We start from the raw sequence: 115343 nt of genomic DNA, 5'->3' as shown, positions 1-115343 counted from the left end.
CTTTCAACGCACTGTCCTGAGTGCAGTTGCAATTGGAATCAATGAACAACACCGCCTACATGGCGGTGTTGTCGTTTGCGGCACTAGCAATTGTTTCAGTGCAGCGCCGCCGTGCTTTCCGGCAAGGTGGCACCGCCGTCCACGATGATGGTCTGCCCGGTGATGTAGGCTGCGGCATCTGACGCGAGAAACAGCATGGCTGCGGCAATATCTCCCGGCTCGCCCAGTCGTCCCAGTGGAATGTTGCGGGCGATGGCAGCATTCAGGCTGTCGTCCCCGAGATTATCCATGGCCGGGGTGCGAATCATGCCCGGTTCCACGCCGTTGACGGTAATGCCATCGGCCGCCAGTTCCAGTGCGGCAGCGCGGATGAAGCCATTGACCCCGGCCTTGGAAGCGGCATAGTGCGCCAGCCCCGGATAGGCGACCCGCGGGCCGGTCACCGAGGACGTCACCAGCATGCGGCCACCGCCTTGTGCACGCATGGCGGGCAGGGCGGCCTGGCTCAGCCAGAACAGCGCCTGCAGATTCACCGCCAGCGTTCGTTGTAACAAGGGTGGGGTGATGTCAGCAAACGCCGTGAGCGGGAAATAGGCCGCGTTGTGGATCAGCACATCCAGCCGGCCCTGTTGTGTCAGCACCTGTTTTATCAGTGCGTTGGCCTGTTCCGGTTCCGCCAGATCGCACTGGCAGGCGCAGGCTCTCAAGCCTTGCGCCTGCAAGGCAGCAGCGGTGGCCCGGGCCGCTTCTCCCTGCACATCCACCACCACCACCGTGGCCGCGTGGCGGGCAAACAGCTGGCTGATGGCGGCACCTATGCCTTGTGCGCCGCCGGTCACCAACACCACTTTGCCGGCAAAATCCAGGTTCAGCATGGGCTGTGCTCCGGCTTACAGTGGGTGGCTGGTGTGATTGAGAATCTGCGTGATGGCACCGACCGGGAAGTTGGACAGCGCAGAAAAGTCATTGCCCTGGTAGCCGAAGATCTTGCCATCGGTTTTCAGCTGTTGCAGGTCGATCAGCACCACGCCCAGCGTGGGGACAATCTTTTCCCGCCACACAAACAGATAAAGCTGCTCTGCCAGCTTGAAGTAATGACAGCGGTCCACATCGGCCAGCCCTTGCTCCACCCCTTGCAGGCACTGCCAGGTATAGAAGTGGCTATTCAGATAAATGTGTTCGTAGCATTCGGTGGGGCTGTAGCGGTACTGGTTGCGCAGGCCGATCAACTCATCCGTACTGTGATGCAGCGCGCTGTGTGCCGTTACCGGCTGGTCGATGCAGCCATGGGCAAAGCGGCAGTCCACAGCGGTTAGCGCCTCACCGGCCAATACTCGGCTGAAGACGGAACGGGCGACATCTTCCGCCTGCGGCAGCATCCCGGCCACGGCAGTGAACAGGCCATGTGCCAGATCCAGTACCAGGCTGAGTGAATGCCCGTGCTGCCCTTCCGGCAGGAAATCCAGCAACACGATGCCGAGGCGCAGGCTGCTGGCACGATAGCGGCCCTGGCCGCTGAAGCCTGACGCCTCTCCGTCGGTCAATGTCGTCAGCTGGCAGTCTGCGGTATTCACTTGCAAGCGGGCACGGCTGCCATCGGCAAAATGCAGTTGCAACTGACGGCCCAGCAGCAGCGGGCTGAAAGGCAGGATGTGGCTGTCGGGGGCAAAACCGTCGGCCAGATCGCCGACCGGGATGAAAACGGGTTGAGTACTCATGCTGCGCTCCTGATGAGGGTGGGTGTGGGCGCAGTGTGCAATGGGGCGGGGAGGGTAACCATCCACCGTATGGTGGAGCCATGCATGCAAACAGGGCGCTGTCCCGGCAGGAGAGCGCCCTGTAATGCTTATCCCGTCAGTAAACCAAACCTGAGGAGATGTGCGATGAAAGCTGCGGAATCAGGCGTCCGGCACGTTCATCGAGTTGATGCTGAAGCCGGCGTCCACATAGGTGATTTCGCCGGTGATGCCGGAGGACAGGTCCGACAGCAGGAAAGCAGCGGTGTTGCCGACTTCTTCGGTGGTCACATTGCGGCGCAGACAGGATTGGCCGGCTGCAATCGACAGCAGCTTGGAGAAGCCCGAAATACCGGCAGCAGCCAGAGTCTTGATCGGACCGGCGGACAGGCCGTTCACACGGATGCCGTCCTTGCCCAGGCTGGCCGCCATGAAGCGTACCGATGCTTCCAGGCTGGCCTTGGCCAGACCCATCACATTGTAGTTGGGGATGGCACGTACCGCGCCCAGGTAGGACAGGGTCAGCAGGGCACCGTTACGGCCTTGCATCATCGGGCGGGCTGCCTTGGCCAGCGCCGGGAAGCTGTAGGATGACACATCGTGTGCGGTCTGGAATGCTTCGCGGCTCAGTGCGTCCAGGAAGTCGCCTTCCAGCGATTCGCGCGGGGCGAAGGCAATGGCGTGTACCAGGCCGTCCAGGCCGTCCCACTGTTTGCCCAGGTCAACAAACAACTGATTGATTTCTTCGTCGCTTTGTACATCGCAGCGGAACACCAGTTCGCTGCCAAAATCCTTGGCCATTTCACGTACACGATCTTCCAGCTTGTCCACCACATAGGTGAACGCCAGCTCGGCACCTTCGCGGTGGCAGGCTTGCGCGATGCCATAAGCGATGGAGCGGTTGGAAATCATGCCGGTAATCAGAATTTTTTTGCCTTGCAGAAAGCCCATTTGGAGTCCTTCTTGGTAGAAACAGGGGAGCATTATACCCAAGCCTGCGCTACGCTGTCGTGGGGATTGTCCTACAGCCTGCCTTGCAGGACACGGCAGGTGCTCGGAAAAAGGTTTATATCGTGGTAACAAGCAGTAAAACGGTATCGGACTGCATTCCGTCACCATGTTGAAACAGGCTATTCTAGCCACGATGAATCTTAAAATCCTGTCGCTGCGGCAGTTGATGCACAGCACCGGCCTGTCCGGACAGGGATAAAAGCCATAATGATAAGCTAGTCATGATCAATGCGTAAGCCGTATAACAAGATGAAACACTTACATTGCTTGGGGGTGATGCTGCTGCTGTGGGCGGGCAGCGGCATGGCTGCGCCGTCTCAGGCGCTGGGCTATGTGCCGAAATATGCGGCAGGCTTTACACATTTTGACTACGTCAATCCGTCTGCGCCCAAGGGGGGGCGGCTGGTTTTGCCGGCACAAGGCAGTTTTGACACGCTCAATCCATTCACGCTCAAGGGCGACAAGGCCGATGGCGTGGAAGCCCTGACGCTGGATACCCTGGGGGTGAACAGCGAGGACGAACCTTACACATGTTACGGTTTGCTGGCAGACGACATGCAGCTGGCGGCCGACAAGCTGTCCGTTCGTTTTCATCTGAATGCACAGGCCCGTTTTGCCAACGGCCAGCCGGTGCAGGCCGCTGATGTGGTAGCTTCCTTCAATACCCTCACCCGCGACCGCAGCGCCGCTCCCCTGTACCGGCTGTATTGGGCAGATGTGAAGCAAGCGGTGGCGCTGGATGCCAATACCGTGCGCTTTGATTTCAAGCGCAAAAATTCCGAATTGCACATGATTCTGTGCCAGCTGCCGGTGTTTTCCCGACAGTGGATTCCCGCAGGCAAGACGCTGGCTGATATGGTACTGCTGCCGCCAGTGGGTTCCGGCCCCTATGTGCTGAGCCAGTACCAGCTGGGCAAGAACATCCGCTTCCAGCGCAATCCGCATTACTGGGCAGCCAATTTGCCGGTACGGCGCGGCATGTTCAATTTTGATGAAGTTGGCTACCGTTATTATCAGGACGAAACCGCCCGGCTGGAGGCCTTCAAGGCGGGTGAGTTTGATGTTTCGGCCGAGAACATGGCCAAACAGTGGGCGCGTGGCTATATCGGCCCCAAGTTCGACGATGGCCGCATCGTCAAGAAAGCCCTGCCGCACCAGCGTTCTGCAGGCATGCAGGGTTTTGTGTTCAATCTGCGGCGGCCTCAGTTTGCCGACAAACGTCTGCGACAGGCCATCAGCCTGGCTTTTGACTTCGAATGGGCCAATCGCAACCTGTTTTATGGTCAGTACCGGCGCAGCAACAGCTTTTTTACTAATAGCGAGCTGGCAGCCAGCGGCCTGCCTGGGCCGGACGAACTGAAACTGCTGGAACCGATCCGGGAAAAACTGGACCCGGCGGTATTCGGCCTGCCTGTGGAGCCACCCTTCACCGATGGGCGTTACGGCATCCGCCGCAATCTGCGCGAGGCGCGTCAGTTGCTGTTCGAGGCAGGCTGGCGCTACGAAGGCGGCAAGCTGGTGGACCATCTGGGCCGCCCGCTGCGTATCGAGTTTCTGACCTATTCCAAGGTATACGACCGGGTGGCCAGCGGCTGGCAGCAGAATCTGGCCAAGCTGGGCATCACCCTGACCGTGCGGGTGGTGGACCCGGCCATCTATCAGCGGCGGCTGAATGATTTTGACTACGACATGACCGTGGTGGTGTATGCCGCCAGCAACAGCCCAGGCAACGAACAGCTGGACTTCCACAGCTGCCAGGCCGCGCAGACCCCCGGCTCGCAAAACTGGGCCGGGCTGTGCGACCCGGCAGTGGAGGCCTTGCTGCCGCAATTCCAGCATTTTGCCAGCCGTCAGCAGTTGCTGGCCGCCAGCCATGCACTGGACCGGGTGCTGCGTGCCGGCTATTACCTGGTGCCCAACTGGAATCTGCCGTATCACCGCATGGCCTGGTGGAACCGCTTTGGTCAACCGGCCAGGCTGCCGCTGTATTACAGCCCGACCACGTGGGCCATCGAAACCTGGTGGGAGAAAAAATAAGCATGTGGCGCTATATCCTGAAACGGTTGTTGCTGATGATTCCCACGCTGATCGGCGTGCTGGCGCTCACCTTTGCCATCATCCAGTTCGTGCCGGGTGGGCCGGTGGAGCAAATGGTGCAGCAACTGAGCCATAGCGGTGTGGCCGGTGAAACCACCGCCACCAGCAGCTTGTTCAAGAGTCGTGGCGGCTTGCAGCCGGAAGAATTGCAGGCATTGCAAAAACTGTATGGCTTTGATCAGCCGCCCTTGCAGCGCTTTGGACACATGCTGGCCGGTTTCGCCCGTTTCGATCTGGGCGAGAGCTTTTTCCATCACCAGTCGGTGGCGCAGCTGATTCTGTCCAAGCTGCCGGTGTCGATGAGCATCGGCCTGTGGACCTTCTTCATCACCTATCTGCTGTGCATTCCGCTGGGCATTGCCAAGGCGGTGCGTGACGGCAGCCTGTTCGACCTGGCCAGCAGCACAGCCATCCTGTTGGGCTACGCCATTCCGGGCTTCGTACTGGGGGTGGCCTTGCTGGTGTTGTTTGGTGGCGGCAGTTTCTGGCAGCTGTTTCCGCTGCGCGGCTTGGTAAGCGACAACTGGGACAGCCTGAGCCTTATCGACAAGGTGCTGGATTATCTATGGCACATCGTGCTGCCGGTGACGGCCTCGGTGGTGGGGAATCTGGCAGTGATGACCATGCTCACCAAGAATGTGTTTCTGGAGGAAATCCGCCGTCAGTATGTGTATACCGCCCGTGCCAAGGGCTTGTCCGAGCGCGCCATCCTGTATCGCCATGTGTTCCGCAATGCGCTGATTCCGCTGATTACCGGCTTCCCGGCCGCCTTCATCGGCGCTTTCTTTACCGGCAGCCTGCTGATTGAAACCCTGTTTTCGCTGGACGGGCTGGGCCTGCTGTCCTACGAGTCCGTGATGCGGCGCGATTACCCGGTGGTGATGGGCAGCCTGTATGTGTTCACCCTGCTGGGGCTGGTGGCCAAGCTCTTGTCTGATCTGAGCTACGTGCTGGTGGACCCGCGGGTCAGTTTTGACGGAGGGGAGCGATGAGCCACGCACCCGGCCTGACCCCGACCCAGCGCGCCTGGCGGCGCTTTTGCCAGCACAAGCGCGGCTTTTACAGCCTGTGGCTGTTTTTGCTGTTTTTTGTCCTGTCGCTGGGGGCCGAGCTGCTGTCCAACGACCGGCCGCTGGTGGTGCGTTATCACGACCAGCTGTATTTCCCGGTGCTGTTCGATTATCAGGAAACCGCCTTTGGTGGCGATTTCGATACCGCTACCGATTACCTGGACCCCTTCATCCAGGATCAGTTTGCCCGGCCAGGCAATTTCGCCATTTATGCGCCCAACCCTTACAGCTACAACACCGTCAATTATTTTGCCGACAACCCCAACCCGGCCGCTCCGTCCAACGACAATGTGCTGGGTACTGATGACCGCGGGCGGGATGTGCTGGCACGGTTGATTTATGGCTTCCGGGTATCGGTGCTGTTTGCGCTGGCGCTTACCGTGTCTGGCACTCTGCTGGGCGTATTGTTTGGTGCTTTGCAAGGTTTTTTCGGTGGCAAGTTCGACCTGCTGTTGCAGCGTGTGCTGGAAATCTGGGGCAGCCTGCCAGAACTCTATTTGCTGATCATCCTGGCGTCCTTGTTCAACCCCAGCTTGTGGCTGCTGTTGCTGTTGCTCACCCTGTTTGGCTGGATGGGCCTGGCCGATTACGTGCGGGCAGAATTCCTGCGCAACCGGCAGATGGACTACGTACTGGCTGCGCGCGCCTGCGGGCTGAACAGCTGGCAGATCATGTGGCGGCATGTGCTGCCCAATAGCCTGACGCCGGTACTGGCTTTTCTGCCATTTCGGGTGAGCGGGGCGATTCTGGCACTCACCAGCCTGGACTTTCTTGGCCTTGGCGTGCCATCGTCCACGCCCAGCCTGGGCGAGCTGTTGGCACAGGGCAAGGATAATCTGGATGCCTGGTGGATTGCGCTGCCCACCTTTGTGGTGCTGACCGTCACCCTGTTATTGCTGATATTCATTGGCGAAGGCCTGCGTGCCGCGCTGGACACCCGGAAAGGCTGAGATGGAAACCCTGTTGACCGTTGCCGCGCTCAATGCCCACTTTGGCCGGCAGCAAGTACTGTCCTCGGTCGGTTTCAGTGTGGCGGCAGGCGAAAAAGTGGCACTGGTGGGCGAATCCGGCTCCGGCAAAACCGTCACCGCCCAGGCGCTATTGCAGCTGAACCCGGATGTGCGGCTGACGGGCTCCATCCGTCTGGCAGGCGAAGAGCTGCTGGGCGTGGGCGAGCAACGCCTGCGGCAAATCCGTGGCCGCGACATCGCCATGATTTTTCAGGAGCCCATGCATGCGCTCAATCCGCTGTTCACCATTGGCCGGCAAATTGGCGAAACCCTCACCCTGCATCTGGGACTGAATGCCCGTGAAGCGCGGGCCGAGGCCATTCGCCTGTTGTTGCGTACCGGCATTACCGATGCTGCCGAAAAGATAGACAGCTACCCCTTTCAGCTGTCCGGCGGTCAGCGTCAGCGCGCGATGATTGCCATGGCGCTGGCTTGCCAGCCCAGGTTGCTGATTGCCGATGAACCCACCACCGCACTGGATGTGACGGTGCAGGCGCAAATCCTGCAATTGCTGGATGAATTGCAGCAGGAACTGGGCATGGCGGTGTTGTTCATCACGCACGACCTCAATCTGGTACGGCGCTTTGCCGACAAGGTCGTCGTGATGCGTGGCGGCCTGGTGGTGGAAAGCGGCAAGGTGGCACAGGTGTTCAGCCATCCGGCCCATCCTTACACTGCCGAGTTGCTGGCCAGCCGCCCAGACACGCTGGAGGACGATGCCGCGCCCGCAGCGGACACCCGGCCCCGGTTGGAAGCCAGTGCCATCATGGTGAGCTATCCGGTGGCCGGTGGCTGGTTCCGCCAGCGTAGCCGCACCGTATTGCAGGATGTCTCGCTGCAGGTGCCGCCGGGGCAGACGCTGGGCATTGTGGGTGAGTCCGGATCGGGCAAGACCTCGCTGGGGCTGGCGCTGCTGCGTCTGCTGCCCTGCGAAGGGGAAATCCGGCTGGATGATCTGGCATTGCATGCCTTGCATGGCGGCAAGCTGCGCCGGGCGCGCAAGGATTTCCAGGTGGTGTTCCAGGACCCGTTTTCCTCGCTGTCGCCACGCATGACGGTGGGGCAGATCGTCGCGGAGGGGCTGGCCTTGCATCAACCGGGACTCAGTACCGCGCAGATACGCCAACAAGTGGTTGCAACGCTGGCAGAGGTCGGCCTGCATCACGAAATGATGGAACGCTATCCGCACGAATTTTCCGGCGGCCAGCGTCAGCGTATTGCCATTGCCCGTGCGTTGATCCTCAAGCCCAGACTGATCTTGCTGGACGAGCCCACCAGCGCACTGGATGCCACCTTGCAAAAGCAGGTGCTGCAACTATTGCGCAGCCTGCAGCGCAAGTATGGCCTGAGCTATCTGTTCATCAGCCATGACCTGGCGGTTATTCGTGCCATCGCGCATCAGGTGCTGGTGTTGCAGGCTGGCAAGGTGGTGGAGCAGGGGCCGACCGCCCGGGTATTTGCCAGTCCGCAACAGCCTTATACCCGCCAATTGCTGGCTGCAGCCTTGCCGACGACTTGAAAATAGCGGGGTCTGCTCCCATTGTCAGTTGACTAGCCGAATTCTTGCATGCATTTCCTGATGTGCCACACGCTGCGCCCGGCAGGGCGGCCGTGGGTGGATTCTGCCGCTGCCGCCACCAGACGGCGGTTGCTCCACGCTCAGTCAATTGTTACCATCAACGGCTATTGATACTGCAAACCACCCCGAATACTAGAGGAAGCCATGAGCGATCTTATCCTGCACGTAACCGACGACTCCTTTGAACAAGACGTCCTGAAGGCCGATGTGCCGGTTCTGGTCGACTACTGGGCTGAATGGTGCGGTCCTTGCAAGATGATCGCCCCCATCCTGGACGAAGTGGCCAAGGAATACGCCGGTCGCCTGAAAGTGGCCAAGCTGAACATCGACCAGAACGAACTGACCCCGCCGAAATTCGGCATCCGCGGCATCCCGACCCTGATGATCTTCAAGGACGGCCAGGTTGCCGCCACCAAGGTAGGTGCACTGGCCAAGAGCCAGCTGGCCGCCTTCATTGACAGCCACATCTAAAGCGTCTATCCTCAGCTGAATTTCTTCAAACAGGCGGCACATCAGCCGCCTGTCTCTTGTCTGCACCCACACCTCACAAACAGCGTTCTGCTCAATCTTTACGAGTCGACCAACGGCCGCTATGCATTTATCTGACCTCAAACACCTTCATGTATCCCAGCTCGTGGAAATGGCTATTTCCAACGAGATCGAGGGCGCGAACCGCCTGCGCAAACAAGACCTCATCTTTGCGCTTCTGAAAAACCAGGCCAAAAAAGGCGAAAGCATCTTCGGCGAGGGCACCCTGGAAGTGCTGCCGGACGGCTTCGGATTCTTGCGCAGCCCGGATACCTCGTATCTGGCCGGCCCGGATGACATTTATGTCAGCCCGTCGCAGATCCGCCGCTTCAATCTGCATACCGGTGACTCGATCGAAGGCGAAATCCGTACCCCCAAGGACGGCGAGCGCTATTTCGCACTGGTGAAGGTGGACAAGGTCAATGGCGAGCCGCCGGAGAACTCCAAACACAAGATCCTGTTTGAAAACCTCACGCCGCTGTTCCCGACCGAACAGTTCAAGCTGGAGCGCGATATCCGCGCCGAGGAAAACATCACCGGCCGCATCATCGACCTGATTTCGCCCATTGGCAAAGGCCAGCGCGCCTTGCTGGTGGCACCGCCGAAATCCGGTAAGACCGTGATGCTGCAACACATTGCCCACGCCATCACTGCCAATCACCCGGAAGCGGTGATGATTGTGCTGCTGATTGACGAACGTCCGGAAGAAGTGACCGAAATGCAGCGCTCGGTGAAGGGTGAGGTTGTGTCCTCCACCTTCGACGAGCCGGCCACCCGCCACGTGCAGGTTGCCGAAATGGTGATCGAAAAGGCCAAGCGTCTGGTCGAGCACAAGAAGGACGTGGTCATCTTGCTGGACTCCATCACCCGTCTGGCACGCGCCTACAACACCGTGGTACCGGCTTCCGGCAAGGTACTGACCGGTGGTGTGGATGCCAACGCCCTGCAGCGCCCCAAGCGCTTCTTCGGTGCCGCACGTAATGTGGAAGAGGGCGGCAGCCTGACCATCATCGCCACTGCGCTGATCGACACCGGCAGCCGCATGGACGATGTGATCTACGAAGAATTCAAGGGCACCGGCAACTGCGAAATCCATCTGGAACGTCGCATGGCGGAAAAACGTATTTTCCCGGCGCTGAACATCAATCGTTCCGGCACCCGTCGTGAAGAGCTGCTGGTGCCGCAAGACCAGCTGCAACGCATCTGGGTGCTGCGCAAATTGCTGTACCCGATGGATGACATCGAGGCGATGGAATTCCTGCAGGACAAAATCAAGGCCACCAAGTCCAACCTGGCCTTCTTCGACTCCATGCGTCGCTAAACCTGACGCGGTTTTCCCGCCAGGGAGATAATGAATGAACCCGACGCCGGACCTGAGCAGGTCTGGCGTTTTTCATGGTATTGCTTGCAGATGGAATTCAGTAGCCGTTTTTTCCAGATGGAGTTGTTCTCCGCCATTGGCACTGTTGCTTTTGCTTTTTCCGGTTATCTGATCGGCGTGCGCAAGCAGCTGGATTTGCTGGGCATTGTGGTGGTGGCCCTGCTCACTGCCATTGGAGGCGGCATTTTGCGTGATGTACTGGTGGCAAGGGTGCCCCTGGTGTTCTTCAATTACAGCAGCCTCGCCATCATCGCCGCTACCCTGTTGTTGTCGGTCTTGCTGCGCTTGCACCGGCGGCAGAGCCGCACGCTGGACCGCCTGTTCATCATTGCCGATTCGCTCGGCCTGGTTGCCTTCAGCATGACCGGTGCCCAGGTGGGGCTGATGTACGACCTGAACGCATTTGGCGTGGTGTTGCTGGGTTTCATTACCGCCGTGGGTGGCGGTGTGGTGCGTGACATGATGGTGAATGACATTCCCTTCATCCTGCACAAGGATTTTTACGGCACCGTGTCCATACTGGTAGCTGGTGCTTTGTTTGTGCTGGACCAGTTGACCTGGGTCACCAGCTGGATGTTGCAGTTGCTGTTTGTGCTTGGTCTGGCCATTCGCCTGTTTGCACACTGGAGCGAGCTGGCCCTGCCCAAGATTGGCCCGCAATCAAAACAAGGATGACAGCCATGTGGCCGGCTGAAATGGTGGAGGCCCAGGCCTGGATACGCCAGCGTCTGGCAGGGTTCGAGTTTGATGGTCGTGCCGGGGACATTCCCTGGCGGGTGGCCGGGGCGAAACAGCGTCCGGCGGCGGTACTGGTACCGCTGGTGTGGCATGACAGCGGCCCTACCGTGTTGCTGACGCGCCGGACGGAATCGCTGTCCACCCATGCCGGGCAGGTGAGCTTTCCGGGTGGCAAGGTGGATGCCATGGATAGTTCGGTCATTGCGGCAGCACTGCGCGAAGCGCAGGAGGAAATTGGCCTGGCGGCCGATGGCGTGACGGTGCTGGGCACGCTACCGCAGTATGTCACCATTACCGATTTTGTCGTGACGCCTGTGGTGGCCATGTTGCAGCCGCCCTTGCAGTTGCGCCCGGAACCGGGGGAAGTGGCCGAGGTATTCGAGGTGCCGCTGACGCTGGCGCTGGACGGGCGTCAGTACGAGAAGCACAGTTACGAACGTGACGGCGTGCGTGGTCAGTATCTGGCCATGCAGTGGCAGCACTACACCATCTGGGGTGCTACTGCGGCCATGCTGCGCTTGCTGGCGCAGGCGCTGGGTCAGCGCTGATTGGTGCTGACCTGGCGATCTGTCATTCCGGGTTGCCGTCGCTGAGCATCAGGTCGCGACCGGCCATCTTGGCCTCGTACAGCAGCTTGTCGGCACGGCTGAGCATGCTCGACGGGTTGTCTCCTGGCCGCCAGTCGGTGATCCCGCCGCTGAAGGTGACTTTTTCATCGGTGAACGGAAACACGGTGCCAGCCAATACCTGCTGCACCCGCGCCATGACTTTTTCTGCATCGCGCAAGCGGGTGCAGGGGAAAATCACCAGGAATTCTTCGCCACCGATGCGGGCACACACGTCCATGCTGCGCGTGCAGTCGATCAGCGCATTGGCCACCGCCAGCAGCACATTGTCCCCGGCCTGATGACCAAAGCGGTCATTGAACTGCTTGAAATGGTCGATATCGAATACTGCCACTGACATCGGCTGGCTGTAGCGTTCACAGCGTTGCAGCTCTTCCCGCAGCGTCTGGTCGGCATGCCGACGGTTGCACAGCCGGGTGAGCGGGTCGGTGATGGCCATTTCATTGAGCAGACGGTTTTTTTCTTCCAGCTCGTTTTCCAGCGCCTTGCGCTGGGAGATGTCGTACAAGGCAATCAGCGCGGCCGGGGTTTCCCGGCTGGGCATCAATTCTACCGAGACAATTGCCCAGAAACGGGTCTGGTCCTCTCGTTGCAGCTCGGTTTCCCGGTTGGCCACCGCTTCCCCGTTGCGCAGCCATTCATTGACCGGCTCCAGATGCAAGGGCAGATCCAGCAGCGCGGGCTGGCGATCATGTCGCAACGGGGCAGGGGGAATCTGCAGCATGTCGCGCGCCGGGGCATTGGCACGCAGGATGCGCATGGTTTGCGTCGCGACCAGAATCAGGGCCACCGGTGCGGTATCCAGCGTGAGTCGTGCCAGTTCCTCGCTTTCGCGGATACGGGCGGCACTGGCGGATAGCAAGCGGTTCTGCCGGATGCTGGCCAGATGACTGCGCAGCGTGATCAGGGTCAGCGCGGCGGTAAACAGCCAGGCCAGTATCGCCAGCGTTGCCTTGTCATGGTAGGCACGGGTGAAGTCACGCTCGGCAATGCCCACCACCACGCGGAAAGGGAAGCCTTCCATCAGGCGCGAGCTGTACAGGCGGATTTCCTGGTCCAGGATAGAGCTGGCACGAAACTGCAGGTAGTTGTCGTGGCGCTCCAGCACATCGGTACTTTGCAGTTCGTTCAGCGGCTGTTCGGAATGGCTGTTCTGCGCAGGCCAGCTGGCTTGCAATACCTGGCGCTGGTCTAGTACCAGGATTTCGCCAAAGCGGCCTACCGGCAGTTTGGCAACTTCGGTCTGAAAGAAATGGCGGTCCAGAATGCCCACCACCATGCCCACTGCTTCGTCGTCCTGATTCAGCAGCTTTTGCACCAGCACAATTCCATCCTGGCCATGGTCCTGACGGGTGGAGGTAAAGCTGCCATCCTGATTGCCATTGCGGTGAAACCAGCGGCAATAGTCCGTTTTCAGCTGTGAGCCGGGGTTATTGTGTTGAGTGGAATACAGCACATAACAAGCGCTATCCAGAATGTCGATCTGCTTGAGCTGCGGCATCTGGCGCAGCTTGCCCTGCAGCAGCAGGTCGATGCGCTGTTGCTGATCCAGGCTCAGCATGTGTTTGTTCAGCAGCATTTGCACCAGATTGCTGTCACTGGCGCTTTTCAGGATCAGGTTGGTTTCGCGTAGGCCGGATGACAGGCGTTCTTCCAACAGCTGCGACAAGCCCGCTGCCTGGTTGCGCGCTTCGCTTTCCCCTTGCTGCCGCGTGCCTGCCAGGTCGAGGACGACCACCAGCAGTGTGCTGAGCAGAAAGATGGCGGCCAACCATTTGGCTAAGCTGCCCTTGTCCTGGAATAGCGTGGGCAAGTGTGCGGTTTCCCTGGTAATGAATTGGGGCCTGCAATGCGCAGGCTGCCTTATGTGGTATATCCCTTAAAACGACAAAAGGACAATGTCGGACTGTTGTCCGTGCATTGTCCCCTGTGGCCGGACTAGACGGCGAAGCGCATGGACAGGTCGATGGCCTGGATGTCCTTGGTCAGCTTGCCGATGGAAATGCGGTCGACACCGGTTTCGGCAATGGCACGCACGGTGTCCATGTCCACACCGCCGGAGGCTTCCAGCAAGGCCTTGCCCGCGCTCAATTCCACCGCGCGACGCATGTCATCCAGCGACATATTGTCCAGCAGGACGAGCTGGGCACCACCGTCCAGCGCCTGTTGCAGCTCGTCCAGGTTTTCCACTTCAATCTGCAAGGAAACGCCTGGCGGAATGATGCGGAAGGCCTGTTCCAGTGCCTGGGCAATGCCACCGGCTGCCATGATGTGGTTTTCCTTGATCAGGATGCCGTCGTAGAGGCCGATGCGCTGATTGTCGCCGCCGCCCACGGTGACGGCGTACTTTTGCGCCAGGCGCAGGCCGGGCAGGGTCTTGCGGGTGTCCAGGATGCGGGCGCGGGTGCCGGCTACCACATCCACATAACGGCGGGTCTGGGTGGCAACGGCGGACAGGGTTTGCAGGAAATTCAAAGCGGAGCGCTCGGCGGTGAGCAGCGCGCGGGCCGGGCCGCTGATTTCACATAGCACCGTGCCGGCCGCCACCTTGCGGCCTTCGCGCACCTGCCACAATACACTGCAACGCTCGTCTACCTGACGAAAGCATTCTTCAAACCAGGCCTTGCCGCAAATCACGGCATCTTCACGCAGCAACACCGTGGCGCTGCTTTCCGCGCTCCGATCAATCAGCTGGGCGGTCCAGTCGGCCTGACCAATATCCTCGGCCAGCGCAATGCTGACTTGTTGGGCAATAAGATGGTTGGCTGGCTGTTTGCTCATGTCGGAACTCAGGCTTAAAAAAGCATTATTGTACCCAGCCGCGCGCTGGCTGTGGGGCTTATCGTCGTGGTGGTATCATGCGCAGCACACTGTCAGGCTGGAGAATGTATGGATTTGCCTGCTGTACTGTTTCCCACATGGCTGCTTTATGTCGCCATGGCTGCTGCCGGCCTGCTGCTGGGTTTTGCCGCCACACGCGTTCGCTGGCGTACGCTGGATGCCGGTGCCAGCAATGCCTGGCTGGGCGCGGTGGTGGTTTTGCTGGGCCTGTGGCTGATGCGTGGCGGGCTCAAACCGGGCTTGTCCTTCCATATGCTGGGGACAACGGTGCTGACCTTGCTGATGGGCCCCTGGCTGGCCCTGCTGGGTCTGGCCGTATTGTTGCTGGCGCTGGCGGCAGGCGGGCATGGCGACTGGCTGGCGCTGGGCCTGGACTGGTGGTGTGGTGCGGCGGTGCCGGTTGCGGTGACGGCAGGCCTGTTGCAACTGGCGCGCCGCAAGCTGCCGGCCCAGTTGTTTGTCTATGTGTTCATCAATGCTTTCATCGCCGGTGGGCTCAGCCTGTTTTGCAGCGCATTGGCCGGCATGCTGCTGCTGGGCGGCCATGCTGTCTATGCCTGGGATTACCTGATGGAAGAAGCCTTGCCGTTTTACTTTCTGCTGTCTTGGTCCGAGGCCTTTACCAGTGGCCTGGCCATGGCCGTGCTGGTGGTGTATCGCCCGCACTGGGTCAGCACTTTTGATGATGCCGCTTATCTGGGTTCGGGATCGCGCTGGTGATCTCGGCGAAATACCTGCAATGTTGTCCTGTTACAAGGAGTGGTCATGCCGTTTGCGCTGTGGAGTATCTTGCTGGTTTCTTTCTTGCCCTTGTTGTGGACGGCGCTGGCCAAGGCCGGGGCTCCGTATGACAACCATCAGCCACGTGTGGTGCTGGCAGCGGCCACGGGCTGGCGTCAGCGTGCCAACTGGGCGCAGCAGAATGCCTGGGAAGCTTTTCCCAGCTATGCTGCAGCCATGTTGCTGGCCTGGCTGATGAAGGTGCCCGTTGCCCGGCTAGACTTGCTGGCCGTGGTGTACGTGCTGCTGCGACTGGGCCATGGCTTGTGCTACCTCAGTGACAAGGCCACGCTGCGCTCGCTGTGCTGGCTGGGTGGCTATGCCACGGTGGTGCTGTTGTTTGTCAGTGCTGCCGGGCTGTTCTGATGGGTTCAGTCCAGTAAGCCTTGCGCCTGCACCGCCTGTCGCACCGCGTCAAAACCGACGGTGTGGCAGGCCTGCCAGCCTGCTTGCCTGGCGCTGTGCACGCATTCGATGTTGTCATCAAAAAAGATGATGTCGGCAGCATCTGCCTGCAAGGCTTGTTGCACATGCTGGTAAACAGCCAGGTCCGGCTTGCGCAAGCCCATGTGGTGTGAGGCAAAGCAGGTTTCAAACAAGGGCAGGATGTCGAACTGGCGCTCGATCTTGCCCCAGTGCAGCGCATTATTATTGCTGAGCACGGCCAGGCGGTAGCGGGGGTGCAGTTGTTGCAGCAGCTCGCGTACGCCGGGGTAGGGGCCTTGCAGCCAGTCATCCAGCGCTTGCAGCATGGCCGCAGTGCCCAGTCCCAGTTGCAGCCGTTCATCCATCAGCCGGGCGAATTCTTCCGGTGTCACCCGGCCGGTATCCAGCAGCGCCACCTCCGGCGTATGCATCCAGAACTGCCTGGCTTGTTCGCGTTCCAGCCGACCTTGCGACACGGCCATCAAGGGGTCGATGCCGTTCCAGTCCACCAGCACACCACCCAGATCAAAAACCAGCACCGGCCGCTTGCCGTGTCGTGTCGCTTGCATGTTTTTTTCCTGTAAAAAGCCGGGTGTTACAAGACCAGCGGTTCGGCTTCCAGTTCCACGCCGTAACGCTGGCGTACCGTGTCCTGCACATGGCGTGCCAATGCCCACATCTGGCTGCCGCTGGCGGCCCCGTGATTCACCAGCACCAGTGCCTGGCGGTCGTGTACGGCGGCGTCGCCCTGGCGGTAGCCTTTCAGGCCTGCCTGATCAATCAGCCAGCCGGCTGCCAGTTTCACCTTGCCAGGCCCGGCCGGGTAGTGGGGCAAGGTCGGGAAGCGCTGCAATAGCTCAGCGGCCTGATCCTGTCCGATCACCGGATTCTTAAAGAAGCTGCCGGCATTGCCAAGCTCGGCCGGGTTGGGCAGCTTGCTGGCACGGATGGCCATCACCACATCGCTGACATCCAGCGGTGTGGGGTGGCTGATGCCACGTTTGTCCAGCTCCTGCTGGATGTCGCCATAGGCCGTTTTCAGTTGCGGCTGGCGAGTCAGCTGGAAGCGCACGGCGGTCACCAGCAGCCGACCGGCGGCTTCATGCTTGAAAACGCTGTCGCGATAGGCAAAGCGGCAGTCGGTATTCTCCAGTACGACTTCAGCACCATGGGCTTGCAAATCGGCACACACCACCTGGGTAATGCGGTCCTTCACTTCCACGCCATAGGCACCGATATTCTGTACAGGGCAAGCGCCCACCGTGCCGGGAATCAGGCTGAGGTTTTCCAGTCCGTACCAGCCTTGCTGCAGGCAGTAGCGTACAAAATCATGCCAGTTTTCCCCGGCGGCAGCTTGCACCAGCAGCTTGTCGCCATGGTCTTCCAGCAGCTGGATGCCGCGCAGGGCCAGTTTGACCACCAGGCCCGGGTAGTCTTGCGTCAGCAACAGATTGCTGCCGCCACCCAGCCACAGCACCGGGCCTTGTCGGAAGCGGACATCGGCTAGCAGGATAGGCAACTGCGCCAGATCGTCCAGCTGACAGAAATGGGCAGCGCTAACGTCCATGCCAAAAGTGTTATGCGGTTTGAGCGAAACTTGCGATTGAATGCGCAGTGTCATCATCAGCTTTCTTGCAGGGTGTTGTGGTGCAGGCGTCGGCGACTTTCGCGCGCCAGATAGCTCACCAGCATCAGGGCGGCAATGCTCAGACTGATGACCAGTGCCAGCCAGAAACCGTAAATGCCCATGGGGGAGACCAGCCAGTCGGTGAGGCCCAGCGTGATGCCCAGTCCCAGCCCAATTCCCCAGAAGGCGGTAATGTGGATGATCATGGGAATGGTGGTCAGCTTGTAGCCGCGCAGTGCGCCGGAGGCAATGGTCTGGGCGGCATCGGTCAGCTGGAAGACGGCAGCAAACAACAGCAGGCTGGAACCCATGGCAATGACGTTCGGGTCGGGCGAATAAATAGCCATGATGTCACTGCGCAGCCACAGCACCAGCAACATGGTACACAGCGCGGTGGCCAGCCCCACTAGCAGGCCGACCCCGGCGACAAAGCGGGCCTGATGGTAGTCGCCGCCACCGGCGCGCTGGCCGACTCTGACCGTGAGCGCGGTGGAAATGCTTTGCGGCAGCATGTAGATGATGCTGGAAAAATTGAGTACCGACTGGTGGCTGGCCACGACAGTCATACCCAGCTTGGCAATCAGCAGGGCAATAAAGGAAAACAGGCTGACTTCAACAAAGAAGGACAGACCGATGGGCAGACCCAGCTTGAGGAATGCCCCGTAGCGCTTCCAGTCGGGCAAGCTCATCCGGCTGGTCAGACCGTAGGGGCGGAAATGGCGATGCCAGCAGATATAAGCCAGCAGCGTCAGGCAGTTGAACCAGAACACGATGCCGGTGGCCCAGCCGCAACCGGCACCGCCCAGTCTGGGCAGGCCGAACAGGCCGTGAATCAGCGCGTAATTGAGCGGTATGTTGAGCGCCAGCGCAATCAGGCTGACCACCATGATCACCTTGGGCCGGTTCAGGCTGGAAGCATAGGCATGCAGGGCACGGTGCACCATGGCGGCGGGCATGCCCACGGCGGTACCGGTGATGAACAGCATCACCTTGTCTTCCACGTCGGTTGGCAGTTGCAGCCACAGGCGCAAGGGGTGTTCGGCCAGCAGCATGGCGGTGGCACCTAGCAGGCCGACAAACAAGCCGAACCACATGCCCTGGCGGCCGGTTTCACCAATCTGCTCTTTTTCACCGGCACCCAGTTGGTGGCTCAATACCGGATTGAGTGAGGTCACCACGCCCATTAAGGTCACATAGACGGTGATGAAAATGCTGGCACCCAAGGACACGGCTGCCAGGTCGTCAGTACTGACCCGGCCGGCCATGACGGTATCAACAAAGCCGGTAGCCACCTGGGCCACCTGGGCAATCATCATCGGCAAGGCAAGGCGGACAATCTGTCTGGCTTCACCGGAAATGGCACCGGGCGCAGCGCTTTTGAGTTCCTGCAACATGGAGGCGGATCAATTTGACAAGGTAGGCAAGCGCTCCATTATAAGGAGCGGCTGCCCGGCCTGTCTTGTGCAATGGCGACACCGCAGTTGCAGTCTTTTACTGTTCAGCCCCGGCTTGCGTTGTGCCGGAATACACGCTGGTCGGTTTCAGAAACGGACAGGCGTTTCGCGGCGCAAATCACAGCTGATGATCAGATGCTGGCCAAAGCGGCTGTTGATGCTGAGTGCATCCAGCAGGCCGACATCATGAATGGTCAGCAAGCCGCTCTCGTCCAGCTGGCTGCTATAGCCCAGCTGGTCAGCGTAGTTGATCAGGTCTTGCAGGGGCAGGGTGCTGTCAGCGGACAGCAAGGTGGCAGTCAGGCTGCCTTGAAGGGGGCGTTTTCTTCCCACGGCATCGTATACGGCAAAGGAAAAGTCGCTACAGCTGTCTTGCAGGCAATCGTACATGGTGAAACTCCATCGGATATGGTTGGCGCTGTTGCGTGCCCGACCTTACCGTCAGGCGACGCTTTAGCAGGATTTTTGGGCGCCCTGCAAGTTGTCGATTAACTCGGCGCCGGTGTTCCGGATACAGCCCGGAACGGTAAAACGGTACTACTTTCAACATGCCCGATGTCGCACAGTGCGCGCACTATTAAGACGGAAAAAGAAAAACCCGCCGGGCCAGAGAGCGCAGCGGGTTTTCCGACTCACGCTTTAGCTGGCATTTATAGTGCGCCCAGCAAGCTGTATCAAATCGGCGCATGGGAAAAGATTATTCCCGTCAGAAAAGCCTGTCAAGCCCTGTTGCATCCCGTCCACTGTTGCAGAAAATCCCGCCATCCTGCGCCTTGTTGGCCTAGCAGTTGGGCAAGCTTTTGCTCGTGCTGGCTGCGGGTCAGGGCGGAAATCTGTCCCTGCAGCGCCGCAAGGCGCAGCCACATCAGGTAATGACAGGCGGCACGCTGCGCACTGTGGGCCAGCAGAGTCGGCAACTGGCCGGCTGCCGCCATGGCCCAGGACTGGGCTGCATCGTAATCGGGAATACGGGGCAAGCCGCACAGGCCGGCCATTTCCTGTTGCGGAACACAGCCAGGCTGGGCGTTCTGGCATAGCAGGCGGCTGAGTTCCAGCGTCTGGCCAAACAGTCCGTTGGCCCCGCCGGGGAAGGCAATGCTGTGCATCATGGCGCGATGGCGTAGTACCGGCAGCATCAACTGGGAACCTTGCCAGCTGACAATTTGCGGCATGTGTTCGTTCAGCAGGGTGGACAAGGTTTGCAGCATGCCCGCTTCGTCTTGCCCGGGCAGGGTATGGTGCAAGACCACTTCCTGACGGATGTGCAAAACGGCATGAATGCCGACCACACGATGCAGGTGGTAGGGCAGGAATTCATCCGCCCGGCTGGCCCGGCTGCGTTGCAGGGCAAAGTAAACGACGTCTGCATCGCTGATGTCTGCATCCAGTTGGTACAGGGTACGGATGCCATCGACATCGGGCAGGGTCTGGATATCCAGGGCGAGTAAGGGAATCACGGGCAGTCTTTACACGGAAAATGCGGCAGATGGTGTGCGATTCTAGGCCCGCAGCTGGTGACGGGCAATCATCACCGGGCATGTGGCCTGTTGCCGGTCAGGATAAATTGGGCCAGAGCGGTATATCTTGTCAGAAGATTCAGGCTATAATCTGCCGCTTGAATTCCTTTCTTGCGAATCCCTTCATTCCACGTCCTTATTCCTCTAAATGATCCGCAAGCTTATCCGTAAAGTACTGGAGCTGCCGTCTGGCATGGGCAAACGCCGTAGCAAACCACGCGTGATTCCGCTGTCCCAGCATGGCGTTCGCCGCGATCAGCTCAGCACTGCTGCGCTCAAGGTGACTTCCCGTTTACAGGAAGCCGGTTTCTCTGCCTTCGTGGTAGGGGGGGCTGTGCGTGACCTGTTGCTGGATGTCGCACCCAAAGATTTTGACGTCGCCACCAATGCCACGCCGGAGCAGGTGCATCATCTGTTCCGCCGCTCGCGCATCATTGGCCGGCGTTTCCGCATTGTGCACGTGATGGTGGGCCCGGAAACCATCGAGGTGACCACCTTCCGCGGTGGCGGTATCGACGACCAGAACGAATCCGGCCGCATCATGGCGGACAACACCTTTGGTAGCCAGGAAGAAGACGCACACCGCCGTGACTTCACTGTCAATGCGCTGTTCTTCGATCCGTCCGACGAGTCCATCATCGACTATCACCACGGGGTGAAGGACCTGAAGGCCAAAAAGCTGGTGATGATAGGCCAGCCGGCACGGCGCTACCAGGAAGACCCGGTGCGCATGCTGCGCGCGGTACGCCTGGCCGCCAAGCTGGGCTTCGAGATTGACGAAGACACCCGCAAGCCTATCCGTGCCCATGCCCATCTGCTGAAAAAGGAACCCCCGGCCCGGCTGTTTGACGAGATGCTCAAACTGCTGATGTCCGGCCATGCCTATGCCTGTCTGAAAAAGCTGCGCGAGGAAGGCCTGTCGCGCGGGGTGTTCCCGCTGCTGGACGCGGTAATGGGTGAAGATGGTGACGATTTGTTCTTGCAACTGGGCTTGCAAAGCACCGATGCCCGTATCCGGGCGGAGAAGCCGGTGTCTGTCGGCTTCCTGCTGGCCACCTTGCTGTGGCAACAAGTGAACCAGCACTGGCAGCAGCATATTGCCGCTGGTGAAAAATCCTTGCAGGCCTTGCAAATGGCTATTGCCGACGTGGAAAACGAGCAGGACAACGACTTTGCCATTCCGCGCCGTTTCAGCGTCACCATGCGCGAAATCTGGACGCTGCAAGGCCGCTTCGACAGCCGTAGCGGTGCCCGTCCTTACCGTTTCCTGGAACAGCCGCGCTTCCGTGCTGCCTTTGACTTCATGTCGCTGCGCGCCGAAGCAGGCGAGTTGCCGGCCAGCCTGGTGGAGTGGTGGGAAGCCTTCCAGCGTGGCGATCAGGCCGAACGCGAAGCCTTGATCAACGAAGCCAAGAATAGTGGCGCTGACGAACCGGCCAAGAAGCGCCGTCGTCGTCGCACCAGCAACCGCCGCCGTGCCGAGAGCACCGGTGGAGGGGGAGAGGCCGAGTGAGCCTGGCCTATGTCGCTCTGGGAAGTAACCTGGAGCAACCGGCCGAGCAAATAAGGGCCGCGCTAGCGGCCCTTGCTGCTCTTGCCGGCACCAGCGTGCTTGCGCATTCTTCTCTTTATCTCACCACCCCGGTGGGTTATCTGGATCAGCCGGACTTCATCAATGCCGTGGCACAGCTGGAAACCGGCCTGAGCCCGCATGCCTTGCTGGAAGCGCTGATGCAGATCGAAGCCGGTTTCGGGCGCGAGCGCAGCTTCCGTAATGCACCAAGAGTGCTGGATCTGGACATCCTGCTGTATCAGGATACCGTGCTGGACGACCCGCAACTGTTGTTGCCGCACCCGCGCATGCACCAGCGCGCCTTTGTCATGGTACCGTTGGCAGAAATCGCCCCTGACCTGCCGGTAGGGGAATATGGCCAGGCAGCTGCCATTGCCGCCACCCTGGATTGCAGTGGTGTGCGCAAGCTGGTCTAGCCTGCCGTTCTAGGAGCTCATCATGAGTCACAGCCATTTGCGTTATGTGGTAGTTGAAGGCCCCATCGGTTCGGGCAAATCAGCGCTGGCCCGGCGGCTGGCCAGCTACTGGGGTGTGCAATTGCTGGCCGAAGACCCGGCGGCCAATCCCTTCTTGCCGCGCTTTTACCGTAATGTCGCCTCGCATGGTCTGGCCACCCAGTTGTCCTTTCTGATGCAACGTGCCGACATGGCGCGCGGCATGTTGCTGGGCGACACCCTGGCCAGTCCGGTGGTATCCGACTTTTTGTTTGAAAAAGATGCGCTGTTTGCCCGGGTGAATCTGGACGAGCAGGAACTGGCGCTGTACCAGCGCATTGCCCAGCAATTATTGCCACAGTACCCGGTGCCGGACCTGGTGATTTACCTGCAAGCCTCGGAGCAGGTGTTGCTGGAGCGCAGTGCCGCCCGCGCCAGCCAGCTTGAGCAGGATTTCCCCGAAGGCTACCTCAAGCGCGTTCATGCGGCGTACAGCGAATTTTTCCATCAGTACGAAGCGGCACCCTTGCTGATCGTCAATACCGACCATCTCGAGTTGGTTGATGGTAACGAGGATTTCGAGCTATTGTTGCGCTGCATCAGCGAGATGCGCGGACAGCGCAGCTACTTCAACAAGAGCGTCTGAATACAAGTGACGCCTTGCATTTCCCGACCACACCGAGGAAGTACAGGTATGAAAATTACCGTCAACACCCTGCAGAAGATGGCCGCCGAAGGCCAGAAGATCGTCATGCTCACCAGCTATGACGCAAGCTTTTCCACCCTCCTTGATCAGGCCGGGGTAGAGATTCTGCTGGTGGGCGATTCTCTGGGCATGGTGATCCAGAATCGTGATTCCACCCTGCCGGTGACCATGGAAGAAATGGTCTACCACACCCGTTGTGTCGCCGCTGGTGCCGGCGATGCCATGGTATTGAGCGACCTGCCGTTCGGCAGCTATCAGGAAAGTCCGCAGCAGGCGTTTGCCAGCGCTGCCCGCCTGATGCAGGCCGGTGCCCACATGGTGAAGTTGGAAGGCGGCGGTTTCATGGCAGAAACCACCCGTTTTCTGGTGGAACGCGGTATTCCCGTCTGTTCGCACATCGGCCTTACCCCGCAGTTCGTCAATACCTTTGGCGGCTACCGCGTACAGGGCAAGACCCAGAGCGATGCCGAACGCCTGCTGGATGATGCCCGCAAGCTGGCCGATGCCGGTGCCAGCCTGGTGCTGATGGAATGTGTGCCCGCCGAACTGGCCGCCCGCGTGACCGAAGCCGTTGCCGTGCCCACCATCGGCATTGGAGCCGGGGCCAATGTCAGCGGCCAGGTGCTGGTATTGCACGACATCCTCGGTGTGTATCCGGGCAAGAAAGCCCGTTTCGTCAAGAACTTCATGAATGAGGCCGGCAGCATCCAGGGTGCGGTCGAAGCCTACGTCAAGGCAGTCAAGGCAGGGACTTTCCCGGCTGCCGAACATACCTTCTAAGCCAAAAGGGTAAGGAAATGGAAATCATCCGTAGCGTGGCAGCCATGCGTGCATGGCGTCGCCAGGCCGGTAAGCTGGCCTTTGTTCCCACCATGGGTAATCTGCACGAGGGCCACCTTGCGCTGGTGGCTGCCGCGCATGAACATGCCGACAAGGTGGTGGTCAGCATTTTTGTCAATCGCCTGCAATTTGGTCAGGGCGAGGATTTTGACGCCTATCCGCGTACCTTCGAATCTGACTGTGCCAAGCTGGAAGCCGCCGGCGTGGACGCTTTGTTCTTCCCCACCGAACAGGAACTGTACCCGCGCGTGAAGCAGGATTTCAACGTGGAGCCGCCGCATATCCAGAACGAGTTGTGCGGTGCCTTCCGCCCCGGCCATTTCCGTGGAGTGGCCACGGTGGTGAGCAAGCTGTTCAATATCGTGCAGCCGGATGTGGCCTGTTTCGGCAAGAAGGACTTCCAGCAACTGCATGTGATCAAGGCCATGGTGGACGACCTGAACATTCCGGTTGCCATCGTGCCGGTGGATACCGGCCGGGCGGAAGACGGTCTGGCCCTGTCGTCGCGCAATGGCTACCTCACGGCAGAAGAGCGTGCCGAAGCACCGCGCCTGTACCGTAACCTGTCCGCCATGCGCACAGCCTTGCTGGCCGGGGACAACGACTACGCCGGGCTGGAAGCCAAGGCCAGCGCCGACCTGCAACAGGCAGGCTGGACGGTGGATTATGTGGAAGTGCGCCAGGCCGATACCCTGGAAATTGCCCATGCCGGTGAAAAGCGCCTGGTGGTGCTGGCTGCTGCCCGTCTGGGACGTACTCGTTTGATTGATAATGTGGAAATCACCCGCTAAGGCGGGCCGGGGAATTCAGTACCATGCAACGCATCATGCTCAAGTCCAAGCTGCACCGTGTTACCACCACGCATGCGGAACTGCACTACATCGGCTCCTGTGCCATTGACGAAAACCTGCTGGAAGCAGCGGATATCCGTGAATACGAGGAAGTGCAGATCTGGAACGTCAATAACGGCGAGCGCTTTGCCACCTATGCCATCAAGGCAGAGCGCGGCTCCGGTGTCATCTCGGTCAATGGTTCGGCTGCACGCCGTGCTGCGCCGGGCGACCTGCTGATCATCGCCTCTTTTGCCCAGTATGAAGATGCCGAGCTGGTCAATCATCAGCCCAAGCTGGTGTTTGTCGACGAGCGCAACCAGATGACGGCGCTGGATAACAAGACACCGACCCAGCCAGCCTGAATATTGCCTGTTCTCATGAAAAAACGATGCTGCGGCATCGTTTTTTCATGCCCGCACGTCATTTTGCAAGATTGCTTATAGCTGTCTATAGTTCTTGAACGAGCATACCAAGTGCCGGGGCATGGCCGGACCAAGCACCTGGCAGCGGGAGACCAGCATGAGCAGCATTCTGAATGGCGGCTGTCTGTGTGGCGCCGTGCGCTACCGGGTGCATGGCCAGCCCTTTCATGTCACGCATTGTCATTGCGTCAGTTGCCGCAAGGCCAGCGGTGCGGCCTTCCTCACCTGGTTTACCGTGCGCTTGATCGAGCTGGAGTGGCTGAGTGAAAAACCGGTCTACTATCACTCATCAACCGCGGTGCAGCGCGGTTTCTGTCCGCATTGCGGTGCCACGCTCAGTTATCAGCATGAGTCAGACCCGGACGATATCGACATTACCGCGGCCAGTCTGGACGCACCGGAGCAACTGGCACCTGAATTCCATACCTGGTGGCAGGAGCATCTGGATTGGGGAGAGCCGGCAAAGCAGGCCGCCTTGCCGGTGCATGAGCGCAGTCACGACGGTGCGTGACTGGTCAGTAGCTGGCGCGTCAGAGCAGGGCTTCAGCCGCCACAATCACGCCGTCTTCATCGGCATACAGCCATTCACCCGGGGTAAAGGTGACACCGCCAAAGCTCACTGGCAGGTCGCGCTGGCCTTCGCCGCGTTTGACTGATTTCAGCGGGTGGGTGTTCAGTGCGCGGATGCCCAAGGGCAGCTGGTTGAGTGCTACCGAATCGCGGATGCAGCCATAAATCACCACCCCTTCCCAGTGATTGGCCACCGCCAGATCGCCAATCTGGTCACCCAGCAGCGCGCAGCGCAGTGAACCGCCGCCATCCACCACCAGCACCTTGCCATGGCCATCCTGGGCCAAGGTTTCGCGCACCAGCGTGTTGTCTTCAAACAGCTTGAGGGTGACGATTTGTCCGGCAAAGCGGGCATGGTTGCCATAGCGCTGGAATATGGGCTCGACCACTCGCACCCGGCCTTCATTGGCGTCGCACAAATCGGTTGTCAGAAAACTCATTTTCTCTCCTTTGCTTTTGCTGGTTTATTGGATGTCGGCAGCCATGAAAAAGCCGCCCTGGGGCGGCTTTGGCTTGATGACAATACCCATCTCGCTTTCAGACAGGAAAGCGAGGCTACCTTGCAGGGCAAGGGCGGGGGGATTGGGAATAAACGGTAAGGCTGCCAACGCAATCACTTCCTCGAAAGGCCCGGCTTTGCCGGGGCCGGTGGAGATTCGTCAAATTATGATGTCAGCAGCCTGAAGCCGCCTTGCGGCGGCTTGTGGGCATGATCAATCAAGACGGAGCGGTACGAACAAGGTGTTGTCCTGGCGCCGTACCAGCAAGGCTATTTTGCCCCTTGCGCTGGACAGTGCCTTCTCGAAGCTCTTCACCGAGGTGATTTCATTCTGGTTCAGTCCCATGATCACGTCGCCATGCTGCAGGCCGGAGCGTGCCGCCGCACCTTGCGCCTTCTGTACCAGCAGGCCGCCATTGAGGCCCAGCTCGGTACGCTGGCGCGCAGTCAGCTCGGTGACGGTCAGCCCCAGTTTGCCAAACTGGAAATTCTGCGGGGCGGCTTCGTCCTGCTGTTTGGCCTGGGGGCTGACTTCCGGTGCCAGTTCGCCCAGCGTGGCCTGAATGGTTTTCTCTTCACCCTTGCGCCATACCGACAGCTTGACCTTGGCGCCCGGCTGCAGCGAACCCACCATCATTGGCAGGTCTTTCGAGCTTTCAATGCTGCGGTCATCCAGCTTGAGGATGATGTCCCCGGTTTGCAGACCGGCCTTGCCGGCAGGGCCTTGCGGATCCACGCGTACCACCAGCGCACCACTGGGGCGGGGCAGGCCGAAGGACTGTGCCAGCTCTTGCGATACTTCCTGGATATTGATGCCCAGTTGGCCACGGCTGACCTTGCCCTTGGCCTTGATCTGTTCGGCCACATTCATCGCCAGGTCAATCGGGATGGCAAAGGAAATGCCCATGAAGCCACCCGAGCGGCTGTAAATCTGCGAGTTGATACCCACCACCTCGCCGCGCAGGTTGAACAACGGGCCGCCGGAGTTGCCCGGGTTGATGGCCACATCGGTCTGGATGAACGGAACGTAGTTTTCATCCGGCAAACTGCGGCCCTTGGCCGACACGATGCCTGCCGTTACCGTATTTTCAAAGCCGAAAGGCGCGCCGATGGCCGCCACCCATTCACCCACTTTCAGTTGTGCCGGGCTGCCGATTTTCACTACCGGCAGGCTGGAGGCATCCACTTTCAGCAGTGCCACGTCAGTACGTTTGTCCAGGCCGACCAGGCGGGCTTTCAGCTCACGCTTGTCGGTCAGCATCACCTTGATCTGGCTGCCGCCGCTCACCACGTGGGCATTGGTCATGATGTAGCCGTCATCACTGATGATGAAGCCGGAGCCAAAGGACACGCTTTCTTCCGGTGCCTGGTCTTGCTGGTTGGGCTGGTTGGGGATGAAGCGTTTGAAGAAGTCGAACAGCGGGTCGTCTTCCGGTACCGGGAAAGGCATTTCGCTTTGCTGTGGTGCCGCTTCTGTGCGGTTGGCCTGAATGTTTACCACGGCCGGGCCATCACGCTCGACCAGTTGGGTAAAGTCAGGCAGCAACATGGCGACACGCCCATCCGACTGTGCAGGTACAGCCACCGGCGCGGGCTGGCTTTGCTTGTGGAACAGGCTTTCGATCTTGTCGCAACCCGAAAGCAACGACGCAGCCAGAAGGGCGCCGACAATGGGGCGAAGATACGGAGTCACAGAATTATCCTTTCGGGGAGGCTTTCAGACCGATATAGGGACGATCAGCTGTATTTCCAGAGAACTGCCAGTGCTTATTCCACTGGCAATGATTTAATCATACCGGTTTTGCCGGATATTCACACAAATCGGCAATCACACAGCGATGGCATTCCGGCTTGCGTGCCTTGCATACATAGCGTCCAAGCAGAATCAGCCAGTGGTGTGCATCCACCTTGAATTCGGCAGGTACGTAACGCAGCAGTTTGTCTTCCACTTCGCGTACATCCTTGCCCGGCGCCAGCCGGGTGCGGTTGGACACGCGGAATATATGGGTATCCACCGCAATGGTGGGGTGGCCAAAGGCGGTGTTGAGCACCACATTGGCGGTTTTGCGCCCCACACCGGGCAGAGCTTCCAGCGCTTCACGGTCGTCAGGCACTTCGCCACCATGTTTTTCCAGCAGCAGGCGACAGGTGGCAATCACATTCTTTGCCTTGGTGCGGTACAGGCCTATGGTCTTGATGTAGTCGGCCACGGTTTCCTCACCCAGTGCCAGCATGGCGGCCGGGGTGTTGGCCACGGCATACAGCGGTCGGGTGGCCTTGTTGACGCTGACGTCGGTGGCCTGGGCCGACAGCAGGACGGCAATCAGCAGCTCGAACGGCGTGCGGTATTCCAGTTCCGTGGTGGGCGTCGGGTTGTGCTCGCGCAGGCGGCGGAAGATTTCGTAGCGCTTGGTGGCGTTCATGGCGGCTGGCTGATGGCTGGTTGAGTACCGGTGCGTCCGGAAAATGGCGCACCGGTGATTGTAGCGCAGGCAGGGCTGCTGCCGAAGCCACTGTGGTTTCTACGTGCGCTGGCGCGGTTGCAGCAGTTGGTCCACCAGCGGTGCTGCGGCACTCATCAGCAACAGGATGGCTGCCAGTAGCGGGGTGATATCCGCCTTGTGTGTCAGGGCGGCAAAACTGACACAGAGCAGACCGGCTGCCTGACCATGAATAAGCCTGCCCCGTGGCGTGATGGGGGTGCTGTTGCCATCCGTCATCACCCAGCCAAGCAGCAGCCACAATGCCGGCTGTAGCAATAGCCAACCGGTGCCTAGTGGCAGGCTTACCAGCAATACCAGACAGAATCCCGCGGGCACCTGCCAGGCATTCAGCCGCCGCCAGAGCAGCCATACGCCACCGGCCAGCAAGGCCAGACTCAGCGCTATGTTTTGGGCGGGGAGGGGGCTTGCCAGCCAGGGTGACAGCATCAACAGGCTGACCAGGACCGGATGAAACGGACCGTGGGCGGTTCCGCCAAACAGATGCCGCCACAGCACGGCCATCATGCAGGCGGCCAGCAGCAAGCCCGCCGGGGTGGCCATGGGTAGCATCAGGGCCAGCATCAGCCCTGTTAACAGGCAATCGGGCTGTCGCCAACTGGTGGCCAGTGGCTGCTTGCGCGAGGCTTGGCAGGTCATGTCGGTCAGCAGGCTGCTATACAGCGCCAGCAGCAGGTTGATCAGGGCTGGCCTGCCTTGCTGCATCAGCAAGACCAGCACGCCGGGCAGCAAGGCGAGCAGGGTCAGGCCCTGACGACGGGCCAGGCTGGGGGCAAGTCGCATGGTGGTGGATGTCATGTATTTTCCGGTTTCTCTGGCTTGCCCGGGGCGTGGGCCTTGTCGGCTTGAGCCGCTTTTTGTGCGGCGGCGCGCTGCATGGCGGCTTCGATCAGGGCTTTCTTGTCTGCATCCATGCTGGTTGGCGCGGCATTGGCCTGTGCTGTTTTTTGTGCGGCGGCGCGCTGCATGGCGGCTTCGATCAGGGCTTTCTTGTCTGCATCCATGTTGGCTGGCGCGGCATTGGCCTGTGCTGCTTTTTGCATGGCAGCGCGTTGCATGGCGGACTGAATCAGTGCCTGTTTGTCATCGGATGCAGCTGTCGTGTCGACTTGCTGACTGCCGGCGCTGGCTGCTTTGGCGGCATCCTGGGCGGCTTTGCGCGCTGCCGCACGCGCCATGGCGGCATCAATGGCGGCCTGACGGCTGGCGGCCATGGCGGCGGCACGGGCATCTGCTTGTCTGTCATCCGCCGAGCTGGTGGACTGCTTCTCCAGATGCTGGCTGTTGCGCTGGGCAGCACGGGCCATGGCGGCGGCAATGGCGGCTTGTTTGTCGGCTGCGGCTGGGGTGGGCTTGTTTTCCTGCGGTGCTGCTGTGGCAGTTTGTTCGCGTTTGGCGGCCTGTTCGGCAGCACGTGCGGCCAGTCGCTGGGCTTTTTCCTGCTTGTCCCTCTCCAGCCGGAACTGGCGGAAGCGATGGCGCTGCCTGGCGTGGTCGGCCTGTTGTTGCTGTTGCTGTGTGCTCTGGTACTGCAAGGCAGTGTGGCGGAAAGAGTCCAGCAATGGCAGCTGACTGGGGCAGACGGCATCGCACAGCCCGCACAGGGTGCAGTCTTGCAGGCCCCAGGCATTGGCCGTTTCCACATTGTCCTGCTGGCAATGCCAGTAAAGCTCTTGTGGCTGCAGCTTGCTTGGGCAAATGCGCAGGCAATCACCGCAGCGGATACAGTCCTGTTGCTGACCGGCAGTATCAGGCGTGCGCGCTTGCAGGCATTGGCTATGCCAGTGCAGCCCCATTGCGTCTGCCTGATCGGCAGGCAGCGCGTAGCCACGCAAGCCGCCGCCATGGGTGATGGCGTAATTGGCCTTGGCACCGGCGAAGTTCAATAGATGGCTTAGCGGCGTGCCCAGCAGTGCCTGCACGCTGCCGGGCCGATCCAGCTTGTCGACGAGGGTAACAAGGCGGCTGATGCAGGGCTGGCCATGCAGGATGGCGGCACCTGCGGCTACCACGGCATCGGCTGGCAGGCACAGGCTGTGTGCTGCTTCTGCCGGGCTGGCCAACTGGCGGATCAGCGTGGTTTCATCTCCTGCCGGATAAGGCGTATTGATGGTGCTGACCTGCCAGCCGTGTTGGCTGACGGCTGCCTGCAGGGCCTCGCTACTGTCGGTCTGGCTGACGGCAAGTACGATGCGTGCGGGCCGCAGGACTTGTTCCAGCATGGCAATGGCGGCAACGAACGCTTCCGCTTGTTCTTCCAGCAGGGTGGCGGTAGCGGCCAGATAGGGCTCGTCCTCTACCGCATTGATGATGAGCAGGGGCAGCGCACATTGCTGCATGGCCCAGTCCAGTGCCAGCAAGGGGCCGTGATTGCCTGCTACTCCCATGTCCTGCAGTTGCAGGGCCAGGCTGAGCGGGGTGAGCCGGGACGGGTCGCCCGCTTGCAGCGGCAGGGCTTCATCCCGGCCATCCGCTTCCAGAATAAGCGTGTCGGCCAGCGGTGCACCGGGCAAGGCTTGTGCCTGCGGCTGGATGGCGATGATGCGTCCCGATGTCGGGGCATGCAGGGCAACACCGTATTCACTGTCTGCGTCGGCCAGGCGCTGGTATTTCAGTACTTGCTGGCCGGGCTGTACGCAAGGCAGGCATTGTTGCAGACCCAATACCAATCGGGGGGGCAGCGGCAGTACGCTGGCAGGCGGGCTGTCATGCTTGCGGCTGGGTAAGGGCAGCGTGAACCCGCCAGGCAAGGAGAGAAAACGCCTCATGGTCTGGCCTCGCTCTTGATGGCCTTGATGACAATCACCGGGTAGCCCCAGCGCCAGTCGCTCGGGCTGCTGGTGGCCGGGCGCATGCTGATGCAATCCACCGGACAGGGAACGAGGCAGAGTTCGCAGCCGGTGCATTCGGCTGCCAGCACCGTGTGCATCTGCTTGGCCGAACCCAGAATGGCGTCCACCGGACAGGCCTGGATGCAGAGCGTACAGCCGATACAGGTGCTTTCATCAATCAGCGCCACGGCTTTGGGTTTGCTGGGCGGGGCATCCGCGGCAAAGGGCAGGTAATCGGTATGCAGCAGCGCAGCCAGTTTGCGTATGCCTTCCTCGCCACCGGGCGGACAGCGGTTGATGCTGTCCTCACCCTTGGCCAGGGCGGCTGCATAGGGTTGGCATCCGGCATGGCCACACTGACCACACTGGGTTTGCGGCAGGATGGCATCAATGCGCTCGGCCAGCGGGCGCGGATCCTTATGCTCCGGCTGCTGTTTGTTGTGTTGCATCACGCGGCGCAGCAGCCAGACAGCCAGCAGCAGCAAGGCGATAAAGACAAGAACATTCATGATAGTCGGGCTCCCAGGCTGTACAGGGCCAGTGCCAGCAGCAGGGCACACAGCCAAAGGGCGGGCAGGTCACGCAGTACGGCAGGCAGGCGGCTACGTGCCAGACGGGTTGGCAAACAGGCAAATACAGCCAGCAGCAGACTTAGCAAGGCAGATAGCAACAGGCTTTGCATGCTGTGTCCTAGGCTGAGCGGGGAGTGGGGCAGCCAGCAGGCAGGCAGGCTGAGCAACAGATTGTTGGCCAGCAGCCAGCCCGGACGCAGGCCCAGGGTGTGGCTGGCGCTGCCTGCCTTGTGCTTGAGCAGCCAGGCAAGCAACAGGGCACTGGCGCTTTGCAGGATGATGATGGCAGGCAGCCCCTGCGTCGGGCCGGTCAAGGGCAGCAGCAGCGCCAGACCGAGATTGCCCAGCAACTGGCTGATGAGCACGGCCAGTCCCATGGCGGCTGCGGCAGGCCAGGCCAGGCTAGCAGCGCGCTGGCTGGCGCGCTGGCAATGCTGCCAGCAGGCCAGCAGGGCAAACAGCGGCAAATAAAGCCCGAAATTCATGGCGCAGAGTATCCGGAAAGCAAAACCGCAAAATTATCCGGGTTTCGCGCCTGCTTCACAACCTTGCTGCCGGTGTGTCTGGCCGGCTGTTTGCATTCACGGGAGTTGTCGGCCAAGCCAGGCTTGCAGTTTGCGTGCCTGGCGCAGGGTTTCCTTCAGGATGCGGGCGTCCAGGGTGCTGAGCTGGCGCGGGTCGATCAGGCTGTCCAGCCCGGCTGCGTTTTCCTGACAAGCCAATTGATGGCGCAGGCGCAAATCCTGCAGGAAGCGGGCGCTGTCAGCAAAAGACTGGCAGTCGCTGCTGTCAAGGCCGGGTAACTGGCTGGCGGCAGCAAAGCGCTCGCTGGTGCGTCCGGCGGCACAGCCTGCCATCAAGGCCATGATGCGGGCGGCGTCAACAAAGAAGTCCAGTGCGGCTTTCAGGTCCAGCTTGTCATTTTCATCGGTCTGCAAGCGGCCGCTCCAGCCCAGTGGTGCCTGATAACGGCGGGCATTACGGCTGAGTGCCTGCAAGACCTGACGGTTGGCCGCGCGCTGGCGCAGCCGGCTGGCCAGCTCCAGGCCCAGCGCGCTATTGCCCCATACCGGCCGCAAGTCCAGATACAGGCCGATATGACCGGCGGTCTCGTCCGACTGCATCAACTGGCTGATAAAGGTGTCGCTCCAGTCATCCAGCGACAGGCAGTGGCTGGGATTGCCTGCCATCACGCCGTTGCGGCACAGCGGTATGCCGCAGGCGCTCAATGCCGAGCATATACCCTGTGCAATGGCTGGCAATTGCAGCGCCAGTTGGTGTTGCAGCAGCGGTTTGCTGCTGTGAAACACGATGCCGCTGTCTTGATCGGATGACAGGGTGTTTTCCTGCCGACCGCTGCTGCCAAATTGCAGCCAGCAAATTTCCACTTCATCCAGTCCTGCTTCTGCCAGATGCAGCTGGCACAGCCGGGTCAGCAACTGGTCGTTGAACAGACTGAGCAAGCGGGTGCTGGCGTCGGCATCCATGCCCTGTCTGAACAGTGCCACTACTTGGCGGCGGAAGGTGGCAGCCACGCCGGACAGGGCGGCAGTACTGTCGCAACGATTGAGCCGTTGCAGCATTTCCTTCATGTCCAGACGTGACAGCCGGTACAGGTCATGTTCGGACACAATGCCGACCAGCGTGCTGCCTTCACATACCATCACATGACGTTCACCGCTTTGCACCAGCGCCAGCATGGCTTCGCTGGCTAGCGCGGTTGGGGGCAGGATGCAGCTGGGCTGGCGCATCAATTGTTGCACCGGGGTGTCGTCCGGCCGTCCTGCCAGATGGGCGGCCAGCAAGTCGCGCAGGGTGAACAGGCCCAGCAGTCTTTGTTCCGGACTGGTAATCACCACCGAACCCACCCCTTCGTTCTGCATCAATTCCAGCAAGGGGCGTAATGCGGTATCCGGCCGGCAGGTGACCGGCGGTCGCTGAATGACTGCGGACAGCGGGGTGTGCAGGCTGAGGCCCTGACCACCCAGGGCGGCTGGGTGTTGCTGTCTGGCGCGGGACAACAGATTGGCCAGCCGCTGGGTGCAAAACTGCTGGAATGCCGGGGCACTGCGGCACAATTCGATAAATGCCGCATGCGGCAATAGCAATACCATGCAGTCACTGTCCGCACGGTAGTGGTTGGTGACCGGTCGCTGCGCCAGCAGGGCACCCAGCGGAAACATTTCGCCCTGGCTGAGCATGGCAAATGGCTGACCGCTGTAAATATCCTCTGCCAGTACCTGGCCTTCCAGCACGATGAACAGCTGCGTGGCCAGCCCTGCTTGCGGATTGAGCAAGCTGCTGCCCCGGGGGTAATGCTGGCGTTTGCCATAACGGGTCAGGAGCCGGAGCTGGTCCGCTGTCATGACAGCAAAAGGTTCATGCACCAGCAATGGTTGCCAGTCTGCCGGGAATGGGGTGGGCATGGTCGTGGTCTGCTGCTTGCGCTGTGATGGTTTCAATATAAAGTTGCCCAGACCTGCCTGATATTGGGGAAATCCGCCGGAGCTTGTTTATCCGTTCCAATGCCTGGTCTGTTCATTCACTGTTCTGTTTAAGAATCTGCTGGTAGCGGCCATCGTGTTTTATCCCCTCCAGTGCCTGGCGAAATGCTTCCACCGTAGCTGGTGCTGTTCCCTGGCTGAATGCCATGGACATGCCCTGGGGCAGCTGTTTGAACACAAAAGCCGTTTGCAGCACCTGGCCGGGTTGCTCATGCATTTGCTGCACGGTGGAATAGGCGGTCAGCTGGTTGGCTGCCCATAGTCTGATGCGCCGGGCGCGCAGCATCTCGTAGCCTTCCCGGTAGGAAGAGAAGGCTTCCAGGTGGGTGAATCCGTGTTCTTGCAGGTATTTTTCCTGGTACGAGCCATGCAGCACGCCAATTGCATAGTTCTGGTAATCAGTCAGTTTTCCATTGTGAGGAATATGTCCGCCATTGTCGGCCAGCATCAATAATACCGGTGGCGAGTGGATGATTTCGCCTACCCATTGAAAGCGGTTTTCCCGCTCCGGCGTTCTGGCCATGGCGCATACCAGGGTGTTGGGCTGATTCAGGCCCATGCTCAATACCCGGTTCCACGGATAAAGATGCACGGTTTCATTCAAGCCCAGTTGCCGGATAAGCAGCTGCACGATATCAACCACAATGCCGTGTGGCTGCCCGGCGGCCTCGCTGGAAAAAGGTGGCAGATTATCTTCACAGGCAATGGTGAGTGTGCCTGCCTGTGCGCATGGCGAAGCCAGGAACAGCATCGCCAGTGGGATGGACAAGGCAGGGAGCATGCGTTTCATCTCTTTACTGTAGTTGTTGCTCTTGGGGCGGCAAGTGAAATTGGCGTGTTGGATTTTGCACTGCAGCATTCATGGCGTTGGCTTATCATGTCGGCTTTAACATCATTGACTGATATTGCTCCATGATTGTCCGATCATCCTTGAGCTGGTTTCGCTTGCTGTTTGTCTGGCATGGCTCAGTCCTGCCGCGCATCATGCCACGACTGTTGCTGGTGTTGTTGATTGCCATCCTGTCCGCGGGTGCTCGCCATTGGTGGCTCAGCACCCACGCTGATTCTGCGCTCAGCATTCCCACCTTCACCTTGCTTGGCGTGTCGCTGGCCATATTCCTGGGCTTTCGCAACTCGGTCAGTTATGACCGCTTCTGGGAAGCACGCAAATTATGGGGCGGCCTGCTGATCGTCAATCGCTCCATCACCCGCCTGCTGTTGTCTGCAGTGCCGAAACATCCGCTGACTGCCGAAGCGGCTGATCTGCTCTGTGCCTTTGCTTATGCGATGAAAGCCCAGCTGCGGCGGGAGGATGATTGCCAGCACCTGCTGCGCCTGATTACGCCGGGCCTGCTAGACGAGGTGCAAGCTGCCCGCTTTGCCCCTGCCATCATTTTGCGTCGGCTGGGAGAGCTGGTGCAGCAGTTGCAGCGCGAGGGCTGCCTGAATGAGTGGCAATGGCAGGCGCTGGACCGCAAGCTGGATACCATGTCGGAAATCCTGGGCGGTTGCGAGCGCATCGACACCACGCCGATTCCTTATACCTACCGTGTCCTGCTCAATCGCACGGTCACCATTTACAGCCTGCTGCTGCCGATGGGGCTGGTCAGCAGCATAGGCTGGCTGACGCCACCTATTGCGGTTTTCATTGCTTATACCTACCTGGCGCTGGAAGTGATCGGCGAGGAGCTGGAAGAGCCATTCGGTCGCGAGGGCAATGACCTGCCACTGGCTGCCCTGTGCCATACCATCGAATCCGCCGTGCGCGAAATGCAGGGCCTGCCGATGACGGTGGAAGCGCCAAAGCCGCAAGGGGTGTACCTGCACTAGGGTCTGCTTAGCAAAAAACGGCTGCTGCGTTGTGCTTTTCTTCATGGATCTTACGTTCTTGTCAGCTGCGCCATGTCAGCCTCAGGCCGGGCTAAGCCCTCCGTCTGCAGTAATGGCAGGGGCTATCGGTGGCAGTGCGGGAGGCATGGTGTGGACAATAAAAAAAAGCCCGGTGAAATCACCGGGCTCAAGGTCAGTGTGCTCCTGAATTGATTTACAGCGGATTCTGCAGTTGGCCCAGAATCTGCGGGTTTTCCAGCGTGGAAACGTCCTGGGTGATTTCCTCGCCCTTGGCGATCGAGCGCAACAGACGGCGCATGATCTTGCCGGAGCGGGTCTTGGGCAGGTTTTCGCCAAAGCGGATATCGTCCGGCTGGGCGATCTTGCCGATTTCGTGGGCTACCCAGTTCTTCAGTTCGGCAGCAATCTTCTTGGCGTCATCCCCTTCCGGGCGTGCGCCCTTCAGCACCACGAAGGCCACTACGGCTTCGCCCTTCACATCGTGCGGCTTGCCCACCACGGCAGCTTCGGCCACCAGCGGATTGGCCACCAGCGCGGATTCGATTTCCATGGTGCCCAGACGGTGGCCGGATACATTCAGCACGTCGTCGATACGACCCATGATCCAGAAATAGCCGTTTTCGTCACGGTTGGCCGAGTCGCCAGCCAGATAGTACTGGCCGTTGAATTCATCCGGGAAGTAGGTTTTCTTGAAGCGGTCCGGGTCGTTCCAGATGGTGCGCACCAGGGACGGGAAGGGCTTCTTGATCACCAGGAAGCCACCGCGCCCCGGCTCTACCTGGGCACCCGATTCGTCCACGATGTCGGCGATGATGCCAGGCAGCGGCAGGGTGCAAGAACCCGGCTTGGTGGGCACCGCACCCGGAATCGGCGCAATCATGGCCGAGCCGGTTTCAGTTTGCCACCAGGTGTCCACGATAGGGCAGCGGCCACCGCCGACTACCTCGTAGTACCACATCCAGGCTTCCGGGTTGATCGGCTCGCCCACGGTGCCCAACAGGCGCAAGCTGGACAGGTCGAACTGCTTGGGCAGATCGTTACCCAGCTTGATCAGCGAACGGATGGCGGTCGGGGCGGTGTAGAAGATGCTGACCTTGTGTTGCTCGATCATGCGCCAGAAGCGGCTGGCGTCTGGGTAGGTCGGCACGCCCTCGAACACCACCTGGGTAGCGCCAATGCCCAGCGGGCCGTAGCAGATATAGGAGTGACCGGTGATCCAGCCCACGTCGGCGGTGCACCAGTACACATCATTCGGTTTGTAGTCGAAAGCCCAGCGGAAGCTGTTGATGGCGCCCAACAGATAGCCGGCGCTGCTGTGCTGGATGCCTTTGGGTTTGCCGGTGGAGCCGGATGTATAAAGGATAAACAGCGGGTCGTCCGCCAGCATCCATTCCGGTTCGCAGGCTTCGGCTTGGCCTTCCACCAGCTTGTGCCACCACAGGTCGCGGCCTTCGGTCCACTGTGCGCCACCATTGGTGCGCTGGTAAACCACCACGTTCTGTACCGACTCGCAGCCTTCCAGCGCCAGGGCTTCGTCCACGGTGGCTTTCAGCGGAACGGTCTTGCCGCCGCGCAGGCCTTCATTGGCAGTAATCACCAGCTTGGCACCGGCATCCTGGATACGGTCGCGCACGGCACCGGCGGAGAAACCACCGAATACCACGGAGTGAATGGCGCCGATACGGGCGCAGGCCTGCATGGCTACGATGGCTTCAATCACCATCGGCATGTAAATGACCACACGGTCGCCCTTGGCAATGCCCAGGCTCTTCAGGCCATTGGCAAACTGGCAGACACGACGGTGCAGTTCGGAATAGGTCACCCGGGTCACTTCGCCATCGTCCGCTTCGAAGATCAAGGCGATCTTGTTGGCGTTCAGCGGCAGGTGACGGTCCAGGCAGTTGTAAGAGACGTTCAGTACACCATCGTCAAACCACCTGAAGAACGGCGCATTGCTGTCATCCAGAACACGCGAGAAAGGCTTTTTCCAGGTGATCAGCTCGCGTGCCAGGTCCCCCCAGAAAGCCAGGTAGCTGTCATCAGCCTGTTCGCACAGCGCGTTGTAGGCCTCCATGCCTGATACGGTGGCCTTGTGGCGGAAATCGTCAGACGGCGGAAAGCTGCGGGTTTCTTTCAGAATGGACTCGAGGGTGGACATTACCTTCTCCTTATGTTTTGTCTTGCTGTAGCCGCATCCCGCAGGATGCGGCCTCAGGTGTAACGATTAGTGCTTGGAAGCGCCGGAGGCGCCGATGCCGGTCATGGAGCGAACGAACTGGGCATCGAACTTGGCCTTTTCTTCTGCCGCAGACTTGGAGTTGTCAGTCACCGAGAACAGCCAAGTGGAGACGAACGCCAGGGTGATGGAGAAGATGGCCGGGTTCTTGTACGGGAACAGAGCGGCTTTGTGCTTCATCACATCCACCCATACTGCCGGTCCCAGAACAATCAGCACCACTGCGGTAGCCAGGCCGATGAAGCCACCGATCACTGCGCCGCGGGTGGTCAGCCCCTTCCAGAACATGGACAGGAACAGTACCGGGAAGTTGGCGGAAGCCGCGATGGAGAAGGCCAGACCCACCATGAAGGCAATGTTCTGCTTCTCGAACACCAGGCCCAGCACGATGGCGATGACGCCCAGTGCCACGGTGGTGATCTTGGATACGCGGATTTCGTCAGCTTCGTTTGCCTTGCCCTTCTTGATAACCGAAGCATACAGATCGTGCGAGACGGCAGAGGCACCAGACAGGGCCAGACCTGCTACAACGGCCAGGATGGTGGCGAAGGCAACCGCAGAGATGAAGCCCAGGAACATGTCACCGCCAACAGCATTGGCCAGGTGAATGGCGGCCATATTGCTGCCACCAACCAGTTGGGTGATTTGCTTGCCATCCTTGGTGATGGTTTCCATCATGCCCGGCTGGTTCAGCACCAGCATGATTGCGCCAAAACCGATGATGAAGGTCAGGATGTAGAAATAGCCGATAAAGCCAGTTGCGTAGAACACCGACTTGCGGGCTTCCTTGGCATCGGACACGGTGAAGAAGCGCATCAGGATGTGTGGCAGGCCGGCAGTACCAAACATCAGCGCCATACCCAGCGAGATGGAGTCAACCGGATCAGCCTTGCCCGGTGCCATGATGGCAGCGTGCTTGGCGTGAGCGGCAACCGCCTTCTCGAACATCAGTTCCGGGCTGAAGCCAACGGTGGACAGCACCATGAAGGCCATGAAGGAAGCACCACACAGCAGCAGGACAGCCTTGATGATCTGTACCCAGGTGGTAGCCAGCATGCCGCCGAACAGCACGTAGCACACCATCAGGATGCCCACCATCACTACAGCAGAAGAGTAGCTCATGCCGAACAGCAGCTGGATCAGCTTGCCGGCGCCTACCATCTGGGCAATCAGGTACATGGCCACCACAACCAGGGTGGAAGTGGCAGCGAAGGAGCGTACCGGGGTCTGTTGCAGGCGGTAGGATGCTACGTCGGCAAAGGTGTATTTGCCGAGGTTACGCAGACGTTCTGCCACCAGGAACAGGATGACCGGCCAGCCAACCAGAAAGCCCATGGAGTAGATCAGGCCATCATAACCCTTGTCGAACACCATGGCGGAAATCCCCAGGAAGGAGGCTGCCGACATGTAGTCACCGGCAATGGCCAGGCCATTCTGGAAACCGCTGATGCCGCCACCGGCGGTATAGAAATCCGAAGCAGAACGGGTACGACGTGCTGCCCAGTAGGTAATGCCCATGGTGAAGGCCACAAACACCACGAACATGATGATGGCGTGCCAGTTGGTGGCCTGTTGCTTCACATCACCTTCGATGGCGCCGGAGGCAAAAGCCAGGGCAGGAAACAGGGTCAGGGCTGCCAGAGCGAGAGAGCCAGTGCGTTTTGTCATTGTTGTGCCTCCTCAACGATCTCGCGGTTGAGCTGGTCAAACTCGCCGTTGGCTTTGCGCACGTACAGGCCGGTCAGCACGAAAGCAGAAAGAATGATCAGGATCCCGACCGGGATGCCAACAGTCATGGTCATGCCGGGGGCGAGCGGAGCTCCCAGCGTCGATGGTGAAAATGCCAGAATCAGAATGAAGCCATAGTAAATGGCCAGCATTACGATGCTGAGCTGCCAACCCAGGCTTGTCTTCTTGTGAACAAGCTCTTTGAACTTCGGGTTGGACTGTACTTTCTTGAGTACGTCCTCGTTCATTGCATCCTCCTTTGTCGTAACGATCGTCTGACCGCTGGATGAAACATAAGGGACGAAAGCTGGGCACCGCTAATCGCTTTTTTTGATCAGCAAAATTTGTCATGTCGATGTTGCGTTGCAAAAAATATTAAAAAACAATAAGTTAAAATGGTATTTTTGCTCCATTTCCCCTGTGGTTTGTGCGGTTTTTTTGTGTGGGAATACCGGAAAATGTTGTGGAAGATGTGCTATTGAAGCCAAAATGAGGCAGCAGAACATGTCGTACAAACAGAAAAATGTAGTTCATTTACTACAGGCAGAGAGAACAGGTCGTACATGGAAATCTATCAGTTGAGGACCTTTGTCACCGTGGCCCAGCAAGGGCATCTGACCCAGGCCGCCGAATTGCTGCATTTGTCCCAGCCTGCTGTGACCGCACAGATCAAGGCGCTGGAAGAAGAGGTTGGCATGCCGCTGTTTGAACGGACTGCCGGTGGGGTGACCATGACGCGGGCAGGGCAGGAACTGTTGCCGCAGGCGCAATCCATCCTGGCCTCAGCCCGGGAAATACTGAATCACGCCAAAACCCTGAAAGGGCAGACCGGTGGCAAGGCACTGGTGGGCCTGACCCTGACGCCGGCGACGCTGAAAATGGGACAGTGGGTGGCCGCTCTGGTGGAAAAGTACCCGCTGCTGGACCTGCGCTTGCAACATGGGGTGACCGGCGAGGTACTCAATCTGGTGCGCAAAAAGGAACTGGATGCCGGTTTTTATCTGGGCAAAAATCCCTACGTCAATGTCAATACCGTTCTGCTGACCAATTTGCCGTTTCGCATCGTGATACCCCACAACTGGCAAAACCGCATTGACATCCACAATCACAAGGACTTGGGACGCTTGCCATGGATCGGCCTGTCGCAATTTTCCAGCTTGTCCAAAATCACCGCAGAATTGTGGCGCGAGTTGAATATTTCCCCGAAGAAGGTGACAGAAAGCGACAACCTGGCCTCCATTCTGGAACTTGTCGCCTGTGGCGTCGGCGTGGCACTGGCCCGGGAGGAAGAGGCGCTGGAATGGGAAGCCGCCGGGCGGTTGACGGTTGTGCCTGGTGTGCGCAAACTGGCTGAGTTGCAATTCGTCTATCCGTCTGACCGGGTGGGCGATCCCATACTGGAAGCGCTGCTGCACGAACTGATTCGCGTCTGGGAACTCAGCCCCGCTACCGCGCATTGAACCCCGCCTCACCGATCAAGGAGCCTCCATGGCCTACGAATGGTTTGCCAGTGCCTTCGAGCGTTATCTGCGTACCATGGAGCTCAGCCAGCGCCGCCTGCTGGACGCCCAGCAAGACGCCTGTATCAGCTGGGCTGCTGCATGGCTGCAAGGGCCCGCCTTGCCGGAAGGAGAGCTGCAAAATCGCATAGACAGCAGCTTGCTTGGCAGTGTGTCGCTGATGCAGGCACATGCGGATAACCAGCGTGACCTGATGCTGGCAACCGAAAAGTCGCTGAATGACATGCACAAGCGGCTGCTCAGTCAGTTGGAAAAATCAGGCAATCACCCTTCATTCATCGTGATGAAACAGGCTTTGCAACTGGGACAAAGTTCAGGCAATGCTGTGAGCAAGATGAGCCGCCAGGTAGGCCACTTTGCCGCCACCAGTTTTTCCTCGGCCTCGCTTAACGCCGCCCGGGACATGCGTCGGGTATTGCGTCGCCAAAAACCCTGATATTAATCAGGTGTTTATCCGCCCGAGTCGCGACTAGAATCGGGCCATGCAAGCACTCACTTCCCTGACTTTTGGTCAACGTTTTCTGCAGCTGCCATCCGTATTTCATCGTGCGGTACAGCCCCAGCCACTTAGCCAGCCGCATCTTGTGGCGGCCAATACCCCCCTCTGCCTACAGTTTGGAATCCAAGCCGAAACACTGACTGCACCTGCCGCAATGGCACTGTTGTCAGGCAACCGGCTGGCAGATGGCATGCAGCCACTGGCTGCAGTGTATGCCGGGCATCAGTTTGGTGTATTTGTACCGCAACTGGGGGATGGCCGGGCGCTACTGCTGGGCGATACCACCGACATACACGGTCAGCGCTGGGAGTGGCAGCTCAAGGGGGCCGGCCTTACCCCCTTTTCACGGATGGGCGATGGTCGTGCCGTATTGCGATCCACCATCCGCGAGTACCTGTGCAGCGAAGCCATGCATGGCCTGGGCATACCCACTACCCGCGCATTGGCCATGGTGGGCTCGCCCGACCCGGTTTACCGCGAACAAGTCGAAACCGCAGCAGTGTTGACCCGACTGGCGGAAAGCTTTATTCGCTTCGGTAGTTTCGAAGTGTTCTATCACCGTGGTCAGCATGACGAAATCCGAATTCTGGCTGACTTCCTCATCCATCATCACTTCCCGGACTGTGCGGAACAAGCGCAGCCCTACGCGGCATTATTCAGTGAAATTGTCGGCCGGACGGCACGCCTGATTGCACAATGGCAGGCGGTCGGCTTCTGCCACGGCGTGATGAATACCGACAATATGTCAGTGCTGGGGCTGACGCTGGACTACGGCCCATTTGGCTTCATGGATGGTTTTAATGCCGCACATGTCTGTAATCACAGCGATCATTCCGGACGCTATGCCTACAACCAGCAACCACAAGTAGGCTTGTGGAATCTGCACTGCCTGGCATCGGCCTTTCTGCCGCTGGTGGATGAGGAAGCCCTGCTGGCGGCCTTGTCTGCTTATCGGGAGCAGTATGCACAGTGCTGGATGAGCCTGATGCGCAGCAAGCTGGGCCTCGCTACCTTGCAGGAGGAGGATGAAGAACTGGTGGAGGCATTATTGCTGGCCATGCATGCACACCGGACGGATTACACCGTGTTTTTCCGCCGGTTGGCGGATTTCGTCCCCGGTGAAGACAATGCGCAGTTGCGGGATCTGTTCCTGGACCGCAGCCTGTTTGATGCCTGGGCTGCGCGTTATGCTGCACGTTTGCAGCTGGAAAGCAGGCCGGCAGCCGAGCGCAGGCCTGCCATGCTGGCCGTCAATCCCAAATACATTTTGCGCAATTATCTGGCCGAACAAGCAATACAAGCCGCCCAGCAGGACGATTTCTCTCTGATTGCCCGCCTGCATGACTGCTTGCAACGCCCGTTCGATGAACAAGCACACTATCAGGACTTGGCCGCAGAACCACCAGCCTGGGCACAGGAAATCAGTGTTAGCTGCTCCAGTTAAACCGGAATTCGCTATTTCATCTTGCTGTTTGCGGCTGTAGTACCATTCTTTGCCGTCTCTCCTTTTTCTTTGTTCCTTCATTCGCGCCCTGTTACTAGCTCTTTTCCTGATGCTTGCAGGTAACAGGGCGTCTAGTCTCCTCCTGTATGTTCTGATTGGCTTGTTTGGCATGGCACACATGCCAGACCGTCAATTCACACCACAAGCTATCGATCCCAATAGTCACTCCCCAGATATGGGAAATATCAAAAAAATCCTAATAAATATTTTGATATTTCCTGTTGCGAAAATATAAAAATATATAATTTCATATTATTTTTATGTTTTTGAATAAATATCTGGCACTTTTGGCAGTGATAAATACTTGTATGGTAGGTCCTTGTGTATTAATTTTCATGACTATGTTTTGGCAATGAATATCGGAGCATTGAGTGAAAATAATCAAGGCAGATGTATTTGTAAGTTGTCCTGGGCGGAACTTTGTTACGTTAAAAATAACTACGAAATCTGGTTTGACTGGTGTTGGAGATGCCACGCTGAATGGGCGTGAACTATCTGTTGTTGCATATCTGCGGGACCATCTCTGTCCGCAGCTTATCGGACGGGATGCCCAGAAAATAGAAGATATCTGGCAATGTTTTTATAAAGGAGGCTACTGGCGACGTGGCCCGGTAACTATGTCTGCTATTTCTTCAATTGATATGGCTTTGTGGGATATCAAAGGAAAAGCAGCAAATATGCCCGTTTATCAGTTATTGGGTGGTGCATCACGTGAAAAAGTCATGGTGTATGCTCATTGTACGGGAAGTACTATCGATGCCGTACTAGATGATTACGCCAGACTTATTGAAACAGGTTTCAAGGCTGTGCGTGTACAGTGTGGAATTCCTGGTATTTCATCTGCTTATGGGTTGGCAAAGAAAGGGGGTAAATATGAACCGGCCGTTAAAGGGTATTATCCTGAAGAGCAGTTGTGGTCCACAGAAAAATATCTGAACTTTATACCAAAGCTATTCGATCAGATTCGTAATAAATTTGGCATGGATTCTTGCCTTTTGCATGATGTGCACCATCGCTTGACTCCGATAGAAGCTGCACGTTTTGGCAAGAGTATTGAAGCATATAATTTGTTCTGGATGGAGGATCCGACACCAGCGGAAAATCAGGAATGTTTTAGCTTGATAAGACAACACACTACGACGCCAATTGCCGTTGGGGAAGTATTTAACAGTATATGGGATTGCAAAAAATTAATAGAACAACAGTTGATTGACTTTATTCGCACAACGGTGACGCATGCGGGTGGCATTAGTGGTATGCGTCGTATAGCTGACTTTGCTTCACTTTATCAAATACGCACAGGGTCTCATGGTGCTAGCGACTTGTCCCCGATTAGTATGGCAGCAGCATTGCACTTTGATTTATGGGTTCCCAATTTTGGTATTCAGGAATATATGGGCTATTCGGAAGTCATGTTGGAAGCTTTCCCGCGAAACTGGCTGATTGAAAGTGGTTACATGTATCCAGGAGATGAACCCGGTTTGGGGGTAGATTTTGATGAGAAGATCGCTCAGAAATATCCTTATGAACCAGCTTGTTTACCTATAGCAAGACTGGAAGATGGCACGATGTGGAATTGGTAATTAAAGGGAGTCGTAATGAAAAGTATAGTCATTAGCCAGCCTGGTGTGCTTGATATACAGCAGCACGAAATTCCGCATCCTGACGAAAATGAGGTAAGAGTAAAAGTCGTTTATGCCGGTGTGTGTGGTTCTGATGTTCATATTTATCATGGGCACAACCCCTTTGCCAGATATCCACGAGTGATTGGGCATGAATTTTTCGGTGTGATTGATCAGGTTGGTCGGCTTGTGGCTCCGAGTAAAATTGGCCAGCGCGTAGTCATCGATCCGGTGGTCAGTTGTGGGAAATGTTATCCATGCAGTGTAGGACGACCTAATGTTTGTCTGAATTTGCAGGTGATTGGGGTGCACCGTGATGGTGGATTCAGTGAGTTTGCCTGTGTGCCTGCCAGTAATGCCCATTTTGTTCCTGAAGCGATACCAGCACAGCATGCTGCGTTGGTTGAACCATTCAGCATCGCGGCCAATATCACGGCCCAGCTTAAACCAACAGCACAGGATATCGCCCTGGTTTATGGTGCTGGCCCTATGGGGCTGGCGGTCATCCAAGTATTGAAGAATGTATTTGGCGTGGCGCATCTTGTTGCTACAGATCGTGTAATTGACAGATTGGGTCGTGCACTTGAGTGCGGTGCTGATAAGGTAGTGACTAATCAGGATGCAGATTTATTTGATTATTTTAAAAAGTATGGGCGTGCGCCTACTTTGATTGTTGATGCCGCATGTCATCCATCCATTTTGCAGCAGGCAGTCGAGTTGGCATCACCAGCTGGTCGGATCGGTATAATGGGCTTCTCTGATGAATCATGTATTGTCAGCCAGAAAGACATAACCAGCAAGGAGCTTTCCATTTTCTCATCACGCTTGAATAGTGCACGTTTCCCTCTCGTGATTGATTGGATGAGTGGTGAAAAGTTAAATCCTGATGTTTTGATTACACATAAATTTGATTTTAATCAGGTGGGTGTGGCATTGGATTTTTTTGAAAATAAACCAGCGGAATGTTGCAAAATATTATTGGAATTCCCTGGGTGATGTTGTCTCTTGATACATGATGATAATTGTGTTTTGGAGTGGATGTAATGAATACGGAAAAAGTGTTGGAGCAGGGTGTCGATGTTAATGAAACATCTGGCCTAGTCAAGGCAGCGGTGTCCGGGTGGTTGGGTACTGCATTGGAATTTATGGACTTTCAATTATATTCACTTGGCGCTGCATTGGTATTTCATGAAATTTTTTTTCAGGGTAAGAGTAAGGCCATGGTTCTCATTCTGGCAATGGGTACTTATGGTGCTGGTTATCTTGCCCGGATTGTTGGCGCTTTTATATTTGGTAGGATGGGTGATTCAATTGGCAGGAAAAAAGTATTGTTCATTACGATTGCCATGATGGGTATATGCACTACGCTGGTTGGTATCTTACCTACCTATGCGCAAATTGGAATGATGGCACCAATTTTATTGGTGTTGCTGCGAATTGTGCAAGGTTTGGGCGCCGGTGCCGAAATATCCGGTGCTGGCACCATGTTGGCTGAGTTTGCACCACAGGGACGACGCGGTATTATTTCTTCCTTGGTTGTCATGGGAACTAATTGTGGTACGTTGGCGGCGACTGCAATTTGGGCGCTGGTATTTTATACCTTGGATCGACAGCAGTTGATGGAATGGGGGTGGCGTATTCCCTTTCTTTCCAGCGTTGTTGTCATGATCTTTGCGATCTGGCTGCGTGCCAATCTAAAAGAAAGCCCGGTATTTGTTCAAGAAAATGAAACGAATACTAAAGTTGCTGCGACGGCAGGACAGATTGGGAATGATGTTCATTTTCTCTCTATGTTTCGTAGCCGATCTTTCTGGATTGCAACTGGTCTGCGTTTTGGTCAAGCGGGCAATTCGGGTCTGTTGCAGACTTTTCTTACGGGTTATCTGGTTCAAACATTATTATTTGATAAAAATATCCCTACCGATGCCTTGATGATTAGCTCTGTTATTGGTTTTTTTAGTATTCCTTTATTGGGTTGGCTGTCCGATAAATTTGGTCGAAGACCGCCTTATATTGTGCTGAATGTAATGGCAATTTTCCTGGCTTTCCCCTTGCTCTCTGTAATAATGGATCCGAACTATGGAGTCGGTGTAATCATGGTGTGCATTATTGTGATCCACAATATTGCAGTGCTGGGTTTGTTTGCACTGGAGAATATTACCTTGGCGGAGTTGTTTGGCGTACGGCAACGTTTTACCTGTATGGCGATTTCCAAAGAAACAGGTGGTCTGGTTGCTGTCGGCTTTGGCCCCTTGCTGGCAGGTATTTTCTGCCATCTTAGCGGTAGTTGGTGGCCAATTGCGGTGATGGTGATGGCTTATTCTGCGATCGGCTTGCTTGCGGCACTGTTGATGCCGGAAGTGAAAGACCGGGATTTGAATCTGGTTCTGGATGCTGCTGAATTACATGGCAGAGTCAAGTAGTTCTCCCATGTCACGTGGTCTCATCATTCTATTCAGTAGGTAATCTCATGCATCAGTCGATTTCGGCAGCATCAGTCTTGCAGGCTGGATATGCTAGACAGGCTCTGCGTCCGCGGCTATTACACCTGGGTTGCGGCGCATTTCATCGTGCTCATCAGGCTGTTTATGCGGATGAATTAGCGCGTCACCATGGTAGTGATTGGGGATATTGCGAAGTTAGCTTGTCAGATAGCAGTGGTACGATTCACGCGCTTAAGCAGCAGGATTTGCTGTTTTCCGTATCTGATATGGATGCGCAGGGTTGGCATTGCCGCGTGGTAGGTATTGTTTGCCAGGCACTATCGCAGAATGAAGATGAATTACCCGCGGTGCTGGAAGCGCTAGCACATCCAGACCTGGCTATCGTGACCTTGACCATTACCGAGAAAGGTTATTGCCACTTGCCAGCTACAGGGCAATTGCAGCTGGATCATCCTGTCATCTTGCATGATGCGGCCCATCCCTTGCAGCCTCGTTCGGCAGCTGCCGTACTGCTGGCTGGATTACGTCTGCGACGCCAGCGTGGTTTGCCGGCATTTGCCGTGTTGTCCTGTGACAATATGCCGGCCAATGGCGTGATTACTCGTCAGGTGTTAATGCAATTGGCGGTTCTGCAGAATGATGTAGGAATGGCTGAATGGGTAGCACAGCATGTAGCCTGTCCATCCAGTATGGTGGATTGCATTGTACCCATGGTCAGTGAGGTGACCCGTACCCGGATCCGTGCTTTGCTGGGGGGCGTGGATGACCGGGTCGGGGTTGCGTGCGAACCGTTCCGGCAGTGGGTGATCGAGGATCATTTTCCACAAGGCAGGCCAGCGTGGGAGCGGGTGGGGGTGCAGCTGGTTGCTGATGTGAGTCCATTTGAAGAAATGAAGCTGCGTATGCTCAATGGCAGCCATTCATTTCTGGCGTACCTGGGCTATCTGGCGGGCTATACCCATATCAGTGATTGCATGCAGGACGCAGCGCTGGCGCAACTGGTGCATCACCTAATGGTGCATGAGCAAGCGGTTACGCTGGCGGATACTCCACAGCCCGCTGAGGAATATGCTGCCAGCTTGTTACAGCGTTTTCGCAATCCGGCACTGCCGCATCAAACCTGGCAGATTGCCATGGACGGTTCGCAAAAACTTCCGCAGCGCCTGCTGGCTCCTATCCGTGTTCATCTGGCACGCGGCAGCCGCTTTGATTGTCTTGCCTTGGGGCTGGCCGCATGGATGTGTTATGTGTCTGGGATTGATGAGCAAGGCCGGGTGATTGATGTGCGTGACCCATTGGCGGCTGAGATACGCATGTTGCTGCATTCGCGTGGGCCTGCAATGTCCTCTGTACAGGCCTTATTACAATTGGAGCAGGTGTTTGGTGCAGACCTGCCACGTCATGCGCATTTTATTGCTGTACTCAGTCGGTATGTCTGCCAATTGCAGAAGTATGGTGCCAAAGCTTGTGCTGCACGGGTTTGTGCTCAGCTTGGCTATGCAGGTGAGCTGGCCGGTGCTGGTGACGGTGCAGGATAGTTTCCGAGTGATACCTCCACGTAGTGGGTGTGGCGGTTCACTCTGTTAGTATGCGGTCCTTATCGATCTGGATGGCTGTTTTGCATGACCATACCTCCGTTATTGACCAGCGTGCTGCCTGTTAATCAGCAAATTTTCCGTCTGTTGCGGCAGGATATCGTGACCGCCAGAATTCCCCCTGGCATGTTGCTGTCCGAAAAGGAAATTTCCAGCCGTTTTGCGGTATCGCGCCAGCCTGTGCGCGAAGCATTCATCAAGTTGGCCGAAGCGGGCTTGGTGCAGATTCTGCCGCAGCGCGGCACGCTGGTGGTGAAGATTTCTGTCAGCCAGGTCGCGGAGGGCAGCTTTATCCGGCAGGCGGTGGAGTGTGCGGTGGCACGCCGTTTGGCCGTGCAAATCAATCAGGGTCAACTGCTTACACTGGAGCACAATCTGCAGCAGCAACAACTGGCGGCACAAACTGGCCAGGCTGATGTGTTCTTACAGCTGGATGATGCGTTTCATCAGCTATTGGCACAGTTCGCTACCTGTGCACTGGCTTGGCAAACCATCGAGAGCATCAAGGCGACGATGGACCGTGTGCGCTTTCTCAGCCTGGATGCGGTATCGCCACCGGAATTACTGATTGAACAGCACGCACAGATTGTGAGTGCTTTGCAGGCAAGGGATGCCGATGCTAGTGAAGCGGCAATGGCTGCGCATTTGCAGGAGATTGGCCGCTCGGTGCTGGAGGTGGCACGACACAATCAGGATTGGTTCATCAACTGAAGCGGTTTGTCCGCTTCGCACAGATACAAAAAGCCCCGCCAGGCATTCTGGCGGGGCTTTTTGTCTGGCAGCGACAGCTGCCATCAAGCTTTAGTGCAATACCAACAGGGTAAACGGCGGCAGGTAAGCCATCGCTGTTACTACCAGGCCGACCAGGCAAGCCAGTGCCAGTGAATGGAAGAACACATAGCGCAGGATGACGCCTTCCTTGCCGTAATACTGGGTCGCTGTCGAAGCCACCACGATGGACTGGGCGTCGATCATCTTGCCCATCACGCCACCTGCGGAGTTGGCGGCGGTCATCAGTACCGGCGACAGGCCCAGCTGGGTGGCCGATGCCTTTTGCAGACCACCGAACAGCACGTTGGCGGCGGTGTCGGAGCCGGTCAGTGCCACGCCCAGCCAGCCCAGCAAGGTGCCGAAGAAGGGGTAGAGCACGCCAGTGTGCGAGAACGCCAGGCCCAGGGTGATGTCCACGCCGGAGTAGCGGGTCAGGTAACCCAGTGCCAGCATGGCCACGATGGTGATCAGCGAGTAGCGCAGCGACCAGAAAGTCTGACCGTATACCTTCACCAGCTCGCTCGGGCGATAGCCCATGATCAGGCCGGACAGGATGCCGGCCACCAGAATGCCAGTACCGGTGGTGGACAGCAGGTTCAGCTTGTAGACCGCAGCTTCCAGGTGCGGCTTGGCCACAACCGGCGGCATTTTCTGCACCAGGTTGTGCAGGCCGGGCCATTGGATATCCAGGGTGAAAATGGCATCCAGTGCCTTTTTCACGTTCGGCGAGCCCCAGGCAAACACCAGTACCGACAGGATCAGCCACGGCAACCAGGCGCGGATCACATCACCGGTGGAGTAGCTATGCTTCGGTTGCAGCGCAGTCTTGCCGGCCGCTTCGGCGGCAGCACCGGCCATGGTGCCAGCGGTAGAGGTGTACACCTCTTGCGGATGCCATACCTTCAGGAACAGCACCAGCGCGGCAATCGAACAAACCGAGGCAATCACGGCCACCAGCTCAGGCCCCATGGTGTTGGAGACGATCAGCTGCGGAATGGCGAAGGACAGGCCAGCCACCAGGGCGGCAGGCCAGATGCGCAGGGTGTTTTTCCAGCCGCAGAAGGCAATCAGCAACCAGAATGGCACGATGACGGCGAAGATGGTCATCTGGCGACCCACCATGGAGGAAATCAGCATCACGTCAATGCCGGTTACCTTGGCCAGGGTGGTGATCGGGGTACCCAGTGCGCCGTAAGCAACCGGCGCGGTGTTGGCGATTAGCGACAAGCCGGATGCAGCCAGTGGCGAGAAGCCCAGGCCAATCAGCATGGCACCGGTCACGGCCACCGGTGTACCAAAGCCGCCAGCACCTTCGAAGAAGGCACCAAAGCAGAAGGCAATCAGCAGCAGTTGCAGGCGACGGTCTTGCGTGACGCCGGTAATGCTTTCACGCAGGATGGCGAACTGACCTTTGCGTTCGGTCAGCTGGTACAGGAAGATCACGTTCAGAATGATCCAGCCAATCGGCAGCAAGCCATTGGCGGCTCCCATCAGGGTGGCACTGGCCGCCATGCCAGCCGGCATGCCAAAAATGCCGATGGCGACAACGAGTGAAGTGATCAAACCAATCACGGCTGCAATGTGAGCCTTGATGTGAAAAATGCCGAGCGCGCCCAGCAGCACGATGACCGGCAGCGCTGCGCACAGCGTAGACAGCCACGGGTTACCCAGTGGGTCATAAACGTGGGACCACATGATGGTTCTCTCCAATGATTGTTGGCGTTGATCGGGCGCAGCCATCGCGGCTGTGCCTCATTCGAGCGTTCCGCCTGTTTTTGTACTGGTGGCGGATGGCGCAACTGTAGTGATCAAGCATCAAATCGTCATTTAGGGCTTGCCCTTGCGGGTTTACCCTGTATCTGACGCTGGAGTAAGGTGGTGAGTGAGGGTCAGGCAGCTGTCAGCGCAGCGCTGCTTTCACCATCCTGGGCGGCTAGCTGCGGGTAGTCACCGGCTTGATCGCGCAGGCGGAAGAAGGCAACCCGCTGTTGCAAGGCTTCGGCATGCTGCAGCATTTCGCGCGAAAGTGTAGCCATGTTCAGCGATTCTTCAGCGTTTTGAACCGATGAATAGCTTAACTGGTTCAGTGACTGTGAAATCTGACTGATGCCCAGGTTCTGTTCCTGGCTGCTGCTGTTGATGTGTTCCACCAGGCGACGGGTCTGACTGATGATGTCTTCCAGCGTACCCATGGCGCTACCGGCATGTTCGGCTCTGCTCATGGTTTGTTGCGACAATTGCTGGATTTCCTGCGCCACGTCCTTGCTGCGCTGGGCCAGTTTGCGTACTTCCTGCGCCACCACGGCAAAACCCTTGCCGTGTTCTCCGGCACGGGCGGCTTCGATAGTGGCATTCAGGGCCAGCAAATCCGTCTGGTAAACAATGTCGTCGATCTGCTCAATGCACTGGATGATGTGGTGCAGCGCCTGCACCGTGTTTTCTACCAGCAAGCGGCCTTCACGGCTGGCGTCTACCGCTGCAATGGCTTGTTGTTCGGTTTGCTGGGCGCTATGCATGGTGGCATCCAGCGTGGAAGAAAACTGCTGCAAGGTGGAGGCAATTTCCTCCAGATGGGCAGCCTGGTTACTGGTTTGGTCGCCAACATGGCTGGCTGCATGTTCTACCTGTCCGGACAAGGTACGCATGTCTGTCGCCGTTTGGCGTATGCCGTGCATGACTGTGCTCAAGCGGCTGATCATGCTGTCCAGTACGCCACTCATGCTGTGGGGGCTGACTTGCTGCAGACTGCCTTGCCACTGGCCTTCTGCCAGTTGACCGATATGCTGGCGGGTTTGGGCCGGTTCCGCACCCAACAGCGCGATCAGCCGGCGATAGCTCCAGCGCAATAACACGGCCACCACCAATACGGTGCCGAGTAAGGCCAGTGACAATAGCAGCCAGTTTTGCCGATTGCTGCTGGCGGCCTCATCTTCCAGCTGCTGCTGGTACTGCTGGGCCTGAATCACGGCCTTGTCTATGGCCTGGCGGTGTTGCGCATACACCTGCTGCATATGGGCAAAAACAATGTTGACCTGACGGTCCTGCTTCTTTTGCAGGGCTGGAAGCAACTGGTGGTTCAGCAAAATGAAAAACTCACGACCATATTCCTGTGCCTGGCCTGTCAGTGCCTCTCGTAATCCAATGGGTAAATCCTGTTGCTGCCAGTATTGATAATGCTGATTGAACGCCTGTTCACTGCGTTGTAACTGCCCGATCAGATGCACTTGTTGCTCAATGGATGCCAGCCTGAGCTGATGGACGAGAAGATTGGCTTCTATGATGTAAGCCGGTGGTGGCAGGATGTCGGCCACCAGATCCTTGGCCTGGATGATGCGATGGTACTGCGGCCCGCCGATGGTGATTTGCCGGATCAGTACTGCCGCTCCCAGTGCCACCGTGGCCAGCAAGCTGGCCAGCACCAGCGTAAGCCAGACAAAACGCTGCCGTACCGAGAAAAAACGGTAATGGTTCTGCATTGCTGTGATTCCCCAAAACCCGCACATGTCCGACCAAGCCTGCCAGTTGGCGGGCATTGTCTGCTGTGCTGCTGTTGTCAGGCATGTTGGGCATGCCATGTTGTCAGTGGGGCTGCGCAGCCCATACCACGTGCGCGAACCCACCTATCAGGAATAGCACATTCTTGCGAGGGTGAAGGTATTACATACTGACCGAAAGAATGGTACTTAACGGTAGTAAGGATGGGGATGTCTGGGCCTGCCGTGTCACAGCTGTTTTGCTGCAGGCAAGGCACCCGTCAGTCGGTTTAATCGTGCCCAGAATGCGCTGCTGTCAGCGTTTGCACTTGCAGGCCGTTTTCATCCAATCGCAGATAGCCACCCTGATTGCCGTGCCAGTCGGTCAGCACCCAACGCTGACTGGTCTTGTTGTCTTGCTGATAGCTGTGGCAGGCCGGGCGGTGGGTGTGGCCGTGAATCAGGATGGGCCAGTCATATTGGTCGAGTAATGTCAGTACCGCCTGTTCGGTGACATCAGTAATGGCGCTCAGGCCTTGCTGCTGCTTGGCAGCTTCACTTTGCATGCGTGCTTGTGCGGCAATGGCGTGGCGTTCGCTCAGCGGACGCGCCAGCATGGCGGCTTGCCAGGCCCGGTTGCGGCTCATGGCCCTGAATTGCTGATAGGCAGTGTCAGCGGTGCACAGTGCATCTCCATGGCTCAAAAGATAGCGCTGGCCATAGGCTTCCAGCAGGTAGGGGTCCTCCAGCAAAACGCCTCCGCTGCGCTGGCAAAAGCCCTCACCCAGCAGGAAGTCGCGGTTGCCACGCATCACATAGAGTGGAGTATGGCAGGAGAACTGCTGCATGGCGGACAGCATGTCTTGCAAGAATGCAGAATCATCGTCATCACCAACCCAGTATTCGAACAAATCGCCCAGAATGAACAGGCTGTCGATCTGCCCCTGCCATGCTTGCAAGGTACTCACAAACAACTGGCATAGTGCAGGGCTGTCTTCGTTCAGGTGCAGGTCGGAAATGAAGTGGTGGCTCATGATGGTTCGGCAAGGGCAACAAATGTCTGGAATGATAAAACAAAGCCAGCCCACCTGAAGGGAGCTGGCTTGCTGAGAGGGCCAGCAGTGGCCCGTGCCGGGATCAGATGATCTCGGCCTTTTCGACAACTACGGCTTCAACCGGCACGTCCTGGTGACCGCCGCTGCGACCGGTGCGCACGGTCTTGATGCGATCAACCACTTCCTTGCCTTCCACCACCTGGCCAAAGACGGCATAGCCCCAGCCTTGGGTGGTTTCGGACTTGAAGTCCAGGAAGTCATTGTCAGACACGTTGATGAAGAACTGGGCCGATGCGGAGTGCGGGTCCATGGTGCGGGCCATGGCAACGGTGTAGGTCTTGTTGGAAACACCGTTGTTGGCTTCGTTCTTGATCGGATCGCGGGTGTCTTTTTGCTTCATGTCGGCATCAAAACCACCGCCTTGAATCATGAAACCGTTGATCACGCGGTGAAAGATGGTGCCGTCGTAGTGGCCGCTCTTTACGTATTCTTCAAAATTGGCGGCAGTGACCGGGGCTTTGTCGTGGAACAGTTCCAGAACGATATCGCCGAAGTTGGTGCTCAGTTTGATCATGTGTATTCCTTTATTGTCTGAAGCGTACGCTTGATGCGGTGTGCTGAAGGCCAGCCTGTGGCTGGCCGGTGAGGGCGGGTCAGGGTTTGACCACAACCTTCTGGATCACGATGGGCTCGAAGGGCACGTCATCCATGCCTTTCATGCTACCGGTGTGGGTTTTGGCAATGCGGTTGACCACGTCCATGCCCTTGCTGACCTTGCCGAATACAGCATAGCCGATGCCTTGCGGGCTGGGGTTTTTGTAGTCTAGGAATTCGTTATTGGCCACATTGATGAAAAACTGTGCCGTTGCCGAATTGGGATCGGCGGTGCGGGCCATGGCAATGGTGCCGATGCTGTTTTTCAGGCCGTTGGCGGCTTCATTCGGAATAGGCGCATTGGTTTTCTTCTGTTCCAGCTTGCCATCAAAACCACCGCCCTGAATCATGAAACCATCGATGATGCGGTGAAATACCGTACCGTTGTAAAAACCGGCTTTGGCATAGCTGACAAAGTTGGCTACGGTCTTGGGCGCTTTGGCCGAATCCAGGGTGATTTCAATCACGCCTTTGTTGGTGGTCATTTCCACCACCGGTGCAGCGTGTGCCAACAGGGGCAGGGCACACAGGGCAAGGCTTGCGAGCAGTTTTTTCATGAGCGTAACGAGAGCTGTCGGCAGGAATAAAGCCGGATTCTAGCACAGCAGCCGCATCACGGATGCGGCTGCTGTCATTCCCCCTTACCCATGGTTCAGACGTCAAAACGCAGCGACTTGTCCTCATCGGCATTGTGCATGTGTTTGGGGGCCCCCACGATCAGCGGGTCGGCGGCATGGGCCACACGCGGGTCCTTGTTGGGGTAGTCCAGGCTGGCCAGGAAATGGCGGATGCAGTTCAGTCGCGCCCGTTTCTTGTCGTCTGATTTCACCACCACCCATGGTGCATCGCCGGTATTGGTGTGGAAGAACATGGCCTGTTTGGCTGCGGTGTAGTCGTCCCATTTGTCCAGCGACTGAATGTCGATGGGTGAGAGCTTCCAGTGCTTGAGCGGGTCGTCGCGACGCGAGATGAAGCGGCGCAGCTGTTCTTCGCGGCTGACCGAGAACCAGAACTTGAACAGATGAATGCCGCTGTTCACCAGCATGCGTTCCAGCTGCGGAGTCTGGCGCATGAATTCCAGATATTCGTCCGGGGTGCAGAAGCCCATCACCCTCTCCACGCCCGCGCGGTTATACCAGGAACGGTCGAAGAACACGATTTCACCGGAAGAGGGCAGATGTTCGATATAACGCTGGAAATACCATTGACCACGCTCACGTTCGGACGGCTTTTCCAGTGCCACTACCCGGGCACCACGCGGATTGAGGTGCTCCATGTAGCGCTTGATGGTGCCGCCTTTGCCGGCAGCGTCACGGCCTTCAAACAGGATGACGATTTTCTGCCCGGTTTCCTTCACCCAGTTCTGTACTTTCAACAGCTCGATCTGCAACTCCATCTTGATCTTTTCGTACTCGGCCCGGCGCATGCGGGTGCGGTAGGGAAAGCTGGCGGGGAGTTCGGCAGTGCTGCTGTCTTCGCTGCTGCCGTGCGGGGCTTCTGCCACTTGCAGTGCAACCGGCTGCTGGCTGATGGATTCGATGGCTTTCACCGACTCTTGATGCACGCGCTTGACGTTGCTCTGGCGACTGCTGGTGCTGCGTGCAGGTTTGCGGCTGACGGCAGGAGTACTGGTGGTGCTGGTGTTTTCCTCTGCAGCTGTGCTGTCGACAGGCGTGTTGATGGCGGGATCGTTATTTTTGTCTTGCGTCATGGTTTTCCCTCATGCTGAAGTGGTCTTGAAACCATGCTACGCCTGTTGAATTAGGGTGTCGATATGCCTCTGCCATGGCCGGTATCACGCAGGTGTTGTGCCTGGCTGACTTGCGCCGGGCCTGCCTCACGCCGATGATGACAGTACAAACATGCAAGCGCGGCACCGTTTGCTGCAGCTTGCCATTACCGAAAGTCGCACCATGCTCAGTCTGGGATTCCGCCCTCGTATTGTTGACACCCTGAAAAGCTATAACCGCCAGCTGCTGCGTGATGACATCATGGCTGGCATAACTGTCGGGATTGTTGCCTTGCCCTTGGCCATGGCCTTTGCCATGGCCAGCGGCGTGACACCGCAGGCAGGTATTTTTACTGCTGTGATTGCCGGTTTTCTGGCGGCAGGACTGGGGGGAAGCCGTTTGTCGGTGACCGGGCCAACCGGTGCCTTCATCGTCATTATTTACGGAATCGTGGCCAAGTATGGCGTGGCCAATCTGCTGATCTGTACCTTCATGTCCGGGGTGATGCTGGTGTTGATGGGCATCTTCCGGCTGGGGCAGGTGATCCGCTTTTTTCCCTTGCCACTGATTACCGGCTTTACCAACGGTATCGCCGTGCTGATTTTCCTCACCCAGCTGAAAGATTTTTTCGGCTTGCCGGTGGAAAAGATGCCGGCCGGTTTCTTTGCGGTGATGCAGGTCTTGCGTGAGCAACTGGGCAATTTTCACTCGCCTACCTTGCTGCTGTCAGCGGCCAGCTTGCTATTGATCCTGCTATGGCCCAAGCGGCTGAACCGCGTATTGCCGGCACCTTTTGTCGCGCTGATGCTGGCGACGCTGGCCACCGCCTTGTTCGGTTTGCCGGTAGCCACGCTGGGCAGCAAATTCGGTGGCATTCCGCAGGGCCTGCCCAGCTTTGGCGGACTGGACCTGGACCCGACCCATCTGTCCGATCTGCTGGCTCCGGCATTCACCATTGCCTTGCTGGGCGCCATCGAGTCGCTGTTGTGCGCGGTGGTGGCCGACAGCATGACGGCAGACAAACACGACTCCAATCAGGAGCTGATCGGTCAGGGCATCGCCAATATGGTGGCGCCGTTCTTTGGCGGCATTCCGGCTACCGGCGCGGTGGCACGTACTGCCACCAATATCAGCAACGGCGGCAGAAGCCCGGTGGCTGCCATGGTGCATGCCGTGTTGCTGCTGTTGATTTTGCTGGTGGCCGCCCCGTTGGCGGCCAGCATTCCGCTGGCGGTACTGGCCGCCATTCTGATTTCGGTGGCCTTGAAGATGGGCGACTGGGATATCCGCAAGGCTTTCCAGTTTCCCAAGCGTGACACTGCCGTGCTCATTGTCACCTTTGTGCTGACTGTGGTGTTTGATTTGACGGTAGCGGTGCAAATCGGCCTGTTGATGGCGGCGGTGTTCTTTATCCGCAGCATGGCCAGCCATACCTCGGTCAACCGCTTGTTGCCGGAATATGCGCAGTTGTTCGAGCGGCATACCATTGCCGGCAAGCATGTGCCGGATGGCTGTGCTGCTTTCCGGGTAGAGGGTGCGCTGTTTTTCGGGGCGGCGGACAGCGTGGAAATCATTCACCAGCAAGCCGGGCAGGCTCGCGTCATCATTTTGCAGCTGCACCGGTTGGTGATGTTGGATACCACCGGTTTGCTGGCGCTGGACAGTCTGAACGACAAGCTGCGCGTGCAGGGCAAGACGCTGATTCTGTGTGGTGCGACCGATGAGGTACTGGACATGCTCAAGGGGTCGCGGCTGGTGGATGATCTGGGCACGGACAATCTGCAGCCGGATCTGGCCGCTGCCTTGCAGCGGGCCGAACAGTTGCTCACCAGTGGCGTGGTGTGGGGCTAGAGCTGGCCTTCCTCGCGCAATACCTGCTGCAAGGCTGCAAAACAGCGTGGATCGATGGCCACGTGCAGGTTCTGTTGCATGATGTCCAGTGTTTTGGCCACCGGTGTGGCCGGGTGGTAGGGCCGCTCGGCATTGATGGCGTCAAAAATGTCAGCGGTGGTGATGATTCGGGTTTCCAGGGTGATGGCGTCGCCAGCCAGGCCGCGCGGATAACCCTTGCCATCCAGTCGTTCATGGTGGGCGGCGGAAACATCGGCCAGCTCGGCAAACACCTGCATGCGGCCCAGGATGGCATGGGTGTAGCTGGCGTGTTTTTGCACAGCGGCCCATTCCTCGGCATCCAGCTTGCCGGGTTTGTCCAGAATGCGGTTGCTCACCCCCAGCTTGCCCACGTCGTGTAACAGGGCGCCGCGTTTGAGCCAGCGGCGGCGGCCATCATCCAGGCCCAGGGTGGCGGCAATACGATCGGCATAATGACCCACCCGCTGGCTGTGGCCGGCGGTGAAGGGGCTTTTCGAGTCGACCACCTGGCCGAAGCCTTCGGCAATCTCATCCAGATAATCTTCATCCACTTCCACCTGATGCTGGGCCGGTTCCAGCGCCAGCACGGCCTGATCGACGGTGGTGGATTCCAGCACCTGCCAGAAGGTTTCGTCACTGGCCACGCTGGCAAAGCAGGCCACCAGCTGTGGGTCGAACCAGTTGCCGGCACGTTGTTGCACCTCGGCCAGCGCACCGGCACGACCACTGGTGATGTGAAACACATCCACCACCTGCGCCAGCAGGGCAATGCGGGCATTGAGCGGAATGGCCTCACCCTGCAAGCCCAGCGGCCGACCGGAGCCGTCCCAGTGTTCGTCCAGCGACTGGATGCCACGTGCCACGTTTTCATTGAAGCGCAGCTGGCGGGCGATATCTGCGCCACGGTAGCAACGAGTCTGGATCAGTTCGTCGGCAATTTCCTTGCCGTTGCGCACGATGCTGAGGATGGACGCCAGACGTTCCGCCCAGCCGGCGTGGCGTCCGACATGGTTTAGCACAAAGCCCAGTTTGTCTGGCAAGCTGCTGCCTACCAGCTTGAAGTCTTTTTTTAACTGGCGATCGTCCGCCAGATACAGTTCGCTGATCCGGGCGGCATTGCTGCTGCAGCCCAGGTCTTTCAACAAGATGGCGTAATAGAGTTCCCACAGAGACTGGCTGTCCAGACCGATGGCGCGACCGATGTGCATGCCTATCCAGCAGCTGCGCACGCAATGGCCCTCGGGTTGGCCCTCGGTGATATCCAGTGCATAGCTGAGCGAGCCCAGCAATTCCGCCAGCTTGAGTGAAGCGCCCATCGTCGGTGTCCTGTTTATAAAGCCTGTTTGTACTGTAACTGGCACTAGCGGATTTGCCCAAGAAAAACGGCATCGTCATGGACGATGCCGTTGGCCGGTGCGATCGCTTTAGCGTTTGTGCTTGCTGCGGTTATTGCCAGCAGCTTGCGTGGCCGGTTTGCTGCCAGGCTTGGCACCCGGTCGACCGGTGGCTTGCGGACGTCCGCCAAAGGATTTGCCTTGTACAGCCGTGGCCTTGCCCTGGCCCGGGCGCGGCTGACCGGGCTTGCCATTGCCCTGGCGTGCCGCCGGAGCACCCAGGCGGTGACGCACCGCAGCGGATTTGTCACCCGGCGGGGTAGGCGGAATCAGGCAATGCTTGCTGTGGCCGATCAGGTCGCTGCGGCCCATGTTGATGAGCGCATCGTGAATGATTTGCCAGTTGTCCGGGTGGTGGTAGCGCAGGAAGGCCTTGTGCAGCTTGCGGCGATAACCATCGCGCACCACGTCCACTTTTTCCGAGCTGCGCGACAGGCGCTTGAGCGGATTGCGCCGGGTATGCCACATGGTGGTGGCCATGGCCATGGGCGTCGGGGTAAAGGTTTGCACCTGATCCAGACGGAAGTTGTTCTTCTTCAGCCACAAGGCCAGATTCATCATGTCCTCATCGCTGGTGCCGGGGTGGGCAGCGATGAAGTAGGGGATCAGGTATTGTTCCTTGCCCGCCTGGCGGCTGAAGCGTTCGAACAGCTCCTTGAACTTGTCGTAAGCGCCCATGCCCGGCTTCATCATCTTGGACAGCGGGCCGTCTTCGGTGTGTTCCGGGGCGATTTTCAGGTAGCCGCCCACATGGTGCTGCACCAGTTCCTTGATGTATTCGGGCGAACGCACTGCCAGGTCGTAACGCAGACCGGACTGTATGTTGATCTTCTTCACGCCCGGCAGGGCACGCGCCTTGCGGTACAGCTGGATCAGGTGGCTGTGGTCGGTATTCAGGTTCTCGCAGATGTCCGGGAACACACAGGACAGCTTGCGACAGGAACGCTCGATGTTCGGGTCCTTGCACGACAGGCGGTACATATTGGCTGTCGGGCCGCCGAGGTCCGAAATATGACCGGTAAAGCCCGGCGTCTTGTCGCGGATTTCTTCTATCTCGTGCAGGATGGATTCTTCCGAACGGCTCTGGATGATGCGCCCCTCGTGCTCGGTGATGGAGCAGAAGGTACAGCCGCCAAAACAGCCGCGCATGATGTTGACCGAGTACTTGATCATCTCCCACGCCGGAATGTGTGCATTGCCATAGGACGGGTGCGGATTACGAGCGTAGGGCAGGCCATAAACAAAGTCCATTTCCTCGGTGGTCAGCGGAATGGGCGGCGGGTTCAGCCACACATCGCGGCTGCCGTGCAGCTGTACCAGCGCACGGGCATTGCCGGGGTTGGATTCCAGATGCAGGGTGCGGCTGGCATGGGCGTACAGCACCGGGTCGTGCGCCACGGCTTCGTAGGCCGGAATGCGGATGACGGTCTTGGCGCGTTCGGCGCGGCGTTTGGCCAGACGTTCTTCGCGCGATTCAATGCGGATCACCTGTGGCGCAGTCGGGTCGCTGTCCTTGGTGGCTTCTGCGGCCTGCTCAGGGATTTCCTGGTACGGGTTCAGGTGCGGGTCTACCTTGCCGGGAGTGTCCACCACGCTGGAGTCCATTTCCTGCCATTCTTCGTCCGGGCGCCAGCCTTGCTGCACCACAAAGGCGGTGCCACGCACATCGCGGATTTCAGAGAGCTTCTCGCCCTTGGCGGCACGGTGAGCGATTTCCACCAGCGCACGTTCGGCATTGCCATACAGCAGGATATCGGCCTTGGAGGTGATCAGCACCGACTGGCGTACCTTGTCGCTCCAGTAATCGAAGTGGGCAATGCGACGCAGGCTGGCCTCAATGGAACCGATCATCACGCCCACGCCGGGGTAAGCCTCGCGGCAGCGCTGGGCATACACGGTAACGGCACGGTCCGGGCGCTTGTTCGGTTCGGCATTGGGAGTGTAGGCATCATCCGAGCGCGGACGACGATCCGCCGTATAACGGTTGATCATCGAGTCCATATTGCCGGCGGTGACGCCAAAGAAAAGATTGGGCTTGCCCAGCGCACGGAAGGGCTCGGCCGACTGCCAGTCCGGCTGCGCGATGATGCCCACGCGAAAGCCCTGGGCTTCCAGCAAACGGCCCACCAGCGCCATGCCAAAGCTGGGGTGGTCGATATAACAGTCGCCGGAAATCAGGATGATGTCACAGGAATCCCAGCCCAGCTGGTCCATTTCGGCGCGGCTCATCGGCAGGAAAGGGGCAGTGCCGAAGCGGCTGGCCCAGTACTTGCGGTAAGAGGTAATCGGTTTGGCGGCGGCTGGCTGTGTCGTCATGCTGAATGAAAGCGGCTGGTGGCGCAGGTGGATAAGCAACCGGGCATTATGCCGTACTTCTGGATTTTTATCAGCATAAATTGTTGTTTTTAATGGCGAATTGCCATGATGTGAGTAGGGGCTGAGGGCAATATTTTCCGTTGAAATCAGTTGTTTGGCGGTTTTATCCCCCAGAGAAGGCTGCTGGAGTGTGACCTGGGCCGCAGTTTGGCGTACGCTTGCAGATTGTCTTGGTTTGTCATGCTGGTGTGTTGTATTGCTTCACATCAGCCACATACAGCACAGGAAATATTGCGCATGAGCAGTCAGATCATCCATCTGGACGGAAAGTCGTTTACATCCCAAGTGTCTGCACTGGAAAGCGGCAAAGTATTGTTTCTGCCGCAGCTGGATTTTGCCATCCAGCCCGCCGAACTGACCTTGCTGAACCCGGCCATTGCCGACCCCAAGCGCAAGAACATCAGCCTGGAGCCGCAAGCCGGTGGCAAGTTGCATGGCGTGGCCGACCCGGCCAACGAAGCTGCGGTGCGCGCCTTGATTGCCCGCTATCGCGACAGCGCCTTTGCCCTGGTCGACCAGTTGCTGCCGGAATACCGTGGCAAGCTGCGCGCTGCACCCACCAGCCTGCGCCTGATGCGGGTGGAAAATCGCCAGACTTCCTGGCGCAAGGACGACAGCCGCCTGCATGTGGATGCTTTCCCGTCCCGCCCCACCTACGGCGAGCGCATCCTGCGCGTGTTCTACAATGCCAACCCCAATGGCGAGCCACGCGTGTGGCGGGTGGGCGAGCCGTTTGCTGACATGGCGCGGCGCATGCTGCCACGCATTCCGCGCCAGTGGCCCGGCTCGGCCGCACTGATGGCCGCGCTGAAAATCACCAAGCGCAAGCGCAGCGCCTACGATCACCTCATGCTGCATCTGCATGATGCCATGAAGGCCGACATGGAATACCAGCGCACTTGCCCGCAGGAAACCATGCCGTTTCCGCCCGGTTGTGGCTGGGTGTGCTTCTCCGACCATGCTTCGCATGCGGTGATGTCCGGTCAGTTCATGCTGGAGCAAACCTTCTGGTTACCAGCACAGGACATGGCGGACCCGATGCGCTCGCCACTGGCCGAATTGCAGGCCATCACCGGGCGCAAGCTGCTGTAAACCAAGCGGGCGGATGGCCGGTCAACACGCCAGTCCGCCTGCATTTCCCTGGCGAAACCGGCCATGCCGGGACTGCCTCTCCCCAGCAAGGGCAAATCGGTTACAATCACCGATTGCTTTCAATCAGTCTGCAGCCAGAATCATGAGCACGGAAAACAACGCGCCAGTAGTCAGCAACTTCATTCGCAACATCATTGACGAGGACCTGGCTTCCGGTAAGCACAGTTCCATCGTCACCCGCTTCCCGCCAGAGCCCAATGGCTACCTGCACGTGGGCCACGCCAAATCCATCTGCCTGAACTTCGGTCTGGCCGAGGATTACCAGGGCAAATGCAATCTGCGCATGGATGACACCAACCCGGAAAAAGAGTCGGACGAATTCGTGCAGTCCATCAAGGACAGCGTGGAATGGCTGGGCTTCAAGTGGGATGGCAATGTCCGTTTCGCCTCGGATTACTTCGATGCGCTGTATGACTATGCCGTCGAACTGATCAAGTCGGGCAAGGCCTTTGTCTGCGACCTGAACGCCGAAGAAATGCGCGCCTATCGCGGCAGCCTGACCGAGCCGGGCAAGAACAGCCCCTTCCGTGACCGTAGCGTGGAAGAGAACCTCGACCTGTTCACCCGCATGCGTAACGGTGAATTCCCGGACGGCAGCAAGACCCTGCGCCTGAAGATCGACATGGCTTCCGGCAACGTCAACCTGCGCGATCCGGTGATCTACCGTATCCGTCGTGCCCATCACCACCGTACCGGCGACAAGTGGTGCATCTACCCGATGTACGACTATACCCACTGCATTTCCGATGCACTGGAAGGCATCACCCACAGCCTGTGCACGCTGGAGTTCGAAGACCATCGCCCGCTGTACGACTGGGTGCTGGACAACATCACCATTCCTTGCCACCCGCGCCAGTACGAATTCTCCCGTCTGGAACTGCTGTACGCGCTTACCTCCAAGCGCAAGCTGCAGGCGCTGGTAACCGACGGTCTGGTGGATGGCTGGAACGACCCGCGCATGCCCACCATCGAAGGCATGCGTCGTCGCGGTTTCAGCCCGGCCGGCATTCGCCTCTTCGCCCAGCGCATTGGCGTGTCCAAGGGTGAAAACATCATCGACATGAGCGTGCTGGAAGGCGCCGTGCGCGAGATGCTGGAAAACGAATCGCCGCGTGTGATGGCCGTGCTGGACCCGATCAAGGTGACCCTCACCAACTTCGATGCCGCCGTCACCGCCAGCCGCAGCGCGCCTTTCCATCCGCATCACCCGGAATTCGGCGAGCGCGAAGTGCCGATCGCCCGTGAAATCTGGATCGAGCGTGACGACTTTGCCGAAGTGCCGCCGCCCAAGTGGCAGCGCCTGACCGCCGGTGGCGAAGTGCGCCTGCGCTACAGCTATGTCATCAAGTGCGATGAAGTGATCAAGGATGCCGACGGCAAGGTGGTGGAACTGAAGTGCTCCATCGACCACGACACGCTGGGCAAGAACCCGGAAGGCCGCAAGGTCAAGGGCGTGATTCACTGGGTATCGGCCGAGCACGCGATTGAAGCCGACGTTCGCCTGTACGACCGCCTGTTCACCGAGCCGCGTCCGGATGCGGTGCGCGGCGACGATGGCGAATATGTCGACTTCCGCCAGTTCCTCAACCCGGAATCGCTGAAAACCGTCACTGCCTTTGTGGAAGACGCCGTGTTGAAGGCAGCCCCGGAATCGCGCTTCCAGTTTGAGCGCCTGGGCTACTTTGTCACCGACCGTTACGACCATCAGCAAGGTGTGCGTGCGGTGTTCAACCGGACTGTGGGTTTGCGCGATAACTGGAGCAAGTAAGGTTGTGGCGCAGCTAACAAAAAACTGCTGCTTGCCCCGGGGACGCTGCGCTATTTTGTTAGCCGCTTTAATTTCTTGAGTGAATACCCTGTCAAATAGGAAAGCGGGCCAGACGGCCCGCTTTTTTCATGTCTGCTGCGCGGGCTACACCGTTAAGCGGGTACTGGCAAGCTTCGCCAGCGCAGCATTTGATGCGCGTCGACTTTGGCGTGATGTAATTTGCCTGCTACAGGTCAGCCGCCTAGCATCAAATCCAATCAGAACTACCCTTGGTCTTGCTCGCGGAGAAATGCCATGAACCAGCCACGCCTGCTGTATCTGCAATCCGGCGGCCCCACCGCCGTACTCAATGCCTCGGCGCAAGGGGTGATCGAAACCGCGCGCAAGCTGGGCATCTCCGTGTATGCCGCCCGCGATGGACTGGCTGGCCTGCTGGAGGACCGGCTGGTGAATACCGATGGCGTGTCCGATCACGACATCGCCCGGCTGGGTTTTTTGCCCGGTGGGCATTTTGGCGTCAGCCGCCGCATGATAGGCCGTTTCGATGAATGTCCCGAAGACTGGCTGCGCATGAAGACGGTGCTGGCGCGCCACGGTATTCATTATCTGCTGATCAATGGCGGCAACGGCTCGCTGGGCTGTGCCGCCCGGCTGGCGGATTTCCAGCGTCATACCGGCCATGCCCTGCATGTGATTGGTGTGCCCAAAACCATAGACAACGATCTGGTCGGCACTGACAACAGCCCCGGCTATGGCTCGGCGGCCAAGTTTCTGGCCAGCACCATGCTGGAAGTGGGCATGGACATGATCAGCATGGGCCGCGGCCGGGTATTCATCATGGAGGCCATGGGCCGCCATACCGGCTGGCTGGCGGCGGCACCGGCTGCGGCGCGCATTCACGGTGGGCAGGCACCGCATATCGTGTTGCTGCCGGAAGTGCCGTTTGATCAGGACAAGTTTCTGGCGGCAGTGGATGCCAGCCTGGCGGCGCATGGCCAGTGTGCCATCTCGGTGGCAGAAGGCCTGGTGGATGCCGCCGGGCGCTTTGTCACCGAGGCCAATGCCTCGTCCGTGTATGGGCACGAGCAACTGGGCGGGGTGGGGAGCTGGCTGGCGGCGCTGCTCAAGCGCGAGCGTGGCCTGTCCGCCCATGTGGCGCAAGTGGATTATCTGCAACGCGCAGCCGGCCATCTGGTGTCGGCCACCGATGCCGCCCAGGCTTACCAGATGGGGCAGAAGGGCGTGGAATGGCTGCAGGCCGGCCGCAGCGGCGTGATGGCGGGCATCCGCCGCCTGTCCGATCACCCTTACCGCTGGGAAGTGGCGGAGTTTCCGCTCTCTGAGGTGGGGGATCTGGAAAAGGCTTTCCCGTCGCACTTCATCTCTGCCGATGGCTATGGCGTGACCCAGGCTTTTCTGGATTACCTGCTGCCGCTGATGGAAGGGGAGCGCATGCCGCCCTTCCGTCAGGGCGTGCCGGACTACCGCCGTATTGAATGGCCGCCGGTGTGACCCCATTTACTGGCGGCAGATGTCACCAGATGTCACTCGGGACCGGGCACTGGCCCGGTTTTTCATTTTCCGCGCAGCAGGATGGGCAGTGTGCAGGCGCTTCGCGGGGGCTTGACGACTCTGCTACAATTTCCCCTTTTACCCAAGCACAGGTTATCTAGATCATGCTGAACGTGTACAACACCCTGACTCGCCAGAAAGAAGAGTTCCATCCCATCGAACCGGGCAAGGTGCGTATGTATGTGTGTGGCATGACGGTGTACGACCTCTGTCATATCGGCCATGCTCGTATGCTGGCCGCCTTTGACGTGATCTACCGCTGGCTCAAGGCCTCCGGCTACGATGTCAACTACGTGCGCAACATCACCGACATCGAAGACAAGATCATCAAGCGTGCGCTGGAGCGCGGCATTACCCCGGACCAACTGGTGGCGGAAACCATCGCCGACATGCATCAGGATGCCGCCGCGCTGAACCTGCTGCCACCGACCCACGAACCGCGCGCCACCCACCATGTGGGCGGCATGATTACGCTGATCGAACAGCTGATTGCCAATGGCAAGGCCTATCCGGCCCCCAATGGCGACGTGTATTACGCCGTGCGCGAATTCGAAGGCTACGGCAAGCTGTCTGGCCGTACGCTGGACAAGCTGCGTGCCGGTGAGCGCGTGGAAATCGACCCCAACAAGCGCGACCCGCTGGACTTCGTGCTGTGGAAAGCCGCCAAACCCGGCGAGCCGTCCTGGGACAGCCCGTGGGGTGCAGGCCGTCCGGGCTGGCATATTGAATGCTCGGTGATGAGCTGCCACCATCTGGGCGAGCACTTCGACATCCACGGCGGTGGTGAAGACCTGCAATTCCCGCACCATGAAAACGAAATCGCCCAGTCCGAAGGCGCGCATGGCCATCAGTATGTGAATTACTGGCTGCACAACGGCTTCATCAATGTTGATGGCGAAAAGATGTCCAAATCGCTGGGCAATTTCTTCACCATCCGCGACGTGCTGCAGCATTTCGACGGCGAAGTGGTGCGCTTCTTCATTGTGCGCAGCCACTACCGCAGCCCGGTCAACTACACCGACAGCATCCTCAACGATGCCAAGCAGGGCCTGACTCGTCTCTACACCGCCTTGCGCGGTCTGGCGCTGCCGGAATGCACGGGCATTGACTGGAGCAACCCCTACGCTGCGCGCTTCAAGGCAGCGATGGATGACGACTTCAGCTCCTCCGAAGCCGTTGCCGTGCTGTTCGAGCTGGCTGGTGAAGTCAACAAGAGCCGCGATGTGCAACTGGCTCGCCTGATGAGGGACCTGGGCGGCGTGCTGGGCCTGCTGCAACGTGAGCCGGAGGAATTCCTCAAGGCCGGTGCCGGTGAGGGCGAGTTGACTGCCGAGCAGATCGAAGCCCTGATCCAGGCGCGTCGTGATGCGCGTGCCAACAAGAACTGGGCCGAGTCCGACCGTATCCGTGACGAGCTGATCGCCAAGGGTGTGGTGCTGGAAGACAATGCGCAGGGTACCAGCTGGCGTCGTGCCTGAGCCTGCATTGCTGGCCGGGTAAGTCCAGGGCGGCAGTCTGATAAGGGCTGTCGCCGTTTTCGTTTCGGGCGACTTGTCAAGTGCTGATAAAGCGCGGATAATGCACTCCTTCACCAAGTAGTACAGGCAAAACCCCTGTACCCGTAACCAAGGAAGCTCATCATGCGCGCTGATATCCACCCGAATTACAAAGAAGTTGCGGTTACCTGCTCCTGCGGTAACACCTTCACCACCCAGTCCACCATGGGCAAGGACGCCTTCCACATTGAAGTGTGCTCCAGCTGCCACCCGTTCTACACTGGCAAGCAGAAGATTGTTGATACCGCCGGCCGTATCGACAAGTTCAACCAGAAGTTCGGTGGCTTCTTCAAGCGCTAAGCTTGTAAGCTTTGGAAAAAAGGCAGCCCAGGCTGCCTTTTTTCATTTCCGCTGCGTGTGCTTGCACATTAAAATAATGCTTTACTCCAACTGGCGCGCGCCTCGATGCTGACGTACTCCCCGCAAAACGCCACCGTTCCCGTTCCCACCGAAAAGCCCTGGGTCTTGTTGCTGCTGTGTTTTGTCTGGCTGTGGCCGGGCATCATCGGTCACGACCCGTGGAAGCCTGACGAACCCTATGTGATGGCTGTAGTGGATGGCATGCTGCGCAGCGGCAACTGGCTGCTGCCCACCATCCAGGGCGTACCCTATCTGGAATCCCCGCCGCTGTATTACTGGGTGGCCACGGTACTTGCCAAGCTGTTTTCCCCCTGGCTCTTACCCGCGCATGATGCCGCGCGGCTGGCAACGCCGTTGTTCATGACCCTGGGCCTCACCCTGGCGGGCATGACCGGGCGTGACCTGATAGGCCGCCGTCACGGACGCAGCGTGGTGATGATTTTGATTGGCTGTCTGGGGCTGATTGTCACCGGCCACCAGATGACGCCGATGGTGGCCAGCTTTACCGGTTTTGCCGCCGCCTTTTATGCCCTGTCGCTCACGCTGCGCTCTCCCGGACTGGCCGGTGCCATTCTGGGTGCCGGCAGCGCCGCCCTGTTCCTGAGTGCCAGCCTGCTGGAAGTGATGCTAGTGTGGGCGGTCGTGCTGTTTTTGCCCGCCTTTGCCGCCTGGCGCAACAAGCGCTATGTCATCACCGTGCTGATGGCCTTGCTGGTGGCTGTGCCGGTGGCACTGATCTGGCCGCTGGAGCTGTCCCGCAGCTATCCGGCGCTGTTCCGCCTGTGGTGGGAGCACCATGCGCTGGGCCCGCTGGATGGCTTTGGCAAGGTAGGGCTGTTTCACGGTTTTGGCTACTACACCTTCAATACCATCTGGTTTGCCTGGCCGGCCTGGCCGCTTGCCGCCTGGACGCTGTACCGCAACCGCAAGTACGAACAGCCCATGTTGCAGCTGCCGCTGATGTTCTTTGCCGTGGTGCTGATCATGCTGACGCTGTCGGTGCACAAGAGCATGGATTACGCCATGCCGCTGCTGTTGCCGCTGTCCCTGCTGGCAGCGGTGGAGCTGGATAATCTGCGGCGTGGCGCGGCGGCTTTTCTCAACTGGTTCGGCTTGATGGCGTTTGGCGTGTTCGGCTTGCTGATCTGGGCCGGCTGGGCGGCGATGAACTATGGCTGGCCGGAGCGGCTGGCGGGGCGGGCGCAGTACTTCAGCCCTTACTATGTGCCGCATGTTTCGCTACTGGCCGCCATCTTTGCCATTCTGGCCACCATCACCTGGATATGGGCGGTAACCCGCAGCCATGTGCGTGGTCGGCAAGCCATTACCAACTGGGCGGCCGGGCTTACCTTGTGCTGGGGATTGGCGTTGAGCCTGTGGCTGCCATGGCTGGATGCGGCAAAGAGCTATCGCCCGGTGGTGGAAAGCATGCTCCGCAACGTGGCACCGGCGGTTCTCAATGGCAGCAGCTGCATTGCCACCGAGCGCGAGAACATGATGGCGCGCATCAGCTGGCATTATTATGGCGGGATTGATCTGGTAGCTTATCCTGCTGGCGAAAGCAGCCCCTGCGACTACCGCCTGTTGATGCGCTCACGTAGCGAGGGCCTGGCCGAGCCTGGCTGGACCTTGCTGTGGCAAGGGTCACGGCCGCGCGAGAAGTACGAGTTGTTTGGCCTGTTCAAGCGTTCGCCGCACTAGCTGCATAGCAGAACACATCATCAGGACCCATCATGATGACTACAGGCCGCACCGCATGCGGCCTGTCTGCTTTTAATCCTTCCCGTACTGATTCAGGGCGGCCATCACTGCCGGCAGGCTTTCCGCCAGTACAAACAGTTCACGCTCTTCAAAGCGGACATGGGCCGTCATGGCATCGGCAAAGGCCTGCAAGATGGCGGCCGTCGCTAGCTCAGGATGTTGCAGCAGAGCGTGCAGGTGGGCGTGGTCGGCCAGGGTGCGGTCAACGGCAGCTTGCTGGCCAGCCTGTATCAGTGCGGGCAGCAGGTGGTGTTCTTCCTGGGCGAAATGGGCTTGCAGGCTGTCCTGATAATGTTGGGCCAGTTTTACGGCGACTTGTTGCCATACCAAAGGGTCATCTTGCCGGGCAGCCTTGCCCGCCTGCATGGCTAGCGACAGGGCATGGTGATGGTCGTGAGAGAGTGGGGTAAGGGCTGCGCTGCGTTTCATGGTGGTGGCTGTTAAGGGTCAGGCAGACAGCCTGCGCCAGTGGCAGAAGATATGCCTTGATCACTCTCAAGGACAGCCGGGCCTCCTGCGGGGAGGCCCTGAGCGGCTAGTGTTGCAACTGCGGCAGATTGGCAAACAGCTGCAGTGCTTCCGGGTTGGCCAGTGCACTGAGATTATTCACCGGCTCGCCGTGAATCACGTTTTTCACCGCCAGTTCGACAATCTTGCCGCTGATGGTACGTGGAATATCCGCCACCGCGATGATGCGGGCCGGTACATGACGCGGGCTGGCACCGCGTTTGATCTGCTCGCGCAGCCGGTTGACCAGATCATCATCCAGCACATTCCCCTGTTGCAGCCGGACAAACAACACCACGCGCTCGTCGTCCTGCCAGCGCTGGCCCACGGCCAGGCTTTCCAGCACTTCCGGGAAGCTTTCCACCTGACGGTAGATTTCCGCGGTGCCGATACGCACCCCGCCCGGGTTGAGTACCGCGTCGGAACGGCCATAAATCACCATGCCGTTGTGGGCGGTGATTTCAGCGTAGTCACCGTGGCACCACACATTATCGAAGCGGCCAAAATAGGCCTGACGATATTTGCTGCCTTGCTCGTCCTGCCAGAACCCCACCGGCATGGAGGGGAAGGGGCGGGTGCATACCAGTTCGCCCTTTTCCTGCCGCACCGGCCTGCCGTAACTGTTGAAGATGTCCACCGCCATGCCCAGGCCACGGCATTGCAGCTCTCCACGGTATACCGGCAGGTTGGCACAACCCAGGGCAAAACAGGACACGATGTCAGTGCCACCGGAAATGGAGGCCAGATTGATGTCCTGCTTGATGTTGGCGTACACCCAGTCAAAGCTTTCCGCCATCAGGGGCGAGCCGGTAGAGAACATGGCGCGCAGCGCATCCAGCCGGTATTGCGTGGCAGGAGCCAGGTTGATCTTGCGCAGGCCGTCGATGTACTTGGCCGAGGTGCCAAACTGGGTGAATTGCCATTGCTGCGCATATTCCCACAGGATGTGTCCCTGATTGGCAAACGGCGAGCCGTCATACAGCATCAGCGCCGCGCCGCTGGCCAGGCCGGATACCAGCCAGTTCCACATCATCCAGCCGCAGGTGGTGAAGTAAAACAGGTGGTCGCCATGGTGAATGTCGGCGTGCAGCTGGTGCTCCTTCAGGTGCTGCAGCAAGGTGCCGCCAGTGCCATGCACGATGCACTTGGGTTTGCCGGTGGTGCCGCTGGAGTACAGGATGAACAGCGGATGGTTGAATTCCAGCCGGACAAACTGCAAGGGACGCGCAGCGAAGCGGGCAATGAAATCGTCCAGCGTGATGGTGCGCGGCAGGCTTTCGGCAAAGGCAGCGGTTTCGCCCAGATAGGGGACGGCAATGAACTGCTGCACCGAAGGCAGACCGGCTGCCAGCGCCTGCATCTTGTCGCGGATGTCGATCTGCTTGCCGCCATACCAGTAGCCATCCGGACAGAACAGCAGCTTGGGTTCGGTCTGACCGAAACGGTCGATGGCTCCGTCGGTGCCAAAGTCCGGTGAGCAACTGGTCCAGATGGCACCCAGGCTGGTGGCGGCCAGCATGGCGGCGATCGTTTCCGGCATATTGGGCAGGAAACCGGCCACGCGGTCGCCCGCCACAATGCCCGCAGCCTGCATGGCTTGCTGCAAGCGCGATACCAGCTGGCGCAGCTGCTGCCAGCTGTAGCGGGATTTGACCTTGTCTTCCCCCCAGAACACCAGGGCGGTGCCATCGCCATCGTGGCGCAGCAGGTTTTCCGCGTAATTGAGCCGCGCTTGCGGGAAGAAACGGGCCCCCAGCATGCTGTCGGCGTGTTCCAGTGCACAGTCGCCCTTGTCGCCCACTACCCCGCAGTAATCCCACACCAGTGCCCAGAAACGGCCCGGGTCGTCCACGCTGGCTTGCCACAGCGTCTGGTAGTCGGGCAGCGGGCGGTCGTAGGCCGCTGCGGCCAGACGGGTAAAGGCGTGCAGGTGGGAACCTGCAACACGTTCGGAGGATGGTTGCCAGATGGGCGGGGTGAGCTGTTGCATGGATCTCCTCTTTCTTTTCTTGCTTGCTTTTTTTGAGCCTGGCCGTGGCGGCTCAGTGGGCCGTTGCCATGGCCTGCGCCACCTTCGACGTGGGTGTGCGGCCCAGCAGTCCGGCGGCAAACCAGGCGGTTTGCACCAGTGTCGGCAAGTCTATGCCACAGTCCACGCCCAGGCCATGCATCAGGTACGCCACGTCTTCGGTGGCCACATTGCCGGATGCACCACGAGCATACGGGCAGCCGCCCAGCCCGGCAATCGAGGAATCGAATGTTCTGATACCAGCCTGAAAAGACGCATGAATATTGCTGATGGCCATGCCGTAAGTGTCGTGGAAGTGACCTGCCAGTTGTGTCATTGGCACAAGCTTGCTCACGGTATTCAGCATGTCCAGCACCCGGTTGGGCGTAGCGGTGCCGATGGTGTCGCCCAGTGAAATCTCGTAGCAGCCCATGTCCAGCAAGCGGGCGGCCACTTCTGCCACCTTGGCCGGGGCAATCGGCCCTTCGTAGGGGCAATCCACCACGCATGACACATAGCCGCGTACGCGGATGTTTTCACGCTGTGCCGTGGCCATCACGCTGTCAAAACGGGCCAGGCTTTCGGCGATGCTGGCATTGATGTTTTTCTGGCTGAAACTTTCACTGGCGGCACCAAACACGGCGATTTCGCGCACGCCAGCAGCCAGTGCCTGTTCCATACCCTTGTCGTTGGGCACCAGCACCGGGTAGTGGACCGGGCCGGACAAATCCAGCGCCTGCAGCACTTGCAGGCTGTCGGCCATTTGCGGCACCCATTTGGGCGAAACAAAAGCCCCGGCTTCTATGGTGGTGAGGCCGCAGGCGGCCAGACGGCGAATCAGCTCCAGCTTGCTGGCGGTATCCACCTGCTGTTTTTCGTTTTGCAGCCCGTCACGCGGGCCGACTTCGACGATTTTCACGGTTGGCATAGTGTGTTGTCCTCTTGCTCAGGCGGCGTCGAAGTCGAGCAACTCGTCGCCATCTCCTACCTGTTCGCCCGCGCCAAAGTAAAAGGCGTTTACTGTGCCGTCGGCAGGCGCATGGATGGTGTGTTCCATTTTCATTGCCTCCAGAATCAACAGCGGCTCACCCTTGCAAACCTGCTGCCCGCTACTGGCCAGCAAGGCCACCACCCTGCCGGGCATAGGCGCTTTCAAGTGGGTGGCACCATGCACTTCTTCGGCGCTGGCAGCATAGGGGTCGACCCATTCAACGCTATGCCGTTCTCCTTGCAGAAACAGCACACGTTGATTTTGCTGGCAGATAACGGTGGCACGTAGTTGCTGTCCGTTCAGCGTGATATGCCATTCGCCCTGTTGCAGTCTGGCCGTGGCCTGGAATGTCTGACCTGCCACCGTCACGGCAAAGCCGTGTTCCAGATGCCGCAGGCTGACACGGTGCAGGGTGTCACCGTGCATGAATTGCTGGACAGTTTCCAGCTGACCATTCAGTCGCCAGCCCGCATGCACCGGGTAGTCAGGCTGGCTGCCCAGCGTCTGGGCCAGTGCCAGTACGGCCAGCTGCGTGCTACTGGCCGGGACGGCCGGTGGCAGCAAGGTGTCCTGATAGCGGGCGATGAGCCCGGTATCCACTGCACCACTGGCAAAGCTGTGGTGCTGCACAATGCGGCGCAGGAAAGCGATATTGGTGGTGACACCGGCCACCTGATACTGCGCCAGTGCCGCGTCCAGCTGTTGCAAGGCGGCAGCCCGGTTTTCACCCCAGACAATCAGCTTGGCAATCATCGGGTCGTAGAAGGGGCTGATGCTGTCGCCTTGTTCCACCCCGGTATCGATGCGTACCTGTGCGCTTTCGGCAGGGGTGGCCAGGTGAATCAGCTGGCCGGTGGCGGGCAGGAAACCCTTGTCCGGGTCTTCCGCATAAATACGCGCCTCGATGGCGTGGCCGTGAATCTGCAGCTCGTCCTGCCGCAGCGGCAGGGGCTGACCGGCAGCCACTTGCAACTGCCAGGCTACCAGGTCCTGGCGGGTGATCATCTCGGTGACCGGGTGTTCCACCTGCAGGCGGGTGTTCATTTCCATGAAGTAAAAGTCGCCGGGGCGGCCGTCGTCCTGTACCGCCATGATGAATTCCACCGTCCCCGCCCCGACATAGCCCACCGCACGGGCGGCAGCGCAGGCGGCCTCGCCCATGGCTTGCCGGGTGCTGACCGGCAAATCCGGTGCCGGGGCTTCTTCCAGTACTTTCTGATGACGGCGCTGTACCGAACAATCACGCTCGAACAGGTAAACACAGCCTCCCAGGCTGTCGGCAAACACCTGGATTTCCACATGGCGCGACCGTGGCAGGTATTTCTCCACCAGCACCTTGTCGTCACCAAAGCTGGCGGCTGCTTCGCGCTGACAGGAGGCCAGCGCAGCGGCGAAATCCTCACTGCGCTCGACAATGCGCATGCCCTTGCCACCACCACCGGCGCTGGCCTTGATCAGTACCGGATAGCCGATGCGGTCGGCCTGCTGGTGCAGGAAATCCGGCTCCTGGCGCTCGCCGTGATAGCCGGGCACCAGCGGTACGGCCGCTTGTTCCATCAGTGCCTTGGCGGCAGATTTACTGCCCATGGCAGCAATGGCGCTGGCCGGCGGGCCGATGAAGGCAATGCCTGCGGTGGCGCAGGCGGCGGCAAAATCAGCGTTTTCCGACAAAAAACCATAACCGGGGTGGATGGCCTCGGCACCGCTCTGGCGGGCAATGTCCAGAATCAGCCCGGCCTTGAGATAGGATTCCGCCGCCGGAGCCGGACCCAGTCGCCAGGCTTCATCCGCCAGTCTGACAAAGCGGGCATCGGCATCGGCGTCGGAATAAACGGCAACAGTGGCAATGCCCAGCTGGCGCGCGGTCTTGATCACCCTACAAGCGATTTCGCCGCGGTTGGCAATAAGTATTTTCTTAAACATGGCAGTCTCCCGCGGCGAAATCGCCACGGCGCAGGTGCGCCGTCAAGCGATGTTGCTGCGCAGCTGCGCAGCCTTGCGGCTGCTGGTCACCGCGGTTGGCAATAAGTATTTTCTTGAACATGGCAGTGTCCTTATTGTTCTTGTTGCCAGGCGGGCGGGCGTTTGTCGAAGAAGGCAGCCAGCCCTTCGCGGGCTTCCGCACCGCTGCGGGTGCTGGCAATACGGCTGGCGGTGTCGGCCAGCAGCTCGTCATCCCAGGGCGAGCCTTCATGCAGCTCGGCCAGCAAATCCTTCGCGGCACCCAGCGCGCGTGGTGCGCCTTTGGCCAGTTCGCTGGCAATCTCGGTAATGCGTTGGTCCAGCGCGTCGGCAGCGACCACTTCATGCACCAGCCCGATACGGGCTGCGGTAGTAGCGTCGATACGCTCTGCCGACAGGAAGTAGCGCCGTGCCTGCCGCCAGCCGATGGCATCGGCCACATAGGGGCCGATGGTGGCCGGAATCAGCCCCAGCCGCACTTCGGTCAGGCCGAAGCGGGCGGCGTCGGTGGCAATGGCGATGTCACACACCGTGGCAAGGCCGGTGCCGCCGGCAATGGCCGGGCCGTGGATGCGGGCGATCACTGGCTTCTGGCTGCGGTAAATGGCCTTGAGCATGGCGGCCAGGCGCTGGGCATCGGCCAGGTTTTCCGCTTCGCTGTAGCCTGCGGCGCGGCGCATCCAGTCCAGGTCGGCCCCGGCGGAAAAGCTTTTGCCGTGACCGGCCAGCACGATGACGCGTACGCGGTCGTCCAGTTGTAGGGCTTTGAAGGCAGCCGTCAGCTCGGCAATCAGCGTTTCGTTCAGCGCATTGTGCAGTTCCGGGCGATTCATCCAGACGGTGGCGGTGCTGCCGCTGTGGCGGATATCGAGAGTCTGATACTGGCTCATGGCGCTTCCTTACATGCGGAACACGCCAAAGCGTGTTTTCTCGATGGGCGCGGACAGGGCGGCTTCCAATGCCAGGCTGAGGACATCGCGGGTCTGGGCCGGGTCGATCACCCCGTCGTCCCACAGCCGTGCGCTGGCGTAGTAAGGGTGGCCCTGGCGCTCGTATTGTTCGCGCACCGGTGCTTTCAGTGCTTCTTCCTGCTCGGCGGTAAAGGCCTCGCCCAGTTGTTCTTTCTTCACCTGTGCCAGCACCCCGGCTGCCTGTTCGCCACCCATCACCGAAATGCGGCTGTTAGGCCACATCCACAGCATGCGTGGGCTGTAAGCGCGGCCACACATGCCGTAGTTGCCAGCCCCGAAGCTGCCGCCTATCAGCACGGTGAACTTGGGCACGCTGGCGCAGGCCACGGCGGTGACCAGCTTGGCGCCATCCTTGGCAATGCCGCCGTTTTCATACTTCTTGCCCACCATGAAGCCGGTGATGTTCTGCAGGAAGATCAGCGGAATGCCGCGCTGGCAGCACAGTTCGACAAAGTGCGCACCCTTGAGGGCGGATTCGGAAAACAGGATGCCGTTATTGGCGATGATGCCCACGCGCCAGCCATTGAGCCGGGCAAATCCGGTTACCAGCGTGGTGCCGTAGTTTTGTTTGAATTCGTCAAAGTCGGAATCGTCCACCAGCCGGGCGATGATCTCGCGCACGTCGAAAGGCTTTTTCGGGTCGGCCGGAATCACGCCGTAGATTTCCTCGGCAGCGTGGCGCGGCGGTTTTGTTTCGATGCGGTCCAGCACGCCTTGTTTGTGCCAGTTAAGGTCGGCCACGATGCGGCGGGCAATGCCCAGCGCATGGGCGTCGTTCTGCGCCAGATGGTCGGCCACGCCGGAAATGCGGGTATGCACATCGCCGCCGCCCAGTTCTTCTGCGGTGACAACTTCGCCGGTAGCGGCCTTCACCAGCGGCGGACCACCCAGGAAGATTGTGCCTTGTTCCTTGACGATGACGGTTTCATCCGACATGGCCGGTACATAAGCGCCACCAGCGGTGCAGCTGCCCATTACCACGGCGATTTGCGGAATGCCGGCGGCGGACAGCTGGGCCTGGTTGTAGAAGATGCGGCCAAAGTGTTCCTTGTCCGGGAATACTTCGTCCTGCAGCGGCAGGAAGGCCCCGCCGGAATCCACCAGATAGACGCAGGGCAGGCGGTTTTCCTTGGCGATCTCTTGCGCGCGCAGATGCTTTTTCACCGTCATCGGGTAATAAGTACCGCCCTTGACCGTGGCATCGTTGGCGATGATCAGGCAGTCCACTCCGGCAATACGGCCTATGCCGCTGATCAGGCTGGCACCGGGCGCATCGTCGTTATACATGCCAAAGGCCGCCAGCTGGGACAGTTCCAGAAAGGGTGCGCCAGGGTCCAGCAGCAGGTTGATGCGCTCGCGCGGCAACAGCTTGCCACGGGCGGTGTGCTTTTCACGGGCTTTGTCACCGCCGCCCAGTGCCGCCGTGGCGACTTTCTGTTTCAAGTCATCCACCAGCGCACGCATCTTGTCGGCATTGGCCTGGAAGTCCGGTGCGCGGGGGGAGAGTTTGGATTCGATGACTGGCATGGAGAGCCTCTTGTTTTTGTGCCGATCCGTCAGGGTTTGCAAAGCGAAGTAAAGCAGAGCAAAACGAGGAGCGTGGAGAAAGCGGCTGAGGCAAGGCGCGCCGCCGCAGACAGTACATGAGGTACGGCCAAGCGGCGCAACGCTGGATCAGGCGTTTTATCCAGCTCCTAGCGCGTTTCCGCCATCAGTTCGCGGCCAATCAGCCAGCGGCGGATTTCGCTGGTGCCCGCGCCGATTTCATACAACTTGGCATCGCGCAGCAGGCGGCCAGTGGCATATTCATTGATATAGCCGTTGCCGCCCAGGCACTGGATGGCATCCAGCGCCATCTGGGTGGCGTTTTCAGCGGCGTACAGAATGGCCCCGGCAGCGTCCTTGCGGGTCTGGCGGCCGGCATCGCCCCGGTCCAGCGCCTGGCCGACGGCATAGACATAGGCGCGGCTGGCGGACAGCTTGACGTACATGTCGGCCAGCTTGCCCTGCATCAGCTGGAAGTCGCCAATGGCCTGGCCAAACTGTTTGCGGTCATTCAGATAGGGGACGACGATGTCCATGCAGGCCTGCATGATGCCCAGCGGGCCTGCCGACAGCACGGCGCGTTCGTAGTCCAGCCCGCTCATCAGCACTTTCACGCCATTGCCTTCGCCGCCCAGTACGTTCTCGGCCGGGATTTCACAGTTGTCGAAGAACAGCGGGTAGGTGTTGGAGCCGCGCATGCCCAGCTTGTCCAGCTTGCTGCCATGCGAGAAACCGGCAAAGCCTTTTTCCACGATAAAAGCCGTGATGCCCCTGGGCCCGGCGTTGACGTCGGTCTTGGCATACACCACCAGAGTGTCGGCATCGCCGCCGTTGGTAATCCACATCTTGCTGCCGTTCAGTACATAACGGTCGCCTTTTTTATCGGCGCGCAGCTTCATGCTGACCACATCGGAACCGGCATTGGGTTCGGACATGGCCAGCGCGCCCACGTGTTCGCCGGAAATCAGCTTGGGCAGGTAGCGGGCTTTCTGTTCGGCGCTGCCATTCTTGCGGATCTGGTTGACGCACAGATTGGAATGCGCGCCGTAGGAGAGGGCGACCGAGGCCGAGGCGCGGCTGATTTCTTCCATCACGATCATGTGGGCCAGATAACCCATATTGGCGCCACCGTATTCTTCTTCGGCGGTGATGCCCAGCAAGCCCAGGTCACCAAACTTGCGCCACAGGTCGGCCGGAAACAGGTTGTCACGGTCGATATCGGCGGCGCGCGGGGCGATTTCGGCGTCGGCAAAGTCCTTCACGCTCTGGCGCAACATGTCGTAAGTGTCGCCGTGGTCAAAACGCAGGCTGCTGTACATGGTGTTTCTCCTCGGTGCCGGTCGTGGCAGCTGTGCCTGACAGGCTATTGTGATGGTCGCGTTACTGCTTTGAATATTGAATTACGTTTACGTAAGCGTCAATAAGGTGAGGTAAAAAAACCTGCGCGAGGGCAGGTGTTCAGGCGGGAGTGTCGGCCTTGGTGGTCATCTGGTCGATCACGCCACGGCAGTGTTTTTCCAGTGCATCGATTTCTGCCAGCACCACGTCGATGTCACGCCGCTGTTCTTCCAGTTGCTCACGCCGGGCCACCAGCAAATGCAGCAGTTTGAGCGACTGGCTGGCTTCATCGCGGGCCAGATCATACAGATCAATGATTTCGCGTATTTCCGACAAGGACAGGCCAATGCGCTTGCCGCGCAGGATGAGCCGCAGGCGGGCACGGTCGCGGCGGGTGAACACGCGCTGGCGGCCATCGCGTTGCGGCTCGATCAGCCCTTGTTCCTCGTAAAAGCGGATGGTGCGCAGCGTGACGTCAAAATCACGCGCCAGATCCGAAATGGTGAAGACTTCCTGTTCTGTCATGGTATCTGCTTTCAGTATTTATACGGATTGTAGCGTTTTTCCCACGGCTTCTCATCATGATAGACGTATTACGTTTACGTAATCGTTAACTTGTGGGATTAATGCCAGAAAAATGGGCTGCGCCATGCAGCGTGGCTGCCGTCGCAAGGGAAACGACGCATCCGGATAAAGAGACCACCACAAGGAGACACACAATGCAGCACGCCAGCTACGTGCACGGAGCCAGTCAGCAGCCACTGATAGGCAAGACCATCGGCCAGATGTTTGACCAGGCCTGCCAGCAGCACGCCCAGCGGGATGCCCTGGTGGTACGCCAGCAAGGCATACGCTGGAGCTATGCCCAGTTACAGGAGCAAGTGGACCGGATGGCCTGCAGCCTGATGCGTCTGGGTCTTGAGCCGGGCGAGCGCATCGGCATCTGGTCGCAAAACAATGCCGAATGGGTGCTGACACAGTTTGCCACCGCCAAGGCCGGGCTGGTGCTGGTGAATATCAACCCGGCTTACCGCCGTGCCGAGCTGGAATATGCCATCAACAAGGTAGGTTGCCGCGCCCTGATTGCTTCGCCCAGCTTCAAGAGCAGCAATTACATCGAGATGCTGCAGGATTTGCTGCCGGAACTGGCGGACTGCCAGCCAGGGGAGCTCAAGGCCGCCCGCATGCCCCGGCTGGAATGGGTGATCCGCATGGGACAGCAGGCCACGCCGGGCATGCTGGGGTTTGCCGACTTGCTGTCCGAACCGACCCAGGCCGAGCGGATGGCATTGCAGCAGCTGGGCGAACGCCTGCAATTTGATGATGCCATCAATATCCAGTTTACCTCCGGCACCACCGGCAGCCCCAAGGGGGCCACGCTGTCGCATCACAATATTCTCAATAATGCCTTCTTTACCGGACAGGCCATGGGCTTCAGCCCGGCCGACCGGCTGTGCATCCCGGTGCCGCTGTACCACTGTTTTGGCATGGTGCTGGGCACGCTGACCTGCCTCACCCATGGGGCGTGCATGGTGTTTCCGGCGGAAAGTTTTGATGCACTCAGCGTACTGCAAACCGTGCAGGAAGAGCGCTGTACTGCGCTGCATGGCGTGCCCACCATGTTTATCGGCCTGCTGGACCACCCGCAGTTTGCACAATTCGACCTGTCCAGTCTGCGCACGGGCGTGATGGCCGGCAGCCCTTGTCCCATCGAGGTGATGAAACGCGTCACCACCCTGATGCACATGTCGCAAGTCACCATTGGTTACGGCATGACGGAAACCAGCCCGCTCAGCTTCCAGAGCAGTGCCGACACGCCACTGGACAAGCGCGTGTCCACGGTCGGGCAGGTGCATCCGCATGTGGAGGTCAAGATTGTCGATAACGATGGCCACATCGTGCCGCATGGCGAAACCGGCGAGCTGTTGACCCGTGGCTATTCGGTAATGCTGGGCTACTGGGACGACCCGCAGAAAACTGCCGACTCCATCGACAAGTCGGGGTGGATGCACAGCGGTGATCTGGCGGTGATGGATGCCGAGGGATATGTGAATATCGTTGGCCGGGTGAAGGACATGGTGATTCGTGGCGGGGAAAACATCTACCCGCGTGAGGTGGAGGAGTTCTTTTACCGTCATCCCAAGATTCAGGAAGTACAGGTGATTGGCGTGCCGGACGACCGCTTTGGCGAGGAACTGTGCGCCTGGATCAAGCTGCGTGATGGCGAAACCGCCAGCATCGACGACATGCGCGCCTTCTGCCAGGGCCAGATCGCCCATTACAAGATTCCGCGCTATATCGAATTTGTCGACAGCTTTCCCATGACCATTACCGGCAAGATCCAGAAATTCGTCATGCGCCAGCAAATGAAGGAAAAGCTGGGGCTGAACGACAGTCAGACCGCGTAAACGCAGATGGATCAAACTTTGTATGCACAGGCCCCGGCGAGACGGGGCTTTTTTCGCTACAATGCGCCCATTCAATCTGACCGCTAGGAGCGCACCATGACTGATATCGTATTCAATGACGCCGATCTGGCCCGGCTGGAACAGTTGCTGACGCCCCTGTCGATCAGTGGCAGCACCATGCGCCCGGACGAAGTACAAGGCTTCTTTGCCGCGCTGGCCAGCGGGCCGGATGCAGCCGACCGCAGCATGTGGCTGGCCGAAGTGCTGGGCGATGCCCCGGCTTTTGAAAATGCCGAAGAACAGGCCGAGCTGGAAGCCCTGCTGCAAAAGCTGTTTGATGTCACCGCCCATGTGCTGGCCGATGGCCGCGAGCTGGACCTCATCCTCTACGCCGACGAAGACGGCGACGACGATGAAGCCGACTACTGGCCGTGGTGCAATGCCTATCTGTACGCGCTGGACGTGGTGGATACCGACTGGTTCGAAGCAGCGGACGATGAAGGCTTCGAAGACTTGTTGATGCCGATTCTGGTGCTGGGCGGCATGTTCGAGGAAGAAGACGGCGAAGATCTGGTCACCTTTACCGACGAGGAAAAGGAAGACTGCAAGGAACAACTGCCCGAAGCGCTGATTGCCGTATTCAACTACTGGCGCGCCAAGGCCCAGGCCCCGTCCACCGTACGCCGTGAAGGCGACAAGGTAGGCCGTAACGACCCTTGCCCTTGCGGCAGCGGCAAGAAGTACAAGGCCTGCTGCGGCAGCAACTGAGTTTTCTGTCAGCCTGCGGGCTGGCAATGCCCACACCTAAAAGCCTCCGCAGGGAGGCTTTTTTATTTACCGTCCTGCATGGAAATGCTTCCCCCATTTACCTGGCCATTGTGCAGGACTGATCAAGGCAGGAAATAAAAATCTGCTGTTCTTCGCTTAGTGCTTCATGCTTGCGCGTCAAGATGCCAAAAGGCGGGAGTGGGATGTTTACCTTGATTGGCAAGATTTGCACGATGCCCATGTCCAGATAGTCTTTCATGGCGGATTCTGCTAACAGCATCACCGCATTGGTGCGTTGAATCAGTTGCAGCATAGAATAAACAGAATTGCTCTCGATAATATTGCCGGGTAAGGGCAGTGCGGCTTGCAGCAGATATTGCTCCAATGCCATGCGTGCCGGGCTGCTGGGTGCTTGTAATATCCATGGCCAGTCTCGTAGTAATACCGGCAATTCGATATGTTGCTGTTGTAATAATATATGGTTTTTAGCCACCGCCAGTCGCAATATTTCATTACCCAATGGCCGAAAATTGAAGGCTGCATCTTCAGTTTCCGGGCTGCGCCGGGCAATGGCCAGGTCGATGCGTCCTTGCTCCAGCAAGCGGACCACTTCGTCGCTGGTGTCTCCCATCACACGAATGCACAGGCGGGGTCTTTCCTGTTTCAAACGCGAAATGGCTGCCATGATCTGCTCTGGTGCGGCACCCATGATGGCACCCACTGACAAGTAACCAAATCCTTCTTTCTTCTGCAGTGCCAGCGTCTCCATACAGCCTTCCAGATGGTGCAGGCTGCGCGTAGCGAATTTGACCAGCTCCATGCCCAGTGGGGTAGGCAGCATGCCATGCGGCAGACGCTCGAACAGCCGGCAGTCAAACATATCCTCGATTTCCTGCAACATGCGGCTGGCCGCTGGTTGCGACATATACATGCCTTCCGCTGTCCGTTTCATATTCTGGCTATTGCCCAATAACACCAGCATTTGCAAATGCTTGTAACGCAGGCGTTGCATTAAATGGCGGAATTGTGGTGATGCGCGGGTGGCTGTTTTACTCATAAGCAAAAGGTATTGCCTGTTAATTAAAAGTAATTGGATGGTTTGGTGAGTATGACGTAGTTTTGCCGTTACCGCATTTTTGCTGCCAGGTAGTAAATGGTTTGCTGTTTATCAAGCTGATTTAACAGCTAGCTCCTTGAGTGGAATTCGGCTTGTTTGTGTCGGATTTTTATTAGTGGCTTAAATTAATTTCGCAAGATATTCCTGCTGATTCACTCTGGGTCTTGGTTATTTCTGATCCGGATGAATGGGGATATTCAATATCGGAGTAGTGCGTCATGAAGCAAATTCCAGTCATCAAACACGTCCGTGCTTTTACCTTGCGTGGAGGCGGTGCGGATTATCACGATCAGGCCGATGGCCACTGGATAGACGACCACATCGCCACCCCCATGTCCAAATACCCGGCCTACCGGCAGAGCCGGCGCAGCTTTGGCATCAATGTGCTGGGCACCCTGGTGGTGGAAGTTGAGGACAGCGCTGGCAATGTCGGCTTTGCCGTGACCACGGGTGGCGAGCCGGCAGCCTTTATTGTCGAGCGCCACCTGGCACGTTTCGTGGAAGGCGCCAGAGTCTGCGACATCGAGCGCATCTGGGACCAGATGTACCACGGCACCCTGTTTTACGGACGCAAGGGCCTGGTGCTCAATGCCATCTCCGGGGTGGATCTGGCCTTGTGGGATTTGCTGGGCAAGGTGCGGCAGGAGCCGGTATACCAGTTGCTGGGAGGGGCGGTACGCGATGAGCTGCAGTTTTACGCGACAGGTGCGCGGCCAGACCTCGCCCGTGAAATGGGCTTCATCGGCGGCAAAATGCCGCTGCACCACGGGCCGGCCGAGGGGGAAAACGGCCTGCAACAAAACCTGGCCTTGCTGGCCAGCATGCGCGAGCGGGTAGGCCCGGACTTTTGGCTGATGTTCGACTGCTGGATGAGCCTGGACCTGAACTACGCCACTCGTCTGGCACATGCTGCGCAAGAGCATGGCCTGAAGTGGGTAGAAGAAGCCTTGCCGCCAGACGACTACTGGGGCTATGCCGCCTTACGGCAGCAATTGCCTCCCGGCATGTTGTGCAGCACTGGCGAACACGAGGCCACACGCTGGGGTTTTCGCATGCTGCTGGAAATGGGCTGCTGCGACATTATCCAGCCCGATGTCGGCTGGTGCGGTGGTATCACCGAGCTGCTGAAAATCTCGGCACTGGCCGATGCACATCAGGCGCTGGTGATTCCGCATGGCTCCAGCGTGTACAGCTATCATTTTGTCGCCACCCGTCACAACAGCCCGTTTGCCGAATTCCTGATGATGGCGCCGCAGGCCGATCAGGTAGTGCCGATGTTCAGTCCGCAGCTATTGCACGAACCGGTACCGGAAAAAGGGCGCATGCCCATTTCGCGGCTGGATCGCCCCGGCTTCGGCGTGGAGCTCAATCCGGCCTGCGCCTTGCATCGCCCCTACCTGCACACACCGGGAGGCTGAGATGACGCATGGACAAGCACTTTGCACCCTGGCGTTCCGCATGCAGTTGTATCCCGGTCAGGCTGATGAGTATCAACGGCGTCATGCCGCCATCTGGCCGGAACTGAGAACCGCGCTGCTGGACGCGGGCATTGTCGAGTACCGCATTTTTCATGATGCCAACGATGACGCCTTGTTTGCCGTGTTGTACTGCCAGCAGCCAGCCCGGCTGGCTGAACTGCCCAGCCTGCCTGTGATGCAGCAATGGTGGGCCTATATGGCCGACATCATGGTGACCCAGCCGGACCTCGCGCCGGTACAACATGCTTTGCACAGCATGTTTGTGCTGAGCCTGGGGGAGGTAGCGCCATGCGCATCGTAGACGCCCATTGCCATTTCTGGTGGCTGGAAGGAAATCACTATCCCTGGCTGACCCGGCGCAAGCCCAATCTGTTGGGAGATTACGCCGCGCTGGCACGTGACTTCCTGTTGCGAGACTTGCGCCAGCTGGCCGAGCAGTCCGACATCGAGCTGGTGGGTGTGGTGCATATCGAAGCCAATGCGGCGGATGCGCTGGAGGAAACCCGCCAGCTGGAGCACATGCTTGACTTGTCCGCTCAGACCCTGCCGCTTGCCTTATTGCCATTTGTGGATCTGGCCAGCCCGCAGGTAGCGAACCAGCTGGCCCGGCAACTGGCAGCCTCAACCCGGGTGCGGGGTGTGCGTCAGATTCTGAATGTCCATGCCGATCCGCAGTTCGATTATGTCGGTCGCCATTACATGCGCGAGCCGCAATGGCAGCAGGGTATGGCACTGCTGGAACGCCACGGCCTGATCTTCGAATTACAAATCTACCCCTCACAAATGCTGGAAGCTGCCGCGCTGGCCAGACGTTATCCGGGAGTGCGCTTTGCGCTGAATCATGCCGGCATGTATGTGGATCGGCATGCGCCTGCTGGCTGGCGCGCGTGGCGGGATGGCATGCGTGCTCTGGCAGCCTGCCCGAATGTTCAGGTAAAGCTGAGCGGTTTTGGCATGCTGGATCATCACTGGACGCAGGACAGTCTGCGGCCGCTGGTGTACGAAGCCATCGACGCCTTTGGCAGTGCTCGCTGCATGTTTGCTTCCAATTTTCCGGTGTGCAGCCTGTACACCTCCTACCGCAGGCTATGGCAGGCCTATGACAATTTGCTGGAGCAGGCAGCCGCACATGAGCGTCGTGCCATGTTTGCCGACAACGCCTGGCATTTTTACCAATTGGGAGACTAGCCAGATGGCCATCATTTTGCTGGGTTTGCTATTTCATTTTATCGGCTCGTTTTCGTCCGCCAGTTTCTATCTGCCCTATCGCAGCGTCCGGCAGTGGTCCTGGGAAAACTTCTGGCTGCTGGGCGGCTTGTTTTCCTGGCTGATTGCCCCGTGGCTGGCCATTGCCCTGACCATTCCGGCCTTTACTTCCATTCTGGAGGAGGCAGACGGCGGGACACTGGGCTGGACTTACTTCTTTGGCGTGTTATGGGGCATCGGTGGCCTTACCTTTGGCCTGACCATGCGCTATATCGGGCTGTCGCTGGGCATGTCCATCATCATGGGCCTGACATCCGCCCTGGGCGCCTTGATGCCACCCTTGTTCAACGATCTGACCGGTAATACCGAAGGGCTGCGCCTAAGCCATATGCTGCTCAGCAACGGCGGTCGGATGGTATTGCTGGGCGTGCTGGGCTCGCTGATCGGCATTGTGTTGTGCGGGCTGGCTGGCATGCGCAAGGAGCGTGAAGTCGATCTGGCGACCAAGCAAAGTGCGGTCAGGGAATTCAACATGAAAAAGGGCATCGCTGTCGCACTGGTGTCCGGTTGCCTGAGTGCCTGTTTCAGCTACGGCATTAACGCGGGCAAACCGTTGGCCCTTGCTGCCGTGGCACAGGGCGCCAATTCCCTGTTCATGAACAATCTGACCTTTGCCGTCATCATGCTCGGTGGCCTCACCACCAATGCGCTGTGGTGTCTGTACCTGTCCTTGCGTCATCGCAGTCTGGGCGAGTTCGTCAATCGCAACACCCCCTTGCTGCGCAATTACCTGTTGTGTGCACTGGGTGGCTTGCTGTGGTATCTGCAGTTTTTCTTCTACGGCATGGGCGAGAGCCGCTTGCATAACCCCACCAGTTCCTGGGTGCTGCACATGTCTTTCATCATCCTGATTTCCAATCTCTGGGGCGTCTGCCTGGGCGAATGGCGTGGCACGGCAGCCCAAACACGCCGCATCCTGTTGCTGGGCATCGTGGTCATCATTGCCGCCATCGGCCTGGTGGGTTTTGGTAGTGCCAGCCATTAAGCATGGCTGACACAAAAGGAGTATTCCTGGCCCTTGCCTGGCCAGTGTTTGTGGCAGGTGCGGGGCAAGGGATTGCTGTTGCACATCGGGCTTGTATCGCCGGTATTTCTGAGGAGACAAAGCGATGTTGTTAGCAGGTAAGCGTGTGGTGATTACCGGGGCATCCCGTGGTATTGGGCGGGCCATTGCACTGGGCTGTGCCCGTCACGGGGCGGATGTGATGCTGGGCCACAGTGGCCGCAGCAGTGCGGATGACATCCTGACACTGCGTCACCAGATTGAGGTCCTGGGGCGCAAGGTGGCCGATCAGGCGGGGGATATTGGCGACCCGGACACCGGTGCCGCGCTGATTGCCATGGCGGTGGAGCATTTGGGTGGGGTGGATGTCTTCATCAGCAATGCAGGCATCTGTCCTTTCCATGCCTTTCTGGACATGCCGCACGAGACCTATTACCGCACGGTGAATACCAATCTCAACGGAGCCTATTTTGTCGTACAGGCGGCAGCGCGGCAGATGCAGCAACAGGGTGAAGGCGGCGCCATCATTGCGGTCAGCTCCATCAGTGCGCTGGTGGGCGGTGGCATGCAAACCCACTACACCCCTACCAAAGCCGGTTTGCTGTCGCTGATGCAGTCCTGCGCCATTGCTCTGGGTCCGTTTGGCATCCGCTGCAATGCCTTGCTGCCCGGCACCATAGAAACCGACATCAACCGGCAGGATCTGGCCGACCCGCACAAGCGCAGTTATATGCAAAACCGCATTCCGCTGGGGCGGCTGGGGCAACCGGAGGATCTGGTCGGCCCGGCGGTATTCCTGGCCTCAGACATGGCACGTTACGTCACCGGCGCCAGCCTGCTGGTGGATGGTGGCATGTATGTCAATCTGCAATAGGAGTTGCCCATGCAGCTGCCAAGCAATCATTTCAAATCTGCCTTAAGGCAGGTGTCCTCAACGACACCCTTGTATGGCATCTGGGCCGGGATGGCCTCCGCCTATAGCGCGGAAGTCCTGGCTACCACCGGCCATGACTGGATCTTGCTGGATGGTGAACATGCTCCCAATACCGTGCCGACCTTATTAGGGCAGCTGCAGGTGCTGGCGGCTTATCCCGTCGATCCGGTGGTCCGCATCCCGCATGGCGACCCTGCCTTGATCAAGCAGGTGCTGGATATCGGCGCACAAACCCTGATGGTACCGATGGTGGAGAGCGCAACGCAGGCTGCAGCCCTGGTGCGGGCCATGCGCTATCCACCAGCGGGGATACGCGGTGTCGGTGGCGGGTTGATTCGTGCCACCCGCTGGGATGCGGTGGCGGATTACATAGCGCAGGCTGAGCAGGCGCTTTGCCTGGTGGTACAGATCGAATCTTCACTCGGGGTGGAAAATGCGGCGCAGATCGCCGCTGTGGAAGGGGTGGATGCCATTTTTATCGGCCCGGCCGACTTATCCACCAGCCTGGGCTACGCAGGCAATGCCAGCCATGCCGACGTCCAGCACAGCATCCGCCACGTCATTGACAGCTGCCTGGCGCAGGGCAAGGGCTGCGGCATTCTGGCGCCCAATGAGCAGGATGCCCGCCGTTATGCCGAGTGGGGTTGCAGCTTTATTGCCATCAGCATCGATATCCCGCTGCTGCGTCAGGCTGCGCTGGCCAGCCTGGCACGTTTTGGCGCACATCCTTTTGGCGCACATCCTTTACCTGCCTCCGGCACGCAAGGCTATTAGCCATCCCTCGGCACACTGGCCGCTTTTTTGCAGCTGCCATGCCGACATGATTGTTCAGGAGCATTCCGATGTCTGAAATTCAGCAATTGCGTCATTTCATCAATGGCCGTTTTATCCAAGGGGACGGATACCACGCAGTGACAAATCCGGCCAATGGCCAGATGCTGGCTTATTCTCCGCAGGCCTCGGCGCAGCAGGTGGCAGAGGCCTTGAGCGCAGCCCGTGCCGCCCAGCGTGACTGGGCTGCGTGCCCGGCCATCGAGCGTGCCGGCTTTTTACGCAGTATTGCGCACTTGATTCGTCAGCAAGTGGAAGTCCTTGCGCACACCATCACCGCTGAACAAGGCAAAACCCTGGCGCTGGCCAAGGTTGAAGTGTGCTTCACGGCCGATTACCTGGACTACATGGCCGAATGGGCCAGACGCATTGAAGGAGAAGTCATCAGCAGCGACCGGCCGGGCGAGCAGATTTTTCTGCTACGCAAGCCCTTGGGCGTGGTGGCAGGCATCCTGCCCTGGAATTTTCCTTTCTTTCTGATTGCCCGCAAGATGGCTCCGGCCCTGTTGATGGGCAATAGCATCGTGATCAAGCCCAGCGAGGAAACGCCGATTAACTGCCATTTGTTCAGCCAGCTGGTGGCGCAGTCCGGCTTGCCCGCCGGCGTGTTCAATGTGTTGTACGGTCAGGGGCAGACCAGGGCTGACATGGCTGGCAGCGCGGATGTCGACATGATCAGTTTTACCGGTAGCGTGGCGACCGGTGCGCGCATTGCGGCAGCGGCGGCCCCGCATATCACCAAGTTGAATCTGGAGCTGGGTGGCAAGGCACCGGCCATCGTACTGGCCGATGCTGATCTTGATCTGGCGGCGAGGGCAATCCACGCTTCACGCATCATCAATACTGGCCAGGTGTGCAATTGCGCAGAGCGGGTGTATGTCGAGCGCAAGGTGGCGGATGCCTTCATCGACAAGGTGGCCAGCGCCATGGCGGCAACCCGTTATGGCGATCCGCTGGCGCTGCCGGATATCGACATGGGACCGCTGATCAACCGCCAGGCACTGGAGCGGGTGCTGGCAAAAGTGAGGCAGGCGATGCAGCAGGGGGCGCAGCTGATTACCGGTGGTCAGGTGGCGGATCTAGGGACTGGATTCCATTTCCAGCCTACGGTGCTGGCTGGCTGCCATGGGCAGATGGACGTCATGCAGCAAGAGATATTCGGCCCGGTATTGCCAATACAGGTGGTGGACAGCCTGGAGGAGGCCATTGCCCTGGCCAATGATTCCGAGTATGGCCTGACTTCATCCGTGTATACCCGCGATCTGGCCAAGGCGATGCAGGCGATGCGTGAACTGGATTTCGGCGAAACCTATATCAACCGGGAGAACTTTGAAGCGATGCAAGGCTTCCATGCCGGGGTACGCAAATCCGGCATTGGTGGGGCTGACGGCAAGTATGGCCTGTACGAGTACACGCATAGCCATATGGTGTATTTGCAGGCCTGACTTGTATCTGGGCAGAGATATGCCTTCCCGCACTTCCCGGTTTCATGCAAAAAGCATGGCAGCATATGGTGGTTTTGATTAAAATGAAAATGAGAGTACGAGCTCTCTTTTTTTCATTCCTTTATTGATAAGCCCGGTTTTCCGGGCTTTTTTTTGTTTTCCGACCGCCACTTGGCGGCAATCGGGCAAAAAAAACGGCCCGGATGGGCCGTGCAAAGGGTAGAGCCAGCAATCAATCAGAAAGCGAAGTATTCTTCGTCCAGCGACATCAGCGGTGCTGCACCACTCTTGATGCGCGCCAGCAGGGTATGCACTTCGGGGAAGAGTTTGGCCATGTAGAAGCGACCGGTGGCAATCTTGGCCTGGTAGAAAGCATCATCGCCCTTGCCCAGGCTGGCATGTGCCACTTCAGCCATGCGCGCCCATAGCCAGGCATAGCTCAGATGGCCGATCAGGCGCAGGTAGTCGGTAGCGGCTGCACCGGCTTCGTCCTTGTTCTGCAGGCTGGCCATGCCCACGCCCATGGTCACTTCGCCCACGTCCTTCATCAGCTTGGCAAGTGGCGCGATGTATTCGGCCAGCTTGTCATTGCCTTCATTGGCCTGGCAGAACTGGTGAATCTGCTTGGTGAACTTGCGCAGTTTCTGGCCCTGATCGAGTAATACCTTGCGGCCCAGCAGGTCGATGGCCTGGATGCCATTGGTACCTTCGTAAATTTGCGAAATACGGCAGTCGCGCACCAGCTGTTCCATACCCCATTCGCGAATGAAGCCGTGGCCACCGAATACCTGCATGCCCATATTGGCGGCTTCAAAGCCGTTATCGGTCATGAAGGCCTTGGCTACCGGGGTGAGCAGGGCGACCAGATCGGCCGCATCCTGGCGTTGCGAGGCATCCGGGTGCTTGTCCTCGATATCCAGCTGCAAGGCCAGCAGGGCGGTCAGTGCACGGCCTGCTTCGGTATAGGCTTTCTGGGTCAGCAGCATGCGGCGCACGTCCGGATGCACAATGATGGGGTCGGCCGGCTTGTCCGGGCATTTGTTGCCGGTGAGCGCGCGCATTTGCAGACGTTCGCGAGCATAAGCCAGTGCGCCCTGGAAAGACGCTTCGCCAATGCCCAGACCCTGCATGCCGCAGCCCAGACGCGCCGCGTTCATCATGGTGAACATGCAGGACAGGCCCTTGTTGGCCTCACCAATCAGATAGCCGCGCGCGCCATCCAGATTGATCACCGCCGTGGCATTGGCCTTGATGCCCATCTTGTGTTCCAGGCTGCCGCAGGCTACCGGATTGCGGCTGCCATCAGCATGGTATTTCGGCACGATGAACAGCGAGATGCCTTTCACGTCCTTAGGTGCATCCGGCAAGCGGGCCAGCACCAGGTGGATGATGTTGTCGGACATGTCATGCTCGCCGGCGGAGATGAAGATCTTGGTGCCGGTAATGCGGTAGCTGCCATCGGCATTGGGCTCGGCACGGGTTTTCAGCAGGCCAAGATCGGTGCCGCAGTGCGGTTCGGTCAGGCACATGGTGCCGGTCCAGCTGCCATCCACCAGACGCGGCAGATAAGTGGCTTTCTGTTCTTCGGTGCCATGGGCATGGATCGCGGCATATGCGCCATGCGACAGACCGGGGTACATCGACCAGGCCACATTGGACGAACATTGCATTTCCATCACCGGAAAAGCCAGCGACTTGGGCATGCCCTGGCCGCCGTAGGCCGGGTCACAGTCCAGCGCCGGAAAGCCCAGCTCACAATACTGCTTGTAAGCTTCCTTAAAGCCGGGCGGGGTGGTGACGGCCTTGGTGCTGGGGTCGAACTGGCAGCCTTCTTCATCGGCCTGACGGTTCAGTGGTGCCAGCTCGCTTTCACAGAACTGGGCAGCGGCTTCCAGATAGGAAGTAAAAATGTCCTGGGTGGCTTCTTCATAGCCGGGCAGCTGCGGGATGATGTCCTGCACCTTGATCAGTTCGTTCAGTACGAAGTCAAAGTCGCGCAATGGTGCTTTGTATGCGGGCATGGTGTTTCTCCTGTAGGTTGCGCTGCCCGGGTTTTCCGGGTCGAATAGCCGTGTAAGCAAGGCGGTTTCAATGCGTACGCTTAATTCAAACGCTTGTTTAAATTATTCCGTCAGCTTTGACAACATCTTTTAGCGGCAGGCTGCTGCTGGTGTGGCATTACGACAACGGGAAGCATCATCTTCATGTCAGCTTTGCGAAAACTGCTGCAACGTGTCAGCCAAGGGCGTCACCACTTGTTGCAACGTCCCGGACTGCGTTGGCTGGAGCCGCTGCTGGATCAACCGGCGTGCTGGGCATTGAACCGGCGCAAAGTGGCACGCGGCGTTGCACTGGGGCTGGCTACCGGTTTGTTGCCCGGCCCGCCCAAACGGCTATCCACCTTGTTGTTGGCGTTCTGCCTGAAAGTGAATGTGCCGGCAGCCCTGCTGGCTACGTTGTACAGCAACCCGCTCACCATCCTGCCGCTTTATTTTCTGGCTTATTCCTGTGGACTGCTGTTACTGGGTGACCCCACTACAGGTACAATGAGCCAGCCTCCACTGTGGGAGAACCAGACCCTGTGGCAATGGGGCAGTCAGTTGCTGAACTGGTTGCTGCTGTTGGGCTGGCCGCTCTTGTTGGGCTTGTTGGTTCTGGGGCTGTTGTTGTCGGTGACTGGCTATGTGCTGGTAATGCTGGGATGGCGCTGGGTGGTCGTGCGTAACTGGAAGAAAAGAAAGGCAGCACGTGGATCTTGTTGAAAAGCAATTGCAGACAGCACTGGTGTACGAAGGAGGCTTTCTTCAAGTACACAAGGACAAGGTATTGCTGCCCGATGGTGCGGAGGCTAGTCGCGAGTACATCCTGCACCCTGGCGCGGTTGCCATTCTGGCGCTGACGGCAGACCGCCAGTTGGTACTGGAACGTCAATACCGTTACCCGGCCGGCCGCGTGTTTGTGGAAATTCCGGCTGGCAAGATAGACCCCAACGAAGCCCCGGCACTGACCGCCAGACGCGAACTACTGGAGGAAACCGGCTATCGTGCTGGCCGCTGGCTGCATCTGGGCACCGCGTATCCTTGCATTGGTTATTCCAACGAGCAGATCAGCTACTACCTGGCCGAGGATCTGGAACTGGGTGAGCGCGAACTGGATGAAGGCGAGTTTCTGGAAGTGTTCACCCTGCCACTGGAGCAGGTAATGCAGATGACACTGAGCGGTGAAATCTGCGACAGCAAGTCCATTGTCGGCCTGCATTGGCTGGCCGCCCATCTGGACGGGAGATTGCCTGGTGCCGCCGTTTGATCCCTACCATGAACGGCGTGGTGCGCGCCGCTTGCAGATGGGCTGCAAGGCACGCATCAAGTCCCTGCACACCGGTGAAACGCATTATGGCGAGTGTGTCGACTTGTCGGTAGATGGCATGGCCTTTCGCTGCTCCTACGTTCCCCAGCATGGCGAACGCCTGTCGGTGATTGTGCTGGCCCCTGCCGTGGGCGGTTTACCGGGCAAGCCGCTGGAGGCAGAAGTGGAAGTCAGGCGCTGCAACGAGGTAAAGCGCGGCCAGGTTTACGAGATTGGTACGCGCATCATCCTGCGCAAAAGCTGAAACAGCTGCTTACAAATTGATACATCTGTAAAAACCCCAGTACTTTTAGTCGGGGTTTTTTTATGTCTTTGATTTTAAAAGATAAAAATATTGCCATGCTAATGGGAAACGCTTTTTACAAAGTTTTTTCTTTAGTCATGATAAGAAAATTCACTATCTAATTCAGACACTTATATAAATTTTTTAGTGTTTTCAATTGTTTTATTGCTTTTGTTCTTGCTCTTCCCAGCATGTGCTATACCCAAAAAAAGAGAATCTGAAAGCCAGTCAGTACTCTAATTTTTGCAAGGGGACGGCGGGTGCATTGCGCACACCGTGTGGCCCTCTGCAACCAGCCAGGAGAGAGCCATGCACCCGGATATCTTGAGCCACTACGCCTCCCGTTACGACAAAACCCGTGAAGAGGAATACACCATCCAGGAATATCTGGAGATCTGCAAGCGTGATCCCTCTGCCTATGCCACCGCCTCCGAGCGCATGCTGGCGGCCATAGGCGAACCAGAGCTGGTGGATACCCGCCACGACCAGCGTTTGTCGCGTATTTTCTCCAATAAGGTCATCAAGGTTTACCCTGCCTTCCGTGAGTTTTACGGCACCGAAGAGGTGATCGAGCAGGTGGTGGCCTATTTCCGCCATGCCGCCCAGGGGTTGGAAGAGAAGAAACAGATTCTCTACCTGCTGGGGCCGGTGGGTGGTGGCAAGTCTTCCATTGCTGAAAAGCTGAAAGAGCTGATGGAGCAAGTGCCGTTCTATTGCCTGAAAGGCAGCCCACTGAACGAGTCGCCACTGGGCCTGTTCAATGTGGAAGAAGACGGTGCCATCCTGGAAGAAGAATTCGGCATTCCGCGCCGTTACCTCAAAACCATTCCCAGCCCGTGGGCGGTAAAACGTCTGCACGAGTTCAATGGTGATATCGGCCAGTTCAAGGTAGTGAAGCGCTATCCGTCGGTGCTGCGCCAGATTGCCGTGGCCAAGACTGAACCGGGTGACGAAAACAACCAGGACATCAGCTCGCTGGTGGGCAAGGTGGACATCCGCAAACTGGAGAAATATGCCCAGGACGACCCGGATGCCTACAGCTACTCCGGTGGCCTCTGCCTGGCCAACCAGGGCTTGCTGGAATTCGTGGAAATGTTCAAGGCCCCCATCAAGGTGCTGCACCCGCTGCTGACGGCCACCCAGGAAAGCAACTTCAAGGGCACGGAAGGTTTTGGCGCGATTCCGTTTGATGGCATCGTGCTGGCCCACTCCAATGAGTCGGAGTGGAAACAATTCCGCAACAACAAGAACAACGAGGCCTTCCTCGACCGTATTTACATCGTCAAGGTGCCGTACTGCCTGCGCGTGACCGAAGAGATCAAGATCTACGACAAGCTGATCCGCAACTCTTCGCTGGGCAATGCGCCGTGCGCACCGGGAACGCTGAAGATGATGGCCCAGTTTGCCATCCTGTCGCGCCTGAAAGAGCCGGAAAACTCCAGCCTGTTCAGCAAGATGCAGGTGTACGACGGTGATAACCTGAAAGACACCGACCCCAAGGCCAAATCGCTGCAGGAATACCGCGACTATGCCGGGGTGGACGAAGGCATGAACGGGCTTTCCACCCGCTTTGCCTACAAGATTTTGTCCAAGGTGTTCAACTTTGATAATCAGGAAGTAGCCGCCAACCCGGTGCATCTGTTGTATGTGCTGGAGCAGCAGGTGGAACGCGAGCAGTTCCCGGCCGAGCAGGAGCAGAAGTACCTGACTTTCCTGAAAGAGTATCTGGCACCGAAGTATGTCGAGTTCATCGGCAAGGAAATCCAGACAGCTTATCTGGAAAGCTACTCGGAATACGGGCAGAACATTTTCGACCGCTATGTCACCTTCGCCGACTACTGGATTCAGGACCAGGAATACCGCGATCAGGACACCGGCGAAATCTTCGACCGTACCTCGCTCAATGGCGAACTGGAGAAAATCGAAAAACCGGCCGGAATTTCCAATCCCAAGGACTTCCGCAACGAAATCGTCAACTTCGTGCTGCGGGCGCGGGCCAATAACGGTGGCAAGAACCCGACCTGGACCAGCTATGAAAAACTGCGCACGGTGATCGAGAAGAAGATGTTCTCCAATACCGAAGAGTTGCTGCCGGTGATTTCTTTCAATGCCAAGGCCAGCGTGGAAGATGCCAAGAAGCACGAAGACTTCGTCAACCGCATGGTGGAAAAGGGCTATACCGCCAAGCAGGTGCGCCTGTTGTGCGAATGGTATCTGCGGGTACGCAAGTCCTCCTGACCAAGCCGTGCTTGCCGGGTGCGTGCACCCGGCATAGCGGCACCAATTCTGGCCCGGCCTGTCTGAAAGGACAGGTCCGGCATGGCTTGGCGCAGGTAGGCCCCGTCAGGCCGCAGGAGACAACAGCGAGGTTGCCATGTCCCACATCATAGACAGACGCCTGAATGGCAAGAACAAGTCCGCGGTCAATCGCGAACGCTTCTTACGCCGCTTCAAGGCGCAAATCAAGGAAGCCGTCTCCCGTGCGGTAAAGGGACGCAGCATCACCGATATCGAGAGTGGCGAGAAAGTGTCCATTCCGGTCAAGGATATTTCCGAGCCGGTATTCCACCATGGCCAGGGCGGGGTGCGCGAACAAGTACATCCGGGCAATGAGGAGTTCATCCGTGGCGATCGCATCGCCCGTCCACAAGGTGGCGGCGGTGGAGGAGGTGGTGGCAAGGCGAGTCAGGATGGCGAGGGTGAGGACGATTTTGTCTTCGAACTGTCACGCGAAGAATTTCTCAATGTATTTTTTGATGACCTGGCACTGCCCAACCTGATCAAGACCCAACTGATGGGGGTGGAAGAGCTCAAGCAGGTACGCGCCGGTTACACCAATGACGGCACGCCGGCCAATATCAGCATCGTGCGTTCCCTGCGCGGTGCACTGGCGCGCCGGGTGGCCATGGCGGCACCGACGCTGGCCCGGCTGGGCGAGGCCGAGGAGGATCTGGATGCACTGCTGGAGTCGGACGACGAAAGCACGCAGGAAGTGCGCGAGCAACGCAAGCGCATTCATTTGCTGCGCGAAAAGCTGGGCAGCATTCCCTTCATCGACCCGTTCGACCTGCGTTACAACAACCGCATCCAGCAGCCCAAGCCCACCAGTCAGGCGGTGATGTTCTGCATCATGGACGTGTCCGGCTCGATGGACGAGCAGAAGAAGGACATGGCCAAGCGTTTTTTCATCCTGCTGTATCTGTTCTTGCAGCGTAACTACGACAAGATCGAAGTGGTGTTCATCCGTCATCACACCAGTGCGGTGGAAGTGAACGAAGAAGACTTTTTCCATTCGCGCGAAAGCGGCGGCACCGTGGTGTCTTCCGCGCTTAACCTGATGGCGGACATCGTCAAGAAACGCTACAGCAGCAGCGAGTGGAACATCTATGCCGCCCAGGCATCCGATGGTGACAACTGGGACAGCGATTCGGCCAATTGCGGTCGCATCATGGAAGAACAGCTGCTGCCTTACTGCCAGTATTTCGCCTACATCGAAATCACCGAAGGGGAGCCGCAAAACCTGTGGTACGAGTACCTCAAGGTCAAGGAGCGTCAGCGTCACTTTGCCATGCAGAAAATCCGCTCGGCCTCCGACATTTATCCGGTTTTCCGGGAGCTGTTCAAACGCCAGCCAGCCAACCGCGCATAAGCGCCATGGCTGTCAGCCAAGGGGAAAACAGCATGACACCCATTTCCACCGGGTCCGAATGGACCTTCGACCTGATTGACGAATACGACCGTGAAATCCGCAAGATTGCGGTGGATGAATTCAAGCTGGACGTGTATCCCAACCAGCTGGAGGTGATTACGGCCGAGCAGATGATGGATGCCTATTCCTCGGTGGGCATGCCGGTGAACTATCACCACTGGAGCTTTGGCAAGCATTTCGTTTCCACCGAAAAAAGCTACAAGCGTGGCCAGATGGGCCTCGCTTACGAAATTGTCATCAATTCCAGCCCCTGCATTGCCTATTTGATGGAAGAGAACTCCATGACCATGCAGGCGCTGGTGATTGCCCACGCTGCCTATGGCCACAACAGCTTCTTCAAGGGCAATTACCTGTTCCGGGCCTGGACCGACGCTTCAGCCATTGTCGACTATCTGGTGTTTGCCAAGTCCTACATCAGCAAATGCGAGGAGCGTTATGGCATTGACGCGGTAGAAGAGCTGCTGGATTCCTGCCATGCGCTGATGAATTACGGTGTGGACCGCTACAAGCGGCCACAGAAACTGTCGCTGGCCGAAGAGCAGGCGCGGCAGGAAGAGCGCGAACAATATCTGCAAATGCAGGTAAACGACTTGTGGCGCACCATCCCACGCCGTGACCGGGATGATGCCAATCGCGAACCACCGCGTTTTCCGTCCGAGCCGCAGGAAAACCTGCTGTACTTCATCGAAAAATCCGCGCCGCTGCTGGAACCATGGCAGCGCGAGCTGGTGCGCATCGTGCGCAAGGTGGCGCAGTATTTCTACCCGCAACGCCAGACCCAGGTCATGAACGAGGGCTGGGCGACGTTCTGGCACTACACCATACTCAACCGCCTGTATGAGAAAGGGCTGGTGACCGATGGTTTCATGATGGAGTTTCTGCAAAGTCACACCAATGTGGTGTACCAGCCGCCGGTGACTGCGCGCTGGTATAACGGCATCAATCCCTACGCACTGGGCTTTGCCATGTATCAGGACATCAAGCGTATTTGCGAAAACCCCACCGAGGAAGACAAGGCCTGGTTCCCGGACCTGGCCGGTACCGACTGGCGTACATCGCTTGAATTCGCCATGAAGAATTTCAAGGACGAGAGCTTCATCTCGCAATACCTGTCACCCAAGCTGATTCGCGAATTCCGTCTGTTTGCCATTCGTGATGACGACCACGAGGACAAGCTGGAAGTGTCGGCCATTCATGATGAAAACGGCTATCGCGACATTCGCAGCAAATTGGCCGAGCAATACAATCTTGGTTCGCGCGAGCCGAATATCCAGGTGTGGTCGGTGAATGTACGGGGGGATCGCAGCCTCACCCTGCGGCACACCATGCACAATCGCCGTCCGCTGGACGAAGGCAGTGCGCAGGAAGTGCTCAAGCATGTGGGGCGCTTGTGGGGCTTTGATGTGCGGCTGGAAAGCGCGGACAGCGATGGCAGCATCACCCAGCGCTTTGAAGTGAAATCCAATCTGGAGTTACAACGCCTGTAGCGCTCAGGCTCAGTCGGACGTGCGTGGTACAAAGGCCCGGACCTGTGCGTCCGGGCTCGTCAATTCGGCCAGCGCCACACCATAAATAGCTTCCAGTTGCTGTTTGTCCATCACCTCTGCCGTCTTGCCGCTGGCCACCGCAACGCCATCGCGTAGCAACAGGACGCGATCGGCATGGCGCAAGGCCAGGTTCAGGTCATGCATCACCGCCACAATCCCTATCCCCAGACTGCCGGCAATATGGTGCAGCCGTGCCACCATGGCATCGGCAATGGCAAAGTCCAGTGCCGAAGTGGCTTCATCCAGCAATAAATAGCGTTCCAGGCTGGAGGAAACCAGCAATTGCAGCAGTGCACGCGCCAGGTGCACACGCTGGGCTTCACCCCCGGACAGGCTGTCCAAAGTGCGATTCTGCAAACTGGCGGTATCACTCAATACCAGCACCTGTTGCCAGATACTGTCCGATACCATCGCGCGGGTCTGATACGCCCCGGTGGCAATCAGTTCGGACACCCGCCAGCCCGCAGGCAGGGCAGGGTGCTGCTCCACCACTGCCCGCTGACGCGCCAGACTGGCCGGGCCTTGACCTGTTAGCGGTTTACCAGCCAGCGATACCTGACCGCTATCCGGCTGGCGATAGCCGGACATCAGTTGCAACAAGCTGCTTTTACCGGCACCGTTGGGGCCAAGAATCACGCATAACTCTCCCGGCTGCGCCTGGAGTGACACCTGGCGAATGACGGTTTTGCCGCCCAGCTTCAGGCTGATGTCTTGCAATTCAAGCATGTTCGTCCTTGGCGTGACGCAGCAGCCACAGGAAAAATGGTGCGCCCAGCAGGCTGGTGATCACGCCAACTGGCAATTCTGCTGGTGCCAACAGGCTGCGGGCCAGCCAGTCAGCTCCCACCGTCAGCCAGGCACCAAATAGCGGCGCCGCCAGCATTAGCCGCCGCGCATCGCTGCCCAGCAGCAAACGCGCCAGATGAGGGGCCAGCAAGCCGACGAAGCCGATCATGCCGCAGCTGGCCACCACCACTCCGGCAGCAATCGAAGCCAGCAACACGATCAGCCAGCTACCGCGCCGTACATCAAAACCAAGATGAAACGCTGTCGCTTCGCCCAGTTGAAGAGCATTGAGCAAGTGCCAATGACGGAACAAACCCAGCCAGACCAGCGGAGTGGCCAGCAGCATCAGTCCCACCTGCTGCCATTGCGCACCGGCATAGCTGCCCATCAGCCAGAAAGTGACGCTGCGCAGCGCGCCATCGGGCAGGGTGGTAATCAGCAGGGTCAGCAGGCTGGCCAGCAAGGTGCTGATGGCAACGCCAGCCAGCAGCAAACGAGTACCACTGGCCTGGCCTGCCAGCGTACGCAGCAGGCACAATGCCAGCACACTGCCGGCAAAACCTGCCAGCGAAACAGCCATCAGTCCGGCATTCAGGCTGAGTGCAAGTGCAGCCACCAGTGCTGCGCCGCTGTAAATACCCAGCAGGCCGGGCTCGGCCAAGGGATTGCGAAAACGCGCTTGTACCGCACTGCCGGCACAGCCCAGCAGCATGCCGCTGCAGGCGGCCATCAACAGGCGCGGCAGGCGTAGTTGCCACAGTAACTGGCTTTCCAGCAGGGGTAGGGTGGATGGGTGCAGCAAGGCATACAGGCTGATGCCACTTCCGTGCAGCAAGCTGCCCAGCCCGGTCAGCAGCAAGGCAGCAAGCAAGAGCAGACAAACGTGCAGGGTGCGTGACATCGGGAAGGCATAAGGAAGGGCGTGAGAAGTGAAGCCTGCCGTGCAAGGCAGGCTTCTGGCGGGACTTAACGCAGACCCAGTACGTCTTGCATGTCGAACAGGCCGGACGGCTTTTCCGACAGCCACTTGGCCGCGCGTACCGCACCATTGGCAAAAGTGGCACGGCTGGACGCCTTGTGGGTGATTTCCACGCGTTCGCCCAAGGCGGCAAACAGCACGGTGTGATCGCCAACCACATCACCGGCCCGCACCGTGGCAAAACCGATGGTGTTGGGGTCGCGTTCGCCAGTCACCCCTTCACGGCCATAGACCGCACATTGCTTCAGGTCACGGCCCAGTGCGTCGGCAATCACTTCGCCCATGCGCAGGGCAGTGCCGGAGGGGGCATCCACCTTGAAGCGATGGTGGGCTTCGGTAATTTCGATGTCGTAGCCTTCGTTCAGCACACGGGCAGCCATGTCCAGCAGCTTGAAGGTGAGATTGACCCCGACGCTGAAGTTGGATGCAAACACGATGCCGATCTTTTCACTGGCAGCCTTGATGGCAGCCTTGCCTGCATCATCAAAACCCGTTGTGCCGATAATCATCTGCACGCCGTGCTGCTGGCAGTGTTGCAGGTAGTCCAGCGTGGCTTCGGGACGGGTGAAGTCGATCACCACGTCGGCACCCGCCAGGGCAGCGGCAAAATCACTGGCAATCTTCACGCCGGTCTGCTGGCCGATAAACAATCCGGCATCCTGACCGATGAAGTCGGAACCGGCACGGTCAATGGCGGCATGCAGACGGGCACCGGGCGTGGCAAGAACGGATTCGATCAGCGTGCGGCCCATGCGGCCGGCAGCGCCGACAATGACGATATTCAATTCACTCATTGTTTTACGGTTTCCTGGGCAGGAACGGAGGCATCAGGCGGTAGTACGGCCCGCTCGGCCGCTTGTGCCGTGCCTTCTACCCGTACCATGGTGTCGCCTTCAAAGAACACGGTCAGCAGCTTCTTGTCCACCAGCTTGCCTTGCTTGGTATCCTGGTAAGGATAGTCCCAGCGGTTGCTGTGGAAAGGGTCGCTAAGCAGAGGTGTGCCCAGCAGGAAACGTACCTGCGAGCGGGTCATGCCAGGCTTGAGTTTTGCCACGGCGTCTTCCGTGACATAGTTGCCCTGCTGGATTTCCATTTTGTAAGGGCTAATCCAGTGAAGGGGATTCATGGAGGTGCAGCCAGCGAGGGCAAGGATGGCAGCAATGATCAGGGCGCGCATGAGACTCCGATGAGCTGAGTATTATTTAAAGGCGATGTTAGGCAAAGCCGCAAAAAGGCTTTATCATGCTTCAAAAATCGACCCAATTTATATCACGATGAGCAAAGCCAGTCACCTTAAAGATATCGGCCTGAAGGCTACCGGCCCACGTCTGAAAATTCTCGACCTGTTCGAGCTGAGCGATGATCGCCACATGTCTGCCGAGGATGTCTATCGCAAATTGCTGGCCGAGAACATCGATATCGGCCTGGCCACCATTTACCGTGTTCTGACGCAGTTTGAACAGGCCGGTATTCTGGTGCGTCACCATTTCGAGTCCGGCAAGGCGGTTTACGAACTGAACCAGGGCGGCCATCACGACCACATGGTGTGCGTGAAGTGCGGCAGCGTGATGGAATTCTTCGACCCGGAAATCGAAGCACTGCAGGATCGTATTGCCGAACAGCACGGCTTCCGTATTGCAGAGCATGCGCTGTACCTGTACGGCGAATGTGTCGATTGCCAGGGTAAATCCGGCGCCAAAACCAAGTAATGATTCCCTGGCTTGGCCAAGAACTGGTATTCCCCCCGGTTCGCACTGCACTGGCCGAGCCGGATGGCCTGCTGGCTGCCGGAGGCGATTTGTCTCCCGCGCGGCTGCTGCTGGGCTACTCACAGGGCATCTTCCCCTGGTTCTCCGAGGGAGAGCCCATCCTGTGGTGGTCGCCTTCCCGCCGCATGGTTCTGTTTCCCGCGCGACTGCATGTCCGGCGTTCCCTGGATAAGGTACTGCGTAACCGTTCCTATCGTGTCACCATCGATACGGCTTTCAGACAGGTGATTGAAGCCTGTGCTGCGCCACGTGCTGGTGCGGCCGGAACCTGGATCATCCCGCCCATGGTGGATGCCTACTGCCGGTTGCATGCGCTAGGTGCTGCCCATTCCTTTGAAGTGTGGATGGATGGTGAGCTTGCCGGTGGCTTGTATGGCGTCGGACTGGGGCGGATGTTTTACGGTGAGTCGATGTTTTCGCACCGTACCGATGCTTCCAAAATTGCTTTTGTCCATATGGCACGTCATCTGGCGTGTCATGGGGTGGAGATGATTGATTGCCAGATGCACACCCCGCATCTGGAAAGTCTGGGTGCAATGCTGATTCCAAGAACGCAATTTCTTGCTAAGCTGAAGCAAAGTACGCTTGAGCCCCAGGCGGACAGCATGTGGACCTATCGTTTCGACAATGAGCCATCGTGATGACCCGCAAGCGGTTGCCATTCATTTCTATGCCACCGCACCTTACCCTTGCAGCTATCTGGATGGACGACAGGCGCGTTCACAGGTAGCTATTCCAGCTGAAGCCATTGATGCTGCGGTATATAGCCAGTTGGTGAAACTGGGTTTTCGCCGCAGCGGTTTGTATACCTACCGCCCGTATTGCGACAGCTGCCAGTCTTGCGTACCCGTGCGCCTGCCAGTGGCGGAGTTCAGCCCAAACCGCAGTCAGCGCCGTAGCTGGCAGCGCTTGCGGGCCATGGAAGTCAGCCTGTTGCCGCTGGAATACCGCGACGACCACTACCAGCTTTATCACCGTTACCAGCAATCCCGCCATGCTGGTGGCGGCATGGCCGAAGACAATGTCCAGCAATATTCGGAGTTCATTCTCAAAAGTGGTGTGGACAGCATGCTGGCCGAGTTTCGTCTGGGTGGTGCACTGAAGATGGTCAGCCTGATTGATAGGCTGGGGGATGGCCTGTCGGCGGTATACACTTTTTATGAGCCGGAAGATGCCAAGGCCAGCTATGGCGTGTTCAATGTGTTGTGGCAAGTAGAGCTAGCCCGTGCATGGGGGCTACCTTATCTGTACCTGGGCTACTGGATAGGGGAATGCCGCAAGATGGCTTACAAATCCCAATACCGGCCACTGGAGCAACTGCGTGATGGCCGCTGGATACTCATGCAGCAGCCAGATGCTGCTTGAGCAGGCAAAAACAAAAACAGGCTGAAAATGTCAGCCTGTTTCTTATTGCAAAGGGATGAATCAGTACGGAACAACGCGGTCATTACCACCACCGGTGAGTACGCGAACACGCTGGCCGGCTGCCAGCGGGATGTCGGCATCCTGCACGATGGAAATCAGGCGGCCGCTGCCATCCAACTTGACGGTGACTTCCAGTGCACTCTTGGTGCCCAGGCTACGTTGGGCTGCCTGGGTGCCAAAACCACCGGCCAGCGCGCCGACAATGCCACCGGCAATCGAACCACGGCCACCGCCCAGCTCGCTGCCAGCCAGACCGCCCAGGGCGGCGCCACCCAGCGTCAGCAGTTCGTTGTTCTTGCCTTCCATCTTGACATTATTCACCGAAACCACAGTGCCCAGCTCTACGGTTTGAGCGCGGCGCATCTGCCCTTGTGAATAAACCGCAGCAGAGTCGGAAGTGGCGCAGCCAGCCAGCAGGCCGAGCGAGAGGCTGCCCAGCAAGGCCAATCGGGTCAGTTTGTAGAACATATCAGCTCCTCGAAATCAGTTTCGGGTTTGTTGTTGCAAGTGACGGGCAATCGCCTGGCTGCATTGGCTGATCAGCGGCGGTCCCTGGTAAATCAGGCCGCTGTACAGCTGCACCAGCGTAGCGCCGGCTTGCAGTTTTTCCACGGCATCTGCACCACTGCAAATGCCACCAACACCTATGATGGGCAAGCTGCCATCCAGTTCACGCGCCAGCTTGCGGATCAGTTGCGTCGAGCGCTCCCGCACCGGAGCGCCAGACAGGCCACCGGCCTCATCTTGCAGCGGATGACCGGCAATTTCCACCCGTGACAGCGTGGTATTGGTGGCAATCACGCCATCAATCTTGTTGACGGTCAGCAGGCGGGCAATGTCGGCAATCTGTTCATCGTCCAGGTCTGGCGCAATCTTGACTGCCAGCGGCACATAGCGGCCATGCTGATCTGCCAGTTGCTGCTGGCGGGTTTTCAGGGCCGACAGCAGGCGGGATAGTTCATCCCCCTGTTGCAGCTGGCGCAGGTTTTTGGTGTTGGGCGAAGAAATATTGACTGTGATGTAACTGGCATAGGCATACACCTTGTCCAGGCAGATCAGGTAGTCGTCCACCGCGTTTTCAATCGGGGTGACGGCGTTCTTGCCGATGTTGATGCCCAGCACACCATTGAAATGGCAGTTGCGCACATTGTTCAGCAGGACATCGACGCCACGGTTGTTGAAACCCATGCGATTGATGATGCCCTGGTGTTCCGGCACGCGGAACAGGCGCGGTTTGGGGTTGCCATCTTGCGGGCGGGGTGTGATGGTGCCGATTTCCAGAAAGCCGAAGCCCAGTGCCGCCAGTGCATCAATGTGGTCACCATTCTTGTCCAGTCCGGCTGCCAGCCCGACCGCATTGGGAAAGGTCAGCCCCATGGCCTTGACCGGTGCGCGCGTGGCAGCTGGTGTGGCCAGTGAGAGCAGACGCAGCTGATGTGCCTTGTCCAGCAGGTGCAGGGTGTGTTCGTGGGCGGTTTCTGCGTCAAATCTGAACAGCAGAGGGCGCAGAAGGGGGTAAAGCATCGGCGTCTCCGGAGTGAATATGGCCGCTAGTATAACCGGGGCGGCCGGTGAAACCGAAGTTTTGACGGTCGGCAGGCTGGCTGACCGTCAGAATGGTTGATCAGAGTATCTGGCAGGCGTCGGCAAAATCAAAGCGCGGGGAGCGCGGGTGCAGCTTGCCGGCTTCACCATAGCCCAGGTTGATCAAGAAGTTGGATTTGAACCGTCCGTCGAGGAAAAAGGCCTTATCCACACCGGCATTGTCAAAGCCGGACATCGGGCCGCAGTCCAGTCCCAGCGAGCGCGCGGCCATGATCAGGTAAGCGCCTTGCAGGCTGCTGTTGCGTGCTGCAGTGGCTTCAATGGCGGCCGCATTGCCTTCAAACCAGCTCTTGGCATCGGCATGCGGGTACAGGCGCGGCAGATGCTCGTAAAACTGCATGTCTTGCGCCACGATCACGCAAACCGGTGCGCTGAGGGTTTTCTCCACATTGCCCTCCATCAGGAAGGGACGCAGTTTTTCCTTGGCGTCGGTGCTCTTGAGAAAGACGAAGCGGGCGGGAGAGGCATTGGCGCTGGTCGGGCACTGCTTTAGCAGGTCGAATAGCTGGTGCAGGGTTTCATTACTCACGGCACGGTTTTGCCAGTGGCTGTGGGTGCGGGCATTGTAAAACAGTTGTTCCAGTGCGGTGGTGGAAAGCGGGGTGGTCATGGTCTCCTCCTGACAGGCTTTTTTTCTGGGCTAGTGATTATTTTTCCGGCGGCGTTGCGACGGGTGTCGGGGTGGTTGATGGTTGCGATGGCATCACTTCTGCTTCGTTCTGGTCTTCGGCCAGTACGGTGATGGACACGCGACGATTGGTGGCCCGGCCATCCGGGGTGGCATTGTCGGCTACCGGCAGGTTTTCACCACGGCCAACCGCAACCAGACGTGAAGGATTGATGCCGCTTTCCTGGAACAGGCGCACCACGCTGCCCGCGCGCGCGGCAGACAGTTCCCAGTTGGAAGGGTAGGTGGAGGTCTTGATCGGTACGTTGTCGGTGAAGCCTTCCACCCTGATCTGGTTGTCCACCTTGGACAGCAAGGCAGCCATACCGGCCATGATTTGCCGCGACTGATCATTGGGTGAGGCCTGACCTACCGGAAAGAGGGCGGTGTCGCGGATGTCTACGGTAACGCCTTTGGGGCTTTGGGTAATGTTGACTTGCCCGCCCTTGACCAGCGGGTCCATCACCTTGGCCAGGTCCGCCGCCAGTGAGCCCTGCTTGGAGGCCGGGTCGATGTGGTGGTCTCCCTTCACTGCCTTGGCAATCGGCTTGGTGTCGGGAATCTCAATCATGGTATTGGCCCCGCCTGTGGGCGGGGTGGTCTGGATATTCACTGTCGAGCCACTACGAAAGGCATCGACAATAGCGGAGGACAGCACGCGGTATTTGCCTTCGTTGACCGAGGAAATGGCATACATCACCACGAAAAAGGCAAACAAGAGGGTAATGAAGTCGGCATAGGAAACCAGCCAACGTTCGTGGTTCTCGTGCTCTTCTTCCTGCCGGCGTCGTCTGCGTGCCATCAGATGCTCCGTGACGGTAAGTGGGTCAGAACAGGCGGGTGTTGAACAGGCTGCGTACGCCGCCGGCAAATTCCACGCCGATCTTGCGTGCAACCCGGCTGGACAAGTCATCCTGCTGCGTGTAGTCCACCGTCTTTTCCGCCTTGATCACGTCGCGTGCCACCGAGCGGGTGCTACCCAGCCCATCGGCCAATCCCAGCGGAATGCCTTTTTCACCAATCCATACCATGCCGGAAAACAGCTGCGGGTCATTCTTGAGGCGGTTGCCGCGTCCGTCCTTGACCGCCTTGATGAATTGCTGATGGATGTCATCCAGCAACTGCTGGCGAATGGCTTCCTGTTTGGGATTGGTCGGGGAGAAGGGATCGCCCATCGCCTTGTTTTCACCGGCGGTTTTCAGGCGGCGCTCCACGCCCAGCTTGTCCATCAGGCCGGTAAAACCAAAACCGTCCGACAATACGCCGATAGAGCCGATGATGCTGGCCTTGTCGACAAAAATCTTGTCGGCAGCGGCGGCAATGTAATAGCAACCGGAAGCGCACACTTCCTGCACCGTGACATACACCGGAATGGCCGGATGCTGCTTTTTCAGGCGACGGATTTCGTCATAGGCCATACCGGACAATACCGGGCTGCCACCAGGGCTGTTGGCCTCGATGATGATGCCGCGCGTGCCACTGTCTTTGTAGGCGTCTTCCAGCGCGGCGGTCAGTTTTTCCGCGGTATTGCTCTCGCTGTCGATCACGCCTTCCAGGCTGATGACGGCGGTGTGGCCGCTACCGGTAAGGGCTTCGGCCGATTTGTCTTCATTGCGCAGGAAGGCGGTGGCCAGCAGGCCGCCAATAATGCCCAGCCACACCAGGCGGAAAAAGATTTTCCAGCGTCGGGCGCGGCGTTGTTCCACCAGGGCCGCCATGGCCAGTTTTTCCACCAGTTGACGTTCCCAGTTCGGAGTGTCGTTCATTGCAGTTGCCTTGATTGCGAATGTCGGCAGTCTAACAAAAAATCAGTCTGGCATGATATTCAGCCACACTTTGCCATCTGCTTCAGATAAAGGCAGGGCTTGCAGGCTTTGCCCGCGGCAGGGGCCGCCGACGCAACGGCCATTATTGGGCAGGTAGAGCGCGCCATGCATGCTGCATACCAGGTATTGGCCGGAGAGATCAAACACATTGCCGTCTTGCAGGTCCAGCTCGATCGGAATGTGACGGCAGGCATTGACATAGCCATACACCCTGCCTTGGTAGCGCAGGGCGATGGCGGACTGCGACTTGCCATCCGGGCCGGTGATTTCAAAGCGTACTGCCCGGTCGCTATCGCGCAGCGCGCTACTGTCGCAGATCAGCCGAGTCGTGTCAGCAGCCATTGCTGCAACTCCGCAAAACTGTGGACGATGGTTTGTGGCTGGCAGTCCTGCAACAGCTTCACGTCGTGTGCGCCGTAACTCACGCCCACGCCATGCGCACGGGCATTCAGCGCCATGTTCAGGTCGTGGCTGGTGTCGCCTATCATCACGGTGCGCGCCAGCTCCACACCCAGTTCGTCACTGATTTCCTGCAGCATGGCCGGATGCGGTTTGGAATGGCATTCGTCCACGGTGCGGGTGGCATCAAACAAAGGTCCCAGGCCCGTTTCCGCCAGCAGGCGATTCAGGCCCACCCGGCTGTTACCGGTGGCCACTGCCATGAATACACCGCGCTCGCGCAAGGCATGCAGACCTTCACGCACGCCATCAAACAGTGTCACGCCATCGTCACTGCTGCGGTAATGGCGGATGAAACATTCGGTCAGCGCCTTGTGCTGGGCATCGTCCAGGCCGGGGCAGGCCATGTGCAGGGCCTGGTCCAGCCGCAGACCAATCACATGACTGGCAGCCTGGCGGTCTGGCACCGGCAGGCCCAGTTCGCGGCAGGCATTCTGGATGGAGTGGGTGATATGCGCGGTGGAGTCCATCAGCGTACCGTCCCAGTCGAATACCAGCAGATCGTAAATGCGTGCCATCAGCGCCTCAGTTTCTGCAAGAAGCCTTCCAGCTCGGCTGGCAGTGGTGCTTCCAGCTTGAGCGGCTCGCCGGTCAGCGGGTGGGGTAGGGTCAGGCTGCGTGCGTGCAGGAACATGCGCTTGAGGCCGCTGCGCGCCAGTTCCTTGTTGAGCGCAAAGTCACCGTATTTTTCATCACCGGCAATCGGGCAGCCGCTGGCCTGCATGTGCACGCGGATCTGATGGGTACGGCCGGTGCGCAGATGAGCCTCTACCAGCGTGAAGTCGGCAAAGCGTTCCACAATGCTGAAGTTGGTATGGGCAAACTGGCCGTCGTCGCCTTCGGCTACCTTGACCCGGCGCTCGCCGTCGGCGGTATGGAACTTGAACAAGGGCAGCTTGACGGCTTTCTTGCTGGAATCCCATTGGCCAATGCCCAGTGCCAGGTAACGTTTGTCCGGCACATTGGCACGCATCATGTCATGCAGCTTCACCAGCGCCGAGCGCTTCTTGGCCAGCATCAGCAGGCCAGAGGTTTCCCGGTCCAGTCGGTGTACCAGCTCCAGGTATTTCCAGTCCGGATGCGCCTTGCGCAATTGTTCGATCACACCAAAGGACACGCCGCTGCCGCCATGTACGGCTACGCCGGCGGGCTTGTCGATCACCAGCAGGGCATTGTCTTCGTACACCACCGGAAAGCTGCCGGGCGGCACGTCATTGACCGGACGCTCGGCCAGGCGGATGGGCGGAATGCGGATGATGTCGCCCGCCTGAATGCGATAGGAAGCGTCGCTGCGCCCCTTGTTCACCCGGACTTCGCCCGAGCGCAGAATGCGGTAAATATGGCTTTTTGGTACGCCTTTGAGAATGCGTACCAGAAAGTTGTCCAGCCGCTGGCCGGAATCTCCCTCGTCCACGTCAAGAAACGTGACGGAGTCTTTGCGAATGTCAGTCATATTGCTTATACTTCGTGCGCTCGACCGCACATTTCAGTGCGATGACAGCGTTCCGGAAAGCCATGGTCACAGGCAGTATTGCCGCGTGATGCTGCTGCGGGAAAGTGAACCGGCCGGCAGGGTAATGACCCTGACCTGATGCCGCGTCAACCGGCCGCAGCCAAGGTTAACTCGCTCACCAAAAAGCAGCGATGGTAATGCATTTAGTCGCATAACGCACTCACCAGTATTCCATTTCCTGATGCAAAGCCAGTCAGGAGATATTGCAGCAAAGTTTGACCCGGCACGATGCTCTCCAGTTTGTCCAGGCTGCCCGTGATGGCAACCCGGAAGAAAATATCCGTTGCGCTAATGCGCTCAAACCCCCGGGCTCGTGTGAAATTACGTCAGGAAGTAGGCTTGATATCTCGGTTGTAATGATCTTTATACCAACACTTCTTTCGGAAAGCGCCCATCACTAGTCTCTGGGCCGTCAAATACTGGCTGCATCCCTTGCGTGAGTGCCTGCGCAGGGAATGTTTATGAAACGCATGTTGTTTAATGCAACGCAGGCTGAAGAGCTGCGCGTTGCCATCGTCGACGGGCAAAAGCTCGTTGACCTCGATATCGAAACCGTTGGCAAGGAACAGCGCAAGGGGAATATCTACAAAGGTATCATCACCCGTATCGAGCCTTCGCTCGAAGCGTGCTTTGTCGATTACGGCACCGAACGTCACGGCTTTCTGCCGTTCAAGGAAGTATCCCGTTCCTATTTCCAGGGCTATGACGGCGGCCGTCCGCGCATTCAGGACGTGCTGCGCGAAGGCATGGAAGTGGTTGTTCAGGTAGAAAAGGACGAGCGTGGCAACAAGGGTGCCGCCCTCACTACCTATATCAGCCTGGCTGGCCGTTACCTGGTTCTGATGCCGAACAACCCGCGTGGTGGTGGCGTATCGCGCCGCATCGAGGGTGAAGAGCGTCAGGAGCTGAAAGACCTGCTCGCCCAGCTGGAAGTTCCCAATGGCATGAGCCTGATTGCCCGTACCGCCGGTATTGGCCGCAATCTGGAAGAATTGCAATGGGACATGGGTTACCTGATGCAGCTGTGGCGCGCCATTGAAGGTGCGGCCGGCTCGCAAAGCGCGCCTTTCCTGATTCTGCAGGAAGGCAGCCTGGTGATTCGTGCTATCCGTGACTACTACCATCCGGACATCGGCGAAATCCTGATCGATACCGACGAAATCTACGAACAGGCCCGCCAGTTCATGAGTCACGTGATGCCGAACATGGTGCATCGCGTGAAGCTGTACAAGGATCACGTACCGCTGTTCTCCCGCTTCCAGATCGAACACCAGATCGAAACCGCCTTCTCGCGCAGCGTGCAGCTGCCGTCCGGTGGTGCCATCGTGATCGACCACACCGAAGCGCTGGTCTCCATCGACGTCAACTCCGCCCGCTCCACCAAGGGTGCCGACATTGAGGAAACCGCCCTGCGCACCAACGTTGAAGCCGCCGAAGAAATCGCCCGCCAGCTGCGTCTGCGCGACCTGGGCGGTCTGATCGTGATCGACTTCATCGACATGGAAAACCCGAAAAACCAGCGCGAAGTGGAAAACAAGCTGCGCGATGTGTTGAAGCACGACCGCGCCCGCGTACAAATGGGCAAGCTGTCCCGCTTCGGCCTGCTGGAACTGTCGCGTCAGCGTCTGCAGCCGTCGCTGGGTGAAACCAGCCACGAACCTTGCCCGCGCTGCCATGGCATCGGCTTCATCCGTGGTACCGAATCCTCCGCACTGCACATCCTGCGCATCATCCAGGAAGAGGCCATGAAGGAAAACACCGGTGCGGTTCACGCCCAGGTGCCGGTTGATGTTGCCACCTTCCTGCTGAACGAAAAACGTGCCGAAATCCACTCCATCGAAGAACGTCTGGACGTGGATGTGGTGCTGATTCCGAACATCCATCTGGAAACCCCGCATTACAAGATCGCCCGTATCCGTCACGACGATCTGGCCGAGCTGGGCGATGGCCCGAGCTATCTGCGCGTGGAAGTGCAGGAAGAAGACATTATCACCAACTTCGGTCAGGAAAAGCCCAAGGCCGAACGTCAGGAAGCCGCCGTCAAAGGCATTACCCCGCAGCAACCTGCGCCGGTATCGACCCAGCCTGCTCCGGTGGCCGCACCGGTCGTTGCCGAGCAGGGCGTGGTCAGCCGCTTCTTCGGCTGGGTGAAGAGCCTGTTTGCCGAACCGGAAGCTGCACCGCAGGAAACCGAGAAGAAAAAACCGGCCAGCACCGGCCAGCGCGAAGGTCAGCGCAATGGCAACCGCCAGCGCAATAACGAGCGTCGTCCGGGCAGCCAGGCACGCCGTGATCATCACGATCGCCGTCTGGGTGAAGAGGCCGGCAAGCGCCCGACCGAAGCACGTGCCGATGGTGAACGCCAGGATGGCCGTCGTCAGCGCAGTGAGCGCGGTGACCGTCAAGAGCGTCCGGAACGCGTAGAACGTCCGGAACGTACCGAGCGTACCGAGCGTACCGAACGCGCAGAGCGCCCGGAACGTGCTGAGCGCAGCGAGCAACCGCAACGCGAACCGCGCCAGCGCCGTGAACGCGAGCCGCGTGAAAACCGTGAAGCGCGTGAGCAGAATGCTCGTCCCCAGACTGAAGAACGTAGCGAACAAGCTGCACCGCAGGCCGCCGAGAAACCGTCCCGTCGCCGCCAGCAGGCTGAGCGCAATGAAGCCGACAAGCCGCAGGCTGCCGCACAGGAAGAACTGAACCTGAACAGCGCCGAAGGCGTGGAGGCCGCCGCAGAGTCTGCTGAACAGCAAGAGCGTGCCGAACGCGGTCGTCGCCGTCGTGGCCGTCGTGACCGTCGTCGTGACAATGTCGAAGGTGATAACACTGCTCAGGTGGCAGAGGCCGCCGCAGGCGATGTGACTGCCGAAGTGGCTGTTGCCGGCGTGGCTGCCGCCGCTGCTGTTGCGGTGGTTGCCGAAGCGGTCACCCAGCCGGCTGCAGAAGCTGCCGTTGCAGTGGACGCGGTGGAAGTTGCCGCAGCCCCGGTCGAGGTAGCGCAAGAAGTTGTTGCTCTGGTGGCTGCACCGGTTGAGACGGTCGCTGTTGAAGCCGCGCCGGTTGAAGCCGCATCCGAACCGGTAGTGCAGGCAGAGCATGTGGTGGTAGCCGAGGTGGCTGAACCTGCAGCAGTTGTTGTTACCGAAGCTGCTGTGGCTGTCGAGACTGTGGAAGTTGCCGAAGTGGCCGCGCCGCTGGAGCAGGTCAGCACCGTGGTAGAAACCACGCTTGAGCAGGCCGAGGTGGTGGTTGCCGCCGAACCGGCACCTGCCGAACATCCTGCTGCTGCGCAAGTTGAAGAAGTTGCCGTGATTGAGCCGGTGGCAGTGGCACCGGTGGTCGTGGAAACTGCCGTTACGGCCCAGCCCAAGATCGAAGCCGAGTTGCCGGCTGATCTGGGTGGTCTGGTGATGGTTGCCACCAAGGCGGTGTCTGAAGTCGTGGTGCCGCAGGTTGAAGTGCCTGCAGGTCCGCGTCGTCTTGACGTGGTACGTCAGACTGAAGAGCAGCCGGTAGTGGTTGAACTCAAGCAGGTGGAAACCCGCAATAGCTGATGCCGTGAAAGGCCCCTGCAAAAACTACGTGCAGGGGCTTGACGGTTTCGCAATGAGTTTATAGAATAGCTTTCTCTTTAGGCG

Annotated in this window: 105 protein-coding genes (1 of these 105 running past the window's edge); 53 read left to right on the top strand and 52 right to left on the bottom strand. The window is 58.7% G+C overall.

The features are described from left to right. Positions 1-20 carry the 3' end of an SDR family NAD(P)-dependent oxidoreductase gene (locus HWX34_RS01940; RefSeq protein ID WP_178970744.1) on the top strand. It extends 772 nt beyond the left edge of the window, so 20 of the gene's 792 nt are visible here — the last part of the coding sequence; the start codon falls outside the window, past its left edge; its stop codon occupies positions 18-20. A gap of 75 nt (positions 21-95) precedes the next feature. Here HWX34_RS01940 and HWX34_RS01935 read toward each other — a convergent pair whose 3' ends face one another. From HWX34_RS01935 to fabI, 3 genes are all read right to left on the bottom strand, one after another. After that, a complete protein-coding gene (locus tag HWX34_RS01935) occupies positions 96-875 on the bottom strand; it encodes an SDR family oxidoreductase (protein ID WP_178970743.1) in 780 nt (259 codons plus the stop codon). 15 nt (positions 876-890) lie between these two features. Beyond that, positions 891-1718, bottom strand: coding sequence for a MoaF C-terminal domain-containing protein (locus HWX34_RS01930; protein ID WP_178970742.1), 828 nt, complete (start codon positions 1716-1718; stop codon positions 891-893). Positions 1719-1898: 180 nt separating this feature from the next. Then, positions 1899-2687, bottom strand: coding sequence for an enoyl-ACP reductase FabI (fabI, locus tag HWX34_RS01925; RefSeq protein ID WP_178970741.1), 789 nt, complete (start codon positions 2685-2687; stop codon positions 1899-1901). A gap of 309 nt (positions 2688-2996) precedes the next feature. Between fabI and HWX34_RS01920 the strand changes: the two genes are divergently transcribed. The 8 genes from HWX34_RS01920 (at position 2997) to HWX34_RS01885 (ending at position 11698) form a co-directional block, all read left to right on the top strand. Then, positions 2997-4784, top strand: a complete 1788-nt coding sequence (locus HWX34_RS01920; RefSeq protein ID WP_178970740.1) for an extracellular solute-binding protein — start codon at positions 2997-2999, stop codon at positions 4782-4784. 2 nt (positions 4785-4786) lie between these two features. Continuing rightward, positions 4787-5836, top strand: coding sequence for a microcin C ABC transporter permease YejB (locus tag HWX34_RS01915; protein ID WP_178970739.1), 1050 nt, complete (start codon positions 4787-4789; stop codon positions 5834-5836). Further along, entirely contained in the window at positions 5833-6864 is a 1032-nt protein-coding gene (locus tag HWX34_RS01910; protein WP_178970738.1) for an ABC transporter permease, read from the top strand. Before HWX34_RS01915 ends, HWX34_RS01910 begins: the two co-directional genes overlap by 4 nt. Position 6865: 1 nt before the next feature. Next, the gene (locus HWX34_RS01905) at positions 6866-8443 is read left to right on the top strand and encodes an ABC transporter ATP-binding protein (protein WP_178970737.1); all 1578 of its coding nucleotides are present in this window, start codon (positions 6866-6868) and stop codon (positions 8441-8443) included. 204 nt (positions 8444-8647) lie between these two features. Further along, entirely contained in the window at positions 8648-8974 is a 327-nt protein-coding gene (gene trxA, locus HWX34_RS01900) for a thioredoxin TrxA (RefSeq protein WP_045847065.1), read from the top strand. A gap of 121 nt (positions 8975-9095) precedes the next feature. Then, complete coding sequence (gene rho / locus HWX34_RS01895; RefSeq protein ID WP_045847066.1) at positions 9096-10352, top strand: transcription termination factor Rho; 1257 nt, start codon at positions 9096-9098, stop codon at positions 10350-10352. Positions 10353-10442: 90 nt separating this feature from the next. Beyond that, positions 10443-11087 carry a trimeric intracellular cation channel family protein gene (locus tag HWX34_RS01890; RefSeq protein WP_178970736.1) on the top strand — a complete coding sequence of 215 codons (645 nt, stop codon included), beginning with the start codon at positions 10443-10445 and terminating at the stop codon, positions 11085-11087. Between the two features lie 5 nt (positions 11088-11092). Continuing rightward, complete coding sequence (locus tag HWX34_RS01885) at positions 11093-11698, top strand: CoA pyrophosphatase (protein ID WP_178970735.1); 606 nt, start codon at positions 11093-11095, stop codon at positions 11696-11698. Positions 11699-11720: 22 nt separating this feature from the next. Here HWX34_RS01885 and HWX34_RS01880 read toward each other — a convergent pair whose 3' ends face one another. Continuing rightward, a complete protein-coding gene (locus HWX34_RS01880; protein WP_178970734.1) occupies positions 11721-13589 on the bottom strand; it encodes a diguanylate cyclase in 1869 nt (622 codons plus the stop codon). 125 nt (positions 13590-13714) lie between these two features. After that, on the bottom strand, positions 13715-14557 hold the full coding sequence (gene nadC / locus HWX34_RS01875; protein ID WP_178970733.1) for a carboxylating nicotinate-nucleotide diphosphorylase: 843 nt from the start codon (positions 14555-14557) through the stop codon (positions 13715-13717). Positions 14558-14665: 108 nt separating this feature from the next. On the opposite strand from nadC, the gene HWX34_RS01870 reads away from it, so the two are divergent. Further along, entirely contained in the window at positions 14666-15337 is a 672-nt protein-coding gene (locus tag HWX34_RS01870; protein ID WP_178970732.1) for an energy-coupling factor ABC transporter permease, read from the top strand. 45 nt (positions 15338-15382) lie between these two features. Further along, positions 15383-15763, top strand: a complete 381-nt coding sequence (locus HWX34_RS01865; RefSeq protein ID WP_178970731.1) for an MAPEG family protein — start codon at positions 15383-15385, stop codon at positions 15761-15763. A 5-nt stretch (positions 15764-15768) separates the two neighbouring features. Here HWX34_RS01865 and HWX34_RS01860 read toward each other — a convergent pair whose 3' ends face one another. The 5 genes from HWX34_RS01860 to HWX34_RS01840 form a co-directional block, all read right to left on the bottom strand. Continuing rightward, positions 15769-16392 (bottom strand): HAD family hydrolase, encoded by a 624-nt coding sequence (locus HWX34_RS01860; RefSeq protein WP_178970730.1) that lies wholly within the window; start codon positions 16390-16392, stop codon positions 15769-15771. A gap of 26 nt (positions 16393-16418) precedes the next feature. Next, positions 16419-17444 (bottom strand): UDP-N-acetylmuramate dehydrogenase, encoded by a 1026-nt coding sequence (gene murB / locus HWX34_RS01855; RefSeq protein WP_178970780.1) that lies wholly within the window; start codon positions 17442-17444, stop codon positions 16419-16421. A gap of 2 nt (positions 17445-17446) precedes the next feature. Beyond that, positions 17447-18844, bottom strand: coding sequence for an MATE family efflux transporter (locus HWX34_RS01850; protein WP_178970729.1), 1398 nt, complete (start codon positions 18842-18844; stop codon positions 17447-17449). A gap of 147 nt (positions 18845-18991) precedes the next feature. After that, on the bottom strand, positions 18992-19294 hold the full coding sequence (locus HWX34_RS01845; protein ID WP_178970728.1) for a hypothetical protein: 303 nt from the start codon (positions 19292-19294) through the stop codon (positions 18992-18994). A 329-nt stretch (positions 19295-19623) separates the two neighbouring features. Next, positions 19624-20361 carry a hypothetical protein gene (locus HWX34_RS01840; protein WP_178970727.1) on the bottom strand — a complete coding sequence of 246 codons (738 nt, stop codon included), beginning with the start codon at positions 20359-20361 and terminating at the stop codon, positions 19624-19626. Positions 20362-20569: 208 nt separating this feature from the next. Between HWX34_RS01840 and pcnB the strand changes: the two genes are divergently transcribed. From pcnB to HWX34_RS01805, 7 genes are all read left to right on the top strand, one after another. Further along, the gene (gene pcnB / locus HWX34_RS01835) at positions 20570-21934 is read left to right on the top strand and encodes a polynucleotide adenylyltransferase PcnB (RefSeq protein WP_178970726.1); all 1365 of its coding nucleotides are present in this window, start codon (positions 20570-20572) and stop codon (positions 21932-21934) included. After that, the gene (gene folK, locus HWX34_RS01830; protein ID WP_178970725.1) at positions 21931-22410 is read left to right on the top strand and encodes a 2-amino-4-hydroxy-6-hydroxymethyldihydropteridine diphosphokinase; all 480 of its coding nucleotides are present in this window, start codon (positions 21931-21933) and stop codon (positions 22408-22410) included. The genes pcnB and folK overlap by 4 nt, the downstream gene beginning before the upstream one ends. Positions 22411-22432: 22 nt before the next feature. After that, entirely contained in the window at positions 22433-23074 is a 642-nt protein-coding gene (locus HWX34_RS01825; protein ID WP_178970724.1) for a deoxynucleoside kinase, read from the top strand. A gap of 48 nt (positions 23075-23122) precedes the next feature. Next, positions 23123-23914 carry a 3-methyl-2-oxobutanoate hydroxymethyltransferase gene (gene panB / locus HWX34_RS01820; RefSeq protein ID WP_178970723.1) on the top strand — a complete coding sequence of 264 codons (792 nt, stop codon included), beginning with the start codon at positions 23123-23125 and terminating at the stop codon, positions 23912-23914. Between the two features lie 17 nt (positions 23915-23931). Beyond that, the gene (panC, locus tag HWX34_RS01815; RefSeq protein WP_178970722.1) at positions 23932-24765 is read left to right on the top strand and encodes a pantoate--beta-alanine ligase; all 834 of its coding nucleotides are present in this window, start codon (positions 23932-23934) and stop codon (positions 24763-24765) included. Between the two features lie 23 nt (positions 24766-24788). Further along, positions 24789-25169, top strand: coding sequence for an aspartate 1-decarboxylase (panD, locus tag HWX34_RS01810; RefSeq protein WP_062789341.1), 381 nt, complete (start codon positions 24789-24791; stop codon positions 25167-25169). A 157-nt stretch (positions 25170-25326) separates the two neighbouring features. Continuing rightward, positions 25327-25740: a GFA family protein gene (locus HWX34_RS01805; RefSeq protein ID WP_255496537.1), complete on the top strand. Its 414-nt coding sequence runs from the start codon at positions 25327-25329 to the stop codon at positions 25738-25740. A 19-nt stretch (positions 25741-25759) separates the two neighbouring features. Here the strand turns inward: HWX34_RS01805 and rraA are convergent, their stop codons facing one another. The 9 genes from rraA to HWX34_RS01760 form a co-directional block, all read right to left on the bottom strand. Then, positions 25760-26239, bottom strand: a complete 480-nt coding sequence (gene rraA / locus HWX34_RS01800) for a ribonuclease E activity regulator RraA (protein ID WP_178970721.1) — start codon at positions 26237-26239, stop codon at positions 25760-25762. Positions 26240-26512: 273 nt separating this feature from the next. Further along, complete coding sequence (locus HWX34_RS01795; RefSeq protein ID WP_178970720.1) at positions 26513-27991, bottom strand: DegQ family serine endoprotease; 1479 nt, start codon at positions 27989-27991, stop codon at positions 26513-26515. A gap of 97 nt (positions 27992-28088) precedes the next feature. Beyond that, complete coding sequence (gene nth, locus HWX34_RS01790) at positions 28089-28721, bottom strand: endonuclease III (RefSeq protein ID WP_178970719.1); 633 nt, start codon at positions 28719-28721, stop codon at positions 28089-28091. A gap of 99 nt (positions 28722-28820) precedes the next feature. Continuing rightward, a complete protein-coding gene (locus HWX34_RS01785) occupies positions 28821-29597 on the bottom strand; it encodes an RnfABCDGE type electron transport complex subunit D (RefSeq protein ID WP_178970718.1) in 777 nt (258 codons plus the stop codon). Beyond that, a complete protein-coding gene (locus HWX34_RS01780) occupies positions 29594-31567 on the bottom strand; it encodes a 4Fe-4S dicluster domain-containing protein (RefSeq protein ID WP_178970717.1) in 1974 nt (657 codons plus the stop codon). The genes HWX34_RS01785 and HWX34_RS01780 overlap by 4 nt, the downstream gene beginning before the upstream one ends. After that, positions 31564-32139, bottom strand: coding sequence for an electron transport complex subunit RsxB (gene rsxB, locus HWX34_RS01775; protein ID WP_178970716.1), 576 nt, complete (start codon positions 32137-32139; stop codon positions 31564-31566). The genes HWX34_RS01780 and rsxB overlap by 4 nt, the downstream gene beginning before the upstream one ends. Continuing rightward, a complete protein-coding gene (locus tag HWX34_RS01770) occupies positions 32136-32687 on the bottom strand; it encodes a hypothetical protein (protein ID WP_178970715.1) in 552 nt (183 codons plus the stop codon). The genes rsxB and HWX34_RS01770 overlap by 4 nt, the downstream gene beginning before the upstream one ends. 96 nt (positions 32688-32783) lie before the next feature. Then, a complete protein-coding gene (locus HWX34_RS01765; RefSeq protein ID WP_178970714.1) occupies positions 32784-34628 on the bottom strand; it encodes a DUF294 nucleotidyltransferase-like domain-containing protein in 1845 nt (614 codons plus the stop codon). A gap of 112 nt (positions 34629-34740) precedes the next feature. Continuing rightward, on the bottom strand, positions 34741-35496 hold the full coding sequence (locus HWX34_RS01760; protein ID WP_178970713.1) for an ABC transporter substrate-binding protein: 756 nt from the start codon (positions 35494-35496) through the stop codon (positions 34741-34743). A gap of 122 nt (positions 35497-35618) precedes the next feature. Between HWX34_RS01760 and HWX34_RS01755 the strand changes: the two genes are divergently transcribed. After that, positions 35619-36536 carry a bestrophin family protein gene (locus HWX34_RS01755; protein WP_178970712.1) on the top strand — a complete coding sequence of 306 codons (918 nt, stop codon included), beginning with the start codon at positions 35619-35621 and terminating at the stop codon, positions 36534-36536. A gap of 214 nt (positions 36537-36750) precedes the next feature. Here the strand turns inward: HWX34_RS01755 and acs are convergent, their stop codons facing one another. The 3 genes from acs to HWX34_RS01740 all read right to left on the bottom strand — a co-directional run bounded on the left by acs (position 36751) and on the right by HWX34_RS01740 (position 40769). Further along, a complete protein-coding gene (acs, locus tag HWX34_RS01750) occupies positions 36751-38715 on the bottom strand; it encodes an acetate--CoA ligase (RefSeq protein WP_178970711.1) in 1965 nt (654 codons plus the stop codon). Between the two features lie 66 nt (positions 38716-38781). Then, the gene (locus HWX34_RS01745; RefSeq protein ID WP_178970710.1) at positions 38782-40461 is read right to left on the bottom strand and encodes a cation acetate symporter; all 1680 of its coding nucleotides are present in this window, start codon (positions 40459-40461) and stop codon (positions 38782-38784) included. Next, positions 40458-40769: a DUF485 domain-containing protein gene (locus HWX34_RS01740; protein ID WP_045847092.1), complete on the bottom strand. Its 312-nt coding sequence runs from the start codon at positions 40767-40769 to the stop codon at positions 40458-40460. The genes HWX34_RS01745 and HWX34_RS01740 overlap by 4 nt, the downstream gene beginning before the upstream one ends. A gap of 315 nt (positions 40770-41084) precedes the next feature. Here HWX34_RS01740 and HWX34_RS01735 point away from each other — a divergent pair, with 315 nt between their 5' ends. The 8 genes from HWX34_RS01735 to HWX34_RS01700 all read left to right on the top strand — a co-directional run bounded on the left by HWX34_RS01735 (position 41085) and on the right by HWX34_RS01700 (position 50416). After that, entirely contained in the window at positions 41085-41981 is an 897-nt protein-coding gene (locus HWX34_RS01735; RefSeq protein WP_178970709.1) for a LysR family transcriptional regulator, read from the top strand. Between the two features lie 28 nt (positions 41982-42009). After that, complete coding sequence (locus HWX34_RS01730) at positions 42010-42477, top strand: hypothetical protein (protein WP_178970708.1); 468 nt, start codon at positions 42010-42012, stop codon at positions 42475-42477. 46 nt (positions 42478-42523) lie between these two features. Beyond that, positions 42524-43984 (top strand): YdiU family protein, encoded by a 1461-nt coding sequence (locus HWX34_RS01725; protein WP_178970707.1) that lies wholly within the window; start codon positions 42524-42526, stop codon positions 43982-43984. A 431-nt stretch (positions 43985-44415) separates the two neighbouring features. Next, complete coding sequence (manD, locus tag HWX34_RS01720) at positions 44416-45627, top strand: D-mannonate dehydratase ManD (RefSeq protein ID WP_178970706.1); 1212 nt, start codon at positions 44416-44418, stop codon at positions 45625-45627. A gap of 15 nt (positions 45628-45642) precedes the next feature. After that, on the top strand, positions 45643-46662 hold the full coding sequence (locus HWX34_RS01715) for a Zn-dependent oxidoreductase (RefSeq protein WP_178970705.1): 1020 nt from the start codon (positions 45643-45645) through the stop codon (positions 46660-46662). Positions 46663-46709: 47 nt separating this feature from the next. After that, positions 46710-48089: an MFS transporter gene (locus tag HWX34_RS01710; RefSeq protein WP_178970704.1), complete on the top strand. Its 1380-nt coding sequence runs from the start codon at positions 46710-46712 to the stop codon at positions 48087-48089. A 47-nt stretch (positions 48090-48136) separates the two neighbouring features. Next, on the top strand, positions 48137-49648 hold the full coding sequence (locus HWX34_RS01705; RefSeq protein ID WP_178970703.1) for a mannitol dehydrogenase family protein: 1512 nt from the start codon (positions 48137-48139) through the stop codon (positions 49646-49648). Positions 49649-49732: 84 nt separating this feature from the next. Continuing rightward, a complete protein-coding gene (locus HWX34_RS01700; RefSeq protein ID WP_178970702.1) occupies positions 49733-50416 on the top strand; it encodes a GntR family transcriptional regulator in 684 nt (227 codons plus the stop codon). A 90-nt stretch (positions 50417-50506) separates the two neighbouring features. Here the strand turns inward: HWX34_RS01700 and HWX34_RS01695 are convergent, their stop codons facing one another. From HWX34_RS01695 to ppk2, 6 genes are all read right to left on the bottom strand, one after another. Continuing rightward, positions 50507-52171, bottom strand: a complete 1665-nt coding sequence (locus HWX34_RS01695) for an L-lactate permease (protein ID WP_218645013.1) — start codon at positions 52169-52171, stop codon at positions 50507-50509. Between the two features lie 194 nt (positions 52172-52365). Then, complete coding sequence (locus tag HWX34_RS01690; RefSeq protein ID WP_178970701.1) at positions 52366-53952, bottom strand: methyl-accepting chemotaxis protein; 1587 nt, start codon at positions 53950-53952, stop codon at positions 52366-52368. Positions 53953-54239: 287 nt separating this feature from the next. Further along, on the bottom strand, positions 54240-54983 hold the full coding sequence (locus HWX34_RS01685; RefSeq protein WP_178970700.1) for a UDP-2,3-diacylglucosamine diphosphatase: 744 nt from the start codon (positions 54981-54983) through the stop codon (positions 54240-54242). Between the two features lie 103 nt (positions 54984-55086). Beyond that, positions 55087-55578, bottom strand: coding sequence for a peptidylprolyl isomerase (locus HWX34_RS01680; protein ID WP_045847100.1), 492 nt, complete (start codon positions 55576-55578; stop codon positions 55087-55089). Between the two features lie 79 nt (positions 55579-55657). Further along, on the bottom strand, positions 55658-56215 hold the full coding sequence (locus tag HWX34_RS01675) for a peptidylprolyl isomerase (protein WP_178970699.1): 558 nt from the start codon (positions 56213-56215) through the stop codon (positions 55658-55660). A 95-nt stretch (positions 56216-56310) separates the two neighbouring features. Next, on the bottom strand, positions 56311-57168 hold the full coding sequence (ppk2, locus tag HWX34_RS01670; protein ID WP_218645017.1) for a polyphosphate kinase 2: 858 nt from the start codon (positions 57166-57168) through the stop codon (positions 56311-56313). Between the two features lie 352 nt (positions 57169-57520). Between ppk2 and HWX34_RS01665 the strand changes: the two genes are divergently transcribed. Then, on the top strand, positions 57521-59239 hold the full coding sequence (locus HWX34_RS01665) for a SulP family inorganic anion transporter (protein WP_255496535.1): 1719 nt from the start codon (positions 57521-57523) through the stop codon (positions 59237-59239). Here HWX34_RS01665 and HWX34_RS01660 read toward each other — a convergent pair. Beyond that, positions 59236-60576 carry an HD-GYP domain-containing protein gene (locus tag HWX34_RS01660; protein ID WP_178970698.1) on the bottom strand — a complete coding sequence of 447 codons (1341 nt, stop codon included), beginning with the start codon at positions 60574-60576 and terminating at the stop codon, positions 59236-59238. The genes HWX34_RS01665 and HWX34_RS01660 overlap by 4 nt on opposite strands. 108 nt (positions 60577-60684) lie before the next feature. After that, positions 60685-62970 carry a YgiQ family radical SAM protein gene (locus tag HWX34_RS01655; RefSeq protein WP_178970697.1) on the bottom strand — a complete coding sequence of 762 codons (2286 nt, stop codon included), beginning with the start codon at positions 62968-62970 and terminating at the stop codon, positions 60685-60687. Positions 62971-63267: 297 nt separating this feature from the next. On the opposite strand from HWX34_RS01655, the gene HWX34_RS01650 reads away from it, so the two are divergent. The 6 genes from HWX34_RS01650 (at position 63268) to HWX34_RS01625 (ending at position 71139) form a co-directional block, all read left to right on the top strand. Continuing rightward, the gene (locus HWX34_RS01650; RefSeq protein ID WP_178970696.1) at positions 63268-64122 is read left to right on the top strand and encodes a Kdo hydroxylase family protein; all 855 of its coding nucleotides are present in this window, start codon (positions 63268-63270) and stop codon (positions 64120-64122) included. Positions 64123-64264: 142 nt separating this feature from the next. Continuing rightward, positions 64265-65950 (top strand): glutamine--tRNA ligase/YqeY domain fusion protein, encoded by a 1686-nt coding sequence (locus HWX34_RS01645; RefSeq protein ID WP_178970695.1) that lies wholly within the window; start codon positions 64265-64267, stop codon positions 65948-65950. A 294-nt stretch (positions 65951-66244) separates the two neighbouring features. Next, positions 66245-67462, top strand: coding sequence for a 6-phosphofructokinase (locus tag HWX34_RS01640; RefSeq protein ID WP_178970694.1), 1218 nt, complete (start codon positions 66245-66247; stop codon positions 67460-67462). A gap of 164 nt (positions 67463-67626) precedes the next feature. Continuing rightward, positions 67627-69000, top strand: coding sequence for a cysteine--tRNA ligase (cysS, locus tag HWX34_RS01635; RefSeq protein ID WP_178970693.1), 1374 nt, complete (start codon positions 67627-67629; stop codon positions 68998-69000). 162 nt (positions 69001-69162) lie between these two features. Beyond that, on the top strand, positions 69163-69378 hold the full coding sequence (gene rpmE / locus HWX34_RS01630; protein ID WP_045847109.1) for a 50S ribosomal protein L31: 216 nt from the start codon (positions 69163-69165) through the stop codon (positions 69376-69378). Between the two features lie 105 nt (positions 69379-69483). Beyond that, entirely contained in the window at positions 69484-71139 is a 1656-nt protein-coding gene (locus tag HWX34_RS01625) for a glycosyltransferase family 39 protein (RefSeq protein WP_178970692.1), read from the top strand. A gap of 72 nt (positions 71140-71211) precedes the next feature. On the opposite strand, the gene HWX34_RS01620 is transcribed toward HWX34_RS01625, so the two are convergent. The 8 genes from HWX34_RS01620 to HWX34_RS01585 all read right to left on the bottom strand — a co-directional run bounded on the left by HWX34_RS01620 (position 71212) and on the right by HWX34_RS01585 (position 81046). Further along, the gene (locus HWX34_RS01620) at positions 71212-71628 is read right to left on the bottom strand and encodes a hemerythrin domain-containing protein (RefSeq protein ID WP_178970691.1); all 417 of its coding nucleotides are present in this window, start codon (positions 71626-71628) and stop codon (positions 71212-71214) included. A gap of 106 nt (positions 71629-71734) precedes the next feature. Continuing rightward, positions 71735-73696 carry an acetoacetate--CoA ligase gene (locus HWX34_RS01615; protein ID WP_178970690.1) on the bottom strand — a complete coding sequence of 654 codons (1962 nt, stop codon included), beginning with the start codon at positions 73694-73696 and terminating at the stop codon, positions 71735-71737. A 52-nt stretch (positions 73697-73748) separates the two neighbouring features. Further along, positions 73749-74642, bottom strand: coding sequence for a hydroxymethylglutaryl-CoA lyase (locus HWX34_RS01610; RefSeq protein WP_178970689.1), 894 nt, complete (start codon positions 74640-74642; stop codon positions 73749-73751). Positions 74643-74660: 18 nt separating this feature from the next. After that, a complete protein-coding gene (locus HWX34_RS01605) occupies positions 74661-76628 on the bottom strand; it encodes an acetyl/propionyl/methylcrotonyl-CoA carboxylase subunit alpha (RefSeq protein ID WP_178970688.1) in 1968 nt (655 codons plus the stop codon). Between the two features lie 131 nt (positions 76629-76759). Then, positions 76760-77557 carry an enoyl-CoA hydratase/isomerase family protein gene (locus HWX34_RS01600; protein ID WP_178970687.1) on the bottom strand — a complete coding sequence of 266 codons (798 nt, stop codon included), beginning with the start codon at positions 77555-77557 and terminating at the stop codon, positions 76760-76762. Between the two features lie 9 nt (positions 77558-77566). Next, on the bottom strand, positions 77567-79165 hold the full coding sequence (locus HWX34_RS01595) for a carboxyl transferase domain-containing protein (protein ID WP_178970686.1): 1599 nt from the start codon (positions 79163-79165) through the stop codon (positions 77567-77569). A gap of 167 nt (positions 79166-79332) precedes the next feature. Further along, the gene (locus HWX34_RS01590; protein ID WP_178970685.1) at positions 79333-80502 is read right to left on the bottom strand and encodes an isovaleryl-CoA dehydrogenase; all 1170 of its coding nucleotides are present in this window, start codon (positions 80500-80502) and stop codon (positions 79333-79335) included. Positions 80503-80641: 139 nt separating this feature from the next. Next, a complete protein-coding gene (locus tag HWX34_RS01585) occupies positions 80642-81046 on the bottom strand; it encodes a MerR family DNA-binding transcriptional regulator (RefSeq protein WP_159878513.1) in 405 nt (134 codons plus the stop codon). Positions 81047-81240: 194 nt separating this feature from the next. Between HWX34_RS01585 and HWX34_RS01580 the strand changes: the two genes are divergently transcribed. Then, positions 81241-82929 (top strand): AMP-binding protein, encoded by a 1689-nt coding sequence (locus tag HWX34_RS01580; RefSeq protein WP_178970684.1) that lies wholly within the window; start codon positions 81241-81243, stop codon positions 82927-82929. A 96-nt stretch (positions 82930-83025) separates the two neighbouring features. Beyond that, the gene (locus tag HWX34_RS01575) at positions 83026-83697 is read left to right on the top strand and encodes a YecA family protein (protein WP_178970683.1); all 672 of its coding nucleotides are present in this window, start codon (positions 83026-83028) and stop codon (positions 83695-83697) included. A gap of 97 nt (positions 83698-83794) precedes the next feature. Here HWX34_RS01575 and HWX34_RS01570 read toward each other — a convergent pair whose 3' ends face one another. Next, positions 83795-84679, bottom strand: coding sequence for a LysR family transcriptional regulator (locus HWX34_RS01570; protein ID WP_218645012.1), 885 nt, complete (start codon positions 84677-84679; stop codon positions 83795-83797). A 353-nt stretch (positions 84680-85032) separates the two neighbouring features. On the opposite strand from HWX34_RS01570, the gene rhmD reads away from it, so the two are divergent. The 7 genes from rhmD (at position 85033) to aldA (ending at position 91771) form a co-directional block, all read left to right on the top strand. Then, entirely contained in the window at positions 85033-86232 is a 1200-nt protein-coding gene (gene rhmD / locus HWX34_RS01565) for an L-rhamnonate dehydratase (protein WP_178970681.1), read from the top strand. A 40-nt stretch (positions 86233-86272) separates the two neighbouring features. Next, positions 86273-86593, top strand: a complete 321-nt coding sequence (locus HWX34_RS01560; protein ID WP_218645011.1) for an L-rhamnose mutarotase — start codon at positions 86273-86275, stop codon at positions 86591-86593. Beyond that, positions 86581-87480, top strand: coding sequence for an amidohydrolase (locus tag HWX34_RS01555; RefSeq protein WP_178970679.1), 900 nt, complete (start codon positions 86581-86583; stop codon positions 87478-87480). The genes HWX34_RS01560 and HWX34_RS01555 overlap by 13 nt, the downstream gene beginning before the upstream one ends. A gap of 4 nt (positions 87481-87484) precedes the next feature. Next, entirely contained in the window at positions 87485-88543 is a 1059-nt protein-coding gene (gene rhaT / locus HWX34_RS01550; protein ID WP_178970678.1) for an L-rhamnose/proton symporter RhaT, read from the top strand. A 124-nt stretch (positions 88544-88667) separates the two neighbouring features. Next, the gene (locus HWX34_RS01545; protein WP_178970677.1) at positions 88668-89435 is read left to right on the top strand and encodes an SDR family NAD(P)-dependent oxidoreductase; all 768 of its coding nucleotides are present in this window, start codon (positions 88668-88670) and stop codon (positions 89433-89435) included. Positions 89436-89444: 9 nt separating this feature from the next. After that, the gene (locus tag HWX34_RS01540) at positions 89445-90269 is read left to right on the top strand and encodes an HpcH/HpaI aldolase/citrate lyase family protein (protein WP_178970676.1); all 825 of its coding nucleotides are present in this window, start codon (positions 89445-89447) and stop codon (positions 90267-90269) included. A gap of 77 nt (positions 90270-90346) precedes the next feature. Beyond that, positions 90347-91771: an aldehyde dehydrogenase gene (gene aldA / locus HWX34_RS01535; RefSeq protein ID WP_370459654.1), complete on the top strand. Its 1425-nt coding sequence runs from the start codon at positions 90347-90349 to the stop codon at positions 91769-91771. 236 nt (positions 91772-92007) lie between these two features. Here aldA and HWX34_RS01530 read toward each other — a convergent pair whose 3' ends face one another. Continuing rightward, a complete protein-coding gene (locus tag HWX34_RS01530; protein WP_178970674.1) occupies positions 92008-93792 on the bottom strand; it encodes an acyl-CoA dehydrogenase C-terminal domain-containing protein in 1785 nt (594 codons plus the stop codon). A gap of 183 nt (positions 93793-93975) precedes the next feature. On the opposite strand from HWX34_RS01530, the gene HWX34_RS01525 reads away from it, so the two are divergent. The 6 genes from HWX34_RS01525 to HWX34_RS01500 all read left to right on the top strand — a co-directional run bounded on the left by HWX34_RS01525 (position 93976) and on the right by HWX34_RS01500 (position 100616). Next, positions 93976-94533, top strand: a complete 558-nt coding sequence (locus HWX34_RS01525; RefSeq protein ID WP_178970673.1) for a DUF2062 domain-containing protein — start codon at positions 93976-93978, stop codon at positions 94531-94533. After that, positions 94520-95077 carry an NUDIX hydrolase gene (locus HWX34_RS01520; RefSeq protein WP_178970672.1) on the top strand — a complete coding sequence of 186 codons (558 nt, stop codon included), beginning with the start codon at positions 94520-94522 and terminating at the stop codon, positions 95075-95077. Before HWX34_RS01525 ends, HWX34_RS01520 begins: the two co-directional genes overlap by 14 nt. Continuing rightward, complete coding sequence (locus HWX34_RS01515; protein ID WP_178970671.1) at positions 95064-95381, top strand: PilZ domain-containing protein; 318 nt, start codon at positions 95064-95066, stop codon at positions 95379-95381. The genes HWX34_RS01520 and HWX34_RS01515 overlap by 14 nt, the downstream gene beginning before the upstream one ends. A gap of 348 nt (positions 95382-95729) precedes the next feature. Then, positions 95730-97658 (top strand): PrkA family serine protein kinase, encoded by a 1929-nt coding sequence (locus tag HWX34_RS01510; protein WP_045847133.1) that lies wholly within the window; start codon positions 95730-95732, stop codon positions 97656-97658. Between the two features lie 136 nt (positions 97659-97794). Then, a complete protein-coding gene (locus HWX34_RS01505; protein ID WP_178970670.1) occupies positions 97795-99069 on the top strand; it encodes a YeaH/YhbH family protein in 1275 nt (424 codons plus the stop codon). A 32-nt stretch (positions 99070-99101) separates the two neighbouring features. Further along, entirely contained in the window at positions 99102-100616 is a 1515-nt protein-coding gene (locus HWX34_RS01500; RefSeq protein WP_178970669.1) for a SpoVR family protein, read from the top strand. Positions 100617-100625: 9 nt separating this feature from the next. Here HWX34_RS01500 and HWX34_RS01495 read toward each other — a convergent pair whose 3' ends face one another. From HWX34_RS01495 to HWX34_RS01480, 4 genes are all read right to left on the bottom strand, one after another. After that, on the bottom strand, positions 100626-101402 hold the full coding sequence (locus tag HWX34_RS01495; RefSeq protein WP_178970668.1) for an ATP-binding cassette domain-containing protein: 777 nt from the start codon (positions 101400-101402) through the stop codon (positions 100626-100628). After that, positions 101395-102363, bottom strand: coding sequence for an iron ABC transporter permease (locus HWX34_RS01490; protein WP_178970667.1), 969 nt, complete (start codon positions 102361-102363; stop codon positions 101395-101397). Before HWX34_RS01490 ends, HWX34_RS01495 begins: the two co-directional genes overlap by 8 nt. A 65-nt stretch (positions 102364-102428) precedes the next feature. Next, complete coding sequence (gene dapB, locus HWX34_RS01485; RefSeq protein WP_178970666.1) at positions 102429-103235, bottom strand: 4-hydroxy-tetrahydrodipicolinate reductase; 807 nt, start codon at positions 103233-103235, stop codon at positions 102429-102431. Next, on the bottom strand, positions 103232-103618 hold the full coding sequence (locus HWX34_RS01480; protein WP_178970665.1) for an outer membrane protein assembly factor BamE: 387 nt from the start codon (positions 103616-103618) through the stop codon (positions 103232-103234). The genes dapB and HWX34_RS01480 overlap by 4 nt, the downstream gene beginning before the upstream one ends. A gap of 97 nt (positions 103619-103715) precedes the next feature. Between HWX34_RS01480 and fur the strand changes: the two genes are divergently transcribed. The 3 genes from fur to HWX34_RS01465 are packed head-to-tail and all read left to right on the top strand — an operon-like array spanning position 103716 to position 105575. Then, positions 103716-104150, top strand: coding sequence for a ferric iron uptake transcriptional regulator (fur, locus tag HWX34_RS01475; RefSeq protein ID WP_045847139.1), 435 nt, complete (start codon positions 103716-103718; stop codon positions 104148-104150). Then, the gene (gene aat / locus HWX34_RS01470; RefSeq protein ID WP_178970664.1) at positions 104150-104851 is read left to right on the top strand and encodes a leucyl/phenylalanyl-tRNA--protein transferase; all 702 of its coding nucleotides are present in this window, start codon (positions 104150-104152) and stop codon (positions 104849-104851) included. The genes fur and aat overlap by 1 nt, the downstream gene beginning before the upstream one ends. Beyond that, positions 104838-105575 carry an arginyltransferase gene (locus HWX34_RS01465; protein WP_178970663.1) on the top strand — a complete coding sequence of 246 codons (738 nt, stop codon included), beginning with the start codon at positions 104838-104840 and terminating at the stop codon, positions 105573-105575. Before aat ends, HWX34_RS01465 begins: the two co-directional genes overlap by 14 nt. 60 nt (positions 105576-105635) lie before the next feature. Here HWX34_RS01465 and HWX34_RS01460 read toward each other — a convergent pair whose 3' ends face one another. The 8 genes from HWX34_RS01460 to HWX34_RS01425 form a co-directional block, all read right to left on the bottom strand. Next, on the bottom strand, positions 105636-106103 hold the full coding sequence (locus tag HWX34_RS01460) for a glycine zipper 2TM domain-containing protein (RefSeq protein WP_178970662.1): 468 nt from the start codon (positions 106101-106103) through the stop codon (positions 105636-105638). Positions 106104-106118: 15 nt separating this feature from the next. Further along, positions 106119-107159 carry a quinone-dependent dihydroorotate dehydrogenase gene (locus tag HWX34_RS01455; protein ID WP_178970661.1) on the bottom strand — a complete coding sequence of 347 codons (1041 nt, stop codon included), beginning with the start codon at positions 107157-107159 and terminating at the stop codon, positions 106119-106121. 100 nt (positions 107160-107259) lie between these two features. Further along, a complete protein-coding gene (locus HWX34_RS01450) occupies positions 107260-107850 on the bottom strand; it encodes a malonic semialdehyde reductase (RefSeq protein ID WP_178970660.1) in 591 nt (196 codons plus the stop codon). A 37-nt stretch (positions 107851-107887) separates the two neighbouring features. Then, complete coding sequence (gene motD / locus HWX34_RS01445) at positions 107888-108709, bottom strand: flagellar motor protein MotD (RefSeq protein ID WP_178970659.1); 822 nt, start codon at positions 108707-108709, stop codon at positions 107888-107890. Positions 108710-108734: 25 nt separating this feature from the next. After that, on the bottom strand, positions 108735-109673 hold the full coding sequence (locus tag HWX34_RS01440; RefSeq protein WP_178970658.1) for a S49 family peptidase: 939 nt from the start codon (positions 109671-109673) through the stop codon (positions 108735-108737). Between the two features lie 42 nt (positions 109674-109715). Further along, a complete protein-coding gene (locus HWX34_RS01435) occupies positions 109716-110075 on the bottom strand; it encodes a Rieske 2Fe-2S domain-containing protein (RefSeq protein ID WP_178970657.1) in 360 nt (119 codons plus the stop codon). Then, positions 110051-110710, bottom strand: a complete 660-nt coding sequence (locus HWX34_RS01430) for an HAD-IA family hydrolase (protein WP_178970656.1) — start codon at positions 110708-110710, stop codon at positions 110051-110053. The genes HWX34_RS01435 and HWX34_RS01430 overlap by 25 nt, the downstream gene beginning before the upstream one ends. Beyond that, positions 110710-111645 (bottom strand): RluA family pseudouridine synthase, encoded by a 936-nt coding sequence (locus HWX34_RS01425; protein ID WP_178970655.1) that lies wholly within the window; start codon positions 111643-111645, stop codon positions 110710-110712. Before HWX34_RS01425 ends, HWX34_RS01430 begins: the two co-directional genes overlap by 1 nt. Before the next feature lie 521 nt (positions 111646-112166). On the opposite strand from HWX34_RS01425, the gene HWX34_RS01420 reads away from it, so the two are divergent. Further along, entirely contained in the window at positions 112167-115259 is a 3093-nt protein-coding gene (locus HWX34_RS01420) for an Rne/Rng family ribonuclease (protein ID WP_178970654.1), read from the top strand. Positions 115260-115343 lie beyond the last annotated feature (84 nt).

This window comes from Aquitalea sp. LB_tupeE (genome assembly GCF_013391415.1).
In the GTDB taxonomy this organism is placed as follows: Bacteria; Pseudomonadota; Gammaproteobacteria; order Burkholderiales; family Chromobacteriaceae; genus Aquitalea.
Note: the sequence above shows the minus strand (reverse complement) of the source record. Positions and strands in the feature narration are given on the sequence as shown.

Bases quoted from the DNA above. Each gene is read 5' to 3' on its own strand.
- HWX34_RS01935 (WP_178970743.1), bottom strand. From the start codon at position 875: ATGCTGAACCTGGATTTTGCCGGCAAAGTGGTGTTGGTGACCGGCGGC.
- HWX34_RS01930 (WP_178970742.1), bottom strand. From the start codon at position 1,718: ATGAGTACTCAACCCGTTTTCATCCCGGTCGGCGATCTGGCCGACGGT.
- fabI (WP_178970741.1), bottom strand. From the start codon at position 2,687: ATGGGCTTTCTGCAAGGCAAAAAAATTCTGATTACCGGCATGATTTCC.
- HWX34_RS01920 (WP_178970740.1), top strand. From the start codon at position 2,997: ATGAAACACTTACATTGCTTGGGGGTGATGCTGCTGCTGTGGGCGGGC.
- HWX34_RS01915 (WP_178970739.1), top strand. From the start codon at position 4,787: ATGTGGCGCTATATCCTGAAACGGTTGTTGCTGATGATTCCCACGCTG.
- HWX34_RS01910 (WP_178970738.1), top strand. From the start codon at position 5,833: ATGAGCCACGCACCCGGCCTGACCCCGACCCAGCGCGCCTGGCGGCGC.
- HWX34_RS01905 (WP_178970737.1), top strand. From the start codon at position 6,866: ATGGAAACCCTGTTGACCGTTGCCGCGCTCAATGCCCACTTTGGCCGG.
- trxA (WP_045847065.1), top strand. From the start codon at position 8,648: ATGAGCGATCTTATCCTGCACGTAACCGACGACTCCTTTGAACAAGAC.
- rho (WP_045847066.1), top strand. From the start codon at position 9,096: ATGCATTTATCTGACCTCAAACACCTTCATGTATCCCAGCTCGTGGAA.
- HWX34_RS01890 (WP_178970736.1), top strand. From the start codon at position 10,443: ATGGAATTCAGTAGCCGTTTTTTCCAGATGGAGTTGTTCTCCGCCATT.
- HWX34_RS01885 (WP_178970735.1), top strand. From the start codon at position 11,093: ATGTGGCCGGCTGAAATGGTGGAGGCCCAGGCCTGGATACGCCAGCGT.
- nadC (WP_178970733.1), bottom strand. From the start codon at position 14,557: ATGAGCAAACAGCCAGCCAACCATCTTATTGCCCAACAAGTCAGCATT.
- HWX34_RS01870 (WP_178970732.1), top strand. From the start codon at position 14,666: ATGGATTTGCCTGCTGTACTGTTTCCCACATGGCTGCTTTATGTCGCC.
- HWX34_RS01865 (WP_178970731.1), top strand. From the start codon at position 15,383: ATGCCGTTTGCGCTGTGGAGTATCTTGCTGGTTTCTTTCTTGCCCTTG.
- HWX34_RS01860 (WP_178970730.1), bottom strand. From the start codon at position 16,392: ATGCAAGCGACACGACACGGCAAGCGGCCGGTGCTGGTTTTTGATCTG.
- murB (WP_178970780.1), bottom strand. From the start codon at position 17,444: ATGACACTGCGCATTCAATCGCAAGTTTCGCTCAAACCGCATAACACT.
- HWX34_RS01850 (WP_178970729.1), bottom strand. From the start codon at position 18,844: ATGTTGCAGGAACTCAAAAGCGCTGCGCCCGGTGCCATTTCCGGTGAA.
- HWX34_RS01845 (WP_178970728.1), bottom strand. From the start codon at position 19,294: ATGTACGATTGCCTGCAAGACAGCTGTAGCGACTTTTCCTTTGCCGTA.
- pcnB (WP_178970726.1), top strand. From the start codon at position 20,570: ATGATCCGCAAGCTTATCCGTAAAGTACTGGAGCTGCCGTCTGGCATG.
- HWX34_RS01825 (WP_178970724.1), top strand. From the start codon at position 22,433: ATGAGTCACAGCCATTTGCGTTATGTGGTAGTTGAAGGCCCCATCGGT.
- panB (WP_178970723.1), top strand. From the start codon at position 23,123: ATGAAAATTACCGTCAACACCCTGCAGAAGATGGCCGCCGAAGGCCAG.
- panC (WP_178970722.1), top strand. From the start codon at position 23,932: ATGGAAATCATCCGTAGCGTGGCAGCCATGCGTGCATGGCGTCGCCAG.
- panD (WP_062789341.1), top strand. From the start codon at position 24,789: ATGCAACGCATCATGCTCAAGTCCAAGCTGCACCGTGTTACCACCACG.
- HWX34_RS01805 (WP_255496537.1), top strand. From the start codon at position 25,327: ATGAGCAGCATTCTGAATGGCGGCTGTCTGTGTGGCGCCGTGCGCTAC.
- rraA (WP_178970721.1), bottom strand. From the start codon at position 26,239: ATGAGTTTTCTGACAACCGATTTGTGCGACGCCAATGAAGGCCGGGTG.
- nth (WP_178970719.1), bottom strand. From the start codon at position 28,721: ATGAACGCCACCAAGCGCTACGAAATCTTCCGCCGCCTGCGCGAGCAC.
- HWX34_RS01785 (WP_178970718.1), bottom strand. From the start codon at position 29,597: ATGACATCCACCACCATGCGACTTGCCCCCAGCCTGGCCCGTCGTCAG.
- HWX34_RS01780 (WP_178970717.1), bottom strand. From the start codon at position 31,567: ATGAGGCGTTTTCTCTCCTTGCCTGGCGGGTTCACGCTGCCCTTACCC.
- rsxB (WP_178970716.1), bottom strand. From the start codon at position 32,139: ATGAATGTTCTTGTCTTTATCGCCTTGCTGCTGCTGGCTGTCTGGCTG.
- HWX34_RS01770 (WP_178970715.1), bottom strand. From the start codon at position 32,687: ATGAATTTCGGGCTTTATTTGCCGCTGTTTGCCCTGCTGGCCTGCTGG.
- HWX34_RS01765 (WP_178970714.1), bottom strand. From the start codon at position 34,628: ATGCCCACCCCATTCCCGGCAGACTGGCAACCATTGCTGGTGCATGAA.
- HWX34_RS01760 (WP_178970713.1), bottom strand. From the start codon at position 35,496: ATGAAACGCATGCTCCCTGCCTTGTCCATCCCACTGGCGATGCTGTTC.
- HWX34_RS01755 (WP_178970712.1), top strand. From the start codon at position 35,619: ATGATTGTCCGATCATCCTTGAGCTGGTTTCGCTTGCTGTTTGTCTGG.
- acs (WP_178970711.1), bottom strand. From the start codon at position 38,715: ATGTCCACCCTCGAGTCCATTCTGAAAGAAACCCGCAGCTTTCCGCCG.
- HWX34_RS01745 (WP_178970710.1), bottom strand. From the start codon at position 40,461: ATGACAAAACGCACTGGCTCTCTCGCTCTGGCAGCCCTGACCCTGTTT.
- HWX34_RS01740 (WP_045847092.1), bottom strand. From the start codon at position 40,769: ATGAACGAGGACGTACTCAAGAAAGTACAGTCCAACCCGAAGTTCAAA.
- HWX34_RS01735 (WP_178970709.1), top strand. From the start codon at position 41,085: ATGGAAATCTATCAGTTGAGGACCTTTGTCACCGTGGCCCAGCAAGGG.
- HWX34_RS01730 (WP_178970708.1), top strand. From the start codon at position 42,010: ATGGCCTACGAATGGTTTGCCAGTGCCTTCGAGCGTTATCTGCGTACC.
- HWX34_RS01725 (WP_178970707.1), top strand. From the start codon at position 42,524: ATGCAAGCACTCACTTCCCTGACTTTTGGTCAACGTTTTCTGCAGCTG.
- HWX34_RS01715 (WP_178970705.1), top strand. From the start codon at position 45,643: ATGAAAAGTATAGTCATTAGCCAGCCTGGTGTGCTTGATATACAGCAG.
- HWX34_RS01710 (WP_178970704.1), top strand. From the start codon at position 46,710: ATGAATACGGAAAAAGTGTTGGAGCAGGGTGTCGATGTTAATGAAACA.
- HWX34_RS01705 (WP_178970703.1), top strand. From the start codon at position 48,137: ATGCATCAGTCGATTTCGGCAGCATCAGTCTTGCAGGCTGGATATGCT.
- HWX34_RS01700 (WP_178970702.1), top strand. From the start codon at position 49,733: ATGACCATACCTCCGTTATTGACCAGCGTGCTGCCTGTTAATCAGCAA.
- HWX34_RS01695 (WP_218645013.1), bottom strand. From the start codon at position 52,171: ATGTGGTCCCACGTTTATGACCCACTGGGTAACCCGTGGCTGTCTACG.
- HWX34_RS01690 (WP_178970701.1), bottom strand. From the start codon at position 53,952: ATGCAGAACCATTACCGTTTTTTCTCGGTACGGCAGCGTTTTGTCTGG.
- HWX34_RS01685 (WP_178970700.1), bottom strand. From the start codon at position 54,983: ATGAGCCACCACTTCATTTCCGACCTGCACCTGAACGAAGACAGCCCT.
- HWX34_RS01680 (WP_045847100.1), bottom strand. From the start codon at position 55,578: ATGATCAAACTGAGCACCAACTTCGGCGATATCGTTCTGGAACTGTTC.
- HWX34_RS01675 (WP_178970699.1), bottom strand. From the start codon at position 56,215: ATGAAAAAACTGCTCGCAAGCCTTGCCCTGTGTGCCCTGCCCCTGTTG.
- HWX34_RS01665 (WP_255496535.1), top strand. From the start codon at position 57,521: ATGCAAGCGCGGCACCGTTTGCTGCAGCTTGCCATTACCGAAAGTCGC.
- HWX34_RS01660 (WP_178970698.1), bottom strand. From the start codon at position 60,576: ATGGGCGCTTCACTCAAGCTGGCGGAATTGCTGGGCTCGCTCAGCTAT.
- HWX34_RS01655 (WP_178970697.1), bottom strand. From the start codon at position 62,970: ATGACGACACAGCCAGCCGCCGCCAAACCGATTACCTCTTACCGCAAG.
- HWX34_RS01650 (WP_178970696.1), top strand. From the start codon at position 63,268: ATGAGCAGTCAGATCATCCATCTGGACGGAAAGTCGTTTACATCCCAA.
- HWX34_RS01645 (WP_178970695.1), top strand. From the start codon at position 64,265: ATGAGCACGGAAAACAACGCGCCAGTAGTCAGCAACTTCATTCGCAAC.
- HWX34_RS01640 (WP_178970694.1), top strand. From the start codon at position 66,245: ATGAACCAGCCACGCCTGCTGTATCTGCAATCCGGCGGCCCCACCGCC.
- cysS (WP_178970693.1), top strand. From the start codon at position 67,627: ATGCTGAACGTGTACAACACCCTGACTCGCCAGAAAGAAGAGTTCCAT.
- rpmE (WP_045847109.1), top strand. From the start codon at position 69,163: ATGCGCGCTGATATCCACCCGAATTACAAAGAAGTTGCGGTTACCTGC.
- HWX34_RS01625 (WP_178970692.1), top strand. From the start codon at position 69,484: ATGCTGACGTACTCCCCGCAAAACGCCACCGTTCCCGTTCCCACCGAA.
- HWX34_RS01620 (WP_178970691.1), bottom strand. From the start codon at position 71,628: ATGAAACGCAGCGCAGCCCTTACCCCACTCTCTCACGACCATCACCAT.
- HWX34_RS01615 (WP_178970690.1), bottom strand. From the start codon at position 73,696: ATGCAACAGCTCACCCCGCCCATCTGGCAACCATCCTCCGAACGTGTT.
- HWX34_RS01610 (WP_178970689.1), bottom strand. From the start codon at position 74,642: ATGCCAACCGTGAAAATCGTCGAAGTCGGCCCGCGTGACGGGCTGCAA.
- HWX34_RS01605 (WP_178970688.1), bottom strand. From the start codon at position 76,628: ATGTTTAAGAAAATACTTATTGCCAACCGCGGCGAAATCGCTTGTAGG.
- HWX34_RS01600 (WP_178970687.1), bottom strand. From the start codon at position 77,557: ATGAGCCAGTATCAGACTCTCGATATCCGCCACAGCGGCAGCACCGCC.
- HWX34_RS01595 (WP_178970686.1), bottom strand. From the start codon at position 79,165: ATGCCAGTCATCGAATCCAAACTCTCCCCCCGCGCACCGGACTTCCAG.
- HWX34_RS01590 (WP_178970685.1), bottom strand. From the start codon at position 80,502: ATGTACAGCAGCCTGCGTTTTGACCACGGCGACACTTACGACATGTTG.
- HWX34_RS01585 (WP_159878513.1), bottom strand. From the start codon at position 81,046: ATGACAGAACAGGAAGTCTTCACCATTTCGGATCTGGCGCGTGATTTT.
- HWX34_RS01580 (WP_178970684.1), top strand. From the start codon at position 81,241: ATGCAGCACGCCAGCTACGTGCACGGAGCCAGTCAGCAGCCACTGATA.
- HWX34_RS01575 (WP_178970683.1), top strand. From the start codon at position 83,026: ATGACTGATATCGTATTCAATGACGCCGATCTGGCCCGGCTGGAACAG.
- HWX34_RS01570 (WP_218645012.1), bottom strand. From the start codon at position 84,679: ATGCTGGTGTTATTGGGCAATAGCCAGAATATGAAACGGACAGCGGAA.
- rhmD (WP_178970681.1), top strand. From the start codon at position 85,033: ATGAAGCAAATTCCAGTCATCAAACACGTCCGTGCTTTTACCTTGCGT.
- HWX34_RS01560 (WP_218645011.1), top strand. From the start codon at position 86,273: ATGCAGTTGTATCCCGGTCAGGCTGATGAGTATCAACGGCGTCATGCC.
- HWX34_RS01555 (WP_178970679.1), top strand. From the start codon at position 86,581: ATGCGCATCGTAGACGCCCATTGCCATTTCTGGTGGCTGGAAGGAAAT.
- rhaT (WP_178970678.1), top strand. From the start codon at position 87,485: ATGGCCATCATTTTGCTGGGTTTGCTATTTCATTTTATCGGCTCGTTT.
- HWX34_RS01545 (WP_178970677.1), top strand. From the start codon at position 88,668: ATGTTGTTAGCAGGTAAGCGTGTGGTGATTACCGGGGCATCCCGTGGT.
- HWX34_RS01540 (WP_178970676.1), top strand. From the start codon at position 89,445: ATGCAGCTGCCAAGCAATCATTTCAAATCTGCCTTAAGGCAGGTGTCC.
- HWX34_RS01530 (WP_178970674.1), bottom strand. From the start codon at position 93,792: ATGCCCGCATACAAAGCACCATTGCGCGACTTTGACTTCGTACTGAAC.
- HWX34_RS01525 (WP_178970673.1), top strand. From the start codon at position 93,976: ATGTCAGCTTTGCGAAAACTGCTGCAACGTGTCAGCCAAGGGCGTCAC.
- HWX34_RS01510 (WP_045847133.1), top strand. From the start codon at position 95,730: ATGCACCCGGATATCTTGAGCCACTACGCCTCCCGTTACGACAAAACC.
- HWX34_RS01505 (WP_178970670.1), top strand. From the start codon at position 97,795: ATGTCCCACATCATAGACAGACGCCTGAATGGCAAGAACAAGTCCGCG.
- HWX34_RS01500 (WP_178970669.1), top strand. From the start codon at position 99,102: ATGACACCCATTTCCACCGGGTCCGAATGGACCTTCGACCTGATTGAC.
- HWX34_RS01495 (WP_178970668.1), bottom strand. From the start codon at position 101,402: ATGCTTGAATTGCAAGACATCAGCCTGAAGCTGGGCGGCAAAACCGTC.
- HWX34_RS01490 (WP_178970667.1), bottom strand. From the start codon at position 102,363: ATGTCACGCACCCTGCACGTTTGTCTGCTCTTGCTTGCTGCCTTGCTG.
- dapB (WP_178970666.1), bottom strand. From the start codon at position 103,235: ATGAGTGAATTGAATATCGTCATTGTCGGCGCTGCCGGCCGCATGGGC.
- HWX34_RS01480 (WP_178970665.1), bottom strand. From the start codon at position 103,618: ATGCGCGCCCTGATCATTGCTGCCATCCTTGCCCTCGCTGGCTGCACC.
- fur (WP_045847139.1), top strand. From the start codon at position 103,716: ATGAGCAAAGCCAGTCACCTTAAAGATATCGGCCTGAAGGCTACCGGC.
- aat (WP_178970664.1), top strand. From the start codon at position 104,150: ATGATTCCCTGGCTTGGCCAAGAACTGGTATTCCCCCCGGTTCGCACT.
- HWX34_RS01465 (WP_178970663.1), top strand. From the start codon at position 104,838: ATGAGCCATCGTGATGACCCGCAAGCGGTTGCCATTCATTTCTATGCC.
- HWX34_RS01460 (WP_178970662.1), bottom strand. From the start codon at position 106,103: ATGTTCTACAAACTGACCCGATTGGCCTTGCTGGGCAGCCTCTCGCTC.
- HWX34_RS01455 (WP_178970661.1), bottom strand. From the start codon at position 107,159: ATGCTTTACCCCCTTCTGCGCCCTCTGCTGTTCAGATTTGACGCAGAA.
- HWX34_RS01450 (WP_178970660.1), bottom strand. From the start codon at position 107,850: ATGACCACCCCGCTTTCCACCACCGCACTGGAACAACTGTTTTACAAT.
- motD (WP_178970659.1), bottom strand. From the start codon at position 108,709: ATGGCACGCAGACGACGCCGGCAGGAAGAAGAGCACGAGAACCACGAA.
- HWX34_RS01440 (WP_178970658.1), bottom strand. From the start codon at position 109,673: ATGAACGACACTCCGAACTGGGAACGTCAACTGGTGGAAAAACTGGCC.
- HWX34_RS01435 (WP_178970657.1), bottom strand. From the start codon at position 110,075: ATGGCTGCTGACACGACTCGGCTGATCTGCGACAGTAGCGCGCTGCGC.
- HWX34_RS01430 (WP_178970656.1), bottom strand. From the start codon at position 110,710: ATGGCACGCATTTACGATCTGCTGGTATTCGACTGGGACGGTACGCTG.
- HWX34_RS01425 (WP_178970655.1), bottom strand. From the start codon at position 111,645: ATGACTGACATTCGCAAAGACTCCGTCACGTTTCTTGACGTGGACGAG.
- HWX34_RS01420 (WP_178970654.1), top strand. From the start codon at position 112,167: ATGAAACGCATGTTGTTTAATGCAACGCAGGCTGAAGAGCTGCGCGTT.